Annotated in this window: 102 protein-coding genes, 4 tRNA genes and 1 other RNA gene (2 of these 107 running past the window's edge); 49 read left to right on the top strand and 58 right to left on the bottom strand. The window is 63.7% G+C overall.

What is annotated here, in order from left to right:
- From SOQ14_RS12790 to SOQ14_RS12770, 5 genes are all read right to left on the bottom strand, one after another.
- On the bottom strand, positions 1-1,033 hold the beginning of the coding sequence (locus SOQ14_RS12790) for a 2-oxoglutarate dehydrogenase E1 component (RefSeq protein ID WP_322898501.1). 1,763 nt of this gene lie to the left of the window's left edge; the window shows 1,033 of its 2,796 coding nt (coding positions 1-1,033); it begins with the start codon at positions 1,031-1,033; its stop codon lies off the left edge, out of view.
- 69 nt (positions 1,034-1,102) lie between these two features.
- On the bottom strand, positions 1,103-1,993 hold the full coding sequence (gene sucD, locus SOQ14_RS12785) for a succinate--CoA ligase subunit alpha (RefSeq protein ID WP_322898500.1): 891 nt from the start codon (positions 1,991-1,993) through the stop codon (positions 1,103-1,105).
- Between the two features lie 21 nt (positions 1,994-2,014).
- Entirely contained in the window at positions 2,015-2,581 is a 567-nt protein-coding gene (locus SOQ14_RS12780; RefSeq protein ID WP_322898499.1) for a hypothetical protein, read from the bottom strand.
- Positions 2,578-3,540: a malate dehydrogenase gene (gene mdh, locus SOQ14_RS12775; RefSeq protein WP_322898498.1), complete on the bottom strand. Its 963-nt coding sequence runs from the start codon at positions 3,538-3,540 to the stop codon at positions 2,578-2,580. Before mdh ends, SOQ14_RS12780 begins: the two co-directional genes overlap by 4 nt.
- Positions 3,541-3,821: 281 nt before the next feature.
- Positions 3,822-4,157, bottom strand: a complete 336-nt coding sequence (locus SOQ14_RS12770) for a hypothetical protein (RefSeq protein WP_322898497.1) — start codon at positions 4,155-4,157, stop codon at positions 3,822-3,824.
- 391 nt (positions 4,158-4,548) lie between these two features.
- Between SOQ14_RS12770 and SOQ14_RS12765 the strand changes: the two genes are divergently transcribed.
- From SOQ14_RS12765 to uvrA, 4 genes are all read left to right on the top strand, one after another.
- Positions 4,549-5,304, top strand: a complete 756-nt coding sequence (locus SOQ14_RS12765) for an ABC transporter substrate-binding protein (RefSeq protein ID WP_322898496.1) — start codon at positions 4,549-4,551, stop codon at positions 5,302-5,304.
- Positions 5,301-6,302: a FecCD family ABC transporter permease gene (locus SOQ14_RS12760; RefSeq protein ID WP_322898495.1), complete on the top strand. Its 1,002-nt coding sequence runs from the start codon at positions 5,301-5,303 to the stop codon at positions 6,300-6,302. Before SOQ14_RS12765 ends, SOQ14_RS12760 begins: the two co-directional genes overlap by 4 nt.
- A complete protein-coding gene (locus SOQ14_RS12755; RefSeq protein WP_322898576.1) occupies positions 6,302-7,039 on the top strand; it encodes an ABC transporter ATP-binding protein in 738 nt (245 codons plus the stop codon). Before SOQ14_RS12760 ends, SOQ14_RS12755 begins: the two co-directional genes overlap by 1 nt.
- 361 nt (positions 7,040-7,400) lie before the next feature.
- Entirely contained in the window at positions 7,401-10,298 is a 2,898-nt protein-coding gene (gene uvrA, locus SOQ14_RS12750; RefSeq protein ID WP_322898494.1) for an excinuclease ABC subunit UvrA, read from the top strand.
- Between the two features lie 364 nt (positions 10,299-10,662).
- On the opposite strand, the gene SOQ14_RS12745 is transcribed toward uvrA, so the two are convergent.
- Together SOQ14_RS12745 and SOQ14_RS12740 are read right to left on the bottom strand one after the other, a co-directional pair.
- Entirely contained in the window at positions 10,663-11,409 is a 747-nt protein-coding gene (locus SOQ14_RS12745; protein ID WP_322898493.1) for a hypothetical protein, read from the bottom strand.
- Positions 11,406-11,954: a hypothetical protein gene (locus SOQ14_RS12740; RefSeq protein ID WP_322898492.1), complete on the bottom strand. Its 549-nt coding sequence runs from the start codon at positions 11,952-11,954 to the stop codon at positions 11,406-11,408. The genes SOQ14_RS12745 and SOQ14_RS12740 overlap by 4 nt, the downstream gene beginning before the upstream one ends.
- 369 nt (positions 11,955-12,323) lie before the next feature.
- On the opposite strand from SOQ14_RS12740, the gene SOQ14_RS12735 reads away from it, so the two are divergent.
- Complete coding sequence (locus tag SOQ14_RS12735; protein ID WP_322898491.1) at positions 12,324-12,866, top strand: hypothetical protein; 543 nt, start codon at positions 12,324-12,326, stop codon at positions 12,864-12,866.
- Positions 12,867-12,967: 101 nt separating this feature from the next.
- Here the strand turns inward: SOQ14_RS12735 and SOQ14_RS12730 are convergent, their stop codons facing one another.
- From SOQ14_RS12730 to SOQ14_RS12715, 4 genes are all read right to left on the bottom strand, one after another.
- The gene (locus SOQ14_RS12730; protein WP_322898490.1) at positions 12,968-13,849 is read right to left on the bottom strand and encodes a MipA/OmpV family protein; all 882 of its coding nucleotides are present in this window, start codon (positions 13,847-13,849) and stop codon (positions 12,968-12,970) included.
- Between the two features lie 96 nt (positions 13,850-13,945).
- Positions 13,946-15,334 (bottom strand): sodium:solute symporter family transporter, encoded by a 1,389-nt coding sequence (locus tag SOQ14_RS12725; RefSeq protein WP_322898489.1) that lies wholly within the window; start codon positions 15,332-15,334, stop codon positions 13,946-13,948.
- 111 nt (positions 15,335-15,445) lie between these two features.
- Complete coding sequence (locus SOQ14_RS12720; protein WP_322898488.1) at positions 15,446-16,030, bottom strand: septal ring lytic transglycosylase RlpA family protein; 585 nt, start codon at positions 16,028-16,030, stop codon at positions 15,446-15,448.
- A 908-nt stretch (positions 16,031-16,938) separates the two neighbouring features.
- Positions 16,939-18,159, bottom strand: coding sequence for an argininosuccinate synthase (locus SOQ14_RS12715; RefSeq protein WP_322898487.1), 1,221 nt, complete (start codon positions 18,157-18,159; stop codon positions 16,939-16,941).
- A gap of 185 nt (positions 18,160-18,344) precedes the next feature.
- Between SOQ14_RS12715 and SOQ14_RS12710 the strand changes: the two genes are divergently transcribed.
- Complete coding sequence (locus SOQ14_RS12710) at positions 18,345-18,755, top strand: hypothetical protein (protein WP_322898486.1); 411 nt, start codon at positions 18,345-18,347, stop codon at positions 18,753-18,755.
- 17 nt (positions 18,756-18,772) lie between these two features.
- Here SOQ14_RS12710 and SOQ14_RS12705 read toward each other — a convergent pair whose 3' ends face one another.
- Positions 18,773-20,020 (bottom strand): class I SAM-dependent methyltransferase, encoded by a 1,248-nt coding sequence (locus SOQ14_RS12705; RefSeq protein ID WP_322898485.1) that lies wholly within the window; start codon positions 20,018-20,020, stop codon positions 18,773-18,775.
- Between the two features lie 85 nt (positions 20,021-20,105).
- Between SOQ14_RS12705 and SOQ14_RS12700 the strand changes: the two genes are divergently transcribed.
- Complete coding sequence (locus tag SOQ14_RS12700; RefSeq protein WP_322898484.1) at positions 20,106-20,543, top strand: DUF1801 domain-containing protein; 438 nt, start codon at positions 20,106-20,108, stop codon at positions 20,541-20,543.
- Here SOQ14_RS12700 and SOQ14_RS12695 read toward each other — a convergent pair.
- The 10 genes from SOQ14_RS12695 to SOQ14_RS12650 form a co-directional block, all read right to left on the bottom strand.
- Positions 20,540-21,289, bottom strand: coding sequence for a molybdopterin-dependent oxidoreductase (locus SOQ14_RS12695; RefSeq protein WP_322898483.1), 750 nt, complete (start codon positions 21,287-21,289; stop codon positions 20,540-20,542). The two genes, SOQ14_RS12700 and SOQ14_RS12695, sit on opposite strands and share 4 nt — an antisense overlap.
- Complete coding sequence (locus SOQ14_RS12690; protein ID WP_322898482.1) at positions 21,286-21,963, bottom strand: cytochrome b/b6 domain-containing protein; 678 nt, start codon at positions 21,961-21,963, stop codon at positions 21,286-21,288. The genes SOQ14_RS12695 and SOQ14_RS12690 overlap by 4 nt, the downstream gene beginning before the upstream one ends.
- A complete protein-coding gene (locus SOQ14_RS12685; RefSeq protein WP_322898575.1) occupies positions 21,960-22,742 on the bottom strand; it encodes an SDR family oxidoreductase in 783 nt (260 codons plus the stop codon). Before SOQ14_RS12685 ends, SOQ14_RS12690 begins: the two co-directional genes overlap by 4 nt.
- Positions 22,743-22,880: 138 nt before the next feature.
- The gene (locus SOQ14_RS12680) at positions 22,881-23,330 is read right to left on the bottom strand and encodes a glycine zipper 2TM domain-containing protein (protein WP_322898481.1); all 450 of its coding nucleotides are present in this window, start codon (positions 23,328-23,330) and stop codon (positions 22,881-22,883) included.
- A gap of 248 nt (positions 23,331-23,578) precedes the next feature.
- Positions 23,579-24,031 (bottom strand): glycine zipper 2TM domain-containing protein, encoded by a 453-nt coding sequence (locus tag SOQ14_RS12675; RefSeq protein WP_322898480.1) that lies wholly within the window; start codon positions 24,029-24,031, stop codon positions 23,579-23,581.
- Positions 24,032-24,160: 129 nt separating this feature from the next.
- Complete coding sequence (locus tag SOQ14_RS12670) at positions 24,161-24,814, bottom strand: MOSC domain-containing protein (protein WP_322898479.1); 654 nt, start codon at positions 24,812-24,814, stop codon at positions 24,161-24,163.
- Positions 24,814-26,073, bottom strand: a complete 1,260-nt coding sequence (gene rlmN, locus SOQ14_RS12665) for a dual-specificity RNA methyltransferase RlmN (protein ID WP_322898478.1) — start codon at positions 26,071-26,073, stop codon at positions 24,814-24,816. Before rlmN ends, SOQ14_RS12670 begins: the two co-directional genes overlap by 1 nt.
- Before the next feature lie 41 nt (positions 26,074-26,114).
- On the bottom strand, positions 26,115-26,606 hold the full coding sequence (locus tag SOQ14_RS12660; RefSeq protein WP_322898477.1) for a hypothetical protein: 492 nt from the start codon (positions 26,604-26,606) through the stop codon (positions 26,115-26,117).
- Positions 26,599-27,078: a GreA/GreB family elongation factor gene (locus SOQ14_RS12655; protein ID WP_322898476.1), complete on the bottom strand. Its 480-nt coding sequence runs from the start codon at positions 27,076-27,078 to the stop codon at positions 26,599-26,601. Before SOQ14_RS12655 ends, SOQ14_RS12660 begins: the two co-directional genes overlap by 8 nt.
- A gap of 12 nt (positions 27,079-27,090) precedes the next feature.
- Positions 27,091-29,034, bottom strand: coding sequence for a lytic transglycosylase domain-containing protein (locus tag SOQ14_RS12650; protein ID WP_322898475.1), 1,944 nt, complete (start codon positions 29,032-29,034; stop codon positions 27,091-27,093).
- A gap of 99 nt (positions 29,035-29,133) precedes the next feature.
- Here SOQ14_RS12650 and dapA point away from each other — a divergent pair, with 99 nt between their 5' ends.
- Entirely contained in the window at positions 29,134-30,021 is an 888-nt protein-coding gene (gene dapA / locus SOQ14_RS12645) for a 4-hydroxy-tetrahydrodipicolinate synthase (RefSeq protein ID WP_322898474.1), read from the top strand.
- Between the two features lie 56 nt (positions 30,022-30,077).
- Here the strand turns inward: dapA and SOQ14_RS12640 are convergent, their stop codons facing one another.
- Complete coding sequence (locus SOQ14_RS12640) at positions 30,078-32,039, bottom strand: alpha/beta hydrolase family protein (RefSeq protein ID WP_322898473.1); 1,962 nt, start codon at positions 32,037-32,039, stop codon at positions 30,078-30,080.
- Positions 32,040-32,193: 154 nt separating this feature from the next.
- Between SOQ14_RS12640 and smpB the strand changes: the two genes are divergently transcribed.
- From smpB to alaS, 5 genes are all read left to right on the top strand, one after another.
- Complete coding sequence (gene smpB, locus SOQ14_RS12635) at positions 32,194-32,676, top strand: SsrA-binding protein SmpB (RefSeq protein ID WP_322898472.1); 483 nt, start codon at positions 32,194-32,196, stop codon at positions 32,674-32,676.
- Between the two features lie 290 nt (positions 32,677-32,966).
- On the top strand, positions 32,967-33,500 hold the full coding sequence (locus SOQ14_RS12630; protein WP_322898574.1) for a DUF2062 domain-containing protein: 534 nt from the start codon (positions 32,967-32,969) through the stop codon (positions 33,498-33,500).
- 53 nt (positions 33,501-33,553) lie between these two features.
- Positions 33,554-36,058 carry a response regulator gene (locus SOQ14_RS12625; protein ID WP_322898471.1) on the top strand — a complete coding sequence of 835 codons (2,505 nt, stop codon included), beginning with the start codon at positions 33,554-33,556 and terminating at the stop codon, positions 36,056-36,058.
- A gap of 162 nt (positions 36,059-36,220) precedes the next feature.
- Positions 36,221-37,288 (top strand): recombinase RecA, encoded by a 1,068-nt coding sequence (gene recA / locus SOQ14_RS12620; RefSeq protein WP_322898470.1) that lies wholly within the window; start codon positions 36,221-36,223, stop codon positions 37,286-37,288.
- Between the two features lie 227 nt (positions 37,289-37,515).
- A complete protein-coding gene (gene alaS / locus SOQ14_RS12615; protein ID WP_322898469.1) occupies positions 37,516-40,176 on the top strand; it encodes an alanine--tRNA ligase in 2,661 nt (886 codons plus the stop codon).
- Here the strand turns inward: alaS and SOQ14_RS12610 are convergent.
- The 4 genes from SOQ14_RS12610 to SOQ14_RS12595 all read right to left on the bottom strand — a co-directional run bounded on the left by SOQ14_RS12610 (position 40,173) and on the right by SOQ14_RS12595 (position 44,541).
- Positions 40,173-41,927, bottom strand: coding sequence for a cation:proton antiporter domain-containing protein (locus SOQ14_RS12610; RefSeq protein ID WP_322898468.1), 1,755 nt, complete (start codon positions 41,925-41,927; stop codon positions 40,173-40,175). The two genes, alaS and SOQ14_RS12610, sit on opposite strands and share 4 nt — an antisense overlap.
- 104 nt (positions 41,928-42,031) lie before the next feature.
- Positions 42,032-43,255 carry an NADP-dependent isocitrate dehydrogenase gene (locus SOQ14_RS12605; RefSeq protein WP_322898467.1) on the bottom strand — a complete coding sequence of 408 codons (1,224 nt, stop codon included), beginning with the start codon at positions 43,253-43,255 and terminating at the stop codon, positions 42,032-42,034.
- 139 nt (positions 43,256-43,394) lie between these two features.
- Positions 43,395-43,907, bottom strand: coding sequence for a hypothetical protein (locus tag SOQ14_RS12600; RefSeq protein ID WP_322898466.1), 513 nt, complete (start codon positions 43,905-43,907; stop codon positions 43,395-43,397).
- A gap of 31 nt (positions 43,908-43,938) precedes the next feature.
- Positions 43,939-44,541 carry a YcgJ family protein gene (locus SOQ14_RS12595; protein ID WP_322898465.1) on the bottom strand — a complete coding sequence of 201 codons (603 nt, stop codon included), beginning with the start codon at positions 44,539-44,541 and terminating at the stop codon, positions 43,939-43,941.
- A gap of 40 nt (positions 44,542-44,581) precedes the next feature.
- Between SOQ14_RS12595 and SOQ14_RS12590 the strand changes: the two genes are divergently transcribed.
- Complete coding sequence (locus SOQ14_RS12590; protein WP_322898464.1) at positions 44,582-44,878, top strand: hypothetical protein; 297 nt, start codon at positions 44,582-44,584, stop codon at positions 44,876-44,878.
- The gene (locus tag SOQ14_RS12585; RefSeq protein WP_322898463.1) at positions 44,875-47,415 is read left to right on the top strand and encodes a TonB-dependent receptor; all 2,541 of its coding nucleotides are present in this window, start codon (positions 44,875-44,877) and stop codon (positions 47,413-47,415) included. Before SOQ14_RS12590 ends, SOQ14_RS12585 begins: the two co-directional genes overlap by 4 nt.
- 125 nt (positions 47,416-47,540) lie before the next feature.
- Here SOQ14_RS12585 and SOQ14_RS12580 read toward each other — a convergent pair.
- Positions 47,541-47,617, bottom strand: a tRNA-Pro gene (locus tag SOQ14_RS12580).
- Positions 47,618-47,730: 113 nt separating this feature from the next.
- Here SOQ14_RS12580 and SOQ14_RS12575 point away from each other — a divergent pair.
- The 6 genes from SOQ14_RS12575 to SOQ14_RS12550 all read left to right on the top strand — a co-directional run bounded on the left by SOQ14_RS12575 (position 47,731) and on the right by SOQ14_RS12550 (position 53,291).
- The gene (locus SOQ14_RS12575) at positions 47,731-48,687 is read left to right on the top strand and encodes a thymidylate synthase (protein ID WP_322898462.1); all 957 of its coding nucleotides are present in this window, start codon (positions 47,731-47,733) and stop codon (positions 48,685-48,687) included.
- A gap of 116 nt (positions 48,688-48,803) precedes the next feature.
- A complete protein-coding gene (locus SOQ14_RS12570) occupies positions 48,804-50,120 on the top strand; it encodes a 3-methyl-2-oxobutanoate dehydrogenase (2-methylpropanoyl-transferring) subunit alpha (RefSeq protein ID WP_322898461.1) in 1,317 nt (438 codons plus the stop codon).
- Positions 50,117-51,166: an alpha-ketoacid dehydrogenase subunit beta gene (locus tag SOQ14_RS12565; protein ID WP_322898460.1), complete on the top strand. Its 1,050-nt coding sequence runs from the start codon at positions 50,117-50,119 to the stop codon at positions 51,164-51,166. The genes SOQ14_RS12570 and SOQ14_RS12565 overlap by 4 nt, the downstream gene beginning before the upstream one ends.
- 7 nt (positions 51,167-51,173) lie before the next feature.
- Entirely contained in the window at positions 51,174-52,493 is a 1,320-nt protein-coding gene (locus SOQ14_RS12560; protein WP_322898459.1) for a dihydrolipoamide acetyltransferase family protein, read from the top strand.
- Between the two features lie 139 nt (positions 52,494-52,632).
- A complete protein-coding gene (locus tag SOQ14_RS12555; RefSeq protein WP_322898458.1) occupies positions 52,633-53,094 on the top strand; it encodes a YdeI/OmpD-associated family protein in 462 nt (153 codons plus the stop codon).
- Positions 53,095-53,214: 120 nt separating this feature from the next.
- Positions 53,215-53,291 (top strand) — tRNA-Asp (locus tag SOQ14_RS12550).
- Between the two features lie 47 nt (positions 53,292-53,338).
- Here the strand turns inward: SOQ14_RS12550 and SOQ14_RS12545 are convergent.
- From SOQ14_RS12545 to SOQ14_RS12525, 5 genes are all read right to left on the bottom strand, one after another.
- Positions 53,339-53,590 carry a DUF2842 domain-containing protein gene (locus SOQ14_RS12545; protein WP_322898457.1) on the bottom strand — a complete coding sequence of 84 codons (252 nt, stop codon included), beginning with the start codon at positions 53,588-53,590 and terminating at the stop codon, positions 53,339-53,341.
- Positions 53,590-54,159 carry a 5-formyltetrahydrofolate cyclo-ligase gene (locus SOQ14_RS12540; protein ID WP_322898456.1) on the bottom strand — a complete coding sequence of 190 codons (570 nt, stop codon included), beginning with the start codon at positions 54,157-54,159 and terminating at the stop codon, positions 53,590-53,592. The genes SOQ14_RS12545 and SOQ14_RS12540 overlap by 1 nt, the downstream gene beginning before the upstream one ends.
- A gap of 248 nt (positions 54,160-54,407) precedes the next feature.
- Positions 54,408-54,581: non-coding RNA, 6S RNA (ssrS, locus tag SOQ14_RS12535), on the bottom strand.
- A gap of 11 nt (positions 54,582-54,592) precedes the next feature.
- Positions 54,593-55,060, bottom strand: coding sequence for a cell division protein ZapA (locus SOQ14_RS12530; protein ID WP_322898455.1), 468 nt, complete (start codon positions 55,058-55,060; stop codon positions 54,593-54,595).
- 10 nt (positions 55,061-55,070) lie between these two features.
- Positions 55,071-55,274 (bottom strand): hypothetical protein, encoded by a 204-nt coding sequence (locus tag SOQ14_RS12525; RefSeq protein WP_322898454.1) that lies wholly within the window; start codon positions 55,272-55,274, stop codon positions 55,071-55,073.
- 235 nt (positions 55,275-55,509) lie between these two features.
- Between SOQ14_RS12525 and tkt the strand changes: the two genes are divergently transcribed.
- The 7 genes from tkt (at position 55,510) to thiE (ending at position 62,418) form a co-directional block, all read left to right on the top strand.
- Positions 55,510-57,489: a transketolase gene (gene tkt, locus SOQ14_RS12520; protein ID WP_322898453.1), complete on the top strand. Its 1,980-nt coding sequence runs from the start codon at positions 55,510-55,512 to the stop codon at positions 57,487-57,489.
- Between the two features lie 15 nt (positions 57,490-57,504).
- On the top strand, positions 57,505-58,512 hold the full coding sequence (gene gap, locus SOQ14_RS12515) for a type I glyceraldehyde-3-phosphate dehydrogenase (protein ID WP_322898452.1): 1,008 nt from the start codon (positions 57,505-57,507) through the stop codon (positions 58,510-58,512).
- Between the two features lie 132 nt (positions 58,513-58,644).
- Entirely contained in the window at positions 58,645-59,844 is a 1,200-nt protein-coding gene (locus SOQ14_RS12510; protein ID WP_322898451.1) for a phosphoglycerate kinase, read from the top strand.
- Position 59,845: 1 nt separating this feature from the next.
- On the top strand, positions 59,846-60,271 hold the full coding sequence (locus SOQ14_RS12505) for a nuclear transport factor 2 family protein (RefSeq protein WP_322898450.1): 426 nt from the start codon (positions 59,846-59,848) through the stop codon (positions 60,269-60,271).
- Positions 60,271-60,726 (top strand): PaaI family thioesterase, encoded by a 456-nt coding sequence (locus tag SOQ14_RS12500; protein ID WP_322898449.1) that lies wholly within the window; start codon positions 60,271-60,273, stop codon positions 60,724-60,726. Before SOQ14_RS12505 ends, SOQ14_RS12500 begins: the two co-directional genes overlap by 1 nt.
- Before the next feature lie 135 nt (positions 60,727-60,861).
- The gene (locus SOQ14_RS12495; protein ID WP_416232761.1) at positions 60,862-61,749 is read left to right on the top strand and encodes a fructose bisphosphate aldolase; all 888 of its coding nucleotides are present in this window, start codon (positions 60,862-60,864) and stop codon (positions 61,747-61,749) included.
- 27 nt (positions 61,750-61,776) lie between these two features.
- Complete coding sequence (gene thiE / locus SOQ14_RS12490) at positions 61,777-62,418, top strand: thiamine phosphate synthase (RefSeq protein ID WP_322898573.1); 642 nt, start codon at positions 61,777-61,779, stop codon at positions 62,416-62,418.
- 125 nt (positions 62,419-62,543) lie between these two features.
- On the opposite strand, the gene SOQ14_RS12485 is transcribed toward thiE, so the two are convergent.
- Entirely contained in the window at positions 62,544-62,939 is a 396-nt protein-coding gene (locus SOQ14_RS12485; RefSeq protein WP_322898447.1) for a VOC family protein, read from the bottom strand.
- Between the two features lie 166 nt (positions 62,940-63,105).
- Entirely contained in the window at positions 63,106-63,528 is a 423-nt protein-coding gene (locus SOQ14_RS12480) for an elongation factor P (protein WP_322898446.1), read from the bottom strand.
- Between the two features lie 210 nt (positions 63,529-63,738).
- On the opposite strand from SOQ14_RS12480, the gene efp reads away from it, so the two are divergent.
- The 5 genes from efp to SOQ14_RS12455 all read left to right on the top strand — a co-directional run bounded on the left by efp (position 63,739) and on the right by SOQ14_RS12455 (position 68,722).
- On the top strand, positions 63,739-64,302 hold the full coding sequence (efp, locus tag SOQ14_RS12475) for an elongation factor P (protein ID WP_322898445.1): 564 nt from the start codon (positions 63,739-63,741) through the stop codon (positions 64,300-64,302).
- A gap of 9 nt (positions 64,303-64,311) precedes the next feature.
- Positions 64,312-65,130, top strand: coding sequence for an inositol monophosphatase family protein (locus SOQ14_RS12470; protein ID WP_322898444.1), 819 nt, complete (start codon positions 64,312-64,314; stop codon positions 65,128-65,130).
- Positions 65,131-65,207: 77 nt separating this feature from the next.
- Positions 65,208-65,292: transfer RNA gene (locus SOQ14_RS12465), tRNA-Leu, on the top strand.
- Between the two features lie 94 nt (positions 65,293-65,386).
- Positions 65,387-67,222, top strand: coding sequence for an SLC13 family permease (locus tag SOQ14_RS12460; protein WP_322898443.1), 1,836 nt, complete (start codon positions 65,387-65,389; stop codon positions 67,220-67,222).
- A gap of 171 nt (positions 67,223-67,393) precedes the next feature.
- Positions 67,394-68,722: an amidohydrolase gene (locus SOQ14_RS12455; protein ID WP_322898442.1), complete on the top strand. Its 1,329-nt coding sequence runs from the start codon at positions 67,394-67,396 to the stop codon at positions 68,720-68,722.
- A 159-nt stretch (positions 68,723-68,881) separates the two neighbouring features.
- Here SOQ14_RS12455 and SOQ14_RS12450 read toward each other — a convergent pair whose 3' ends face one another.
- Both SOQ14_RS12450 and SOQ14_RS12445 read right to left on the bottom strand, forming a co-directional pair.
- Complete coding sequence (locus tag SOQ14_RS12450) at positions 68,882-69,067, bottom strand: hypothetical protein (RefSeq protein WP_322898441.1); 186 nt, start codon at positions 69,065-69,067, stop codon at positions 68,882-68,884.
- Positions 69,068-69,204: 137 nt separating this feature from the next.
- Entirely contained in the window at positions 69,205-70,803 is a 1,599-nt protein-coding gene (locus SOQ14_RS12445) for an isocitrate lyase (protein ID WP_322898440.1), read from the bottom strand.
- Positions 70,804-70,969: 166 nt separating this feature from the next.
- On the opposite strand from SOQ14_RS12445, the gene SOQ14_RS12440 reads away from it, so the two are divergent.
- The 4 genes from SOQ14_RS12440 to SOQ14_RS12425 all read left to right on the top strand — a co-directional run bounded on the left by SOQ14_RS12440 (position 70,970) and on the right by SOQ14_RS12425 (position 77,029).
- Positions 70,970-72,322 (top strand): helix-turn-helix domain-containing protein, encoded by a 1,353-nt coding sequence (locus SOQ14_RS12440; RefSeq protein ID WP_322898439.1) that lies wholly within the window; start codon positions 70,970-70,972, stop codon positions 72,320-72,322.
- A 194-nt stretch (positions 72,323-72,516) separates the two neighbouring features.
- Positions 72,517-74,622, top strand: coding sequence for an XrtA/PEP-CTERM system histidine kinase PrsK (gene prsK, locus SOQ14_RS12435; protein ID WP_322898438.1), 2,106 nt, complete (start codon positions 72,517-72,519; stop codon positions 74,620-74,622).
- Entirely contained in the window at positions 74,622-75,986 is a 1,365-nt protein-coding gene (gene prsR / locus SOQ14_RS12430) for a PEP-CTERM-box response regulator transcription factor (protein WP_322898437.1), read from the top strand. Before prsK ends, prsR begins: the two co-directional genes overlap by 1 nt.
- 74 nt (positions 75,987-76,060) lie before the next feature.
- On the top strand, positions 76,061-77,029 hold the full coding sequence (locus SOQ14_RS12425; protein ID WP_322898436.1) for a bile acid:sodium symporter family protein: 969 nt from the start codon (positions 76,061-76,063) through the stop codon (positions 77,027-77,029).
- Here the strand turns inward: SOQ14_RS12425 and SOQ14_RS12420 are convergent.
- Positions 77,001-78,080, bottom strand: a complete 1,080-nt coding sequence (locus SOQ14_RS12420; protein ID WP_322898435.1) for a DUF475 domain-containing protein — start codon at positions 78,078-78,080, stop codon at positions 77,001-77,003. The two genes, SOQ14_RS12425 and SOQ14_RS12420, sit on opposite strands and share 29 nt — an antisense overlap.
- Positions 78,081-78,117: 37 nt before the next feature.
- Positions 78,118-78,990, bottom strand: coding sequence for a 3-methyl-2-oxobutanoate hydroxymethyltransferase (gene panB, locus SOQ14_RS12415; RefSeq protein WP_322898434.1), 873 nt, complete (start codon positions 78,988-78,990; stop codon positions 78,118-78,120).
- Between the two features lie 137 nt (positions 78,991-79,127).
- Between panB and SOQ14_RS12410 the strand changes: the two genes are divergently transcribed.
- From SOQ14_RS12410 to SOQ14_RS12380, 7 genes are all read left to right on the top strand, one after another.
- Positions 79,128-80,696 carry an amino acid permease gene (locus tag SOQ14_RS12410; RefSeq protein ID WP_322898572.1) on the top strand — a complete coding sequence of 523 codons (1,569 nt, stop codon included), beginning with the start codon at positions 79,128-79,130 and terminating at the stop codon, positions 80,694-80,696.
- 106 nt (positions 80,697-80,802) lie between these two features.
- Positions 80,803-81,570 (top strand): recA-like protein, encoded by a 768-nt coding sequence (locus tag SOQ14_RS12405; protein ID WP_322898433.1) that lies wholly within the window; start codon positions 80,803-80,805, stop codon positions 81,568-81,570.
- Positions 81,521-83,092 carry a Y-family DNA polymerase gene (locus SOQ14_RS12400; RefSeq protein ID WP_322898432.1) on the top strand — a complete coding sequence of 524 codons (1,572 nt, stop codon included), beginning with the start codon at positions 81,521-81,523 and terminating at the stop codon, positions 83,090-83,092. The genes SOQ14_RS12405 and SOQ14_RS12400 overlap by 50 nt, the downstream gene beginning before the upstream one ends.
- Positions 83,093-83,337: 245 nt before the next feature.
- Complete coding sequence (locus tag SOQ14_RS12395; RefSeq protein ID WP_322898431.1) at positions 83,338-83,667, top strand: PilZ domain-containing protein; 330 nt, start codon at positions 83,338-83,340, stop codon at positions 83,665-83,667.
- Between the two features lie 90 nt (positions 83,668-83,757).
- Complete coding sequence (locus SOQ14_RS12390; protein WP_322898430.1) at positions 83,758-84,996, top strand: putative DNA modification/repair radical SAM protein; 1,239 nt, start codon at positions 83,758-83,760, stop codon at positions 84,994-84,996.
- Entirely contained in the window at positions 84,996-86,456 is a 1,461-nt protein-coding gene (locus SOQ14_RS12385; protein WP_322898429.1) for a UdgX family uracil-DNA binding protein, read from the top strand. The genes SOQ14_RS12390 and SOQ14_RS12385 overlap by 1 nt, the downstream gene beginning before the upstream one ends.
- A 1-nt stretch (position 86,457) precedes the next feature.
- A complete protein-coding gene (locus SOQ14_RS12380; RefSeq protein ID WP_322898428.1) occupies positions 86,458-89,907 on the top strand; it encodes an error-prone DNA polymerase in 3,450 nt (1,149 codons plus the stop codon).
- A 10-nt stretch (positions 89,908-89,917) separates the two neighbouring features.
- On the opposite strand, the gene phoB is transcribed toward SOQ14_RS12380, so the two are convergent.
- The 8 genes from phoB to recJ all read right to left on the bottom strand — a co-directional run bounded on the left by phoB (position 89,918) and on the right by recJ (position 98,301).
- A complete protein-coding gene (phoB, locus tag SOQ14_RS12375; RefSeq protein WP_322898427.1) occupies positions 89,918-90,607 on the bottom strand; it encodes a phosphate regulon transcriptional regulator PhoB in 690 nt (229 codons plus the stop codon).
- Between the two features lie 156 nt (positions 90,608-90,763).
- A complete protein-coding gene (phoU, locus tag SOQ14_RS12370; RefSeq protein WP_322898426.1) occupies positions 90,764-91,435 on the bottom strand; it encodes a phosphate signaling complex protein PhoU in 672 nt (223 codons plus the stop codon).
- The gene (gene pstB, locus SOQ14_RS12365; RefSeq protein ID WP_322898571.1) at positions 91,435-92,202 is read right to left on the bottom strand and encodes a phosphate ABC transporter ATP-binding protein PstB; all 768 of its coding nucleotides are present in this window, start codon (positions 92,200-92,202) and stop codon (positions 91,435-91,437) included. The genes phoU and pstB overlap by 1 nt, the downstream gene beginning before the upstream one ends.
- Before the next feature lie 17 nt (positions 92,203-92,219).
- A complete protein-coding gene (gene pstA / locus SOQ14_RS12360; protein ID WP_322898425.1) occupies positions 92,220-93,497 on the bottom strand; it encodes a phosphate ABC transporter permease PstA in 1,278 nt (425 codons plus the stop codon).
- Positions 93,490-94,875: a phosphate ABC transporter permease subunit PstC gene (pstC, locus tag SOQ14_RS12355; protein ID WP_322898424.1), complete on the bottom strand. Its 1,386-nt coding sequence runs from the start codon at positions 94,873-94,875 to the stop codon at positions 93,490-93,492. The genes pstA and pstC overlap by 8 nt, the downstream gene beginning before the upstream one ends.
- 122 nt (positions 94,876-94,997) lie before the next feature.
- A complete protein-coding gene (locus SOQ14_RS12350) occupies positions 94,998-96,236 on the bottom strand; it encodes a sensor histidine kinase (RefSeq protein ID WP_322898423.1) in 1,239 nt (412 codons plus the stop codon).
- A 96-nt stretch (positions 96,237-96,332) separates the two neighbouring features.
- Positions 96,333-96,407: transfer RNA gene (locus SOQ14_RS12345), tRNA-Glu, on the bottom strand.
- A gap of 91 nt (positions 96,408-96,498) precedes the next feature.
- Entirely contained in the window at positions 96,499-98,301 is a 1,803-nt protein-coding gene (gene recJ / locus SOQ14_RS12340; protein WP_322898421.1) for a single-stranded-DNA-specific exonuclease RecJ, read from the bottom strand.
- An 85-nt stretch (positions 98,302-98,386) separates the two neighbouring features.
- On the opposite strand from recJ, the gene SOQ14_RS12335 reads away from it, so the two are divergent.
- The 3 genes from SOQ14_RS12335 (at position 98,387) to SOQ14_RS12325 (ending at position 100,322) form a co-directional block, all read left to right on the top strand.
- A complete protein-coding gene (locus tag SOQ14_RS12335) occupies positions 98,387-98,875 on the top strand; it encodes a flavodoxin family protein (protein WP_322898420.1) in 489 nt (162 codons plus the stop codon).
- 103 nt (positions 98,876-98,978) lie between these two features.
- Complete coding sequence (locus SOQ14_RS12330; protein ID WP_322898419.1) at positions 98,979-99,803, top strand: hypothetical protein; 825 nt, start codon at positions 98,979-98,981, stop codon at positions 99,801-99,803.
- Positions 99,804-100,322 (top strand): AHH domain-containing protein, encoded by a 519-nt coding sequence (locus SOQ14_RS12325; protein WP_322898418.1) that lies wholly within the window; start codon positions 99,804-99,806, stop codon positions 100,320-100,322.
- Positions 100,323-100,326: 4 nt separating this feature from the next.
- Here the strand turns inward: SOQ14_RS12325 and SOQ14_RS12320 are convergent, their stop codons facing one another.
- From SOQ14_RS12320 to miaA, 11 genes are all read right to left on the bottom strand, one after another.
- Positions 100,327-101,331 carry an NAD(P)H-dependent flavin oxidoreductase gene (locus SOQ14_RS12320; RefSeq protein WP_322898417.1) on the bottom strand — a complete coding sequence of 335 codons (1,005 nt, stop codon included), beginning with the start codon at positions 101,329-101,331 and terminating at the stop codon, positions 100,327-100,329.
- Positions 101,332-101,513: 182 nt separating this feature from the next.
- Positions 101,514-102,575: an amidohydrolase family protein gene (locus tag SOQ14_RS12315; protein ID WP_322898416.1), complete on the bottom strand. Its 1,062-nt coding sequence runs from the start codon at positions 102,573-102,575 to the stop codon at positions 101,514-101,516.
- Between the two features lie 23 nt (positions 102,576-102,598).
- Positions 102,599-103,378, bottom strand: a complete 780-nt coding sequence (locus SOQ14_RS12310; protein WP_322898415.1) for a DUF2189 domain-containing protein — start codon at positions 103,376-103,378, stop codon at positions 102,599-102,601.
- Positions 103,379-103,440: 62 nt separating this feature from the next.
- Entirely contained in the window at positions 103,441-105,132 is a 1,692-nt protein-coding gene (gene leuA / locus SOQ14_RS12305; RefSeq protein ID WP_322898414.1) for a 2-isopropylmalate synthase, read from the bottom strand.
- Between the two features lie 206 nt (positions 105,133-105,338).
- Positions 105,339-105,794 carry a hypothetical protein gene (locus tag SOQ14_RS12300; protein ID WP_322898413.1) on the bottom strand — a complete coding sequence of 152 codons (456 nt, stop codon included), beginning with the start codon at positions 105,792-105,794 and terminating at the stop codon, positions 105,339-105,341.
- 213 nt (positions 105,795-106,007) lie between these two features.
- Positions 106,008-107,156: an alpha-hydroxy acid oxidase gene (locus SOQ14_RS12295; protein ID WP_322898412.1), complete on the bottom strand. Its 1,149-nt coding sequence runs from the start codon at positions 107,154-107,156 to the stop codon at positions 106,008-106,010.
- Positions 107,157-107,331: 175 nt separating this feature from the next.
- Positions 107,332-107,994, bottom strand: a complete 663-nt coding sequence (locus SOQ14_RS12290; protein ID WP_322898411.1) for a YceI family protein — start codon at positions 107,992-107,994, stop codon at positions 107,332-107,334.
- Positions 107,995-108,110: 116 nt separating this feature from the next.
- Positions 108,111-109,130, bottom strand: coding sequence for a ketol-acid reductoisomerase (gene ilvC, locus SOQ14_RS12285; protein WP_322898570.1), 1,020 nt, complete (start codon positions 109,128-109,130; stop codon positions 108,111-108,113).
- A gap of 128 nt (positions 109,131-109,258) precedes the next feature.
- The gene (gene ilvN / locus SOQ14_RS12280) at positions 109,259-109,774 is read right to left on the bottom strand and encodes an acetolactate synthase small subunit (protein WP_322898410.1); all 516 of its coding nucleotides are present in this window, start codon (positions 109,772-109,774) and stop codon (positions 109,259-109,261) included.
- A gap of 24 nt (positions 109,775-109,798) precedes the next feature.
- A complete protein-coding gene (ilvB, locus tag SOQ14_RS12275; RefSeq protein WP_322898569.1) occupies positions 109,799-111,544 on the bottom strand; it encodes a biosynthetic-type acetolactate synthase large subunit in 1,746 nt (581 codons plus the stop codon).
- A 173-nt stretch (positions 111,545-111,717) separates the two neighbouring features.
- Complete coding sequence (gene miaA, locus SOQ14_RS12270) at positions 111,718-112,689, bottom strand: tRNA (adenosine(37)-N6)-dimethylallyltransferase MiaA (protein ID WP_322898409.1); 972 nt, start codon at positions 112,687-112,689, stop codon at positions 111,718-111,720.
- On the opposite strand from miaA, the gene serB reads away from it, so the two are divergent.
- Both serB and SOQ14_RS12260 read left to right on the top strand, forming a co-directional pair.
- Positions 112,682-113,560 (top strand): phosphoserine phosphatase SerB, encoded by an 879-nt coding sequence (serB, locus tag SOQ14_RS12265; protein ID WP_416232760.1) that lies wholly within the window; start codon positions 112,682-112,684, stop codon positions 113,558-113,560. The two genes, miaA and serB, sit on opposite strands and share 8 nt — an antisense overlap.
- 119 nt (positions 113,561-113,679) lie before the next feature.
- Positions 113,680-114,395, top strand: partial view of a Coq4 family protein gene (locus tag SOQ14_RS12260; RefSeq protein WP_322898407.1) — the 5' portion only. The gene runs 97 nt beyond the window's last position; 716 of the gene's 813 nt are visible here — the first part of the coding sequence; its start codon is at positions 113,680-113,682; its stop codon lies off the right edge, out of view.

The following is a 114,395-nucleotide window of genomic DNA, read 5'->3' as shown; positions in this document are numbered from 1 at the left end:
TCAGCACGGGCAAGACCTGATCTTTCTTCTTGAGATCGTCGCGGATCGCCTGCTGCGCGCGGGTCTTGCCAAGCACCACCGGGTTCACCGTTTCAAGGTGCGAGGGGTTGGGCACGAGGCTCATATGCACCGAAATGCCGTCAAACTCGCGGTCGGTCGAGGTGCCGAGGTGATACTTCACATCGCCCGAACCGCCGACATCGTCGGGGTTGGCCGATCCGCCCGAGAATTCGTGAAAGATCACCCGGTAGGGCTTGGCCATGACGTTCGCGAGCACGTTGAGGCGCCCGCGGTGGGCCATGCCATAGATAATCTCGCGCACGCCCGCGCTGCCGCCATGCTTGATAACCGCTTCGAGCGCCGGGATCATCGATTCCCCGCCGTCGAGACCGAAGCGCTTGGTGCCGACATACTTCTTGGCGAGGAATTCCTCGTAGCCTTCCCCGCGCAGCACCGCGGCGAGGATCGCCTTTTTGCCTTCGGGGGTGAACTGGATAGTCTCGCCCGGGCTTTCGAACTTGTCCTGCAGGAAGCGGCGTTCCTCGGTGTCGGCGATGTGCATGTATTCGAGGCCGACCTTGCCGCAATACACTTCGCGCAGCCGTTGGTGCAGCTTGCCGACCGTGGTCCACTCCATGCCGAGCACGCCGCCGACATAGACCTCCTCGTTTTCCTTGCCCGCAAGGCCATGCCATTCGAGCGTGAGGTCGGCGGGGCCTTCGCGGTTCGCAAGGCCCAGCGGATCAAGGTCCGCCGCCATGTGCCCGCGCACACGATAGAGCCGCACCAGAGTCATGGCCGCGATGGAAAGCGCGGCGGCTTTCTCCACCGCCTTGGGGTCGCTGGGCTTGCCCGCCTCTTTCGCGGCCTTGGCGACGGCAAGCTTCATCGCCGTTGGGTCAAGCGCATCGGTGAGCGCTGCCTCGCTCGCGTTGAGCGCATCAAGCCAGCCGCGCCGTTCCCACGAAGGGCCGGGCTGCGGGCCTTCCTGATCGCTCATGGCCGGGAGGAAATTGTGCTGTTCATTACCCATCATGGTTCCCCTGGGGAGGAGGAAGGAGTGGCCCCGCGCCGCGGCGCGGAGCCGGTAGTCGAAAACGTGTCAGGCGTGTTCCTTGAGCAGCTCGGCCAGCGTTTCGCCGAGCAAGCTGGGCGAGGGGCTGACACGGATGCCTGCCGCTTCCATCGCCGCAATCTTGTCTTCCGCGCCGCCTTGACCGCCGGAGACGATCGCGCCGGCGTGGCCCATGCGGCGGCCCGGAGGCGCGGTGCGCCCGGCGATGAAGCCGACCATCGGCTTGGAGCGGCCCTTGGCGCGCTGCTCCTTGATGAACTCGGCGGCTTCCTCTTCGGCCGAGCCGCCGATCTCGCCGATCATGATGATGCTCTCGGTTTCCGGATCGTCGAGGAACAGGTCGAGCACGTCGATGAAGTTGGTGCCGTTGACCGGATCGCCGCCAATGCCGACCGCGGTGGTCTGGCCAAGGCCGATCATCGTGGTCTGGTGCACGGCTTCATAGGTCAGCGTGCCCGAGCGCGAGACGACGCCGACGCTGCCCTTCTTGAAGATGTTGGCGGGCATGATGCCGATCTTGCATTCATTCGGGGTCAGCACGCCGGGGCAGTTGGGGCCGATGAGGCGCGATTTCGAGCCCGACAGCGCGCGCTTGGCGCGGACCATGTCGAGCACCGGAATGCCTTCGGTGATGCAGATGATCAGCTCGATCTCGGCATCGATGGCTTCGCAGATCGCGTCGGCCGCGAAGGGCGGCGGGACATAGATGCAGCTCGCGGTCGCGCCGGTCGCGGCCTTGGCTTCGCGCACGGTGTCAAACTGCGGCAGGCCGATATGGGTGGTGCCGCCTTTGCCCGGCGTCACGCCCGCGACCATCTGCGTCCCGTAATCAAGCGCGGCCTGGGTGTGAAAGGTGCCGGTGTTGCCGGTCATCCCTTGCGTGATGACCTTGGTGTCTTTGTTTACGAGGATGGACATGTCTTTGATGGCTCCAGTTCGTCAGTATGCGACGTAAATATGCATGCTGTTCTTTGCGCCGCTTGCGAGCGAGCGTGTGAATATCTCGCCGCGCACCGGATGCTTTGTCGGACCGACCTTGCCAGCAAACTCAAAATAGTGGACCAGATCGACACTCTTGCCCTTGATGCCGAACTCTTTGAACGCCGTCTCTAGATCGTCTGAATAGGGCATAGCGTTGGCGACCCCGTCGACAATGAAAGCGCAAAGATTGCGGTAACGCCGCTTTTCCGGAAAAGTCGCCAGCACAACTGTTGCCGGCCGTCCATCGACAGTCCCGGACCATTGCTGAGTCGTTGTTGGTTTGCTGAAATCGTAATTCAGTTCGATTGCCTTCGAGATCGCAAGTTTGGGGACGTCTGCCGTAGTAGCGGCATTCTGAGTCCATCCGGCCGCCGTCAGCGCTGCTGGCCGTGCAGCCGGGTCCACACCACCGGTGAGGCAGACCTGTTTGAAAGTCTGTACCGCCGATGGAACCTCAAGTGCCGGCTGAGCCCATGAAGAAGTGGCGGCTGTCAATCCGACCAAGGCGATGGCAAACCGTGTCATGCAAGAGTCCCATCGAGCGCCTTGCACGCCTCGAGCAGTTCCTTGACCGCATCGACGCTGAAGCCAAGGTTGGCGCGTTCTTCAGCCGACAGTTCGATTTCGATCACGTCTTCGCAGCCATCGGCGCCGATCACCGCCGGCACGCCGACATAGAGGCCGTCGAGCCCGTACTTGCCATTGACCTCGACCGCGCAGGGCAGGATGCGCTTCTGATCGCCCAGATAGGCTTCGGCCATCGCGATGGCGCTGGTGGCAGGCGCATAATAGGCCGAGCCGGTGCCGAGCAGCGCGACGATCTCGCCGCCGCCGCCGCGGGTGCGCTTGACGATCGCATCGAGACGCTCTTCCGAAATGCCCTTGATCTTGGCGATGTCCTTCACCGGAATGCCATTAATCGTCGAATAGGACAAAACCGGGACCATGGTGTCACCATGCCCGCCGAGCACGAAGGCATTCACATCCTTCACGCTCACGCCGAATTCCCATGCAAGGAAGGTGGCGAACCGCGCCGAGTCGAGCACGCCCGCCATGCCGACAACCTTGTTCGCGGGCAGGCCCGAGAACTCGCGCAACGCCCAGACCATCGCGTCGAGCGGATTGGTGATGCAGATCACGAAGGCATCGGGGCAATTGTTCTTGATGCCTTCGCCGACGGCCTTCATCACCTTGAGATTGATGCCGAGCAGATCGTCGCGGCTCATGCCGGGCTTGCGCGGTACCCCGGCGGTGACAATGACGACATCCGCACCGGCGATATCGGCGTAATCATTGGTGCCGGTGATCCGCGCGTCGAAGCCTTCGATCGGGCCGCACTGCGCAAGATCAAGCGCCTTGCCCTGTGGCACGCCTTCGGCGATGTCGAACAGGACGATATCGCCCATTTCCTTCTTCGCAGCGAGGTGGGCGAGCGTGCCGCCGATCATACCGGAGCCGATCAGGGCAATCTTCTTGCGGGCCATGGGTGAGACTTCCTTCCCGTTAAACATGCGGGACGAAGTGATTAAGCCAATGCAATAGACCATGCTGGCCATGCAAGCCGAGGCGCGGGCCTTCCGTCCCTTACGGCCGAACGCCTCCTACAGGGGCGGGTTAGGCCCCTCGGAAGCGGATTGCAACAGCCAAAAGGTCATCAGGATGGAAAATATTTGAAAACAGTTCGCAATAGCAATAAGGGGCTTCGTTTGGGATTTCTCGGCAGAGATCGCCCCCTATTGGCTTGAATTGCCTTCGTGCGCGCAGCTCAATCCTGCGCAGGCCGGGCAGCCAGCGCGGTCTGCCGCGCGAGGCGGGGATCAAACATCGCCGTGATCGCCACCCAGCGATCAAACCCTGCCGCGCCGCCATCCGCCAAGGCCTCAGCCGCTGCGTGCCGGGCGCGGGGCACGGCAGCAAGCCCGTGCCGGGAAAAGTGCTGCAAGGCCTCCACCAGCAAGGGATCAAAGGTCGCGGCGCGCCCGCCGGCGGGTGGATTGTCGTTGTTCGCCCGCAACCGCATCCGGCGCACGCCGCGCGATGCCAGCACGAAAGCGGTCATATCATGCTGTGAGCCAGCGGCGGGGGCAAATCGGATCGACATAGGCTTGGTTCTTTTTCGTTATCTTTCGGGCATGCGCTGCGCTGTAACGCTGGCGTCGGGGCCAGATCGCACGGCGCACACCCGGCGTTGTTGAGACGGACAATAGCCGCGCGCTCCTAAATCGGCGTTCGGAAACAGGGTTTCGGGAAGCTTAACCTTACGCCTGATGCGCCGCAGCTCGGACACGAGGCGCGTCGCCGCGCAAAACATTGCTGTTTCACCGACTTGCCCCGCGCGATCAGTCGCCCTATCGCGCTCCCTTGTGATGAAAGCCGGGTTGCATCGACAAGCACGCAGGGCAGCGTCCGGCTGGTGGCGAACCGCTTGGCTGGCTGCCGCACCCCTCTCGCTGATTGGCTGCGCTGGCGCGCCGCAAGCGCCTGCCGCCCCGATGGAAGCGCCCGGCCATGCGGCTGCGCGCCCGACCATTGTCAGCCTCAATCCCTGTCTCGATGCCATTCTCGTCGCGATTGCCCCACCGGAGCAAGTGCTGGCGCTGTCGCATTACAGCCGCGATCCGGCCTCCTCCTCGCTGGCCCCGGAAGCGCGGGCGCGCTTTGCCTTCACCGGCGGCACCGCCGAGGAGGTGCTGGCGGCGGCGCCCGATCTGGTGCTGGCTTCGACCTTCATTGAGCCGGCAACGCGCGCCGCATTCGAGCAGCTCGGCATCCGGGTCGCGACGTTCGGCGCGCCCGCCACAGTGGCAGACAGCATCACGCAGGTGCGCGCGGTGGCCGCGTTGACCGGCAATGCCGCCCAAGGCGAGCGGTTGGTAGCGGCCATGGCCGCGGCAACCCGCCCTGATCCCGCAGCACGCCCGATCCCGACCTTGCTGTGGCAGCCGGGCCAGATCGTGCCGGGTGAGCAAACCCTGATCGCTGATCTGCTGCGCCGCCACGGCTTTGCCAATTTCGCAGCCGCGCGCGGGCTGGGGCAGGCGGATTATGTCGCGCTTGAAAGCCTTCTGGCGGCACCGCCCGCAGTGTTGCTGGTCGCCGGTGAAAGTGCGGGGCAGAGCCACCCGCTGCTCACCCGGCTCAAGGATACCCGGGTTGAGCCTTTTGCCGGCAATCTTATCAATTGCGGCGGGCCGAGCGTGATGGCTGCCAGCACCCGGCTGCGCGCCATTCGGGCAGGGCTGGAATGAACCGCGCCTTATGGGTCTTTGCCGGGCTGCTGGCGCTGCTCCTGCCGCTGTCATTGCTGGCAGGGCGGGTGTGGATCAATCCTTTCGATGTGGCAGGCAGCGGGCCCAATGCCGCGATCATCCTGATGGAGCTGCGGCTGCCGCGTGCGATCCTCGCGGTGGTGATCGGGGCCGGTCTCGGCGCTACCGGGGCGGCGATGCAGGGCTATTTGCGCAATCCGCTGGCGGATCCGGGCTTGTTCGGGATTGCGCCGATGGCGGCGTTAGGCGCGGTGGCAAGTTTCTGGTTCGGCGCCGCGCTGCCGGTGCCGCCGCAATGGAGCTTGCCGCTCATGGCGCTGGCAGGCGCAATGCTCGGCATGGTTGCACTGGCGCTGATTGCCGGTCGCGGCGTCAGCGATGGTGCGGGCAGTGTTGGCAGTGGGCTCGCGCTGTTCACGCTGGCTGGCCTGATGATTGCCAGCCTTGCCGGTGCGCTGACAGCGCTTGCGATCACGCTGGCCCCCAATGCCTTTGCCCTGTCGCAGATCGTGCTGTGGCTCAACGGCGCTTTGACCGATCGTTCGTGGCACGAAGTCTGGCTCGCCGCGCCGCTGGTGGCGCTGGGGCTGGGGGTGCTGGCCGCGGCGGGGAGGAGCCTTGATGCGCTCACGCTCGGTGAGGAAGCGGCGCGTTCGCTCGGTGTCGATCCGAAGCGGTTGCTCGCCCTGCTGGTGGCGGGGGTTGGGCTGACTGTCGGCGTGAGTGTCGCGGTGGCAGGGATCATCGGCTTTGTCGGGCTGATCGTGCCGCATCTGGTGCGCCCGTTGACCGATCGCATGCCATCAAGCCTGATGCTGCCGAGCGCGCTGGCTGGCGCCTGTCTGGTGCTGGCGGCAGATAGCATCGTGCGCATCCTGCCGCTGGTGACGGAGCTGCGGCTTGGCATTGCGCTGTCGCTGATCGGCGCGCCGTTCTTCCTGTGGCTGTTGCTGCGGCTGCGCCGGGGGCAGGTGTGATGCTGGCAGCCGAGAACCTGGCGCTGGTCCGCGGGCACAGACCCGTGCTGACTGATGTATCCGCTCGGCTTGAACCGGGCATGATCACGGCGATTGTCGGCCCGAACGGTGCAGGCAAATCGAGCCTCCTGCTCGCGCTGGCGGGCTTGTTGCCCGCGAAAGGGGGCGCGGTGACGCTCGACGGGCGTGCCTTGGCAAACCTTGGGCTGAACGAACGGGCCCGGCAGATCGGTTATCTCCCGCAGACCCCTGATATTGCGTGGGATGTCGCGGCGGAAAAGCTGATTGCGCTCGGTCGCTTGCCGCATGGCGATGACGGGCACGACGCGATCGCAGCCGCCATCACCGCGCTGGCGCTCGAACCGCTGCGCGCCCGCCCGGTGAGCCAGCTTTCCGGCGGGGAGCGCGCGCGGGTGCTGCTGGCGCGGGTGCTGGCGGGGGAACCGGCATGGATCCTTGCGGATGAACCGCTCGCCGCGCTCGATCTTGCGCATCAACTGAACCTGATTGCCCATTTCAGAGCCTGTGCGCGCGGCGGGCAGGGCGTGGTGCTGGTGCTGCATGATCTGGCGCTGGCGATGAACCACGCCTCGCGCGTGCTGGTGTTGCACGAAGGCGCGCTGGTGGCGGACGGGCCGCCGGAAATCGCGCTGGCCCCTGCTGTGATCGAGAAGGTGTGGGGTGTTGCAATCCAGTGGCTGGGAGAGCCGGGTCGCAAGGCGCTTTCCCCGGTCTGAGATAACCGATTGTGCGCCCGAAGCGGGCAATGCCGGGATGCACTGGCATGGCCGCCTTTGCGGCTCTTGGGTGCACCCCGGCTCTCCGGTTCGACTGCCTGTACGAACTGCGACCCCGAAGGGAACGAGCAGGCCCGGGAGATGGCGAGGATATGTCGCAATCCGGCCGTAGGCGGGACTTAAGATTTTCTGCAGATGCAAAACCGACCCGCCGGGGATCGCGCCCAATGGCCCCTTGCCGAGGAATTTGCGCTGCTGGGCCGCAAGCCCTGCAACCCGTTGCCAGCCGGTGCGTTGACAAAGCGCAGCATCCCGCAAGGCACCCTTGCGTCACTCGAACAAATCTGGAACACGCGCTGGCATGAGCCTCACCACTATTTCCGTGCGCGGTGCGCGCGAGCATAACCTCAAGGGCATTGATATTGATCTGCCGCGCGATGCGCTGATCGTGGTCACGGGCCTGTCGGGCAGTGGCAAATCCTCGCTCGCCTTCGACACGATCTATGCCGAGGGGCAGCGACGCTATGTGGAGTCGCTCTCCGCCTATGCGCGCCAGTTCCTCGAGATGATGCAGAAGCCCGATGTCGAGCATATCGACGGGCTCTCGCCGGCAATCTCGATCGAGCAGAAGACCACCAGCCGCAACCCGCGCTCGACCGTGGCGACGGTGACCGAGATCTACGACTATATGCGTCTGTTGTGGGCGCGGGTGGGCACGCCCTATTCGCCGACGACCGGCGAGCCGATCAGCGCCCAGACTGTCAGCCAGATGGTCGACCGGGTGATGGCGCTCCCCGAAGGCACGCGCGCCTATCTGCTTGCCCCCGTCGTGCGCGGGCGCAAGGGCGAATACCGCAAGGAGCTCGCCGAATGGCAGCGCAGCGGCTTTACCCGCGTGCGGATCGACGGGGAGATCTATCCCATCGAGGAAGCCCCCGCGCTCGACAAGAAGTTCAAGCACGACATCGAGGTGGTGGTTGATCGCATCGCGGTGAAGGAAGGGATCGAAACCCGCCTTGCCGACTCCTTCGAACAGGCGCTGAAGCTGGCTGAGGGGCTGGCCTATGTCGATCTGGCTGATGGCGTGGTGCCGGGGCGCGAGGACGAGGCGCAGGGGGGCGGGGCAATGAAAGGCGCAGGCCTGCCACCCAACCGCATCGTCTTTTCCGAGAAATTCGCCTGCCCGGTCTCCGGCTTCACCATCGAGGAGATCGAGCCGCGCCTGTTCTCCTTCAACGCCCCGCAAGGCGCCTGCCCGGCGTGCGACGGGATCGGCGAGAAGATGCTGTTCGATCCGCAGCTGGTGGTGCCCAACGAGGCGCTCAGCCTCAAGCAAGGCGCGGTGGTGCCCTGGGCCAAGTCCAACCCGCCATCGCCCTATTACATGCAGGTGCTCGCCAGCCTCGCCAAGGCTTATGGCTTCGATCTCACCACCCCGTGGAAGGATCTGGAGCCCGATCAGAAGCTCATCATCCTCCACGGCACGGGCGGGATGGCGGTGCCGCTGACCTTCAAGGACGGGCGCCGCGAATACACTGTCAACAAGGCCTTCGAAGGCGTCATCGGCAACCTCAACCGCCGGATGATGCAAACCGAAAGCGCGTGGATGCAGGAGGAGCTCGCCAAGTATCAGACCGCGCAGCCCTGCGAGACCTGCGGCGGCAAGCGGCTCAATGAAAAGGCGCTCTCGGTGAAGATCGCGGGCACGGATATCGCCACGCCCGTGCAGATGAGCGTTGCCGATGCCAAGGCGTGGTTCCTCGGCCTCGACGCGCAGCTCACCCCGCAGCAGTCGCAGATCGCCAAGGCGATCCTCAAGGAGATCAACGAGCGGCTCGGCTTCCTCGACAATGTCGGGCTCGACTACCTCAACCTTGATCGCACCAGCGGCACGCTCTCGGGCGGGGAGAGCCAGCGTATCCGCTTGGCCTCGCAGATCGGGAGCGGGCTGTCGGGCGTGCTCTACGTGCTCGACGAGCCCAGCATCGGCCTCCACCAGCGCGACAATGACCGCCTGCTCGAAACGCTGAAGCGCCTGCGCGACCTCGGCAACACGGTGATCGTCGTCGAGCATGATGAGGACGCGATCCGCGCCGCCGACCATATCGTTGATCTCGGCCCCGGCGCGGGGGTGCATGGCGGCGAGGTGGTGGCGCAAGGCAACCTCAAGCAGATCCTCAAGGCCAAGGGCAGCCTCACCGCCGATTACCTCACCGGCAAGCGCAAGATCGACGTGCCGGCCAAGCGCCGCAAGGGCAATGGCAAGCACATCGTGGTCAAGAACGCGCGCGCCAATAACCTCAAGGGCGTGACGGCCAAGATCCCGCTCGGCACCTTCACCTGCATCACCGGGGTCTCCGGCTCGGGCAAATCCTCGCTCACCATCGACACGCTGCAAGCGGGCGCGGCGCGCGTGCTCAACGGCGCGCGGGTGATCGCGGGCGCGCATGATGAAATCACGGGCCTCCAGCACTGCGACAAGGTCATCGAGATCGACCAGTCGCCCATCGGCCGCACCCCGCGTTCGAACCCCGCGACCTATACCGGCGCCTTCACCCAGATCCGCGACTGGTTCGCGGGCCTGCCCGAAAGCCTCGCGCGCGGCTACAAGCCGGGGCGCTTCTCCTTCAACGTCAAGGGCGGCCGCTGCGAGACCTGCCAGGGCGACGGCCTCATCAAGATCGAGATGCACTTCCTCCCCGACGTCTACGTCACCTGCGAGGAATGCCACGGCAAGCGCTACAACCGCGAGACGCTCGAGGTGAAGTTCAAGGGCCACTCGATCGCCGACGTGCTCGACATGACGATCGAGGACGCCGAGGAGTTCTTCAAGGCCGTCCCCCCGATCCGCGAGAAGATGCGGATGCTGAACGAGGTCGGCCTCGGCTACGTCAAGGTCGGCCAGCAGGCGACAACGCTATCGGGCGGCGAGGCGCAGCGGGTGAAGCTCGCCAAGGAACTCGCGCGCCGCTCGACCGGGCAGACGCTCTACATCCTCGACGAGCCGACCACGGGCCTGCACTTCGAGGATGTGCGCAAGCTGCTCGAAGTGCTGCACCGGTTGGTGGAGGGCGGCAACTCGGTCGTGGTGATCGAGCACAACCTCGACGTGATCAAGACCGCCGACTGGATCATCGACCTCGGTCCGGAAGGCGGGGTGAGGGGCGGGGAGATCGTCGCGACCGGCACGCCCGAGCAGGTGGTAAAGGAACCGCGGTCGTTTACGGGGCAGTATCTGGCGCCGTTGTTGGCGAAGTAATCCTCCCCGGAACCCGGGAGGGGGACCATCCCGGACCTGATCCGGGATCATGGAGGGGCAGGCGCAATCCTCCCCTGCGAGGGGAGGGGGACCATCCGCAGGATGGTGGAGGGGCAGGCGAGGCTGATCCGAACGCCCCTCAGAGTGTAACAGACCCCGGCTTTGGCTCACACGAAGCCACAAAGACACGAAGAGGGCGGCGCGGCTTTCCTTTCCCCCCTCCCTTGACCCCGGCCTTCGCCGGGGCAGGTATCGGTGCTGGGGGTGGGTGTACCTCGCCGGATTAAGGGAACGCCCAAGCCCCAAGCGCAGCGTACAAGGGTTTCACGCAGAGGCCGCAGAGGAAAGGGCGGCGCAAAGAGCGCTATCGCTCAATCAGTTCTCGCACGACAGCCGCCGCCTTGGGGGTCGAATGAATGTTATCTAAGTCAGCGGCTTCGACCAGCCGGTTGTCATGAAGTTTTTTAAGAATCTTGAGGATATACGAACGGTTTGCGTTGCCACTCCAATCAGCTAAATTTGAAATAGAGCATCCTCCCGATGAGGCGACCAAAAGAAGAATTTCTTCTTCGAGTTTCAAGCCATCCTTTAAGACACGCCTCACGCTGCCATTTGTCCAGATGGCTGGCGTACGAATTTCAGAGATTTGCCTAACGGCCTCTTCTGCCAATTCGGTTGTCGTATTGTGGAAAACTCTGATTAATTCGCCAAGAATCCAACTTGAAGCCGACAATGCGAACGAAGAGTCCATTTGATTGGAATTCACTTCGGCTCCAACGTGCCCGCTGTCCCGATTGTTCCTGATTTCATACAGAGCTGGCAAAATGCGCGCCGCCAGCAACCTGAGGCCGCGCTCCAGCCGTGTTTCCGTTTCAAGCGCCCGACATTTTTGGTCGAAGGGGTGTGGCTTCGCGCCCTTTAATGGATAACTTCCATCTGCTCGGCCGCGTATGATCGTGTAGGCGACTTCGCAGAATCTGCCGGCCGAAAGCTCTGAAGCTCCCCATCCACCCTCATAATAGTTGGTGACGATCTGCTGGTATTCGCCCAGCAGTTCGTCACGCAACGACTGAGGTATCTCCCCAAAAAGAGAACCCGCGTGAATTTTCACGTAGCGCTTTCCAATGATCGCGCAAGTTCTTCGGCTGCTTTTCTTCCGGGAACGGTCAGCTTAAGAGTAAAATTCGGGCTACCCTTAGTTCCGCTAGCGATCACAAATTTTTTCTGCCCTTTCATTTGAGAGGCAAAATTGGTCGGATCATACACGGCATGATCTTTGCATACTTCTCGAACCTCTTCATTAGGAATAATCTCGTGTCCCAGCTTGAGCTTCGCAAACAGGAACAGAAGGCAAAGGTTCTTGGCCTTGGCGGCTTGGGTGTTGCCGGGAACTGAAGTAATGATCCTGACCTTCCCTTCGGTCACGTCATAGACGCTTCCAAAGTCGTCAAGATTTTGGCCACCGACTGCGGGACTATTCGGCTGATTGCCGAGAGAGGTTGAAGGAGTGTGGGGTGCCGCTTCCCCAACCGCAGGCGCGGGCTTTCTATGCGCCATCAGGGAGTCGTACCTGTCGATTACAGACATAACGAAGTCTTTATCTCCGCTCGCCTTGACAAGGCCGCGGGACGCATCAATCTCAATCGAATATTCCATAAAATATACCTAAATCAGACATTTACAGGAGAGACTCTTATCTTTTTGGCGCCAGGCGTGGTCTAGGCGTTAACTCAGATAGTTTACAAGGATCCGACTTGCTAGGACCATGTGCATGTTTTTCCACGAGAAAAATGCCTATCCTTGTTTGAGTGGATAAGGCTCGCGTGAGTTAACACGTACGTTGGCTTCTGGCAGTGATGGCTTGTTTTGTATTTCCTACACCCCCACCCCCAGCATCCCCTCCCGCGCAGGCGTCGGCCTTGCGTCCCCTCACACACCCCCACTCCCCATTTTCCTACTCACCCCCGCGTTTGCTAGCATCGGCGGCCCTGTGCCCTCTCCGTCCCTTTGAAGGAGCCGCCCGCGATGTCCGATCCCGCCCCGCCCGCCACGACGCCTGCTGAAAACCCCGCCACCGCTCCCGCCGCCGCCGCCGCGCTCGTGCCTGATCCGGCGCTGAGCGCGCGCAAGGCCGATCGCCCGCTCACCCGCGCTTTGCAGGCCGAATTCATCGAAGAACTGGCGCGCTGGGGCAATGTCCGCGCGGCGGCGCAGCGCATCGGGGTCAGCCGCGCCCATCTCTACCGGATGCGCCGCGCTTGCGAGACGTTCCGCTTGCTCTGGGATGCCGCGCTCGTGCTTGCCCGCCCGCAGGTGGAAGACGTGCTCGCCGATCGCGCGCTCAACGGCGTGTCCGAAAGCGTGTTCTATCATGGCGAGGAAGTCGCCACCCGCACGCGCTATGATGCGCGGCTGCTGCTGGCGCATCTCGGGCGGCTCGATCGGCTCGAAAACACCCACCGGGTACAGCGCACGCTCGGCGATTTCGAAGCGGAACTCGCACTGCTGCAGCGGCTGCGTCCGATCCGGCTGGCGCCGCTCCCGCCGGGTGATGATCCGGCGGATTGAGCGGCGGAGCGGACGGCCGGTTTTTGCGCCTATAACAGTGTCTCAACTGTCTCCATCACACCGGCAAGGCGCGGTGACGCGGAACGGATCGGCCTTCGCGGTTACAGCCCGAAGCGATAGCCATAGGCGAGGCCGAGCGTGAATTGGTTACGCTCGCCGCGTTCGCGGATGAGGGTGGAATCTGCCACGACATCGCCAAGCCGGTCATAGCTGGTGAACAATGTCACCGCGCCATCGCGCCCGAACCGGCCGAGCGGCTTGGTGAGCGAGGCATTGACCCCGGCGCTCACCAGCCCGCTGCCGGTGCGGAACGGGGCAAGGCCGGTGGCGGCCGATTGCAGCGCGTTCACGCCGAAATAGGCGTTGGTGTAGTCGCTGCTTGCCCAGGTTGCCCGCACCCCGGCGCTGTAGAGCAGGCTGCGGTCGCGCTTCATGCCGTTCCACGACAGGTTGGTATCGGCCACCACACCTTCGTGCCCGCCGGTGCCCTGACGGACTTCGGCGCGGGCGCGCAGCTGGTTGTTCACGAAGCCCTTCTGGACAAAGCCACCGAACTCGAGCGCGAGATCGACATCGCCCATGCCTTGCAGGGCATCGGAACCGCCGGCGATGAGAAAGGGCGAGCCGCCATTATCCTCGTTGCGGCCGAAGCGCAGCTTGGCGAGCGGGCCGATCTTCCAGTTGTTCCGGTTCACCGCGTTCCAGCCGAGGCCATCGGGGACGGAGAAGAAGAGGTCGTCCTTGTAGTTCAGGCGGATGTCGGGGAAGATCGACAGTGCATAATCCGTGCTGCCTTGCCATGCGGGCGAAAGCACCGGGGCAAAGCCGATGGTGAGCGTGAGATCGGCTTGCTGTGGCGGTGCCTGTCGCTGGCCCTCGATGGTGGTGGGAACGCCGGGCGCCGGGCCTTGCTGGGCAAGGGCTGGGGTCGCGGCAGTCGTCGTCGCGGCGAGGGCAAGCGAGGCAAGCAGGATATGGCGCATCGGGGTGTCTCTGGTTTGGGGGTGGGCACGCCTCGGGGGAAGGCGTGGGCGGCGCATAATGCGAAAGCGCCGTGTCGCCAAGACCTTGTGTAGCGCTTACCCTTCGGCTGCCGAGGGTGCGCTGCGCCGTTCGGCAAGGGCAAACAGCGCGAACACCGTGATGCCGCTGGTGAGCATCAACAGGAAGGCGCCGTCAATGCCAAGCCACCAGTCCCCGATCGCCAGCACCGTCCCTTGGGTGAGGATCGCGGCGATGGCGGCGCGGCCCGATCGGGAAAGACCCGCCAGCCCGGCAATGATCGGCACCGCGAGCACCGCCGCGATGGCACCGGCATCGAGCACGAGATTGCGCAGGCTTTCGCCTTGTGCGGCGAGCAGTGCCGCCACGAACGCCGCCAGCACGGTTGCGGTGCGCGCGGCGCGCAGCAGCGCGACCGGCGAGGCCTGGGGGGCCAGGCGGCGGTATCCGCTTTCCGTCACCACGCCCGAAACCGCGAGCAGGGCGGAGTCTACCGAGGAAAGGATCGCCGAAATCAGCGCCCCGGTGAAGATGATGTAGAGCCAGGGCGGGAACAGCGCCTCGGCAAGACTGGGCAGAAAAGCTTCACCTTCGCCAAACGTGATCCCGAGTATCGGGGCAAGGGCAGGGCCGAACAGCCCGAAGCTGACCGGAATGAGCCCGGCGGTGAGGTAAATCGCGCCGCCCGCCAGCGCACCCTTGCGCGCAATGTCGGGCGAGCGCGCGGCGAGGGTGCGGGCGATCGCTTCCTGGCTGACCATGGTGCCGATGATCGGGATGAGCCACAACTCGATCCCATCGGCCCAGCTTTCGCCCGGAACAGTGAAGGTGAAGCTGGCTGGCGAGGCAGCGGCGAGGGTCGGCCCAATCCCGCCGAAAGCCGCAATCATCAGGCCGAGCAGGATCGCGATGCCGACAATCATGATCGCGCCTTGGACAACATCAGTCCAGACGTCGCCCGCGAGCCCGCCGAACAGGGTGTAGGTCATTACCACCAGCGTGGCCGCGGCCAGTGCCGTCGCGAAATCGAGCGGAGAGGCGCTGACAAGAATGGTGGCGAAAGCGAAGAGCTGCGCGGCGGACCAAGTGGTGGCGCTCAAGGCGATCACCACGGCGGCAAGGCTTTCAGTGCCCGGCCCGAAGCGCTCGCGCAGGAAATCGGCAATCGTGATGTAACCGCCCGCGCGCAACCGGTGGGCGAAGTAGAAGCCGATGGCGAAGATGCCGATGGCATAGGCAAAGGGCTCTGCCCGCGCGCCAGCCAGCCCGTCGCGCGCCACATCACCCGACGTGGCGATCAGGCTTTCTGAGGCGAACCAGGTGGCGAAAACCGACATCGCGACGGCAAAAGGGCCTAGCCGGCGTCCGGCAACGAGATAATCGGCATCCGAGCGCGCACCGCGCCCGGCCCAGATGGCGAGCATGACTTGCGCAGCGACATAGAAAAGGATCAGCCAGAGCGTCAAAGCCGTGTGTGCCCCCGCACAAAACCATGATAGCCCGATGCTGCTTGGCGCTCGGGAAAGAGGGGTTACCTAACGGGGAAATATCGGGGTGCAAGCCCCGCAGCAGAAAGCTTAGTCTTCCAGCACTTCAAGCTCGACCGGGGCATGGCCGCGGGCAATCAGCCCGAGTTCCTGTGCCGCTGTGCGGCTGACATCGATCACGCGACCTGCGGTGAAGGGGCCGCGATCATTGATACGGACAGTCACGCTTTTGCCGTTGGACGGGTTCGTCACGCGCACGAGGCTGCCAAAGGGAAGGGAGCGGTGCGCCGCAGTGAGTTCGGCAGCCCGGTAGGGCTCGCCGCTCGCCGTGCGGCGGCCTTCGAACTTGGCGGCATAGTATGACGCGCTGCCACCGGCGATCGCGCGGGCGGCAGGAAGAGCTGGCGCGGCGATGTCGACGACCTGCTCGCTGGCAGGCGGCACGAAGCTCTCAACCGCGCTGTCATCAGCCCCGGCCGAGGCGCTCAGGCCCGAAAGCGGGACACAGGCCGCACAGGCTAACAACACCATATGGCGGAGCGGGCGCACGACGCGGGTGGATGATGAAGGCTGGGCGTGCATAGTGGGATCGCCATGATCCGGCCCGGCGGCGAAGGCAAATCGGCGGCGCGGATCATCGTGCGTGCCATGCAACTCACCTGTGAGGCGTGGCACAAATGCGGTGAAATGAGTTTGGCCTGTGGATGAAACGGGCGGCGGCAAGCCCAGCAAAAGCCTCGCGATGGCGCCGCGACTCGTGGTAAGCCAGTCCTGTTATGGTCTGCGCGGGAATGGTAAAGGCAGGTGAGACGCTGAAATGGCGAGGAAAAACGGTCCGTTAATGCAAATGGGGCCGGCATTGCTGCCGACCCCACTCTCACCGGCGTGTGGATGACCCTCGCTCGTGTGGCGTCCGGCGAACCTTCCGCATCATCCGCGTGGGGCCATGCTTGGCGCCCGATGTCTAGCCTCTCGCTGCCCGGCCTTGCGGCTGGCCTTGCCAGAGATTTGTCACCGGCGCTCGCGCCGGCATCCGGCTTTCGCTCCCGCTTCCCAGCGTATGGTCAGAGCCGAGGCCCGTTCCCGTCGCTATCAAAGCCGTCGCTTGGCCGAGACTGCCTGCCTGTGTGGCTGGAAACCCTTGCCGAATGTCAGCCGAAGCCTTCACTCACATGATTATCCAACCAGGCCTGCAACCTGTCCGGTGACCCTGCTTCACACCCGTCCCGAGAATGGTCGACTTGCATTGGGCCGAAGCATCCTGCATGCCGTCTCAAGACGTGCGCGGGGACAGCAGTCACCGCCATCTTCGATACATAAAATCCTTCCGTATCAGGGCCTTGCGGCTTTTCGTTCCAGCGATCTTTTGTCCCGAAGACAGCTTGAAAGTGCGCCTCAACCGGCGATCTGGCAAGCTGTACAACCCCAAGTTATCCACTTTTCCCCAGTTTGCCTGTGGACAGAAGTGGATAAGTCAACGCCTTGTCGCATTTGTTGTAAAGACTGGCGGAACCAGGAACGCAACCGGGCTCAAAGCGTCTATTTAGAGGGCAAATCCAATCCCGAACGCGGCGCGACTCGCGTCACGCGTCGCGGTTGCGGCGCGAAAGCAGGCGCAGGCGCAGGCCGTTGAGCTTGATGAAGCCTTCGGCGTCCTTCTGGTCATAGGCCCCGGCGTCATCCTCGAAGGTGACGTGGGCTTCGGAATAGAGCGAGTAGGGCGACTTGCGGCCCACCACGCTCGCCAGCCCCTTGTAGAGCTTGAGCCGCACCGTGCCGGTCACCTTGTCCTGCGAGTGGTCGATCGCGGCCTGGAGCATCTCACGCTCGGGCGAGAACCAGAAGCCGTTGTAGATCAACTCCGCATAGCCCGGCATCAGCTCATCCTTGAGATGCGCGGCGCCGCGATCCAGCGTGATCTGCTCGATCCCGCGATGGGCGCGAGCATAGATCTCGCCGCCCGGCGTTTCATACATCCCGCGGCTCTTCATGCCGACAAAGCGGTTCTCGACGAGATCGAGCCGCCCGATGCCGTGCTTGCGGCCGAGTTCGTTGAGCGCGGCCAGCAGCGTGGCGGGGCTCATCGCCTCGCCGTTCAGGGCAACGCCGTCACCCTTCTCGAAATCGACCGTGATGTATTCCGGCTGATCCGGCGCGTCTTCCGGATTGACCGTGCGGCTGTAAACGTAGTCGGGGGTTTCCTCCCACGGATCCTCGAGCACCTTGCCCTCGGACGAGGTGTGGAGGAGGTTCGCGTCGGTGGAGAACGGGCTGTCGCCGCGCTTATCCTTGGGCACCTGAATCTGGTGCGCCTCGGCCCAGGCGATCAGCGCGGTGCGGGAGGTCAAGTCCCATTCGCGCCACGGGGCGATCACCTTGATGTCGGGATCGAGCGCATAGGCGCTGAGTTCGAAGCGCACCTGATCATTGCCCTTGCCGGTCGCGCCGTGAGCGATGAAGTCGGCGCCGGTCTGATGCGCGATCTCGACGAGGCGCTTGGAAATCAGCGGGCGGGCGATGCTGGTGCCGAGCAGATAATCGCCCTCATAACGGGCATTGGCGCGCATCATCGGGAAGACGAAATCGCGCACGAATTCCTCGCGCAGATCTTCGATGAAGATGTGATTGTCAGGGATTCCCATCGCCTTGGCCTTGGCGCGGGCGGGTTCGATTTCCTCGCCTTGCCCCAGATCGGCGGTGAAGGTCACCACCTCAAGCCCACGCTCCACGCTCAGCCATTTAGCGATGACGCTGGTATCGAGACCGCCCGAATAGGCGAGGACAACTTTCTGGGGCTGGGCCATGGGGGTTCCTTGGGACTGAACTGCGCGGGGCGCCCCTATCAGCGCAGGGCCACGCGCGCAATGGAGCAGCATCGTCCAACCTTTTGCGAGCAGTAATGTATTAAAGTATCATCATAATTTATGCGACGAAGCGCGAAAGATATGCTATGGCGCACGCGGGATCGATTGTTTGGAGGGCTTTGGCCATGACACGATTCCTTGTTCCCCTTAGCGCATTACCCCTGCTGGCCGCACCGCTTGCCGCGCATGAGGTGATCCATGCCGCGCATGATAGCCACGCGCATGGCGCAAGCTGTGGCCATGCCGCGCTCGATCATGGCGGGCATGTTGATTACCTGCATGATGGCCATCTGCACCACGGCCACGATGGCCATGTGGACGAACACGCGATCGAAGTGAGCGCTGCCAATCCTGCGGCCGAAGAACTGGTTGCGCGCGTCACCAGCGATGCGCACGCCCACGGCCATGATGGCGAAGAACACGCCATGGTGCAGCACGGCGCGCACATGGATTTCATCCATGATGGACGCCTGCACCATCGCCATGGGGATCACACCGATGATCACGGGCCGGTTAAACTGCTGGCGATGCGCTGATCCGGGGTGCGCGCCGGCTAGGTTTTGAGCAGGCGCGCTTCCTCGGCGGCAAGATAATCGCGGGTGATCGGCAAGGCGCGGCGGCTGCGCACATACTGGATCTGGTAATTGCACATGCTGCCATGTTCGAAGACCGTGGCTGCGCCTGCGAGGTAAAAGGTCCACATGCGGTAGAAACGTTCGTCATACATGGCGATGATTGTGTCGCGGTTGGCTTCGCAATTGGCATACCATTGGCGCAAGGTGCGCCCGTAATGGAGCCGCAGATTTTCGATATCGCTGGCAATCAGGCGATATTTTTCCGAGGCCTTGAGCGTTTCAGACAGTGCCGGGATGTAGCCGCCGGGGAAGATGTATTTCCGGGTGAAGGCATCGGTCGTCCCCGGCTCGCCCAGTCTGCCAATCGTATGCAGCAGCATGACGCCATCATCGGCGAGAATATTGGCGCAGGCCTTGAAGAAGGTTTCGAATTGGGCCTGTCCGACATGTTCGAACATGCCGACCGAAACGATCCGGTCAAACCGGCGGCCAGCGGCGGCAAAATCGCGGTAATCGACCAGCTCGATGCTCACCCGGTCAGCAAGGCCTGCCGCGGCGACTTTTTCGCGGGCAAGAGCGGCCTGTTCCTCGGACAGGGTGATGCCGGTCACGCGCACATCATAGGCCTTCGCGAGGTAGATCGCCATGCCGCCCCAGCCGCAGCCGATATCGAGTACGGTGTTGCCCGGCTTGATCGCCAGTTTGGCCGCGATATGCGCGAGCTTGGCCGTCTGCGCTTCGCCCAAGGTCATGTCTGCGCGCGGCCAATAGGCACAGGAATATTGCCAGTGCTCCTCATCAAGCATCAGCGCATAGAGCGCGTTGCCGATGTCGTAATGATGGGCCACATTGCGCTTGGAAGCGATCGCCGAGTTGATCTGTTCCGCCGCGAAACTCGCGCGGTTGAGAAGGCCGCGCCACAATTTCGGCGAGTCAATCTCGCCGCCCTGATCCCAGGCCGAATTGGCGCGCAGCAGACCGATAAGCCCCATCACATCGCCTTCGGTGATGATCAGGCGACCATCCATGAAGGCCTCGGCTGCCCCCAAACGTGGGTCCATCACGATGTCGCGCGGCACCCGATCATCGGCAAAGCGGATCACGATATCCGGAAATCCCGCCGCGGCCGTGCCATAGGTTACGGCGCTGCCATCGGCGAAGACCACGCCGAGCCGCCCTTGCCGGACACCGCGCGAGAGAAATCGGTCGAGAAGCTGCTTGCTCATGGGGATCCTTTCGGGGATGTTCGCAAGAGGGTGATAGCCGAGCGTGCGTTAATCGCAATCATCATGGCTTGGCAGAGGAGGGGCCATGGCAGAGCCAAAGACGAGGGCAACCGATGCCTCGGTCACGGCGTTTCTCGACAGCGTCGAACCGGCCGGCAAGCGCGAGGAGGCCGCGCTCCTCGATGCGCTGTTTCGCCGGGTAACCGGCGCCGAGCCGCGCCTGTGGGGGCCAAGCATCATTGGCTACGGAGAATATCACACCACCTATGCCAGCGGGCGCAAGGTGCACTGGATGCGCACCGGGTTCAGCCCGCGCAAGGCCAAGCATTCGCTCTATCTGATGGGCGGCTATTGCGATGATCTTGCCGACGGTGATCGGGCTGAGGCCTTGGCGCGGCTGGGCAAACACAGCGCGGGCAAGAGCTGTCTTTATGTCAACAAGCTGGCGGATATTGATCTGGCGGTGCTGGAGGAAATCCTTGCCGCCGATTGGCACACGATGCTGCGGCTCTATCCCGATTAGATACCCGCATACCATTGATAACCGGCAAGGTCTTCCCAGAACCCGCCTTTGCCTGCGCCAATATCATCAAGGCTCGCCACCGCCTCGATCGCGGTGAGATATTTGGCGTGTTTGTAACCGAGATGCCGCTCGATCCGCATCCGCAGCGGCGCGCCGTTTTTTTCGGGCAGCGGCGCGCCGTTCAATTCATGCGCGATGATCGTTTGCGGGTGATAGGCATCGACAAGATCGATACTCTCGTAATAGGCGCGGCCATAAAGTTCATCGGCGCAGCGGAACACGATGAAGTTGGCTTCTGGGGCAAGGCCTGCCGCATCAAGCACGCTGCCAAGCTGCGGCCCGCGCCACTCGGCAATCGCGCTCCATCCCTCGACGCAATCGTGCCGCGTGATCTGGGTGCGTTGCGGAAGCGCGCGAATGTCCTCCAGCGACAGGCTGAGCGGTGTCCTGACAAGCCCGCTCACCGCGAGCCGCCATGCCGGAAAGCCGCTGGCCGATTGCTCGCGATAGAACGGACTGTCGACTGTCAGCGAGCCATTGCCCCTGATATCGGGCGAGCGTTCATGCGGGGCATATTCGGGGGCCAGCCGCTCGCGCCCGGCAAGCATCCGGTGCCCGGCGCGGTGCCATTCTTCGGCGGTGCGGAAGGCGTCTTGTGCGGTCTCGTTCTTGTGGAGATCGCTGCATGCGCCCGCGCCGAGCGCGCCAAGCCCGGCGAGCAGCCCGCGACGGTTGATGGATGTCATGTCCGTGCCCCTTCGCGGGTGCCGCCGTGCAGCATCGTGCCGATCAGGCGCAGCGGGCCAGAAATCAGGGTCAGCAGCACATGGCCGATGGCAAAGCCAACCAGCGCCCAGGTGGTGATGAAATGGAGCGAGCGCGCGCTTTGTCGTCCGCCGAGCGCATCGATCAGCCACGGGGCTGCAGGCTCGAAGCCGGGGCTCATCGCGAGGCCTGTTGCCACCATCAGCGGCAGCATCAGGCCGAAAACTGCACAATAGGCGATCTTTTGCAGCGCGTTATAGGGCGCCCGCGCGTGATCATGGCCCTTGCTGCGATGGCTTGCCAGCGCCTCGCGCCAAGCACCAAGCCGCCAGTCGCGCTGGCCGGTGGCAAGGTCGCGGCGGAAATGGCCATTGGCCAGCATGGCGACCCAGATGATCAACAGGCCGAGAGCAAACACCCACGCGGCGGTGTTGTGCCAATCGCGCGCGGCGGCAAGGTTGTAGCGAGCGGGCAGGGTCAACCAGCCGGGAAAGCGCATCACGTTGAGCCAGGCATCACCCGGATCAAAGCCGTAATCCCCCCAGTAAAGCGAGCGGTGCGCATTCGAGATCGTCAGCCCCGACATGAACAGGATGATGAGCGCGCCCGCATTGATCCAGTGCCATAGCCTGGTGGAGAGCGCGTGGCGCTTCACGCGGCCGCCCCGGCGGCTGCCGCCTGTTCCCGCGCCAGCCAGATCACATCACGCGGTTGGTCCAGCAGGTGCTGGCCGCTGTCGATGAACAGGCTTTGCCCGCTTTTCATCACCCCGCTTGCCAAAAACAGCGCGGCGGCGACGATTTCGTCCGGCCCGGTCTTGCGCCCGAGCAGGTTGAGCCGGTGCGAGACTTCGGTTTCGTCTTCGCTCTGATCATGGCTGGCGAGGATCGCGCCCGGCGCGATGCCATAGATGCGCGCGCCGGGGTCGGCGGCGTGGCCCTTCGCCAGCATCGCGATGGTCGAGGCAAGCGCGTGCTTGGACATGGTGTAGCTAAAGAAATCGGGATTGGGATTGTCGAGCTTCATATCGGTGATCTGGATCACCGCCCGCTGCGCGGCGCTGCGCGCGTGGGCAAGATAGGCCTGCGCCATGCGGGCAGGGGCCAGCGCGTTGACCTGCATGGCCTCGCGAAAGATTGCCGGATCGAGCCCTTGCACACTGTCATAATCGAACACCGAAGCCGAATTGATCAGGCACCGCCAATCGGGCAGCCGTCCGGCCAGTTCGCGGATCATCGCCACGGCTGCTTCATCATCGGCAAGATTGCAGGCGATGGTTTCGGCAGAGGGCAGGGTTGCGGCGAGAGCATCGGCCTCTGTCGCCGAGCTGCGATAATGAATGATGGTATGCCAGCCCGCTGCCGCAAAGCCGCGCACCAGCGCAGCGCCAATCCGGGTTGCCCCGCCGGTTACCAGAACTGCGGGGCGGGTCATGCCATGATCGGGGGGATAGCGCGGGGTGTCACCCGGCGAGACTACCAAAGCGGCAAGCGCCCGGCAATCGGCGATGCATCCTCAAAAAGGGACGAGGCGTTGCGGAATGGGGAACACCCGCAGCGCCTCGCCTCGCGCTTAACGGCAGCGGATATCGCTGCGGTCAATCTCGCGGCCGATAAGGCCACCGCCGACCGCACCCAGCACCGTGCCCAAAGCGCGGTCGCCCTCGGTGTCGATTGCGCGGCCAAGCAGCGCGCCGGCACCCGCACCGATAATCAGACCGGTGGTACCATTGTCGCGGCGGCAGCGCCAGCGGCCATCATCGCCGCGCCACACGCGATCATTGCGACCCAAGCGACGTGGTTCCCGATAGCGACCACGATCATCATAGATCCGGCCACGCTTGCCCTTGCGATGTTCGGCAATTTCAAGCCCCGCAAGCGCGCTCGCTTCGGGCGAGGCAAAGCTGTCCGCGCTCAACGATGCCAGCGGCGCACGTAGCAATTCAGCGGCCTGTGCGGGGAGGGCGGGCAAGGCGAGAGCCATGGCCGGAGCGGCGATGGCGAGAAACGAAAAGGTCTTCATTATTCTATCCCTGATTTCATTCATTGGGGGCGAGTGGGGACAAGGTATTCAGCCGACACGAATGCTGGATGAACGGTTTGTTGGGATTGCCCGGACTGCGGTGGGTTGTTGGGTGCGCGCGCTGAATGGTCAGGACAGTGCAGTGCTTTGCGGCCGGCATCGATTTCCGTACGGGGTGGATCGGCATGGCGTGCGTGCCCATGCGCCACACGCCATGCCTGATCCTTGCGCCGAAGGGTTACGCCCTATCAGCGGCAGCGCACGTCGCCGCGATCGACTTCCCGGCCGAGCAAGCCGCCGCCGACCGCGCCGAGTACGGTGCCGAGAGTGCGGTCGCCGCGGGTGTCAATCGTGCGGCCGAGAAGGGCGCCAACCCCGGCCCCGACCAGCAGGCCAACCGTGCCGTCATTGCGGCGGCACCGCCAGCGTCCGCGATCATCGCGCCAATAGTCATCGCGGCCCCGATCCCAGCGGCGATCATCGCGCCAGCGACGATCATCACGCCCGCGCCAGCGGCGGCGATCATCATCCCAATCGTCGTCGTGATAGGCGACATGGGGCGACAGTGCAGGAGCACCGGGGTTGAAGCCGGCAAACAGCGACGCACTTGCTGCCGGAGCAACCGGCAGTTCGGCGGCCTGCGCCGGTGCGGCAACGACTGCCATCGAGCCGGCAGCGACGATTAGAGCAAGGTGTTTCATGATGCGTTTCCTTGTGGCGGCTCCTTCGGGGAGCCCCACTCTTTTCGTTCAGGTTCCTCGAACGCAGGATGAACGATCTGTCGGGAAACTGTCAGGTACGACAGCCCGTGGGCTACGCGCGCCGAGCCGCTAGGTTGCGCTCTTGGCTGCCGCCCGGGCGCGCATTTCGGCGCTAAGCGCGGGGACTTGAGCCAGCTCGGCCAAGTCGCTCGGCTGCGCGCCGCTGCCATGGAGAACGTGGAACGCGCGCGCCACATGCCACCGCGTGTCTCCAAGGCTGACACGTTCCAGCTGGTCGCCCGCGGCCACGTCGCCCGCTTCGATCACGCGGAAATACCAGCCGCAGCGCGCCGTTTCGACGATCCGGGCGACCATGCCCTTGTGGCCAAACCGATGCTCGATCTTCCAGCAGGGTTTGCGCGGTTGGCTGATCTCGACCAGCGCAGTCCCAAGCCGGAACCGATCCCCGATATGCACCGCCTCTTCGGTCACGCCGCTGACCGCCAGATTCGAGCCGAATGCACCGGGCTGGTCGAGCAGATCATGAGCGCCAATCTGTGCGCGCCAGTAGCTGTGATGATCAAGCGGGTAGAGATGCACCGCCATATCCGGCCCACCGTGATGGCGCCTGTCCGCCTGTTCATCGGGGGCGAGCCCGCTTGTAAGGACTTGAACCCGCTCATCGCGCGGATATTTCGCGATCGCGCTCAATTCTGCGCCATTAAACGGGCGTGCGGTGCCGGTGCAGACGGCTTCAATGGTGCGGACGAGCGGCGCGGCCATCAGCCGGCAGCAGCAGGCGCCGCAGCAGCTTCGGCCGCTTCGCGATCACGCTGGGCACGGCTCTTCTTTTCCGCCGCGGTCTTCAATTGCCCGCAAGCGGCATCAATATCGCGCCCGCGCGGGGTCCGCACGGGTGCGGAGATCCCGCCTTCGAACACAATATCGGAAAAGCGCCGGATCCGCTCGGGCGTCGAACATTCATAACCCGCACCCGGCCAGGGATTGAACGGGATCAGATTGACCTTGGCCGGCAGGTTATAGGCCTTGAGCAGCCGGACCAGCTCGCGCGCGTCCTCGTCGCTGTCGTTCTTGTCCTTGATCATCACATATTCAAATGTGATGCGCCGCGCGTTGGAGGCACCGGGGTAATCCGCGCAGGCCTGCAAAAGCTGCTCGATGCCGTATTTCTTGTTGAGCGGCACCAACTCGTCGCGGACGTCCTTGCGCACGCCATGCAGCGAGACGGCAAGGTTCACGCCGATTTCTGCGCCGCAGCGTTCCATCATCGGAATGACGCCGCTGGTCGACAGCGTGATGCGCCGCTTCGACAGGGCGAGGCCATCGCCATCCATCACCAGCGTCAGCGCATCGCGCACGTGATCAAAATTATAGAGCGGCTCGCCCATGCCCATCATCACGATGTTGGTGAGCAACCGGCCATCGGCGGTGTAGTGGCCCGCCTCGTCGTCTTCATCCTCGCCGCCCGCCATCGAGCCCTTGGGCCATTCGCCCAAGGCATCGCGCGCCAGCATCACCTGCCCGACAATCTCACCGGGCGTGAGGTTGCGTACCAGCTTCATCGTGCCGGTGTGGCAGAAGGAGCAATTCAGCGTGCACCCGACCTGACTGGACACGCAGAGCGTGCCGCGCGCTTCATCGGGGATGAACACCATTTCGAAATCATGGCCATCATCGGTGCGCAGGAGCCACTTGCGGGTGCCATCGGTCGAATGCTGTGCTTCGACCACCTGCGGACGACCGATCACAAAGCGTTCCGCCAGCCACGGGCGCATCGTCTTGGCGATATCGGTCATCGCGTCAAAATCCGTGACGCCGCGGTGGTAGAGCCAGTGGAACACCTGCTTGGCGCGCAGCTTGGCTTGCTTGGCATCCAGCCCGGCTTCTTCGAACAGCTCGCGGATACGCGGGCGGGGCAGGCCGATCAGATCGACACGGCCATCGGCGCGCGGCGTGATGTCACGCGCGGCGGGAACCGGGTCCACAAGTCCCGGGATCGACATGAGAGCAGTATCGGCCATGATTGGCCGCGCCTATACGCGCGCTTGCGCGGTTTGGCCAGTCAGGATGCGCGCGTGGCACAGCCGACGCTCGCCGCGTCGATGGCCGTGGCTGCGCCTGCCAGCGCATAGCGATCGGTAAAGGCGCCCTGCGGGCCGCGCGCGGTCACGCGCATCGTGCTTGCCGAGCGCAAGGCGGCGACAATGCTGGCATCCATCTGGGCATCCGCCCCCCAGGCGTTGCGCCCCTTGGCGATCAGCGCGAAATCGCGCGCGCCGACGCGCAGGCGCACGGCGGCACCCGCTGCCACGTCACGGCTGAGCACGATGTGCACCGCGCCGCGCACCTTGCGATCCGGCCAGATGGCAATGCTGGCTGCCGCATCGGGCGCAGCCGCGGCGTTCTGCGGCTTGGCAATCGCATAGCAGCGCCGCGGCGATGCGTCGCGGAACGCTGCCCAGCCATCGAACACGCCAAGGCTGTCGCGCGCTTCGAGCGGTGATACGCCGAGCACCAGCGCGGCAAGCGCAAGAGCGGGGAGGCGTCTAGTCATAAGCAATCTGCATCACTTCCCATTCGCGGGTGCCCACCGGCAAGTGCACGGTGCGGCAATCGCCCACACCCGCGCCGCGCAGTGCCTTGGCCAGCGGTGAATTCCAGCCGATCCGGCCCTGACCGGCATCGGCCTCGTCATCGCCAACAAGTTGCACGATCTGGCGGGTGTCATCCTCATCCGCGATTTCGACCCGCGCGCCGAAGAACACCCGCGAGCGATCAATCTGCGCGGCCGGATCAACCACACGCAGCACTTTCATCCGCCGCGCGAGATGCGCCAGTTCGCGATCAATCTCGCGCATTTTCTTGCGGCCGTAGAGATAATCCCCGTTCTCCGAACGATCACCATTGCCCGCCGCCCAACTGACGATCTCGACAATCGCCGGGCGCTCGGTGCCCAGCAGATGATCGTAACGCGCTTTGAGCGCGGCCATCCCTTGCGGGGTGATTGGCGGGCCAGCAGGCTTCATCGCGGGTATCGATCAGCGCAGGAAGCTGTCGATCGGGCGGGGGAAGCCGGCCTGATCGGGATACATGTGCGAATAGGTCACCGCATTGCCCAGCACCCGCATGATGTAATAGCGAGTCTCGAAATTGGCGGGGATCTTCTCGATCCAGGTGACGTAATCAATCGCGCCGGTGCGCGGATCGCCATTGAGGCGCAGCCATTCATTCACCCGCCCCGGCCCGGCATTATAGGCCCCGATCGCCAGCGGGTAGGAGCCGCCGTAATAGTTCAGCATCCGCTGGAAATAGCCATCGCCGAGCTGGATGTTGTAGGTGGGGGAATCGACGAGATCGGCGGCGAGATAGGTCACACCCAGCTTGCCCGCTTGCTCGCGCGCCGTGCCGGGCATCAGCTGCATGATCCCACGGGCGCCGGCATGGCTGACACGGGTGCGATCAAATTCGCTTTCCTGCCGCCCGATCGCGTGCACCATCGTCCAGTCGGCCACCGGCGGGGTGGCAAGGGTCGGGAAGCCAAGCCGCTCCACGCCCACCATACCCATTTCGCCAGCCTTCATGCCAAGCACGACGGCAAGCTCCTTCAAGCCGGTTTCCGCCGCGAGCATATTGAGCAGCGCGATATCCTTGGGCGAGGTGGCGGTTTCGCCCAGCGCTTCGAAAAAGCGCCGTTCGGTGCGCCAGTCACGCCGCGCCCCGGCGAGCGAGCGGATCGCGCGCACCAGCGGGCGGTTCTCGAACTCGGCGCGGGTGGCGGCATCGATCGCCACCACGGGCAGCGGATCAAAAGCCGGCATCGGGCGGCCGAGCGCAGCCAAGGACAGCTGGCCGTAATAGTACTGCGGCCAGATGCTTGCCCGTTCGAAATAGGAATTGGCCTCACCCGCCAGACCGGCGCGCCGCGCCGCGCGGCCTGCCCAGTAATAGCCTTTGGCCTTGGTCAGCGGCGTGCGCGCCGCATCGCCATAGCGCGCGAACAAGGGCGCGGCGGTGGTGCCATCGCCGAGCGACCACAGGGCTGACGTGCCCCCCAGCCACATCAGATCGGTGTAGCGGTCACGCAGGGTGTAGGAGCCTTGGGACACATCCACACCCGGGGCGAAGATATCATCAACCCGGCTCGCGATCCGCGCGGCATCGCTGGCGCTGGCGCTTTTCGCCGTCGCCAGCATCAGCCCGACGAAATCTTCGGGATCAAAGGCCGGGCGGCTGAAGGGCTGGCGATTGGCGAGCACTTGCACCGCGTCATAGTTGCGGCCTGCACCGCGCAGATAGCGCACGTAATTGGTGACATAGCCCGGATCATTCAGAGCGCCGGAGGGCACGGCCAGCCCGGCTTGTTCCGGCATCGTGCCCCGCAGCAGGGCGAGCCGGGCGAGCGCCATCGGTCGATCCGCTTCGGCAAGGTTCATGATCTGGCGGCTCGTGGCGTCGGCCTTGCCTTGCACCAGCAGGGCATCAGCGCGCGCAGCGTGGTCTTCGGGTGTGAACCGCGCCTGATACAGCCCCATCAGGTACAGCTCGACAGGATCGGCCAAGGCACCGCCGCGCCACGCGGCGCGCGCCATGTCGAGCGCTTCGGGCCGCTGCACACTGGCCAGCGCCAGCGCATAGCGGGCGCGGCCATTATTCGTCACCGGCGGGAAGGCATCGAAAAAGCGCAGCAGTTCGGACTGCGGCGGGGCTTCACGATCCAGCGCGTTCTCGGCGCGGATGCGCAGGATTTCGAGGCGGGGGAAGTCGGGATAGGCTAGCACAAATCCGGCATATTCACCGAAGGATAAGTCGCGATTGGCCTGCAATTGCTCCCAGCGTGCAACCGCCGGGCCCAAGGTTCCGCCTTGCCGCGCGACGAGATCATCACCGCCCGTCTGCGCCAGAGTCGGCGCGCTGCTTGAGCCCGCAGCAAGCACGGCAAGAGCGACAGCGGTCAGAAGGCAGGCGCGAACCATGCTGGACATTATGCCGATAGGCTCCTTATCAGGCGCTGAACGCCGGGCTTGGGCGGAATTCTTCGCGTTCAGTGCTCTCAAGTAAACTGCAATGATGGGAAAAATGCAATGTTCGCCGGATCAATCCCCGCTCTTGTCACTCCTTTTCGCGGCGGGTCGTTCGACGAGGCGGCCTTCCGCCGTCTGATCGACTGGCAGATCGACAATGGCAGCGCGGCGCTGGTGCCGTGCGGGACAACAGGCGAGGCCTCGACGCTTTCCAACGCCGAGCATCACCGCGTGATCGAGGTCTGCATCGAACAGGCGGCCGGACGCGTGCCGGTGATTGCGGGCTGCGGATCGAACGACACCCGCAATGCCGCGTTGCACATGAATTTCGCCAAGAAAGCCGGCGCGGCTGCCGGGCTGTGCGTGGCGCCCTATTACAACCGCCCGAGCCAGCGCGGGCTGATCGCTCATTTCAGCTACCTTGCTGAAAATTGCGAGCTGCCGATCGTGCTCTACAACGTGCCCGCGCGCACGGTGACCGATATCCTCGATGACACGGTTGTCGAACTGGTGCGCAAATATCCCGACAAGATCATCGCCATCAAGGATGCCAGCGGCGACCTTTCGCGGGTCGCCGATCACCGCATGGGGATCGGGCGCGAATTCTGCCAGCTTTCGGGCAATGATGAACTCTGGCTGCCGCATTCGGCGGCCGGGGGGCGGGGCTGCATTTCGGTCACCGCCAATGTCGCACCCAAGCTTTGCGCCGAATTTCACGCTGCGATTGCCGCCAATGAGCTGAAGAAAGCACGCGAGCTTAATGATCGCCTGTTCCCGCTGCACTATGCGATGTTCTCCGACGCGAGCCCCGCGCCGGTGAAATATGCTTTGTCGCGGGTGCACGACTGGATCGAGCCCGGCGTGCGCCTGCCGCTTGTTGAATGTTCCGACGAAGCCAAGCGCGCGGTGGATGATGCGCTGGTGTCCGCAGGGGTGATCGCAGGGTAGGGCGGCCGCTTTTCGCGGCCCGCCCTCCTCTTGCGCTAATCCTCTTCGCGGCGCCATCACGACGCGGGGTTCTGCTCCTCGACAAAACGCACGGCCGCTTCGAGCATGGTGCGGCGCGTTTCCGAACGTGACAACCAGTGGTCTTCGCCTTTCAGCGTGACCAATTCGTGGGGCTTGCCGGCATCTTTGAGCGCCTTTGCCATGCGGGTCGAGTGCGCATAGGGCACAACGGTGTCATCGACACCATGGATCAGCATGATGGGGGCGCTTGCCTTGTCTGCGGCCCGGAGCGGCGAGACGGCATTCCAGCGCTCTTTCGCGCCGAGCTGGCTCAACAGGGAAGCGCGCGTGGTGTTCAATTGTCCGGATGCGCGGACATCTTCGCGGAACATGTCTGCAATGTCGCTCACTGGCGCGACAGCAACAGCGCAACGGTACAGGCCTTGCTGCAAGGTCACCCCGGCCAGTGCGGCATAGCCGCCATAGCTTGCCCCGACGATGCAAACGCGCTGCGGATCGACGATCCCCTTGTTGACCAGCGCTTGCAGCCCATCGGATTTGTCGGTCTGCATCTTGCCGCCCCATTCGCCGAACCCGGCCCGCGTAAAGGCCTCATCGCGATTGGTGGAACCGCGGAAATTGGGTTGGAACACGGCATAGCCGCGCGAGGCATAGGCCTGTGCCCACCAGTCGAACCCATTGATGTCATGGGCATGCGGGCCGCCGTGAGGAAGCACGACAGCAGGCAGGTTCTTTGCTTCGCGGCCCGGTGGTAAAGTTAGGATCCCATCCATTTCGACGCCATCGGATGCGGTGTAGGCAAAGACTTGCATCGGGCCGACCTGATCAGGATTGATGTTGATGCGCTCGTAGGCGATTGGCTCGGCGCGCAGATTGGCCATGTCCACCGCGTACCACGTGCCACTGTCCTGTGGTCCGGACGTCCGCACGATGATACGGCCAAGGTCGTTGGTCCAGTCCTGCATATCCATGTCGTCTTGGGGAAAGGCCTTGCGCACCTTTGCAACCACATTGGCAAGCGCGGGATCGCGGAACACCGGACGCGGGTTAGGCCCGTTCTCGAGATAGCCGATCAAGTGTCCGCTTGAATCATCGAAGTAGAGTTCAAGCACGCCGACATCCCTGAGGAATGGCTTCATGTCGCCGCCGGACAGCGGCACTTCGTACCATTCGACGCCTTCGTCGGTCCTTTCGCTCAGGAGCACGCTGGCGCCATTATAGCCTAGCCCGATCAGCCCAATGCGGCCGAGCTTGTTCACGCCGCTGGCCAGCGCGCCTGCTTGCGGCGAGCGAAGTCGCCAGGCGCCGGTTTCCAGGTTCATCTCGAAAATCGCCGCCACGTTGCCCTGTGCATCGATCAGCCATTCATGATCAAAGCCGGGAGGCGCCGCGCCCGCGACGGGGCGCACTGCCAGCGTTTCAAGATCGACCCTGAATAGGTGCGGGCGGGCATGATCGAGCGTGTAGCCTGTGCGTGTGGAACTGCGCATCAACTGTATGCCGCCGAAAAAGCCATACCAGCGACCGTCAATCTGACGGATGCCATAGTTCCCGATAATCGAGTCGACGAGATCGCTCTGAGCGCCGAAGATCAATCCGCCCTTGGCCGACTGGCTGAGGGGGATCACGCGGGCGACCGAAAATTCTGCCTTGTCGGTGGTAAAGCCATAGCCGAGTTTTTCGGTCTGACTGGAGATCAGCAGCAGGCGATCATCGCCGATCCATTCGAGGCTGCGCACCTTCATATCGGCGACATTGACCTTCATCAGCAGACCTTTGCCCGGCTCGATAACCGCAAGGCTGCGCTCTCCCGCAATGGTTGAAACCAGTGCGATACGGTTGCCCGATTGCGACAGCGATGCGCTTTCGACCCCGGGCAATTCGCCATATTCGCTGAGCGGCACGCTGGCAGGTGAGGCAGTCTCGGCGTAGGCTGGCATTGTCCCGACAAGGCCGAACATTCCGGCAGAACAAGCCAGCGCGGCTGGTGCAAACAATCTCGACAACATCGGTAACTTCGCCCCCTCTTTCGGCAGGCGCTTCCTCCGTTGAGCGCCCTGGTACGGCATATCATCCCAGCCAGCGCAGCAATTTCAACCCCTTCGATCAGGGATTTGCGATTTTCGTACAAAGCACTATCTGGCCCCCATCATGGCACGCCCCAAGCCCGTTACGTTCGACAAGGTCAAAACCGTCGCGGAAAATCGCCGCGCGCGGTTCGATTTCTATATCGAGGACAAGTTCGAGGCGGGGATCGCCCTCTCGGGCACCGAGGTGAAGGCGCTGCGCGCGGGCGAAGCTTCGATTGCGGAAAGCTATGCCGAGGTGCGCGATGGTCAAGTGTGGCTGATCAACGCCAATGTCCCCGAATACAGCCACGGCAACCGGCTCAATCATGAACCGCGCCGCCCGCGCAAGCTGTTGCTGCATGAGCGGGAAATCGAGAAATTGTTCGGCGCGGTCGAGCGCAAGGGCATGACGCTGGTGCCGCTGTCGATCTATTTCAACCGCACCGGGCGCGCCAAGGTTGAACTCGCGCTGGCCAAGGGCAAGCAGGCGCAGGACAAGCGCGCCACCATCAAGGAGCGCGACTGGAAGCGCGACAAGGCCCGCTTGATGCGCGAAAAGGGTTAACGCCCCCATTGCCCCGCGCGCGGCAGGTGTGACCAAAAGATTCTTGGCTCTGACCTGATTCACCCCTTGGTCATCGGTGCTGTGCTACCCACTTTGCCAATCATGGACCTTCGCGCATCGATCATCGAGTTTGGCTTGCTTTGCGCCCCCTTCGCGCGCAAGGGCGGCGCTTGACGATGCCGCCCGATCCCGCCTCCCGCCCGCCTGAAGCTCATGTCGCGCAATCGCCTGCTGGTGCGCGGCCGCGGACACGCTCCAAGACCTGGGCGATGGACACGATCCGCAAGCATATGCCGACCCGCGAGGAGATGGCGCAGAACAGGTATCTGGCTCCGATCGCCCACCGTTTCCTGTCGCCGGAATTGTGGCGCTTTACGCGCCGCTCCGTCCCGCGTGGTGTCGCACTGGGGCTGTTTGCGGCTTTTGTCGTCCCGGTCGGGCAGATCTTCCTCGCGGCGTTTCTGGCGCTGCCGTCGCGCGCCAATGTGCCGCTCGCGGCGCTGGCGACCTTCATCACCAATCCCTTCACCTTGCCCTTCTGGCTGTTTGCAGCCAACCGGGTCGGCGCGATCACCCTGCAAATTGACAGCGATACAACCGGCATTGCTGCGGTCTCGATGGATACCGAGGCGTGGGATTGGTTTGTCACCTTTTTCGAACAGGCCGGCGCCACGGTTTTCGGGTTCGGGGTGCTCGCGGTGGCCTCGTCGGTCGTCGGCTATTTTGTCTCGGGTTGGGTGTGGCGGCTGATCGTCGCACGCAAGCGGGCAAAACGCCTGAAGGTCATGGAAGCCCGGCTCGACCAGCGGCTCGGATCGCACTAGGATAAGGTAAATGCCCTTGCGGCAATCCGCCTGATGCTTCGATCCAAGGTTTGATGAACTTGCCCGATCCCCTTGATGATGCTGAACAAGCCCCCCGCGCGCCGCGCGCGGGCTGGCATGCGCTGGCGGCGCTGAACGGGCAAAACGGCGGCTTGCTGGCAGCCGTGCTGGGCGGGCTGGTTATCAGCGCGCTGATCCTGTTTGCCATCAGCGGCGAGGCTTTGCTGGCGGTCGCCTATCTCGGCGGGGTGTTGGTGCTTCTGGGCGGTGTGCTGTTCTTCGACAAGTCCGGTGATCGCCATGCCGGCAGCCAGCCCGGCCAACCCGATTGGACGGTGACGCTCGCCGCGATCGAGCGGGCTGACGAAGCCATTGCCATTACCGACCGCGCCAATCGGCTGGTGTGCGCCAATGCGCTCTATCGCGAAGCCTTTTCGCAAGGCGCGGCGCCTGCGGCCTTGCCGCTCGACAAGCCCGCCGCCGAAACCTTTTCGCGCCTTACCCGCGAAGCGTGGCGCGATGGCCGTTGCGAACTCGCCAGCCTTACCATGGCAGGCGGCGAGGCCGCCTGGCACATCCTGTGCGAGCGGGCAGGGCGGGGCGAGGATCATTTGATTTGGCGCTTGCGGCCGCTCGCGCGGGCGGTTCGCAGTGCGGCTGCCGAGATTGATCTGGCCGGCCCGCTTGGCCAGATGCTCAGCCGTGCCGGGATCGAAGCGGCGCTGACGACGGAGTCGGGGATTGTCTGTTCGGTCAGCCGCGGCTTTGCCGAACGGGCCGCCGGTGATCCCTCGGCGAGCCTTGCCGGGCGCGATTTTGTCGGCTTCCTGCGCTCGGATGATCGCGATCGCATCTATTTCGCCCATGAAGGGCGCGCGGGGACACCCCAGACCTTGATCGATGTCCCGTTGCGTGAGGCCGCAGCGGGCGACGCTGTGATCAATGAAGACGAGCCTGCCTCGCTGATGCTCCTGATCGATAGCGGTGTCGGCATTGGCAGCGGTTGGGAAGGCGCGGCGCAGGCTGGCCTGAGCCAGCTGGATGCGCTGCTGGGCCAGCTTCCGCTTGGTCTTGCGATGGTCGATCGCGACGGACGTTTCCTGTTTGCCAACGAAGCCTTCCTGCGCGCCGTCGGCCGTGAAGAGCGTGGCCTTCCGGTCTTCCCCACCGATCTGGTGGTGCGCGAGGACAAGGCCGCGCTCTCGGATGCCGTGCGCCGCCACGGGCGCGGCCCGGCAATCAGCGGCGACATGGCGGTGCGCCTCGTCGCCAGTCCCGAAGAGCCCGCAGTGCTGGGTCTTGCCAGCGTGCGCGGGCTGGGCGAGGCAGCGGTGCTGCTCAGCCTCGGTGACACCGCCCAGGAAAACCAGCTCAAGCGACAGGTCGCGCAGGCCACCAAGATGCAGGCGGTGGGGCAGCTCGCGGGCGGTGTCGCGCATGATTTCAACAATGTGCTGACCGCGATTATCGGCACCTGCGATCTCATGCTGCTGCGCCATATTCCGGGCGACAGCGATTATGACGACATCCAGCAGATCCGCGCCAATTCGAACCGCGCCGCATCGCTGACGCGCCAGTTGCTGGCGTTCTCGCGCCAGCAGACCTTGCGCCCGGAAATCCTGCAATTGCCTGATGTGGTGAGCGAGGTCAGCCCGCTGATCAAACGGCTGGTGGGCGAGAAGATCGATTTCTATGTCCAGCATGATCGCAATCTGGGCGCGGTGCGGGCCGATCCGCAGCAGCTGGAACAGGTCATCATGAACCTGGCGGTCAATGCGCGTGACGCGATCCAGTCGCATGGCAGCGGCAAGGGGCGGATTTCGCTGTTCACTCGCAGCCTCGAAGCCAAAGAAGTGGTCCAGCTCGGTTCGGAAGTGCTGCCTGCAGCCGATTACACCGTGCTGATCGTGCAGGATACCGGCGGCGGGATCGCGCCCCACGTGCTCCCCAAGCTGTTCGAGCCCTTCTTTACCACCAAGGAGCAGGGCAAGGGCACCGGCCTCGGCCTTTCGACGGCTTACGGGATCGTCAAGCAATCGGGCGGCTTCATCTTTGCGGACAATGTGCTCGACAAGAGCGGGCACCCGCTGGGCGCGCGCTTTACCATCTATTTCCCGGTGCACCGCGGTGAAGCCCCGCGGCGGCGTGCGGTGGCGCCGGTGGTCTCGTCCGACTGGTCAGCCGGCGGGAAGGTGCTGCTGGTCGAGGATGAAGACATGGTCCGCACCGTGGCCGAACGCGCGCTGACCCGCGCGGGCTATGAAGTGACAGCCTGCGCCAGCGGCGAGGAAGGCCTCACCGCCATCTCCGAAGGCGGGACTTTCGATCTGGTCGTAAGCGACGTGGTGATGCCGGGGATGGACGGGCCTGCGATGGTGCGCGCCATCCGCGCCTTGCGGCCCGATATGCCGGTGCTGTTCATGTCGGGCTATGCCGAAGAGCAATTGCGCAAGGATATCGACATTCCCGACATGCATTTCCTCGCCAAGCCGTTCAGCGTCGCCGCGATTGGTGACAAGGTCGGGGCGGTGCTGCGCGAGGCGCGCGCCGCGGCCTGATCACCGGCGCGCTTGCCCTGATTAGCAAGCTTCTGTAAATTCGAATGAAAATAATTTTCGTTCCTTACTTGTTCCAAAAGAACAAATAGGATACATCCTTGTTTGCCGCAGGGCCGTCGAAAACTGGCGGAGGCCCTCTAGGCAAGCGAAGGAGCGCATGCGATGGCAACGCAATTGAAGTTGGTCGTAGAGAAGGACAAGGACGTGGATCGGCAAAAAGCGCTCGAAGCGGCTCTCGCGCAGATTGATCGCGCTTTCGGCAAGGGTTCGGCGATGAAGCTGGGCTCCAAGGAAACCATGCAGGTCGAAGCGATTTCGACCGGCTCGCTCGGGCTCGACATTGCGCTTGGCATTGGCGGTCTGCCCAAAGGGCGCGTGATCGAAGTCTATGGCCCGGAAAGCTCGGGCAAGACCACGCTGGCCCTGCATGTCATTGCCGAAGCGCAGAAAGCAGGCGGCACGGCAGCCTTCGTGGATGCCGAACACGCGCTCGATCCGGTTTATGCCAAGAAGCTGGGGGTCGATATTGACGAGCTGATCGTCTCGCAGCCCGATACTGGCGAACAGGCGCTCGAAATCACCGATACGCTGGTGCGTTCCAACGCGATTGATGTGCTGGTGGTCGATTCGGTGGCAGCACTGGTGCCGCGCGCCGAAATCGAAGGCGAGATGGGCGATTCGCATGTCGGCTTGCAGGCCCGTTTGATGAGCCAGTCGCTGCGCAAGCTGACCGGCTCGATCAACCGCTCGAAGTGCATGGTGATCTTCATCAACCAGCTGCGCATGAAGATCGGGGTGATGTACGGCAACCCGGAAACCACCACCGGCGGGAACGCGCTGAAGTTCTATGCCTCGGTGCGGCTCGATATCCGCCGCACGGGTCAGATCAAGGATCGCGACGAGATCATTGGCAACACCACCCGGGTCAAGGTGGTGAAGAACAAGGTCGCGCCGCCGTTCAAGCAGGTCGAATTCGACATCATGTATGGCGAAGGCATTTCCAAGATTGGCGAGATTCTCGATCTCGGGGTCAAGGCGGGAATTGTCGAGAAATCAGGGAGCTGGTTCTCCTATGACAGCATCCGCATTGGTCAGGGCCGCGAAAACGCCAAGACCTATCTGCGCGAGAACCCGGAAGTTTGCGACCGTCTCGAAGCTGCCATCCGCAGCCGCACCGACGAGGTCGCCGGGGGGATGATGACAGGGCCGGACGCGGACTCTGAAGACTGAACCCCAAGCGGGCCAGACGGGATAGTCTCCCGGCCCGGAAGACCGTGAAACCGGCGCACGTCCGCTTTTAGCGGATGTGTGCCGGTTTTTCGTTGTGGGAAGCGTCTGCCAAATCCTCGGCGGATTGTTGCGGCTTTGCCGCAGAGCAGGGCTGCCGCGCGTGCTTGCGCGCGGCGTCCTTACGGGCTCCATTGCACAAAGCCGCGCCATTGCCTAACTGACCGCGCATGACTTCGACTAACGAAATCCGCCGGTCCTTCCTCGACTATTTCGCCAAGGCCGGACACGCCGCCACACCTTCGGCACCGTTGGTGCCATATAATGATCCGACGTTGATGTTCGTCAACGCGGGCATGGTGCCGTTCAAGAACATCTTCACCGGGCTGGAAACCCCGGCGATCCCGCGCGCGGCCTCGTCGCAGAAATGCGTCCGCGCGGGCGGCAAGCATAATGATCTCGACAATGTCGGCTACACCGCGCGCCACCACACCTTCTTCGAAATGCTCGGGAATTTCTCGTTCGGCGACTATTTCAAGGAAACAGCGATCGAGCATGCCTGGACGCTGCTGACGCGCGAATGGGGCTTGCCCAAGGATCGCCTCACTGTCACCGTCTTTCATGATGATGATGAAGCGCACGGGTTGTGGCGCAAGATCGCCGGCCTGCCCGATGATCGCATCATCCGCATCGCGACCTCGGACAATTTCTGGTCGATGGGCGATACCGGCCCCTGCGGCCCGTGCTCGGAAATCTTCTATGATCATGGCGATCATATTTTCGGCGGCCCTCCGGGCAGCCCCGATGAGGACGGCGATCGCTTTGTCGAGATCTGGAACCTCGTCTTCATGCAGTTCGATCAGCAGGCCGATGGCACCCGCCGCCCGCTGCCCAAGCCCTCGATCGATACGGGCATGGGGATCGAACGTATTGCCGCTGTCATGCAGGGAGTGCACGACAATTACGATACCGACACCTTCAAGGCGCTGATTGCCGCCTCGGAACAGCTCACCGGGGTTGCGGCGCAAGGCGATCATGCCGCCAGCCACCGCGTCATTGCCGATCACCTGCGCTCGACCAGTTTCCTGATGGCCGATGGGGTGCTGCCTTCGAACGAAGGGCGCGGTTATGTCCTGCGCCGCATCATGCGCCGCGCCATGCGTCATGCCCACCTGCTTGGCGCTTCCGAGCCGCTGATGCACCGGCTTGTGCCCGCGCTCGTGACCGAAATGGGCCAGGCCTATCCCGAATTGACCCGCGGCCAGGCGCTGATCCAGGAAGTGCTCGAGCGCGAGGAAACCCAGTTCCGCCGCACGCTCGACAAGGGCCTCAAGCTGCTGGACGAGGCGACGGGTGACATCGCCACCGATGGCGAGCTGGACGGTGAAGTTGCTTTCCGGCTCTACGACACCTTCGGCTTCCCCTATGATCTCACTGAAGATGCCCTGCGCGCCCGCGGCATCGGTGTCGACAAGGCGGGCTTTGATGCCGCGATGGCGCGCCAGAAGGCCGCCGCGCGGGCCGCATGGAAGGGCAGCGGCGATGCCGCCTCGGATGAGGTCTGGTTCGACATTGCCGAGCGTGAAGGCGCGACCGAATTCACCGGCTATGCCTCCACCAGTGGCGAGGGCAAGGTGGTCGCCATCGTCAAGGATGGCGCCGAAGTTGCGAGCGCCAAGGAGGGTGATGTCGCGATCATCCTGACCAATCAGACGCCTTTCTATGGCGAAAGCGGCGGGCAGACCGGCGATGCTGGGCGCATCGCAAGCCTCAAGGGCTTTGCCGGTGAGGTGACCGATACCGCCAAGCCGCTTGGCCGCCTTCATGCCCATCAGGTGACGATCACCGCCGGAGACGTCGCCGTTGGCGACAATGTCCAGCTTGAGGTCGATAATGCGCGGCGCGATCGCATCCGTGCCAACCACTCGGCCACGCACCTCGTTCACGCCGCCCTGCGCAACCGGCTTGGCGGGCATGTCACCCAGAAGGGTTCGATGGTCGCCGAAGAGCGGCTGCGCTTCGATTTCTCGCATCCTGTCGCGCTCACGGCCGAGGATATCGCGGCGATCGAGGCCGAAGTGAATGCCGAGATCCGCGCCAACGAGCCGGTCTCCACCCGCTTGATGAGCCCCGATGATGCCGTCGCTGCCGGTGCGCTCGCTTTGTTCGGCGAAAAGTATGGCGATGAAGTGCGCGTGCTGGCGATGGGCCGCCCCGGCAAGGAAGGCCGCAACTATTCGGTCGAGCTGTGCGGGGGAACCCATGTGCGGGCGACCGGCGATATCGGCGTCTTCCGCATCGTCTCGGAAAGCGCGGTCTCATCGGGCGTGCGCCGCATCGAAGCGCTGACCGGCGAAGCCGCGCGCAGCTGGCTGGTGGGGCGTGAGGAAGCGCTCAAATCGGCCGCGTGTGTGATCCGCGCGACGCCCGAGGAAGTGCCGGCAAGGCTGGCGGCGCTGATGGAAGAACGCAAGCGGCTCGAAAAGGAATTGGCCGAGGCGAAGAAAGCGCTCGCGCTTGGCGGGGGCGGTGCGGCAGGCGGCAGCGCGGCCAGCGCCGATGAAGAGATTGCCGGGGTAAAGTTCTCGGGCCAGGTGCTCGAAGGGCTCGATCCCAAGGAGCTGCGCCCCCTGCTCGACGAGGCCAAAAAGCGGCTTGGTTCGGGTATTGCGGCGGTGATCGCGGTCAATGACGGCAAGGCGAGCATCGCCGCCGCGGTGACCGATGATCTCACCGCGCGCTTCAGCGCGGTCGATCTGGTGCGCGCCGGGGTCGAAGCGCTAGGCGGCAAGGGCGGCGGTGGCCGGCCTGATATGGCGCAAGGCGGCGGGCCCGATGGCGACAAGGCCAGCGATGCGTTGGCGGCGGTGAAGGCGGCGCTGGCGGGTTAGACCGAACGCAGTTTCGGCTTGCCACTGAGCCCGCCATCACGCTCAAGCTGCTCGCGGAATTCATCGCGCTTGGCATGGATCGAGGCGATCACCGGGCCCATCGCCACGCCGATATCCACCAGCACGGCTTCGGATAGCTGGAGCGAGCTTTCGAGCGTTTCGGGCACGGCATGGCTGGCCCCCGCGCGGTAAAGCGCGGCCGCATGATCGGTGTCGCGCGCGCGGGCAACGATCAGAAGATCGGGATAAGTCTGACGCAGCTTGACGACCAGACGCTGCGCCAGCACCGGCTCATCCATCGTCAACACCACGGCGGGTGCGGTTTCCACGCCGAGCCGCGACAGCGCATCGCCGCGCGCGGCATCGCCAAAGGTGGCGCGGTAGCCATCCTGTTTGGCGCTGGCGATAAGATCGGGGTTGGAATCAAGCATAACATAGGGTTTGGCGTGGGCTTGCATCATGTCGGCCACCAGCCTGCCGACGCGCCCTCCGCCGACGATGATGGTGCGCGCCTCATCGCTTTCATCCACGCTTGCAAGTTGGGGCGCGCCGTCCACCCGGCGTGCCAGCAGGGCGCCGAGCTTGGCGAGCAAGGGCGTGATGGTGAGGCCGATCGCGGTCACTGTTTGCCAGAACCGTGCGGTGTCCTGATCCAGCACGAGTGCGCTCGTCGCGGCGGCGAGCACGATCAGCGTGGTTTCTGACGGCGACGCCATCAGCAACCCGGTTTCCGCCGCTGTGCTGCGCCGCGCGCCCATCATCCGCAGCAGCACACCTGTGACGAGCGCCTTGAATGTCACCACCCCAACCACAGCGAGAGCGATGGCGCCAATCTGGGCACTGATTTCGACAAGATTGATGCTCATGCCGACGGTGATCAGGAACACCCCAAGCGCGAGGCCCTTGAATGGCTCCATGATCAGTTCGACTTCGGTGTGATACTCGGTCTCGGCGATCAGCAGGCCGGCAATCAGCGCGCCGACAATCGGCGAAAGGCCGACGAGCGCGGTGGCAAGGCTCGCGCCGATCACCACCAGCAGCGAGGCGGACAGGAACAGTTCAGGGCTTTTGGTGCGGGCGGCCTGTGCAAACAGGCGGGGCAGGGCAAAGCGCCCGGCAATCAGCAGCACGGCAATGACAACACCGCCCTGCCACAGCGTGGTGATTAGGCCTTCCCAGCCTTCGCCCTGTGCATTGGGTGCCAGCGCGCCGAGGATGAAAATGATCGGGACGATCATGATATCCTCGAACAGCAGCATCGAGAGCGCGGCGCGGCCCACGGGTGTGGTGGTGCCCGAAATCGGCAGCACGATCGCGGTTGAAGAGAAGGCCAGCGCAAAGCCCAGCGCGAGCGCTGCTGTCCAGTCCAGCATGCCGGTAAGGCCGAACAGTGCGGCAAACGAGCTGCCGATAATCAGCAATTCGAGCGCGCCGAGGCCGAACACCAGCCGGCGCATCTGCCACAGGCGGTTGAAGGAAAGCTCCAGCCCGATCGCAAACAGCAACAGCACGATGCCGAAATCAGCAAAGGGCGCGAGCGATTCCGGGTCGCTGATCGTGATGTAGTAAAGCCAGGGTATTCGCTCGACCAGCGAGCCAAGGCCAAAGGGGCCGACCAGCACTCCGATCAGGATGAACCCGATGATCGGGGTGATGCGGAAACGCGCAAAGACCGGGATCACGATCCCCGCCGCGCCTAGGATCACCAGAGCATCCGACAGGAAGGGGGAAAGGGTCAATTCGCCAGCCACGGCTCCGGCTTAACGCGGTGCGGCGGTGCTGTCACCCATGGGCAGGCAAGAAAAAAGCCGGGCGGAGATCAGTCCACCCGGCTTTGTTGATCATGATGCGAGGATCAGGCCCAGCTGGCCATTTCCTTCTCGAGGTTCTGGACAATGGTCTCGAAGAACTGCTCGGTGGTTTGCCAAGCCTGGCCCGGGCCAATCAGCAGCGCGAGGTCCTTGGTCATGTAGCCCTTCTCGACAGTCTGGATGCAGACCTTTTCGAGGGTTTCGGCAAACTTCACCACGTCCGGCGTGTTGTCGAACTTGCCGCGATACATCAGGCCACGGGTCCACGCGAAGATCGAGGCAATCGGGTTGGTCGAGGTCGCCTTGCCCTGCTGGTGCTGGCGGTAGTGGCGGGTGACGGTGCCGTGCGCGGCTTCGGCCTCGACGGTCTTGCCGTCCGGGGTCATCAGCACCGAAGTCATCAGGCCAAGCGAGCCGAAGCCCTGCGCCACGGTGTCCGACTGCACGTCGCCGTCATAGTTCTTGCATGCCCAAACGAACTTGCCCGACCACTTGAGCGCGCTAGCGACCATGTCGTCGATCAGGCGGTGTTCGTAGACGATGCCCTTTTCCTTGAACTTCTCGGCGAAGCCTTCGGTGTCGAACACTTCCTGGAAGAGGTCCTTGAACCGTCCGTCATAGGCCTTGAGGATGGTGTTCTTGGTCGACAGGTACACCGGCCAGCCGAGGTTGAGGCCGTAGTTGAAGCTCGCGCGGGCGAAGTCGCGGATCGAATCGTCGAGGTTGTACATCGCCATCGCGACACCGGCGCTGGGGAAGTCGAACACGTCGAGATCGATTGTCTCGCCATTATCGCCATCCCACACCAAGCGCAGCTTGCCGGGGCCGGGGATGCGGGTGTCGGTCGCCTTGTACTGGTCACCGAAGGCGTGGCGGCCGACGACAATCGGATCGGTCCAGCCGGGGACGAGGCGCGGCACGTTGTCGATCACGATCGGTTCACGGAAAACAACACCCCCAAGGATGTTGCGGATCGTGCCGTTGGGCGACTTCCACATCTTCTTGAGGCTGAATTCCTCGACGCGCTGTTCGTCGGGGGTGATGGTCGCGCACTTCACGCCCACACCATACTGCTTGATCGCGTTGGCGGAATCGATCGTCACCTGATCATCGGTCGCGTCGCGATTCTCGATCGAGAGATCATAGTACTTCAGGTCGATGTCGAGATAGGGCAGGATCAGCCTTTCGCGGATCCACTGCCAGATGATGCGGGTCATCTCATCGCCATCAAGCTCGACGACGGGGTTGGCGACTTTGATTTTTTGCATGGCTAATGCCCTATCCTTTCAGGCCCGGCGTCCGGGCTTCTTGTGGTCGATAGGATGTTCGTAACAGATCCCGCCGCGCGCTTTAGCAGAGGCGCGCGCGCATGCAAGGTGAGGCGGGTGGACGATGGCGGATCGCGCGTCAGGCCGGTTTGAGTACAAGCACGGACTGGGGCTCAGGATCCGTGCCCAGTTCGGCCACCACAGTCTTGGCATTGGCACAAAATGCGGATGGATCATAAGCGAATTGGGCAAGCTCACTCCCCAGCAGGGTGTGATATTGCCGCAGCGCCCGCCCGAGGTTGGCGGTGGCAACATCCTTGGCCGCATTGTCGGAGATCGGCTGCATGGTCCGCATCATCACAGCCGTCAGACGCTTCTGATCCACGGTATAATCGGCGCAGCTTGCACCAATGGCTTCCTGCTTGGCGAGAAGCACCATCCGCATGAAAATGCCGCTCCGTGCTGCATCGTCGGGAATGAATTGCTTGAGATCTTCCAACACGATGCCGTTCACATGCATGGCCATCCGACCATTAGGGCTGATGTCGCTGCGTGCAGCAGGCTTATCATTGGCGGTTTGCGCAGCGGCGGAAGTCATCAGCCCGCACATCACCAGCACAGATGCGAGAGCAGAAGCAAGAATACGGCGCATGAGTGTCTCCTCGGAACGCGGGGCTGGGCGCTTACATGCGCTTGAAATCGGTTTTGCCGCTGCGGAAGCTGTAGGCGCAGCGCCAGCGCTCGTAAGCGGGCAACCGCGGATTGGGACGGGCGCGCATGTACACATAAGCCCATTCGTCCGTCATTTGCTTGGCCTCGTCGATTGAGACATTGCGCAGCCGCTGAGTGCCCGACCGTTCAAGGCAAACAGTCCGCGCGCGTTCGAGATCGACTCCGAAACTGCCGAAATCGCCGTAACCGCCATCCCATCCCCCTTCGGATGCCGCAAATTCTGCCGAAGTTCCGAACGCCTGCTTTGTCCAGCTGTAGGAAACATAGCCGCGATCATAACATTGGCGCTGTCCCGGCACGCACACCACATTGGCGGCAGGGGTGAAAGGCTTGCCATAGAGCTCATCGTCCCACTGGCTGTCATGGCGGTGATCACCGCCATGCTTGGTGGTGCTGACGGCAATACCGATGCCGATTGCGGCGAGCCCGCCGCTCATGGCCGCGGTGCCATCCTTGGTTTCGGCTTTTTCATCGTCGCGTGCCTGCGCTGGCAAGGCATATGCCATCGCACCTGCCAGCGCGGCGCTGGCGATCCACAGGGTGGCTGTCTTCATGGCGTGACCCTCTCCGGTTGTCGCACCTGCAGGCTAGCACATGATCCGGGCCGTGCAAGGCGATGCGACGCCGGTTCGCCTCTTGGCCACGGCGCGGCAAACCGATGGTTCACAGGGTGCGCCCGGACAGCAGGATGACGTCACGATTTCTTGGGGTTTTTGCGCCATTGTGACGAAAGTATCGTATTTTGGCGGGTCGCATGAGCTTTTGCTGGACGAGCCAGCGAGGCTCCCTCCATCCATTTTACAGGGTGCTGAAAAGTTGCAGGCAATGCATCTCGGCGATGGGGAAACGGCCCGGCACCTGCCATCGGGCAAATGGAAGGCGGTGAGATGATCAACGGTGATGCACGCCATGCGTCCCCTTCCCGCCGCAGTGGCTTGCGCCGCGCCTTGCTGAGTGGCGGGGCGCTTGGCGTTCTGGTTGCTTTGCCCCACGTCGCGCTGGCACAGGATGTGACAGACGAAGGTGCGGAAACCCGTGAGGCAGATCAGCAGGTGATCATCGTGCAGGCGCGCCGCCAGAACGAAACCCTGCAGGACGTGCCGGTCACGATCACTTCAGTCGGTGCGGAAACGCTCGACAATTACGTGATGAACAATGTCTCGGCGATTTCGGCGCGTGTGCCGACCTTGCAGGTGCAGGTCGGCGGTTCGGGATCGGGCGGCCAGCTGTCCTTGCGCGGGGTGGGATCGTCCAACATTTCCGCAGCCTTCGACAGCGCGGTGGCCTTTGATTTCGACGGCGTGCAGCTTTCCACGATGCGCCTTGTGCAGGCGGGCTTCTTCGACATGAAGCAGATCGATGTGTTGAAAGGCCCGCAATCGCTCTATTTCGGCAAATCGGCCACCGCCGGAGTCTTCGCGTTGCAGACGGCCGATCCCACGCCCGATTGGGAAGTCGGGATGACAGGCAATTATGAATTCGAGGAACGCGGCTATCTGATCAATGGCTACGTGTCCGGCCCGCTGACCGATACGCTGGGCATCCGTGTCGCGGCGCAATGGAACGATATCGAGCGGTTCATCGAGCTTCAGCCCAATGTCAATTCCGGCAATGGTCCGTTTCGCGGCCAGTCGAGCCTGCTGGCCCGCGTGACACTGGATTGGGAGCCGACCAGCATGTTCGATGCCAACCTCAAGGTGCAGTATATGCGCAATGAGGGCGATGGCGCCGTGCAGCATTCCGATATCTTCTGCGGTGCCAATGGCATTGCCGATCCGGTGTGGCTGCTCAATGGTCTGGTGGCGATCCCGGCAGGGTATGATTGCAACTTCCGGGACAAGCAGTTCTTCATCCCTGATTCCGCCCCTGCCTTGGCCGGCGGGGTGCCCACGCCGTCGCGCGCAGCGGGCCGCAACGGGGTTCCCTTCAACGAATCCGATATCTGGTTCGGTCGCTTGCTGATGAATTTGCAGATTTCCGACGCGATCAAGCTGACCTCGACCTCGGGCTTTCTCAACATGGATGCGGTCGATTTCGATTGTTACGCCTATGGCGGGTTGGGGCCGGCATTCTCGCCGATTGGCAATGCTCTCGGGATCCCCGGCTTCCTCGCGGCCAATGCGCCTGCACTCGGCGCCACCAATGGCCCGGGCGTTGCGCAGGGCACCGGCTGTTCCGATCCGGTCAACCAGCTGACCCAATTTACGCAGGAATTGCGTCTGCATTCCGATTTTGACGGGCCGATCAATTTCATGCTGGGCGCGTTCTATGAGGACCGCGAATTCGTGTTCGAAACGGCGCAGCAGGCCGTGAATATCTCGCTGATCGCCCCTGATCCGGTGACAGGCTTTACCTATGACTGGGACAAGCGCCATGTTACCAAGACCGAGGCGGTCTCGCTGTTCGGCTCGCTGATCTTCGATATCACCGAAGATCTTGAACTGGTCGCGGGTGCGCGCTGGACCACTGAAGACAAGGTCCAGACAATCGCGGTGCCCTATCTCCACACCTTCCTGCAAGGGCCGGGTTTCGTCCGACCGGGCTTCTTCTCGGGCGCCATTCCCTTTAGCGACAGCAATGTCTCGCCCGAAGTGACCCTGAAATATCAGGCCAATCCTGATTTCAACCTGTTTGCGGCATTCCGCACCGGGTTCAAATCAGGCGGGATCGACAATTCGGCGCTGCCGTCGAACAGCCTGAGCCAGGCAGCGCTGAGCGGCAATTTCAACTCGCTGATCTTCCAGTCCGAAACCACGATCGGCGGCGAAGTGGGTTTCCGCTCCCAGTTCAACAACCGCCGTGTGACAGTGAACGGAACCGCATTCTACTATGTTGTCGATGATTTGCAGGTGCAGAACTTCGATGCGGTGAATGTGCAGTTCATCACGCTGAACGCCGGGCAATTGACCACCAAGGGGGTCGATCTCGAATTCAACTGGCGCACACCGGTGCAGGGCCTCACCATCTCGGCCAACGGGACTTATCTCGATGCCAAGTTCACTGCACCCTTCGTCTCGGCGGCGCGGATAGACCTTGATGGCCGCCGCGCGCCGCGAGCGCCCGAATTCTCGGGTAACCTCGCCTTCGATTGGACCATTCCGCTCGGCGGCAACCTTGATTTCGTGATGGGCGGCAATGCGCTTTATTCGGGCGAATATTTTGCCGACCAGCAGAGCTTCAATGATTTCGTGCAGGATGATTTTGTCACGCTCGACGGCAATATTGCGATCGGCCGCTCGGATGGCCGCTGGAAATTGTCGCTGATCGGGGTCAACCTCACGGAAGAGCTCTTCGTGGTGACCTCTGGCCCGCGTCCGTTCCTGCCGCCGGGAGGAGCAGGGGGCTTTGGCATCCCGCGCGGTGATGATGCGGTGGTTTTGATGAATCGTGGACGCCGGGTCTTCGTTCAGGCCAGCTTCCGCTTCTGATCGCGGTATCCGTGCCGGGCATAACAGGGCGGGCCTCCAGCGAGGCTCTCCCATGTTGCATGGCCTGTGCGCGCAGCTGGAAGCGGCGCTGCGCGCTTCTTATCACATTGTTTGCATGAGACGATTGGTCGGGGAGAGAGGATTCGAACCTCCGGCCCCTGCCTCCCGAAGACAGTGCTCTACCAGGCTGAGCTACTCCCCGACCGTGTCGTGCCCGAGGGGATTCGCATCCCGCATGGGCCGAGGCAAGGCGCGCCCTATAGGAGCGGATGCAAAGGGTGGCAAGCGGGCAAATGCAGCTTATACAACATCGCCATGGCCAGCCTTGCGAATCCTCCTGTTGCCGATCCTGCGGCGCATCCCGAACAGCAATATCTCGATCTGATGCGCATGATCTGGGAGACCGGGTCCGAGCGGATTGATCGCACCGGGATCGGCACGCGCTCTGTATGCGGGGCGATGCTGCGCTACGATCTGGCCGATGGCGCCATGCCGCTTATCACCACCAAGCGCGTTTACTGGAAAACCGCCACCCGCGAATTGCTGTGGTTCCTGACCGGGGAAACCAATATCCGCCCACTGGTGCTGCAAGGCGTGAAAATCTGGAACGAATGGCCGCATGCGCGCTATGTCCGCGAGAGCGGCGATGCGATCAGTCTTGAGGATTTCGTCGCCCGCATTGCCGCCGATGAAGTTTTCGCTGCGCAGTGGGGCGATCTCGGCCCGGTCTATGGCAAGCAATGGGTCAACTGGCCGACCTATCGCTACCGGCCCGATGGTCTTTACGAGCAGGGCGAGGGGATCAACCAGGTCGCACAAGTCGTCGAAAGCCTGCGCAGCAATCCCGGCAGCCGTCGCCATATCATCGAAGGCTGGAACGTGGCCGAGCTCGATCGCATGGCGCTGCCCCCGTGCCACAAGACCTATCAGTTCCATGTGGCCGACAACCGGCTCAATTGCCTGCTCTACCAACGCAGCTGCGATGTGGCGCTCGGGCTGCCGTTCAACCTGTGGTCCGCCGCCTTGCTCACCCGGATGCTGGCGCAGCAGACGGGCCTCATGCCGGGCGAGCTGGTGTGGATGGGCGGGGACGTGCATCTCTATCTCAATCACGCGGAACTGATCACCGAGCAGCTCACCCGTCAGCCGCAGGGGAACCCGCGGCTTGAAATCACCCGCCACCCCGAAACAATATTCGACTACCGGATCGAGGATTTTGTGGTGCATGATTACGCGCCGCTCCCCCCTTTGAGCGCGCCTGTTGCGGTGTGAGGCAAAAGCATGCGCGCCGCTTGACCGCACCCTGCGCTTGAAATAAAAATTCACAGCCAAGCAATGTTTGTGAGCCGCCCGCAGCGCGCTCGCCGTGCCACAGGGAGAGCGCAGCCATGGCCGATCCGGCCGATACTCCACCGCCCGCATCATCGCAGGGCGCGGGCAATCGCCCGGCGCTGAGCCTGCATGTGCCCGAGCCCAAGTTCCGCCCCGGCGACAAGGCCGATTTCTCCGATATCCAGATCCCGCCCGCTGGCGCGCAGCCGCGCCCGGATGAAAGCGCCAAACCGGCCGATATGGCGCCGCTCGCCTACGGGCTGGTGCGCGTGCTGGGCGAGGATAATCAGGCGCACGGTCCGTGGGATCCCAAGCTGAGCCCCGATACGCTGCGCACCATGCTCGGCCACATGGCGCTGGTGCGCGCTTTCGATGAACGGATGTTCCGCGGGCAACGGCAGGGCAAGACCAGCTTCTACATGAAGTGCACCGGCGAAGAGGCGACAAGCGTGGCCGCTGCGATGGCGCTGGCGAGCGACGACATGGTGTTCCCCTCCTATCGCCAGCAGGGTATCCTGATCGCGCGCGGCTATCCGCTGATCGAGATGATCAACCAGATCTATTCGAACAAGGCCGACAAGCTAAAGGGCCGCCAGCTGCCGATCATGTATTCGAGCCGCGCGCACAGCTTTTTCTCGATTTCGGGCAACCTCGCCACGCAAACCCCGCAGGCGGTGGGTTGGGCGATGGCGAGCGCGGTGCGGGGCGATAGCCGGATCGCGGCGACCTGGGTGGGCGAGGGCAGCACGGCGGAGGGCGATTTCCATTCGGCCTGCACCTTTGCGGCGGTCTATAATGCGCCGGTCATCCTCAACGTGATCAACAACCAGTGGGCGATTTCGAGCTTTTCGGGCTTTGCCGGGGCGGAACGCACCACCTTTGCCGCGCGCGGGTTGGGTTATGGCATTGCCGCCTTGCGGGTCGATGGCAATGATGCGCTCGCCTGCTTCGCCGCGCAGCAATGGGCCGCCAACCGCGCCCGCGCCAACCAAGGCCCGACGCTGATCGAATATTTCACTTACCGCGCGGAAGGTCATTCGACCTCGGATGATCCGAGCGGTTACCGCAGCGCGCAGGAGCGCGAGGAATGGCCGCTTGGTGATCCGATCACGCGGCTCAAGGATCACCTCATCGCGCTCGGCGAATGGGACGAGGATCGGCAGGCCGCGATGGACGCCGAATGCGCCGAGCGGGTCAAGGCCACCACCAAGGAAGCCGAGAAGAACGGCATCCTCGGCCATGGCCTCCATCACCCGTTCCACACCATGTTCGAGGATGTCTACGAGGAGCTGCCCTGGCACCTTGAAGAGCAGGCCGATCAGGCGATCCGCGAACGCATTGCCAAGTTCGGCACCGAAAGGCCGTTCGGATGAGCGACGATATTGCAACCGTGACCGAGGTGGCGGAACGCCGTCTCAACATGATCGAGGCGATCAACGAAGCGCTCGATATCATGCTCACCCGCGATCCCGATGTGATCATCATGGGTGAGGATGTCGGCTATTTCGGCGGGGTGTTCCGCGCCACGGCGGGTCTTCAGGCCAAGCATGGCAAGACCCGCGTGTTCGACACGCCGATCTCCGAATGCGGGATCATTGGCGTGGCGGTGGGGATGGGCGCCTATGGCCTGCGTCCCGTGCCCGAAATCCAGTTCGCCGATTACATCTACCCCGGGCTTGATCAGCTGATCTCGGAAGCCGCGCGCCTGCGGTACCGCTCGGCCGGGGATTACATCGCGCCCATGACGGTGCGCTCGCCCTTTGGTGGCGGGATTTTCGGCGGCCAGACCCACAGCCAGAGCCCCGAGGCTCTCTTTACCCATGTGGCCGGCCTCAAGACCGTGATACCGAGCACGCCGCATGACGCCAAAGGTCTGCTGATCGCCGCCATTGAAGACAATGACCCGGTGATATTCTTCGAGCCCAAGCGCATCTATAACGGGCCATTCTCGGGCTATTACGACAAGCCGGTGGAGCCGTGGAAGAAGCACCCCGACAGCGTCGTGCCCGAGGGCTATTACAAGGTGCCACTCGGCCAAGCGCGGATCGTGCAGGAAGGCGAGGCGCTGACGGTGCTTGCCTATGGCACGATGGTTCATGTCGCCGAAGCGGTCTGCAAGGCCAAGGGTGTGGATGCCGAGATCCTCGACCTGCGCACGCTGGTGCCGCTTGATATCAAGGCGATCGAAGCTTCGGTCGAGAAGACCGGGCGCTGTCTGATCGTTCACGAGGCAACGCGCACCTCGGGCTTCGGCGCGGAGCTTTCGGCGCTGGTTACCGAACGCTGTTTCTACCACCTCGAAGCCCCCGTCGAACGGGTCACCGGCTTCGACACGCCCTATCCGCACAGCCTCGAATGGGCCTATTTCCCCGGCCCCGTCCGCATCGGCGAGGCGATCGACAAGCTTCTCAAGGACTGATCGCACCATGGCGACATTCACATTCAACATGCCCGATGTGGGCGAAGGCGTGGCCGAGGCGGAAGTCGTCGAGTGGCACGTAAAGGTCGGTGACCGGGTCGAGGAAGACCAGCACCTTGTCGATGTCATGACCGACAAGGCGACGATCGACATCGAAAGCCCCGTGGCCGGTGTGGTGACCCAGCTTGCGGGCGCGGTGGGCGATACCATCGCCATCGGGGCCATGCTGCTGGTGATCGAGACCGAGGGTGAGGCGACACCGGCAGAGGCTGAAGCCGCTGCCGGACAGATTGAAGACGACATGTCGGATGCCGATGGGGCCGATGGACAGGCAGACCAGCCCCTTCCCGTTGGTGAAGAGGTTGGGGATGGGGGTTCGGCGCCCGAACCATCGCTTGTCCCCGCAGTCTCTGAACCCACCCCGCTGCCCCCCGCCCCCAAGGGCGCGGGAGAGGTGAAAGTCCTCGCCTCCCCCGCCGTGCGCCAACGCGCGCGCGATCTCGGGATTGATCTGGCGCAGGTGAGGCCTGCCGAAGATGGCCGGGTGCGCCACGGCGATCTCGACGCCTTCCTTGCTTATAATGCCGGCAGCGGATTTGGCGCGGCGGGCAAGGCGCGCGGGGACGAGACCATCAAGGTCATCGGTCTCAGAAAGCGCATCGCCCAGAACATGGCCGCGGCCAAGCGCCACATTCCGCACTTCACCTATGTTGAGGAATGCGACGTCACCGATCTGGAAGTCCTGCGCGCGCAGCTTAACGAAGGGCGGGGTGAGCGCCCCAAGCTCACCATGCTGCCGCTGCTGATCACCGCGATCTGCAAGGTGATCCCGCAATTCCCGATGATCAACGCACGCTACGATGATGAGGCGAACGTTGTCACCCGTTACGGCGCGGTGCATCTCGGTATGGCGGCGCAGACCGACAGCGGGTTGATGGTGCCGGTAATTCGCGATGCGCAGGCCAAGAACCTGTGGCAGCTCGCCCGCGAAATCGGCCGTCTGGCCGAGGCGGCACGCAGCGGCAAAGCGACCTCGGAGGAGCTTTCGGGTTCGACACTGACAGTCACGTCCTTGGGCCCGCTCGGCGGGGTGGCGACCACTCCGGTGATCAACCGGCCGGAAGTCGCGATCATTGGCCCGAACCGCATTGTCGAACGCCCGATGTTCGTCTCCGATGGCATGGGCGGCGAGCGCATCGCCAAGCGCAAGCTGATGAACATCTCGATTTCCTGCGATCACCGCGTGGTCGACGGGCATGATGCCGCGAGCTTCATTCAGGGCGTGAAGCGCCTGATCGAAAGCCCGGCGCTGTTGCTGGTCGACTGATTGGGGTAATGTCGGGGCCGTGAGGCCTTCGACATGACCTGTGATCCGCGCATCGACGATTACATCGCCAAGGCCGCGCCTTTCGCGCAGCCGATCCTTACCCATGTCCGGGGGCTGGTGCACCAGGCGCTGCCGGGGGGTGGAGGAGACGATCAAGTGGGGCATGCCGCACTTCATGGTCGGCGGGAAGAACGTGGTCGGCTTGGCCGCGTTCAAGGCCCATGCGGTGGTGGTGATCCATCATGAAGAGCGCACGGGTGAGGGCATGGGCGCGCTTGGCAAGCTGACGAGCCTTGCCGATCTCCCGCCCGACGAGGAACTGATCGCGCGCCTGCAGGCCCGTCCGGAGGCGCTTGCGCAGCCCAAGCCCAGGCGCTTGCCGAAGCCCGATCTGCCCGGTCCGCCTGCCTTCGCCGCTGCGCTCGACGCGGTGCCCGCGGCGCGCGCCGCGTTCAATGCCTTCGCACCCTCGCACCGGCGCGCATATGTCGAATGGATCGCCGACGCGAAGCGCGCCGAGACACAGGCCAAGCGCATCGCGCAGGCGGTGGAGTGGCTGGCCGAGGGGCGCAAACGCAACTGGAAGTATGAGAATTGCTGAGGGGCCACGCGACCTCTCAAAAATTGCCGATATGGCCGTTGACAGGTCTTCCGCACGGTCCTAATGGCGCTGCTCCACGAGCGGGACGGCATCGCCGGAATGCTTGCAAGGACAAGATGCGCGGGTGTAGCTCAGTCGGTTAGAGCGCCGGCCTGTCACGCCGGAGGTCGCGGGTTCGAGCCCCGTCACTCGCGCCACTTGTTCGGTGGAAGAGGCCTTTGAAGGCCAGGTGAAAGGCGGGCGTTCAGTCCGCCTTTTCTTTTGCCTCAGCCGCTTTGGGCGCGCTCCAGCGGCCCGTCTCCATCCAGATCAGGAACCGCTTGAGCGGCAGCAGCCACACCAGGCCGAGGATCACATAGACCACGGTCTGCGCGCCGCCCGACCAGGTGCCGATCACGCCCGGCGCATAGCGCGCGATCACCACGCCATAGACCATCAGACCGATAAACAGGCTGACGATGCCAAAGGGGATTCGCCAGGTCGGGGTTTCGCGCATTAGTCCAGTCCGTAGATGCGTGTCGGGGTGATGATGGCGGCAAGCCGCTGGTCGTGAGCTTCGATGGGAAGCGCTGCGCACAGCTGCACATCCCACCCGAGCCCAACCGCCAGCGCCGGGGGATGTTCCGCGAGCCAGCGATCATAGTGCCCGCCGCCTTGTCCGAGCCGGTCGCGCGTGGCTGTGAAGCCAACCAGCGGCACGAACAGCACATCGGGTACCAGTGCGTCTGCCGTGTGGCTGGGCTGGAGCATGCCGAAGGGGCCGAACTCGAGATCATCCTGCGCGTAAGGATCGGTGTGATGGCGGAAGCGCATCGGTGCCGTGCGCGCAGTGAAGTGGGGAAGGGCGATGGTGTGGCCGGCATCGCGGAAGAAGCGGGCATAGGCCGCTGCCGGTGCCTCGAAGGGCGCGGCGTGGTAAAGCCCGATCACCGCGTCCTGCGGCACGTGTGCGAGCAGCGGGGCGGGCGGGCGATGGAACATCAGCGCGCGCAGGTTTTCGGGCAAGGCATCGACATGCGCCTTGCGCGCGGCGCGCAGGCTTTTGCGGAGTTCGTTCTTATTCATATCCGTTGGCCTTGAGCCTCTTGGTGGACAGTCGGGCCCTTCAATCTTTGGAAAGCAGAAGTGCGAGGCTTCGACAAGCTCAGCCCGAACAGGGCTTGAGCTAAAAACGGCCCAAAAGGCCGCAAGGGCGACCGCCCGTCCGGAGGGGTTGCCCGAAGGGTCGGGCCCCCGGAGGAAACCGCGTCGCGCAGGCGGTGCGGAAAACAAACTAGCCCTCAAGCAGCGAAGCGGTAGGGCATCAAAAACGTGGCGGAACCACCATGGGTCGTTTGCGCTAGAAATCCTCTGACGCGTGGTACGTCAGGTGGGCGCCGTATACCCAAGTCTTCCGGACGAACCAGCAGGCAAGGATAGGGACAGCTCCCATTTGGATTACTTATAGCCTCAGGGATATTCAATCGGCTCGTGCCGGGCAGTCCCGCCACTGACCTATCTAGGCGCTCTCGCCATGGGCTTCAAGCGCGGCGGCAAGGGCTTCGGCACGCGCGGCCAGCGCCTCGAGGCTGTCGGCGACTGTATCGTCGGCGGCATGGGCTGGAGGCGCAACGAACAGATCGACTTGCGCGCTTTTCGGCACGGCCTTGCTGGCCTGTGCTTTCAACCGGGCAATTTCTTCCTGCGCCGCTTTTTCGACAAGCCGCAGCTGCGCCACCTGCGCTTCGAGGGCCGCGAGCCGATCCGGCGCGGCGGCCGCAACCTTGCGGCGGGCCTCGGCCAGTTCATCAGCCATGAAGAGCGCCGCAAACAGCATGTTCTGCGCTTCAAGCGGCGCCCGCGAGGCGCCGAGCTGCGCATATTTCTCGACAATGATCGCGCCCAGCGCTTCGATATGCGCTTCCTCGCCATCAGCGCAGGCGATGGGGTAGCTCTTGGGCCCGATCGTGAGAGTGACAGTGCTCATGCCGCGATGCTCACCCTTCAAGCTGCGCGATCAGCGTATCGAGATCGCGCAAGGTTTCCGCGACGTCTTCGCGCAGCTTTTCGTGGCTGTTGACGAGCTCGATCACCCGCGCGGATGCGCCCGCACCATTCCCGGCCGACGCCTGTGCAGCGGCGATCCGTGCAAGGGCGGCTTCGATCCGGGCCATCGCCTGCTCGATGCGGGTATCACTCATGCTCCTCATGTTACCAACAAGCGTATTGCTCCGCAAAGGGTTGGGGAGGGCTGTTGATAAATGCTCGCAATTCAAAGGCGCGGTGAGGGGACGAAGACAGATTGGTGGATCACTGCACGAGGTTGACCTGCTCTGGCCGCTCGGCAATGGCACGCGCACACGATCAGGGATCGAATCGCTGCGCCCGAAACCCCGTTGGCACAGGAGACGAGCCCATCAGGAGAGTTTTGCGCTCATGATTACCGACGCTGCCCGCCTGCAGGATATGGCCAACGCCATCCGCGCGCTTTCGATGGATGCGGTCGAGGCAGCCAATTCGGGCCATCCCGGCATGCCGATGGGCATGGCCGATGTGGCGAGCGTGCTTTGGGCAAACCATCTCAAGTTCGACGCGAGCGCCCCTCACTGGGCTGATCGTGATCGCTTCGTCCTGTCGGCCGGGCATGGCTCGATGCTGATCTATGCCTTGCTTCACCTGTCGGGCTATGCGCGTCCGACCATCGACGACATCCGCGATTTCCGCCAGATCACCAGCCCGTGTGCCGGCCACCCCGAGAATTTCCTGCTCGATGGCGTCGAATGCACCACCGGGCCGCTCGGTCAGGGGTTGGCGATGGCGGTTGGCATGGCCATGGCCGAGCGTCACCTTAACGCTGTCTATGGCGATGGGCTGGTTGATCATCACACCTGGGTGATTGCCGGCGATGGCTGCCTGATGGAAGGGATCAACCACGAGGCCATCGGCCTCGCCGGACACCTTGGCCTTGGCCGCCTCAATGTGCTGTGGGACGACAACCGTATCACCATCGACGGCGCGACCGACCTTTCGACCAGCGAGGATGTGGCCGCGCGCTATGCCGCGACCGGCTGGCATGTCACTGCCTGCGACGGGCATGATTTTGCTGATATCGAGCGCGCGATTGCCGAAGCCAAGGCCGATCCGCGCCCCTCGCTGATCGCCTGCCGCACCCTGATCGGCAAGGGCGCGCCCAACAAGCAGGGCACCAGCGCGACCCACGGCTCGCCGCTGGGCGCGGCGGAAGTCGCTGCTGCACGGGCCGAGCTGGGCTGGGCACATGAGCCTTTCGTGGTGCCCGAGGCGATCCTTGCCGATTGGCGTGCTGCCGGTGCACGCGGTGCGGACGCGCACAAGGCATGGGCCGCGCGGCTCGATGCTTCGCCGCACAAGGCTGAGTTCCTGCGCCGGATGGCCGGTGATCTGCCCGCCGACTTCTCGCTCGGCGCGCATATTGCCGGGCTGATCGCCGCGCCGCAAAAGATCGCCACCCGCAAGGCGAGCGAGATTGCGCTGGCTGCGCTCAACCCCGTGCTCCCCGATACCATTGGCGGCAGCGCCGATCTGACCGGATCGAACAACACGCTGGCAGGCGGGATCGGCACCTTCAACCGTGACAATTACGCCGGGCGCTATGTCTATTTCGGCATCCGCGAATTCGGCATGGCCGCCGCGATGAACGGCATGGCGCTGCATGGCGGGGTGATCCCCTATGGCGGCACCTTCCTCGTCTTCACGGATTACGCCCGCGGTGCGATCCGCCTGTCGGCGCTCCAGCAAGTGCGCGCGATCTATGTGATGACGCATGATTCGATCGGCCTTGGCGAAGATGGCCCGACGCACCAGCCGGTTGAGCATCTCGCATCGCTGCGTGCCATGCCCAATGTGCTGGTGATGCGCCCGGCTGATGCGGTCGAAACCGCTGAATGCTGGGAGATTGCCCTGCGCGAACGCACCCGGCCCAGCGTGCTGGCGCTGACCCGCCAGAACCTGCCGCAACTGCGCTTGACCGACGCGGGGGAGAATCTCTCGGCGCGGGGCGGCTACCGGCTCAAGGCGGCAGAAGCCGCGCGCAAGGTTGTGATCCTTGCGACGGGTTCGGAAGTTGCGCTGGCAACCGAATGCGCCGCCGCGCTCGAGGCGCAGGGGATCGGAGCCGATGTGGTCTCGATGGTTTGCACCGAATTGTTCGATGAACAGTCCGATAGCTACCGCGCGGATATCCTGCCGGAAGGGGCGCTGATCGTTTCGATCGAAGCCGCCAGCACCTTCGGCTGGCAGCGCTACACCGGCACGCACGGCCTTGCCATCGGGCTTGACCGCTTCGGCGCGTCGGCCCCGGCGGGCGATCTGTTTGCCCGTTTCGGCTTTACCGCGGAGGCAATTGTCCCGCAAATCCTGAACAAACTGAACAACTAAGCAGGAGTAGATATCATGGCCACGAAGGTTGCCATCAATGGGTTCGGCCGCATCGGACGGCTGGTTGCGCGCGCCATTCTTGAGCGCAGCGATCATGATTTCGAACTCGTCGCGATCAATGATCTGGCGGATGCCAAGTCGAATGCGCTGCTGTTCGCCTATGATTCCGTACATGGCCGTTTTGGCGGTGAGGTGAAGGCCGATGGCGATGCGATTATCGTCGATGGCAAGCGCATCGCTGTCACCAAGGAGCGCGATCCGGGCAAGCTGCCGCATGGCGAGATGGGCGTGGATATCGTGCTCGAATGCACCGGCTTCTTCCAGTCGGACGAAGCGAGCCGCCCGCATCTCGCCGCAGGCGCCAAGCGCGTGCTGATCTCGGCCCCGGCCACCGGCGTTTCCAAGACCATCGTCTATGGCGTGAACCACGACACGCTGACCGGCGATGATGTGATCATCTCGAACGCAAGCTGCACCACCAACTGCCTCGCGCCGGTTGCGAAGGTGCTGCACGAAACTGTCGGGATCGAGCGCGGCTTCATGACCACGATCCATTCCTACACCAATGACCAGCGCATGCTCGATCAGATCCATTCCGATCTGCGCCGTGCCCGTGCTGGTGCGCAGAACATGATCCCGACCACCACGGGCGCGGCCCGCGCGGTCGGCCTCGTGCTTCCTGAGCTCAAGGGCAAGCTCGATGGTTCGTCGGTGCGCGTGCCGACCCCGAACGTCTCGATGGTCGATCTGGTGTTCACGCCGTCGCGCGCGACCACGGCCGATGAAATCAACGCGGCTCTCAAGGCAGCGGCGGAAGGCTCGATGAAGGGCGTGCTCGACTACACCGACGAGCCGCTGGTTTCCTCGGATTTCAACCACTATCCGGCGAGCTCCACGGTGGACAGCCTCGAAACCGCCGTGCTCGAAGGGCAGCTGGTGCGTGTCGTCAGCTGGTATGACAATGAATGGGGCTTCTCCAACCGGATGATCGACACCGCCGGGGTGATGGCAAAGTTCCTCTGATCTCCTAGAGTAAGCCCGTTCGTGTCGAGCGATGTCGAAACACATCGCCACGAACGGGTCTCGACTGACGACGAAGTCGGCAGTTCACCCTGAGCCTGCCGAAGGGCTCGAACCGAACGGACAAGTTGGACCATGAGCTTCAAAACCCTCGATGATCTGCCGGTCAATCTCACCGGCAAGGTGGCGCTGGTGCGGGTCGATCTGAACCTGCCGATGAAGGATGGCTCGGCCACTGATCTCACCCGGGTCGAGGCGGTGAAGCCGACCATTCTGGAACTGGCGGACAAGGGTGCCAAGGTTCTGATGCTGGCGCATTTCGGGCGGCCCGGTGGCCAGCGCTCCTCCGTGCTTTCAACCAGCATGGTGGTGGGCGATGTCGAGGCGGTGCTCGGCCGTGAGGTGATGTTCATTCCCGAAATCGCGGGCCCGGTGGTCGAGAAGAGCCTCACGATCTTTGGCCCTGGCGATATTGGCCTGCTTGATAACACCCGCTTCTGGCCGGGCGAGGAAGCCAATGATCCTGCACTCGCCAAGGCCATCGCCGCGCATGGCGATTTCTACGTCAATGATGCCTTTTCCTGCGCGCACCGCGCCCACGCTTCGACAGAGGGGCTGACACACTACCTGCCGTCCTACGCCGGCCGTTCGATGGAAGCCGAGTTGAAGGCGCTTGATGCCGCGCTCGGCGCGCCGGAAATGCCGGTGGCCGCGGTGGTCGGCGGGGCCAAGGTTTCGACCAAGCTCGCCGTGCTCGAAAACCTGCTTGGCCGGGTGCAGCATCTCATCATCGGCGGCGGCATGGCCAACACCTTCCTCGCCGCGCGCGGGGTCAATGTCGGCAAGAGCCTGTGCGAACATGATCTGGCCGAAACCGCGGCGCGCATCATGGACGAGGCCGATGCCAAGGGCTGCACGATCCATCTGCCCTATGACGTGGTGGTGGCCAAGGAGTTTGCCGCCAATCCGCCGAGCTTGCGGGTCTGCAATGTCCACGAAGTGGCCGCGGACGAGATGATCCTTGATGTCGGCCCGCAAGCAACCGAGGCCCTCGCCGATGTGCTCAAGACCTGTCGCACGCTGGTGTGGAACGGGCCGCTTGGCGCCTTCGAAACCGAACCTTTCGACGCGGCGACCGTCGCGCTCGCGCGGACCGCGGCGGCTCTGACGCAGGAAGGCTCGCTTATCAGCGTCGCGGGCGGCGGGGATACCGTGGCCGCGCTGGCGCAGGCTGGTGTGAGCGCAGATTTCTCATATATTTCAACGGCGGGCGGCGCTTTTCTCGAATGGATGGAAGGCCGCATCCTGCCCGGCGTTGCTGCGCTCGAAGCCTGACATGGCTGATATCGCCGCCGATATCGAGGCGCTGGCGCTCACCGTGATGCGCAACTGGATCGCGGGCGATGCCAAGGCGATCAAGAAGCTGCTGCACCGCGATTTCGTGATGATGGTCGGCACGCTGCCGCCGCAATTGCTCGACCGGCCAAGCTTTGTGGCAAGTATCGAGCGCGGCTTTGTCTGCACCCGCTTTGCCTTTCATGAACTCTTTGTCCGCCAGCACGGCAAGGCGGCGTGGTTTGTCGCCGGGGCAGAGCTGGAATTCCGGCTCGGCGGCAAGGTGTGGGATGGGCGTTTCCTTGTCACTGATCTGTGGCGCTGCGGGACGCTCGGCGGGTGGAAACTGGCGGAGCGCAGCCTTGCCCGCCTCGATGAAGGCGAGCGTCTGCCCGGCGCGGTCAAAGCCTTGCAGTTGTGGACATGATGATGAGCGAAGCAGTCGAAACCAGTTACGGTGCCCTCAAGGTGATCGACACCGGCGAATTTGCCGGCTGGCGCTATTGGGAGGGCGATCCGTTCGAGACCCGCTCCGGCCCGTTCTTCTACCGCCGCGAGGCGGATGGCTCTTATGTCAGCGCCTTCCGCGCCGAGCCCCGCCACATGAATGGCGGCGGGTTCATGCATGGCGGCTGCTTGCTGACCTTTGCGGATTTCGCGCTCTTCGCGATCGCGACGGATGCCTTGAACGGCGATCACGCGGTCACGCTCAATCTTTCGGGCGATTTTCTCGGCTCGGTGCAATCAGGGGCGCTGGTCGAGGCGCGCGGCGAGGTGACGCGCGGCGGGGGCAAGACGATCTTCGTGCGTGGGTTGGTCACCGGCGATGGCGCGCCCGCGCTCAGTTTTACCGGCATCATCCGGCGGCTCGCCAAGCGCTGATCCGTTGCACCGCCACTGTGCAGTTGCAGCATGCTTAGGGCTTGGCTAAGGCGCCCCGGTGAAAGCGCTGCATAGGTATGCAGAACTTGGCCAACCGCGACATTCCGCGACCAATCGCAAAACGGGGACTTGGGTATGAACAGGCAGCAGATGATCGAATGCATCACGACCGGGCAGGGCTTCATTGCCGCGCTGGATCAGTCGGGCGGTTCGACTCCCAAGGCGCTGCGCGGCTATGGCGTGGACGATCACGAATGGTCGGGTGATGAGGAGATGTTCGCCCAGATTCACGCGATGCGTGCCCGTGTGATCACTGCGCCCAGCTTTGCCAGTGGCAAGGTGATCGGCGCGATCCTGTTCGAAAAGACGATGGACGGTGAAGTGGATGGCAAGCCGACCGCCGAGGCGCTCAAGGCGCGCGGCGTGGTGCCTTTCATCAAGGTGGACGAAGGCCTCGCCGACGACGCTGATGGCGTCCAGCTGATGAAGCCGATGGTGAAGCTCGCTGCTTTGCTCGAAAAGTCCGTCGCGACGGGCATGTTCGGCACCAAGATGCGCTCGGTCATCAAGGCGGCCAATCCCGCGGGGATCGCTGCGATTGTGGCCCAGCAATTCGAAGTCGCGTCGCAGATCCTTGATGCGGGCCTCGTCCCGATGATCGAGCCCGAATATGACATCACCGCCGAAGACCGTGCGGCGGGTGAGGATATCCTGCTCGCCGAAATCATGAAGCACCTTGATGCCCTGCCCGAGGGCCGTGAAGTGATGCTCAAGCTGTCGATCCCGATGAAGCCCGGCCTCTACAACCCGGCGATTGTCCATCCGCGCGTGCTGCGCGTCGTGGCGCTGTCGGGCGGGTTCTCGACCGACGAGGCGTGTGCGCGTCTGGCCCAGAACCCCGGCATGATCGCAAGCTTCAGCCGCGGCCTGTTGCAGGACCTGCGCAAAGGCCAGACCGATGCGGAATTCGATGCGGTGCTTGGCAAGGCGATTGATCAGATCGCAGCCGCCAGCATGGCCTGATTTGCAGGATTAATGATCTTGAGCCCTATGCCCCCGACCCAGCTTTACCTGATTTCACCGCTTGATGTGGGCGGCGATTTTCCGGCGCGTCTCGAACGCGCGCTCGCGGCGGGGGGCAAGGGGCAGGACGCGTTGATTGCCGCCTTCCAGTTCCGGGTCAAAGGTGTTGACCAGCACGCGGCAGCCGCACTTGCCGCGCCGCTTCAGGCGATCTGCGCCGCTCATGATGTGGCTTTTATCGTCAATGATTCGGTGGCGCTGGCCAAGCGGCTCAAAGCCGATGGCGTGCATCTCGGTCAGGAAGATGGCTCACCCAAAGAGGCGCGCGAAGTCTTGGGCCGCGAGGCGCAGATCGGTGTGACGTGCCATGCCAGCCGTCACATGGCGATGGAAGCGGGTGAGGCCGGGGCGGATTATGTCGCTTTTGGTGCCTTCTTCCCTTCGACCACGAAGGACAAGGGGCCTGATGCCGAGGTTCCCGAGCCCGAAATCCTGCAATGGTGGGCGAGCCTGTTTGAAATACCCTGCGTCGCCATTGGCGGGATCACGCCAGAGAACTGCGCGCCGCTGGTTGCGGCTGGGGCGGATTTTCTCGCGGTATCCGGCGCGGTGTGGGGCGGGGATGAAGTCGCCGCGATTGAAGCCTTCAGGAAGGTGATGCGCCCCTGAAGGCTTTGCCTTGCGGGCGCCGTGTTATCCTGATCGAAAATCGGGAAAGGCTTGGGAAGCGGCAAGTCCGCTCCCCAAGGCCCAATCATTCCGGTTGTGCGGGCCGATCGCAGCCCGCGCGGCGCTTATCCGGGAATGTGGATCGCGCAGAGCTTGTTGCCATCCGGATCGCGCACATAGGCGAGGTGGATTTCACCCATCGCCGATTCCCGCGGACCGGGCCGGTCTTCGATCGAGGTACCACCATGGTCCACCGCGATATCATGGAACTGCTGGACTTGCTCGGGCGAGTTGCATGAAAATGCCACGGTGCTGCCGTTCGATACGGTTGCCGGTTCATCATTAATCGGTTGGGTGACAATGAAGTTGGTGCCGCCTTCATTGCGGTAGAACAGGCGGGTGTGCCCGCTGCCGGCGATATTGATCAGGGGTTCGTCCACGCCCAGAACGCCAAGGACTGCATTGTAGAACTGTCTTGAACGCTCAATGTCATTTGAGCCGACCATGGTGTGAAACAGCAATTTCTCTCTCCGTGTGGTTGCCGGAACACTTGTGAGGGCGGCCGGGGGGGGTAAAGCAAGAGGCGATTGGGTTGAGCCGGAAATGGCCCCTGTAAGAGTGCCGGCTATGTTTGACGCCTTGTTGTTTCGCGGCTCGCGGCCAAAGCGGATGCCGCGGGCCGTCCGCTCAGTCCACGCCGCCCAGCCGGGTGCAGATCAATCGGCCAAGCGTGTTGTCCTTTTCCAGCGCTTGCAGTGTGTTGGCGCCAAGGCGGCGGAAGCGCTGATCCTTCTTCGGCCCGCGGGTGAACACCAAGGTCGTGCCATGCATCAGGTAAACCCCGCTACCCGCCTCGGTCTCGTAGCTTGATCCGGCGCCGATGCGGAAGCTTTCGGCGGGCTGTTCGACAAAGGCATCACCGGCGGCATCACCGGGCAAGGCGCATTGATAGAACCCGTGCTGCATGGTGCCGAGCATGTCGCCCACCACCGCATCACGGCCCGGCTGCGGGCGCGCGGCGGTGCGATCCTGCCCCGCCGCAACCGAAGGCACGGTCATGGCAAGGCTGGCAGCACACAGGGCAAGCAGGGCGGGGTGGTGAGGCTTCATGTTCGGCCCTCCCTAGCACTGCACGGCCGGTAACGCCAAGCCGCTGCGCAACGTCCCCGGATGAGGTTCGGGCGGTTTCCGTCACGATCATGGCCATGCTTGCCGAGCGGGGCGCTATCGGCTATCGGCGCCCATCATTTGCAGGCGCACGCCCTTGCGGCAGCGCGCCAATCTCGCTCTTTTCACCCGGTAAAGAAGGCCCACAGCCCCATGAAGATCAGCGGCGTCGATATTCGCCCCGGCAATATCCTTGAGTATGAAGGCGGCATCTGGAAAGTTGCCAAGATCCAGCACACCCAGCCGGGCAAGGGCGGGGCCTACATGCAGGTCGAGATGAAGAACCTCATCGATGGCCGCAAGACCAACGTGCGCTTCCGCAGCGCTGATACCGTCGAGCGCGTGCGCCTCGATACCAAGGACTTCCAGTTCCTTTATGCCGAAGGCGATGATCTCGTCTTCATGGACAACGACACCTACGAGCAGATCACGCTGCCGGGCGATCTGCTCGGCGATGCCCGCCCATTCCTTCAGGATGGGATGCAGGTCGCGCTCGAATTGTGGGACGAAAAGCCGATCAGCGTTGAACTGCCCGCGCAGGTCGAAGCCACCATCGTCGAAGCCGATGCCGTGGTGAAGGGCCAGACCGCCTCGTCGAGCTACAAGCCTGCGATCCTCGATAACGGCGTGCGCATCATGGTGCCGCCGCATATCGGCAGCGGCACGCGCATCATCGTTGATGTCTACGAGCAGGCCTATATCGGCAAGGCCGGCTGAGGACATATCATGGCAGCTATTTCCGGCCTCATCCGCGTGATGGAGCGCGCCGCGCGCAAAGCGGGCGCGCGCCTGCGGCGTGACTTTGGCGAAGTCGAACACTTGCAGGTGAGCCGCAAGGGGCCAGCCGATTTCGTCAGCAAGGCCGATATGCGTTCCGAACGCACGCTCTATGACGAATTGCTCGCTGCGCGCCCGGGCTGGGGCTTTGTCATGGAAGAAGCCGGAGTGATCGAAGGTGATCCCGGCATGCCGCGCTGGATCGTCGACCCGCTCGATGGCACCAGCAACTTCCTCCACGGCATTCCGCATTTCGCGATCTCGATTGCTGCGCAGGAACCCAAGCCTGATGGCTCGGGCTGGGGCGATGTGGTGGCAGGGGTCGTCTATCAGCCGATCACCGATCAGACCTTCTGGGCGGAAAAATCGCGCGGTGCCTGGCTGCATGATGCGCGCCTGCGCGTCTCGGCGCGCTCGCGTCTCACGGATGCGCTGGTGGCGACCGGCGTGCCGTTCTTCGGGCATGGTGATTTTGCCGAGTGGACGCGCATCTTCGGCGCAATCGGCCCGGAAGTGGCCGGGATCCGCCGCTTCGGCGCGGCCTCGCTCGATCTGGCCTATGTGGCGCAAGGGCGCTTCGATGGCTTCTGGGAAAGCGGCCTCAGCGACTGGGATACCGCAGCGGGCTGCCTGCTGGTGCGCGAGGCCGGCGGCTTCGTGTCCGATTTTCGCGGCCGCAGCGCGCCGATTCATTCCGCGCAAGTGCTGGCGGCCAATGATGCGCTCCATTCCAAGCTGCACAAGCTGCTGGCCGGGGCTTTGCGCTGAGATGATCATGCGGGCTGCGGTGGTGCTTGCCAGCACCGTCGCTGCTCGCTAACAGGCGGCCCGCTGGTCTTGCCTGTGCCCCTGTGGTGGAATTGGTAGACGCGCTCGACTCAAAATCGAGTTCCTAACGGAGTGCCCGTTCGAGTCGGGCCAGGGGCACCACCAGCATCGCGGGCAAGCCACGCTTCACCCCAGGCTTTTGCAAAAGTTCCTTGTAATTCCCGCCCGGCTTTGGGAAGCCTCGGGAACAGGGATTATGTTAGAGAACCCATCTTATCATGCCATCGCCGCCATGGCGGTGACGGTTGCCATGTTCATCGCCTTTGCGCGGGGGCGGGCTTCGGTCGAGATCATCTCGCTTATCACCATCGCGGTGATTGCCGTCGGGCTGTATTTTTTTCCGTTGGAGGGCGCCAAGCCCACTGATGGCCTCACGCTGGCTTTCAGTGGCTTTGGCCATCAGGCGCTGATCACGATCTGTGCGCTGATGATCATGGGACGCGGTCTGGTGGTGACAGGGGCGCTTGAGCCCTTTGCGCGCGTGCTCGAACGGGTGTTTCGCGCCAGTGCGCGGTTGGGCCTGCTCTTTGCCATCCTGATCGCATTTTCCCTCTCGATGTTTGTCAACGACACGCCGGTCATGGTGCTGCTCATTCCCATTCTGGTGGCGCTGGCGAGCAAGGGCGTGATTGCCTCGTCGAAAACGCTGATGCCGGTCAACGCGGCGGTGCTGATCGGAGGCATGGCGACAACCATTGGCACGTCGACCAATATTCTTGTGGTCAGCATTGCCGCGGATCTGGGCCTGCGTGAAATCCGCGTTTTCCAATTTACTCCGATCGTGCTGATCGCCGGGATTATCGCGCTGCCCTATCTGTGGCTGGTGATGCCGCGTCTGGTGCGCGACAATTCGGTGGTGGGCGATGAGGTGCGTCGCCTGTTCCACACCTATCTCCGGGTCGGAGCCAATTCGGTGTTGGCGGGTGCGGAGCTGGCCGCAGTGCAAGGCAAGCTGCCCAAGGGCATCACCTTTCATGACATCCCGCAAGGTGCGCTCCAGCCGCAGCAACGCTTGCATATTTCGGGCAGTCATGAAGCACTGGAGGAAGCGACCCGCGTGCTCAAGGGCGAGCTGGCGCCAAGCTGGGTGATGGATCGTATCCGCCGCCTTTCGGCCACGCAGGGCGAGGATATCGTCGCCGTCGAAATGACCGTGACCGCTGATTCAAGGCTGGTGTCACGCACGCTCGCCAGTTCCGGGATTGCCGATCTCTACAGCGTCGCGGTGCTCGGTATCCATCGCCCCGATCGCTTGCTGGGTGAACGCGATGCTTACAGCGAAGCGGGCGATCTGCGGATCCACGAAGGCGATGTGCTGCTGGTGACCGGGCTCGAAGAGGACCTTGCCAATTTCGCGCGCAACGATGGCTTGCTGCGTCTTGAAGGGGCGCGCGAATTGCCGCGCCGGTCGAAGGCGGCTTTGGCAGGGGCGATCATGGTCGGGGCGATTGCCACGGCCTCGATCGGGCTGCCGTGGTTCGGGCCTGATGGCTTCTCTCCGCTCAAACTGCCCATCGCGATCTCGGCGCTGGCGGGCGCGATTGCGATGTTCATGACGGGCTGCGTCAAGTTTGATCGGGTCGGGCGGGCCCTTTCGGCCAAGGTGATTGTCCTGATTGCTGCCAGCATTGCCATCGGGCGGGTAATTGATGCGAGCGGCGCGGCGCAATGGCTGGGGCAGGTGCTCTCGCTCGGGCTGGTCTATCTGCCACCTGCGCTGATCCTGTCGGCGATCATGCTGTTCGTCGCCTTTGTCACCAATTTTGCCTCCAACGCCTCGGCGGCGACCATCGGGACGCCCATCGGGTTCAGCATTGCCAGCCAGCTCGGCCTGCCGCCCGAACCCCTGGTGCTGGCGGTGCTGTTTGGCTGCAACCTGTGCTATGCCACGCCGATTGCCTACCAGACCAACATGCTGATCATGTCGGAAGGCGGCTATGAATTCGGCGATTATGTGCGCGCCGGCCTGCCGTTGGTCGGGCTGATGGCGCTTTCGCTCTCGGTGCTGCTGGCGATCTGGTACGGGCTTTGAGGAGGCCATGTGTTTCCTAATCACGCAGCGCTCGGCTATGCTGGCAGCAACAGACACCTGTTACCGGATTTGTGCGGCAGCGCGGCAGATGTGTTCGGGAAGTCAGGTTTTTGGCGTTAGGACAGTGTCTCAAGTGTCTCAATTTTAAGCTTTCGAGAGGGGAATCTGAACATGACGAGGCAAGCAATCCGGGCGGGCGCAAGTGCGCTGGCGCTGCTGGCGGCAGTTCCGGCAAGCGCGGATGATCTGCGCGCCGAGGTAACGGCGGCGATGCCCGCGTTGGTTGAGCTTTATCAGGATCTCCACGCCAACCCTGAATTGAGTTTCGAGGAATTCGAAACCGCGAAAAAGCTCGCCGCGCGCGCCCGCGCGCTGGGTTTTGAAGTCACTGAAGGTGTCGGCAAGACCGGGGTTGTCGCGGTGATGCAGAACGGCCCCGGCCCGGTTGTCATGTTGCGGGCGGATATGGATGGCCTCCCGGTGATCGAGCAGACCGGGCTGCCCTATGCATCCAAGCGCCGCGCCACGCCGGCAAGCGGGGTTGAAACCGGGGTGATGCACGCCTGCGGGCACGATACCCACATGACAGCATGGGTCGGCGCGGCTGAATTGCTGGCGGCGAAGAAAGATCAATGGTCGGGCACGCTGGTGATGATCCTCCAGCCCGCTGAGGAAATCGGCGAGGGCGCGCTCGCGATGATCAAGGACGGGCTCTACACCCGCTTTCCCAAGCCCGACTATGTGCTCGCCTTCCACGATGCCGCGCAGTTTCCGGCAGGACAGATCGGCTATTCCAAGGGCTTCGCGCTCGCCAATGTCGATTCGGTCGACATCGTGGTGCCGGGGGTGGGCGGGCATGGCGCCTATCCGCACACCACCAAGGACCCGATCGTCATTGCCTCGAGCATCGTGACGCGCCTGCAAACGCTGGTGTCGCGCGAGCTGAACCCGCTTGATTCTGCGGTGGTGACGGTTGGCAGCTTCCAGGCCGGGGCCAAGCACAACATCATCCCCGATGAGGCGCGCTTGCAGATCACGGTGCGATCCTATGCTGATGAGACGCGTGACCATCTGCTCAAAGGGATTGCCCGGATCGCCAAGGCCGAAGCGATGGCTGCCGGCATGCCCGAAGACAAGCTGCCGCGGGTGACAGTGCAGGAGCCCTATACCCCGGCCACCTTCAACACGGTGGATTTCACCGAGCAGGTGATGGCGCGGCTCAAGACCCGGTTCGAAGGCCGGGTGATGGAAACCCCGGCGGTGATGGGCGGCGAGGATTTCAGCCAGTTCCGCCGCGCCGATCCCGATAATGTCAAAACGCTGATCTTCTGGGTTGGCGGCGTGCCGCAGGACAAGTGGGAGCGTGCGCAAAAGGGCGAATTGGCCTTGCCTTCGCTCCACTCGCCATTCTGGGCACCCGATGCGCCGACGGTGATCGCCACCGCAACCGAAGCGCTGGTCGCCTCGACGCTGGATCTGATGCCGAAACAGGGCGGGTGATTTGCACCGCCTCGAAGGAGCGGTTGCGAGGCACAGCCGCAGGCTGAACCGGTAGGGTAACCCGAACGATTACGGCCGCCGGAGCGCCTCTTGCAGAAGCTCCCCGACGGCCGTTTCTCCTCCCCAGGAGAACTGTGAAACAGGTGTTGGCGCTTGGCCTTACTCGCTCGACGGGACGTAAGTCCCGAGCCGGTGGTGCAGTGCATTGATCTTGGCGAGTTCCTCGCGGTCCTCGGTGTTGCGGGCGTGGCTTTCCAGCGCACGGCGCAGCAGTTTCATATCAGCGGTCGAAAGCAGCGCGCGGGCGCGGGCCGGTTCGCGGCTGGCGGTGTCGGTATCGCTCATCATCACTCTCCTTGGGTGCTCGTGCCCAAGTCCTTAGTCGGTTCGATGACTTCCCGAAAGGCTGCGCAGGCTGCCTTCCGGGAATGTCACCAACTGTGTCGTTCAGGCTGCCTCAAACGGGTTCCCCGAGGCGGCCGTCAGGCTGCCTCAAACTGGTTCATCGTGTTGTGCACACCGCCCGCCTTGAGCGCGGCTTCCCCGGCGAAGTATTCCTTGTGATCATCGCCGATGTCCGAACCAGACATGTTCTGGTGCTTCACACAAGCGATGCCCTGACGGATTTCCTGCCGCTGCACGTTCTTGACGTAACCCAGCATCGCCTGCTCGCCGAAATACTCGCGTGCGAGGTTGTCGGTGCTGAGCGCCGCGGTGTGATAGGTCGGCAGCGTGATGAGGTGGTGGAAAATCCCGGCCCGCGCAGCGGCGTCGCGCTGGAAGGTGCGGATCTTTTCGTCAGCCTCGTCAGACAGCGGCGTGCCGTCATAGTCGACGCTCATCAGGCGGCTGCGATCATAGGCCGACACATCCTTGCCCGCCGCTTCCCATGCATCAAACACCTGCTGGCGGAAGTTCAGCGTCCAGTTGAAGCTGGGCGAGTTGTTGTAGACGAGCTTGGCGTTCGGCACGACTTCGCGGATGCGATCAACCATGCCCGCGATCTGTTCGACATGGGGCTTTTCGGTTTCGATCCAGAGTAGATCGGCACCATTCTGGAGCGAGGTGATGCAATCGAGGACGACACGATCTTCACCCGTTCCGGCGCGGAACTGGTAGAGGTTCGAAGGCAGGCGCTTGGGCGCCAGCAGCTTGCCGTCGCGGCTGATGAAGACCTGACCATTGGTGATGTTGGCCGGATCGACTTCGTCGCAATCGAGGAAGCTGTTGTACTGATCGCCGAGATCGCCGGGCTCCTTCGAGAAGGCGATCTGCTTGGTGAGGCCAGCGCCGAGCGAGTCGGTGCGGGCGACGATGATGCCGTCTTCCACGCCCATTTCGAGGAAGGCATGGCGGCAGGCGCGGATCTTCTGGAGGAAGTCCTCGTGCGGCACGGTGACCTTGCCGTCCTGATGGCCGCACTGCTTTTCGTCCGAGACCTGGTTTTCGATCTGGAGCGCACAGGCACCGGCTTCGATCATCTTCTTGGCGAGGAGGTAGGTCGCTTCGGCATTGCCGAAACCGGCGTCGATATCAGCGATGATCGGAACCACATGGGTTTCGTAATTGTCGATCGCGTTCTCGAGGCGCTTGGCTTCGACCGCGTCACCCGCCTTGCGCGCATCGTCGAGCGCGCGGAACATCATGCCGAGTTCGCGGGCATCGGCCTGCTTGAGGAAGGTGTAGAGCTCTTCGATCAGCGCCGGGACCGAAGTCTTCTCGTGCATCGACTGATCGGGCAGGGGGCCGAATTCGCTGCGCAGTGCGGCAACCATCCAGCCCGAGAGGTAGAGGTAACGCTGCTTGGTGGTGCCGAAATGCTTCTTGATCGCGATCAGCTTTTGCTGCGCGATGAAGCCATGCCAGCAGCCGAGCGACTGGGTGTACTTGGCGGGGTCAGCATCATAGGCGGCCATGTCGGCGCGCATGATCCCGGCGGTGTACTTGGCGATGTCGAGCCCGGTCTTGAAACGGTTCTGGATGGCCATGCGCGCCGCGCTTTCAGGATCGATGGCAGCCCAGCTCGGCCCATTGCCTGCGATGACTTGGCGCATCTGCGCGATCGTGTTCTGGTAGGTCATGGTCAGTTCCCTTTTCCGTCCTGGGGAGTCGGCCGCAGCCGGTGCTGGCTGTTCCTTGCCGTGTTGCAGTGCAGCGTGACAGGAAAAATTACAGAAAATCGTGTGGCTATGCAGACAATTTCGCCCAGACTTGTGTGAAGAAGTAAATTTATTTACAAGCTGTGGGATGGTCGAAGCATCTCTTCTCGCAGGCCCCGCCCTGCGCCGCCTGCGCAAGCGCGAGGGTCTGACCCAAGCCAATATGGCCGCGATCCTCGGCATCTCGCCATCCTATCTCAACCTGATCGAACGCAACCAGCGCCCGCTGTCCGCCCGCGTTCTGGTGCAGGTGATCGAGCGTTTCGATTTCGACCCGCGCAGCTTGCGCGAAGACGATGCGATCGGCGGGCTCGATGGGCTCGTGCGGCGCATGGCCGACAAGCGCTTCGCCGATCTCGGGATCGATCGCGAGGAAGTGCAGGAACTGCTCGCCGCCGCCCCGCAAGCGGCTGCGGCCTTTGCCCGGCTCTATGACCAACTGGGCGCAGGGCACACGCACCATGCGCAGATCGCCGCCGATGATCCCGAGGCCGCGGCCCGCCGCGCCATCGAGCGGTGGCAGAACCACTTTGCCGATCTCGATCATGCGGCGGAGGATCTGGCGGATGAATTGCGCCTGTCGCGCGGGGAAATCAGCGCCGCACTGGGGGAACGGCTGCGTGAAAAGCACCAGCTTTCGGTGCGCATCCTGCCCGCCGAAGTCATGCCGGGGCAAGTCCACCGGCTTGATCTTCACGCACGCCAATTGCAGCTTTCGGAAATGCTGCCCGGTGCAGCCCGCCGGTTCCAGATCGCGCGGCAGGTCGGTGCACTCGAACAGCGCGAAGCGATTGAAACCCTTGTGGCCGGAGCCAACCTCGCCTCCAGCGAGGCTCGCAATGTGATGCGTGAGCATATCACGGATTACGTCGCGGGCGCGCTGCTGATGCCTTATCGCCGGTTTCTGCGGGCCTGCGAGCAGACGGGCTATGATCTCGCCGTGCTGCAACGCCGCTTTGCCGTGAGCCTCGATCAGGTGGCGCAGCGGCTCACCACCTTGGGCCGGGTGGGCGAGAGGGGACTTCCGTTCTTCACCGCGACGATTGATCGCGCCGGGCGGATGATCGGTTTCACCGCAGGCGGCAGCGGTGCGGCCTATCCGCTGGATGGCGCGCGCTGGCCGGCGTGGGTGCCCTTTGCGACCTTTGAACGGCCGGGCACGGTGCTGACGCAGGCGGTGACCTTCAGCGAAGGCGAGGGCGCGCCGCGCCACTGGTTCACGATTGCCCGCAGTGTCGATGGCGATGGGGTGATGTGTTCGGCGCGGCGGGCGGTGGTGCTGGGGATCGAGGCGCGCTTTGCCCGTGATCTCGCCCATGCGCGCGGCATATCGCTCGATCCGCTGGATGCGGTGCCCTTGGGCGCCCCCTGTCCGCGGTGCGGGCGCGCCGAATGTCTGACGCCCGCGACCCCGCGTTTGGCGAGCGGGCTGGGGGCCTGATCGCTTGGCCGGGCGCATTGTAAAATTTACCGACACTTAAGCTCTGATGGGTAGGAACGGGGAGCGCCTGTCCACCCATGTGAGTTCGCCGTGTTCATGCCTTGCCTTCGCCCGCATCCTGCACCCGACGCCGTAGCGCGCAGCCGGCGCTGCGTATGCTTGGGACGGGCCCGGCGCAGCGCGGAGCGCGCGCGATGAGTTTCGGCCCCGGTCTGGAGCCCGCGATCCTGTATTTCGGGCATGTCGCGGGCGCCGTGCTAGCGGCGGCGGCCGGGCTTTGGTCAGCGCAATTTGGTGATCGCCAGCGGCCCGATCGCCTGCCGCTGCTGTTCGTCTTCGCCATCACCACGGCGTGGTGTATCGTGGTGGCGGCCTATGGCGCGGCTGCGCCGGGGGCCGAACTGGTCAGCAGTCTGCGCAATCTCGCCTTGCTGTGGCTGATTGAGCGCCTTTTCGCCGCCGATGGCCGAACTCGCAGCCTACGCCCGGTGCGTCCGTTGGTGATCGTGCTGCTCGGGGTTGAGCTGGTGCATATGGCTGCGGTGCTGCTGGTCGCGCTCAACGCTCGCAGCCTGACGGCTGCGGAGGCCTTCAGCCCCGCGCTGACCGGCATGGTGCACATGGTTACGGCGATTGGTGCGCTGTTGCTGCTGCACAATCTCTACGCCGGGGCATCGCCCGCCTCGCACCGCCTGCTGCGCTGGAGCGTGGGCGCGCTGGCGGCGCTCTATGCCTATGATCTCAACCTTTATGCGATTGCCTATCTGGGCAGCGCCGAGCCGGGCCTGCTGCTCGCTTTGCGCGGGTTGATGTCGGGTTTGGCGGCGATTGCGCTGGCGATCGGTGCCAATGCAGCAACCGCCCAGCTTGAGTTGCGCCCGTCGCGCACGGTGACGTTCCACACGCTCTCCCTGCTGGTGATCGGGGCCTATCTCGCCGCAATGATCCTCGTGACCAAGCTGCTGGCGCTGATTGGCGGCGATATGGTCCGCGTCAGCCAGATCAGCTTTCTGGTGCTCGCCAGCCTCGTTGCGATTGTCTGGCTGCCCTCGCGGCGGTTTCGTGCCTGGGCCAAGGTCAAGCTGGCCAAGCATCTCTTCCAGCACCGCTATGATTATCGCGAGGAATGGCTGCGATTGAACCGGACGATTGGCTGTGCCCCCAATGCCGGCGGCGAAAGCCTCGCAGCGCGGGCAGTCCGCGCGCTCGCCGATCTCACCGAAAGCCCCGCCGGGCTGCTGCTGGTGCCCAATGAACAGGCCGAGCTCGAACTGACAGCGCGCTGGAACTGGGCCACACTTGACGTCCCGGCGGTGGCGGCAGACCACCTGCTGTCCGGTGTGATCGAGCAGCACGGGCACATCATCGCGCTCGATGAAGTGCGCCATGGGATCGATTATCATGGCGAGCTGACGCACGTGCCGGATTGGCTGCGCGCCGCCGATGATGCCTGGGCAATGGTGCCGCTGATCCACTTCGAACGGCTGGTCGGTGTGATCGTGCTCGCCCGCCCGCATATTGAACGCCAGCTTGATTGGGAGGACGTCGATCTGCTCAAGGTCGTCGGCCAGCAGCTTGCCAGCTATCTCGCCGAACAGGCGGGGCAGGAAGCGCTGATGGAAGCGAACCGCTTTGACGAGTTCAACCGGCGCATGGCCTTTGTCATGCACGACATCAAGAACCTCGCCAGCCAGCTTTCGCTGCTCGCCTCCAACGCCGAGCGCCACGCCGAGAACCCGGCTTTCCGGGCCGATATGCTGGTGACCTTGCGCAATTCCTCGGACAAGCTGGCGAGCCTGCTCGCGCGTCTTGGCCGCTATGCCCAAGGGCCGGTGCAGCAACCGGTGGCGCTCGATCTGACCGCGCTGGCGCGGCGGCTCGCCGAGCGGTTCCGCGCGGTGCATCCCGTGACCGTCGCACGCGAAGCGCCCTTGTGGGTGATGGCCGATGCCGAGGCGCTCGAACAGGCGTTGGTGCATCTGGTGCAGAACGCGATTGATGCCAGCGAGGCAAAGGCGCCGGTGTTTCTTGATGTGACGGGCGATGGTCTGTCCGGCCAGATCGAGGTGATTGATTCCGGCTGCGGCATGTCGCCCGAATTCGTCCGCAATGCGCTGTTCAAGCCCTTTGTCTCGTCCAAATCCGGCGGGTTCGGGATTGGCGCTTACGAAGCGCGCGACATGATCCGGGCCATGGGCGGCCGGGTGATGGTCGAATCGCGCGAAGGCGTGGGCACCCGTTTTGCGGTGATCCTCCCCGTACCCGTTGCCCGCACATCCGATAACGCCGAGGTGGCATGATGGCTGACAAGAAACCCAAGCTGCTGATCGTCGAGGATGATCCCGGCCTGCAGGCCCAGCTCAAATGGGCCTATGATGATTTTGAGGTGGTGATCGCGGGGGACCGTGACAGCGCGCTCACCGCGTTGCGGGCCGAGGCCCCGCAGGTGGTAACGCTTGATCTCGGCCTGCCGCCTGATCCCGATGGCACCACCGAAGGCTTTGCGGTGCTTGATGCGATCATGGCGCTCAAGCCCGATACCAAGGTGATTGTCGCTAGCGGTCACGGCGCGCGCCAGAGCGCGTTGCAGGCGATCGAGCGCGGCGCCTATGATTTCTACCAGAAGCCGCTCGATATTGATGCGCTGGGCCTGATCGTGCGCCGCGCGCTGGCCCTGCACGAGATTGAGAAAGAAAACCGCCGTCTCGTGGCGAGCGCGAGTGCTGACAAGACGGTGCTTGGCCGGATGATCACCGCCGCGCCCGAGATGATCAAGGTAGCTCGCACCATCGAACGCGTGGCCAAGACCAGCGTCTCGGTCATGCTGCTGGGGGCAAGCGGGACGGGCAAGGAATTGCTCGCGCGCGGGCTGCACGATGTCAGCGACCGCGCCCATGGGCCATTCGTGGCGATCAATTGCGCGGCAATCCCTGAAAATCTGCTCGAAAGCGAGCTGTTCGGCCATGAAAAGGGCGCCTTTACCGGCGCGGTGAAAACCACCGAGGGCAAGATAGAAAGCGCGCATGGCGGCACGCTGTTTCTGGATGAGGTCGGCGATATTCCGCTGCCCCTTCAGGTCAAGCTGCTGCGCTTCCTTCAGGAACGCACCATCGAGAGGATCGGTGGGCGGCGCGCGATTGCGGTCAACACCCGGATCGTGTGCGCCACCCATCAGGATCTGGAACGGATGATCGCGGCTGGCACCTTCCGCGAAGATCTGTTCTACCGGCTGGCCGAGATCGTGGTGCGGATTCCCGGCCTTGCTGATCGGCCCGGTGATGCCGTGCTGCTTGCGAAAGCGTTTCTCAAACGCTTTGCCCGCGAAATGAACCCGTCGGTCACCGGCTTTGCCGCCGATGCGCTGGCGGCGATTGATGGCCATGATTGGCCGGGCAATGTGCGCGAGCTCGAAAACCGCGTGAAGCGCGCGGTCATCATGGCGGATGGCAAGCTGATCAGTGCCGAGGATCTCGATTTCGGCAGCGGTGACGAAGCCAGCGCCGATGTGCTCAATCTCAAGGCGGCGCGCGAGGCCGCCGATCGCCGGGTGATCCGCCACGCATTGGCGCGCAGCGAAGGCAATATCTCGAGCACGGCCAAGCTGCTCGGGATCAGCCGCCCGACGCTTTATGATCTGCTCCGCCAGTATGATCTGCAAGCCTAGGGGTTAGGCCTGCCGGCGGGCTTCGCTTGGCAAGGCTCGACAAAGCGTCGGGGCGCGGGCAAGGGCGCTCGGCCATGATGCTGCGCCGCCTTTCGATCTTTGCCGATCCGATGATCCTGACCCTGTTGGTGGCGCTGTCTGTCGCGGCGGTGCAGCCGGTAGCCGGGCATTCGGCGCAGATGGCGCGCGAGGTGTCGAATATCGGTATTTTCGTGCTGTTCCTGCTCAATGGCATGCGCATTCCGCGCCGCGAGATTGCGCGCGGCCTTGCCAATTGGCGCTATGTCCTGCCGCTGACCGTGTGGGTGTTTGGTGCGATGGCGCTCTTGGGGCTCGCGTTCCAATGGCTCGCTGCGGGCTGGCTTCCGCCGCTGGTGGCGCTCGGGTTTCTTTATCTCGGCGTCCTGCCATCCACCGTGCAATCGGCAACCTCCTACACCACGCTGGCAGGCGGCAATATCGCGCTGGCGGTGATCGGTGCAGCCTTGCTCAACATCATCGGTGTGATGGTGAGCGCGCCGCTATTCGCCCTGCTGGGCGGCGGTGCGGCAGCCGAGATCGGCCATGATGTGATCCTGCGCATCGGGCTGATCCTCGTCCTGCCTTTTGCCATCGGGCAGGCGGTGCAGGGCTGGACCGCGGAATGGATCAACGCGCGCAAGGCGCGGATCGTGTGGCTCGATCGCTTTGTGATCGGATTGTCCGTCTATGTCGCGGCATCGGGCGCGATGGCACAAGGGCTGATCGGCATGTTTGCACCAACCGACTGGGCCGTGCTGCTTGCACTGGTGCTGGCGCTGCTGGCGGCCGCCAGCTGGGGCGCGTGGGCGATTGGCGCGCCGCTCGGCCTGCCACGGGCAGACCGGATCGCCTTCCTGTTTGGCGGTTCGCAGAAAAGCATCGCGATTGGCGCGCCGCTTGCCGCCATCTTGTTTGCGTCCGATGTCGCCGGCTTCGTGATCGCCCCGCTGCTGGTGTATCACCTCGCGCAGCTGGTGCTGGCCGCGCCGCTCGCTACGCGCTTGGCGGAAGGCCCGCGTTAAGCGCTGCGCGCTTTTCCGCCCGGTTGTGGCGGATCGACCAGAACAGCGACAGCCCGATCAGTGTCGCGCCGATCAGTCCGGTGAAGGTTTCGGGGATGTGATAGCGCGCCGAGATCAGCATGATCGCGCCCAGCACGATGATCGCCCAGAATGCGCCATGTTCGAGATAGCGATATTCCGCGAGCGTCCCGGCCTTGACGAGGTGGACCGTCATCGAACGCACGAACATCGCGCCGACCGACAGGCCGATGGCAATCACGATCATGTTGTTCGACAAAGCAAAGGCGCCGATCACGCCATCAAAGCTGAAGCTTGCATCGAGCACTTCGAGATAGAGGAACCCGCCAAGGCCCGAACGCACGATCGCGCCGCTCGCCTTCTTGGCCGCCTCGCGCTGTTCGATGATCGCGCCGAGCGCATTGACGCCGATATAGGTCACAAGCCCGAGGACACCGGCTGTGAGGAAGGTAAGGGCATCATCCGGGCTCAGCATGGTGGAGACGCCATAGATCAGGGCCAGCACCATCCCGATCTCCACCGCGGGCACGGTGGAGAAGCGGTTGATCGTCTCCTCGACCACCGCAATCCAGTGCACCTCCTTGTCGGAATCGAAGAAGAAGCTGAGGCCAACCATCGCGAGGAAGGCGCCGCCGAACCCGGCGATCCCGATATGGGCGCTGGAGACGATGCGTTCATATTCATCCGGCTGCCCGAGCGAGAGTTGGATCGCTTCCCAAGGCCCGATCTGCGCTGCGATCGAAACAATCGCGATGGGAAAGACAATCCGCATCCCGAACACCGCGATCAGAATCCCGATGGTGAGGAAGCGCTGCTGCCACACCGGGTCCATTTCGCGCAGCACCGTCGCGTTGACGACCGCATTATCGAAGCTCAGCGAAATCTCGAGGATCGAGAGCACGAACACGATCCACAGGATCGAGGCGGTTGCCCCGATATTGCCGGTGCTCATCCAGCCGTAATAGCCCGCCAGAGCAAGCGAGGCCGCGGTAAAGGCGAGCGAGAAAGTGTAGAAGCGCAGCAAGGTCTGCATGGAAGGGCCGCTTTCGGGCTGGAGAGTGGATGAGATATCAGTCTTTGGGCTGATAGGTCTGTTCGGAGCCGGGAAAGGCGCGGCTGCGCACTTCTTCGGCATAGCGCGCGACTGTGCGATCGATCACGCCGGCAATATCTTCATAGCGTTTGACGAAGCGCGGCACCCGTTCGAACATGCCGAGCATGTCTTCGGTCACGAGCACCTGCCCATCGCAGCGCGCCGAGGCGCCAATGCCGATGGTCGGACAGGCAACCGCCTCGGTGGCGGCAATCGCAATCGGCTCCATTACGCCTTCAATGACGATGGCGAAGGCCCCGGCGGCGTCGAGCGCCTTGGCATCGCCGATGATCTTTTCCGCCTCGGCATCCGAGCGGCCGCGCGCGCCATAGCCGCCCAGCATGTTCACTGCCTGCGGGGTCAGCCCGACATGGCCCATCACCGGAATGCCACGCTCGCTCAGAAAGGCGACTGTGGGCGCCATCGCCGCCCCGCCTTCGAGCTTGACTGCGGCAGCGCCGGTTTGCTTGAGCAGGAAGGCAGCGCTTTCAAAGGCCTGTTCGGGTGAGCTTTCATAGCTGCCGAACGGCATGTCGATCACAACGACAGCGTGATAGGAACCGCGCACCACGGCGGCGCCGTGATTGGCCATCATCTCAAGCGTGACGGGAACGGTGGAAGGCAGGCCATAGATCACCTGCCCGAGCGAATCCCCCACCAGCAGCAGATCGCAATGCGCATCCAGCAACTGCGCCTGCCGCGCGGTGTAGGCCGTGAGCATCACCAGCGGTTCGGCGGTCGTGCCAGCCACTTTGCGCGCGCGAATTTTCGGCACGGTCAGCCGCCGCATCGGCTGCGGGGTGGGGTTGGCACGGCTGGTGCTGGTGTCGAGCTGGAAGGTGGTGGACATGGCGCGCCGCTTTAGCCGCTGCGCGCAGCGGGGGAAAGCCCTGTGATTTCGGCTTGTGTTGAACTTTTGTTGCGCTAGCGTCTTTCGCACAATGACAGTGCGCCGGGTGGGTGCGCGCTGGTGGGAGTTCATGATTGATGTTTCTCGATCGGATCAAGCCGCTGGATGCCATTCTGGCAACGGCGGAGAAGAAATCGCTCAAACGTTCGCTGGGTGCTCTGCAACTCATGCTGTTCGGGATCGGCTGCATTATCGGCACCGGCATTTTCGTGCTGACCGCGGCAGGTGCGCAGAAGGCAGGGCCGGGGCTGATGCTGGCCTTCGCGATTGCAGGCGCGATCTGCGTTGTTGCTGCGCTCTGCTACGCGGAAATCGCCTCCACCATCCCGGTTTCGGGGTCGGCCTATACCTACACCTACGCGACCATGGGCGAATTTCTCGCCTGGACAGTCGGCTGGGCGCTGGTGCTGGAATATGCGATCGCGGCCAGCGCCGTGTCGGTCGGCTGGTCAGGCTATTTTACCGGAACCATCCTTAACGAGACCTTCGGCATTTTCCTGCCTGCCTGGCTATCAGCGGGGCCGCTCGCGCTTGGGGGAGCGGAAGGCGGTTTCATCAATCTGCCCGCGCTGGTGATCGCGCTGCTTGTGACCTGGCTGCTCATGATCGGCACCAGCGAGAGCGCAACGGTCAATGCCGTGCTCGTGGCGATCAAGGTGACAGCGCTGATGGTGTTCATCGCGCTCACCCTGCCGCAGGTTGATCCCGACAAGTTCAATCCGTTTCTCCCGGCCGGCGTTTTCGGGGGCTGGGGTAGCGGCGTGGGCGCGGTGGGCGCAGCGGCGACGATCTTCTTTGCCTATGTCGGGTTCGACGCGGTTTCGACCGCAGCCGAGGAAACCAAGAACCCGCAGCGGAACGTGCCGATCGGGCTGGTCGGCTCGCTGCTGTTCTGCACCTTGTTTTACATTCTCGTGGCGGCCGGTGCGATCGGCACGATCGGAGGTCAGCCGATCATGGGGCCGAACGGGATTCCTTTCCCGGCAGGCTCGGAGGAATTGGCACGGCAATGCGCGATGCCGGAATATGCCGGCGCGCTGGTCTGTTCGGGTGAGGCGCTGGCGCATGTGCTGCGCCAGATCGGCTATTCCGGGATCGGTAACGCGCTGGGCTACGCCGCCTTCCTCGCGCTGCCTTCGGTGATCCTGGTGCTGCTGTTCGCGCAGACCCGCATCTTCTTTGTGATGAGCCGCGATGGTCTCTTGCCCGAAGTGCTCAGCAAGGTGCATCCCAAGTGGCAGACCCCGCATGTGGTGACTTTGGGAACGGGCATGGTGGTGGCGGTGGCCGCGGCCTTCCTGCCCGTGGGCAAGCTGGCTGATATTGCCAATGCTGGCACGCTTTACGCCTTTGCGCTGGTGGCGGTTGCGGTGATGGTGCTGCGGCGTCAGCGGCCCGATGTGAAGCGCCCGTTCCGGGTGCAGGGGCTGTGGTTTGTCGGCCCGGCGACGATTGCAGGCTGTATCTTCCTGTTTCTCAATCTGCCATCCGAAGCAATGATTGTGCTGCCGGCATGGACGGCCATCGGCGTGGTGATCTACTTCCTGTATGGGCGTGGTCGTAGCCATCTCGGGCGCGGGATTGTCGAAGTGGTCGATGATATCGGCGGCAGGGAAAGCATGGTGCCGATCGACGAGGATAAGTGAGAACTGATCTTTATCGTAAGGTATGCGAAGGGGCCGTCCACAAGGGCGGCCCTTTTTGCATGGCAGGGAGATTGCCAGAACGACGAATAGAACATAATAAGAACATATGAGTCGTTTTTCGCCCTCGCTGCCTGTACCATCCGTGGCCTCTTCCTATCCCGGCGGTGCGCGGCGTGCGGCTGCGCGCTGGCGACCGGGGCTGGCGAGTCAGCCCTTGCACAGTGAGATTTTCGCGCCTGGCCATCAGGCTTGCGGGGTCGGGCTGGCGCTGGCGCTGGCGCGCGATGCCCTGAAGGCAGCAGCGGACAGCGCAGACGCAGCGCGGCGGCACGTCCTGTGGGTGCAGGATCGCGCCGCGATCCGGCTGGGTGGTCGTCCCTATCTGCACGGCTTGCCGGCAGACCTGCGTTACCGGGTGATCCATGTCGCGGCGACATCGCCCGAAGATGCGCTGTTCGCGATGGAAGAAGGGCTGAAATGCCGCGATCTGGCCTGCGTGATCGGCGAGGTCGCGGGCAACCCGCGCACGCTTGATTTCACGGCCTCGCGGCGGCTCAGCCTTGCGGCCGAGCGGGCCGGGATTGCCCTGTGGCTGGTGCGGCTGGATGCCGCGCCCGATCTGTCCTCGGCGCGGATGCGCTGGCGGGCGGCAGCAGCGCCTTCGCTGCCGCCGCGCTGGAATCCCACAGCACCGGGCGCTGGCCGTTGGCACGCCGAATTGTTCCGGGCCCGTGCCCATCTGCCCGGAGAATGGATGCTGAGCGATGATGCAGGAGCCTTACGCGCCGAGCGCGTCTCCCCCCTTGCAGCCAGCCCGCCGGATCATGGCGATCTGGCTGATGGATCTGGCGCTCGATCGCTGGCGGCAGGTTAACCGCCTGGCGCGCGGCGAAGGGGCGGATGCTGCCCCGCTCGCGCTGATCAGCGATACGGCCCACGGCCCGCGCATTGATGCGGTCAACCCGGCAGCGCGGGCGGCGGGCGCAGCCGCGGGGATGCGCCTCGCCGATGCGCGCGCGCTGTGCCCCGCACTGGCCGCCGTTCCTTCTGATCCGGCGGGCGATCTGGCGTGCCTCGAAAAGCTGGCGCTGTGGGCGCAGCGCTGGGGACCGTGGAGCGCGCTCGACCCGCCCGATGGCCTGCTGGTTGATACCACCGGCGCAAGCCACCTGTTCGGCGGCGAAGCGCGCTTGCTCGCCGATCTCGCCGCGGCCTTCGGTCAGCGCGGCTTTGCGGCGCGCGCGGCGCTGGCCCCGACCGCCGGGGCCGCGTGGGCGCTCGCGCATTTCGCCGCCCATTCGCGGGCGCAACCCGCCATTCTCGCTCCCGGCGATGATCCCATGCGCCTGCTTGGCGATCTGCCGGTTGCGGCGCTGCGGCTTGATGGAGATGTCATCACCGTTCTGCGGCGGCTCGGGCTCAAGCGGATCGGCGATCTGGTCGGGCTGGGCGAGGGGGGCGATCCCGCCGCGGCGCGCGATGCGCTGCAACGGCGTTTCCGCAATCGCAAGTCTCCGGCGACCAATCCGCTGATCCGGCTTGATCAGTTGCTTGGCCTTGTTCCCGAACCGCTGCTTCCGGTCGTGGCGCAGCCCATGCCGCTGGTGCAGCGCCAGGTGACCGAGCCGATCCGCCACCGCGCCTTGCTCGATCGGGTGCTGGCGGATCTGGCCGCTGATCTCCAGCGCGAGCTCGCCGCGCGCGGCAGCGGTGCGCGCCGTGTCGAGCTTTTGCTGTGGCGGGTCGATGGCGAGGTTATCATGCGCCGGCTCGAACTGGCGGCGGCCACGCGTGATCCGGCGCATCTCATCGGGCTGCTGGCAGCCAAGCTTGACGGGATTGACGCCGGTTTCGGGATCGAGACCTTACGGCTCTGCGCGAGTTGGTGCGAACCGCTCCACGCTGCGCAGGCCGATATCGAGGCTGCCGCCGAAGCGCATGGCACCACGCTTGCGGGATGTCTCGATCGCCTGGCTGTCAGGCTCGGGGCAGGGGCGGTGACCCGGCCGGTGCCGCACCCCAGTCACTGGCCCGAACGCGCCCAGCGCTGGCAGGCGCCGCTCGAATCAGAGCCGGCTTCACAAGGCATGCTCAACTTCCATCAAAGACCACTGAAATTGCTGGATAAGCCCGAAAGTATCGCGGTGCTCTATGCCGCGCCTGATGGCTCGCCCCAGCGTTTCCGTTGGCGCGGCCAGGTGCGCGATGTTGTCCGGGTCGAGGGGCCGGAACGGATCGCGCCCGAATGGTGGCGCGAACGCTCGACCGCGCGGCTGCGCGATTATTACCGCATCGAAGATTCCTGCGGTGCCCGCTACTGGATTTACCGCCACGGCCTTGTTGGCGACGGGCGGGGCGGGGCGCCGCTGTGGTTCCTGCACGGGCTTTACGCCTGAACAACGGAATTCGCGAGGCAACTGCCCATTATCCGCTTGCCGGAAAATGCCTTAGGAAGTGACTGCTGTGCACCGCTGTTTGCCAAAATAAACAAGGCATTTCATGTGCCTATGGAAGATGTGCTCGCATGGACAGCTCTTGTGGTTCACGCGCTACGGGCTTTAACCACAAAATTCGCCTTTTTATCATGCTCATTTGTTGCGGCGCTTATCATTCCTTTACCGATTTGTGCGATCACCCGCGCATGAACCTCTACTCGATCCCACGTAACTCCGAACGCCGTCAGCTCAGCCTGCTGGTCAAGAGCCGGGTGCGTTCGCGCGAAGTCTATGTTGATCTCCTCGACATTTCCGAAAGCGGCTGCAAGATTCGCGGCAAGCCCGGTTTTGCCCAGTTGGGCGACCGGGTAATGATGCGCATGAACGGCATCAATGCGCCGCTCGGCACCATCGTGTGGATTGAAGGGGCCTTTGCCGGGGTTGCCTTCGAAGGCGAAATGCATCCCGCCGTTGTCGATTATCTGTGCGAGCAGGCAGGCAAGCGATTATCCTTCTTGCGTTCGCTGCGCCGCTGATACTCCCACCCGGTTCTTGCAAGCTTTGCATTTGGCCGAATCAAAGTAGGAACATATATAGAACACCTGTGTCCTTTCACAGGTGTTCCCATGGTTCAGCAGACGCTCCGGCAGAGACTCGAAATCCTCGCGGATGCCGCGAAATATGATGCCTCCTGCGCTTCATCCGGCACGGCGAAGAAAAACTCGCTGGGCGGGAAGGGCATCGGGTCGACCGAGGGCATGGGCATTTGCCACGCCTATGCGCCCGATGGCCGCTGCATTTCGCTGCTGAAACTGCTGCTGACCAATCACTGCATTTTCGATTGCCACTACTGCATCAACCGCAAGAGCTCGAACGTGGCGCGGGCGCGCTTCACCCCGCAGGAAGTCGCGGATCTGACGATCAGCTTCTACCGCCGCAATTATATCGAAGGCCTGTTCCTGTCCTCGGGCATCATCAAAAGCGCCGATCACACGATGGAGCAGTTGATCGAAACCGCACGCATCCTGCGCGAGGAGCATGATTTTCGCGGTTATATCCATTTGAAGACCATTCCCGAGGCGGATGCAGGGCTGATCCGACAGGCCGGTCTCTATGCCGATCGGGTGTCGATCAATGTCGAATTACCCACCAGCAAAGGATTGCAGCGGCTCGCACCCGACAAGAATGAACGCCAGATCGAAGGTGCGCTCGCGCAGACCAGCGCGCGCATCATAGAGGCTAAGGATGAAAGGAAGCGTTTCCGCCACGCGCCGCGCTTTGCCCCCGCCGGGCAATCGACCCAGATGATCGTCGGGGCTGACAGCGCGAGCGATGTCGACATCGTCGGCAAGGCGAGCCGGCTTTATGGCGCTTTTGGCCTCAGGCGCGTCTACTACAGCGCGTTCTCGCCGATCCCCGATGCAAGCGCCGTGTTGCCGCTCAAACGTCCGCCCTTGCTGCGCGAACACCGGCTCTATCAGTCCGATTGGCTGCTGCGCTTCTATGGCTACGGCGTCGAGGATGTCGCCAACGCGGCCGAGGCCGATGGCAATCTGCCGCTGGATATTGATCCCAAGCTGGCATGGGCGCTCAAATTCCGCGGCAGTTTTCCGGTTGATGTGAATCGCGCTGCGAAAGAGCAATTGCTGCGGGTGCCGGGTTTGGGAACGGTGGCGGTGAAGCGGATACTCGCGGCACGGCGGCACCGCCGCTTGCGGCTTGATGATGTGGCGCGGCTGACCGCTTCGATTGCCAAGGTGCGCCCCTTCATCTGCACGGTGGACTGGCGCCCGACACTGCTGACCGACCGGGCTGATCTGCGCGCAAGGCTGGCGCCTGCCGCGCAGCAGCTGGAGCTGTTCTGATGGCAGCGCGTTCCGGTGCCATGCCCTATGCCGCGATTGGCGCGCATTACGCCGTGCACCTGCCTGCGCCCGATGATGTCGCTTTCTGGCGGGAACGGGCGCGGGCGCTGATCCAGTGCGATGTGCCGCCTGATCGGGTTTCGTGGACCTTGCCGGGGATGGCAGGTGATCTGTTCGCCGGCGAAGCGCTTGCGCCCACGGATCGCCGCTTGCCCGTGCCGCCGGAAGATGCGCCCCCGGTGCGCGCCAACCGCCGCTTTCTCGGTCTGGCGAGCAAGGCGGCGCTCCATTCCGATCCCGAGCGGTTTGCGCTGCTTTACCGGGTGCTGTGGCGCTTGCAGCGGTTCCCGCGCTTGATGGAAGACCGCGCCGATCCCGATGTCCGCCGCCTGGAGGAGCTCGATAAAGCGGTGCGGCGTGATGCGCACAAGATGCATGCCTTTGTCCGCTTCCGCGAAGTCGAGGATGCGGATGGCGCGCTCCATTATGTCGCGTGGTTCGAACCCGATCACCACATCGTTCGCAGCGAAGCGGCGTTCTTCATGCGCCGCTTTGCCAATATGCGCTGGTCGATCCTGACCCCGCGCGGCAGCATCCACTGGGATGGCGAAGTCATGCGCGAAGGCCCGCCCGCGCGGCGCGAGGATGCGCCCAGTGGCGATCCGGTGGAGGATCTGTGGCGGTCTTACTACGCTTCGATCTTCAATCCGGCGCGGCTCAAGATCTCCGCGATGTTATCGGAAATGCCGCGCAAATACTGGAAAAACCTGCCCGAGGCCGAGCTTATCCCCGCGTTGATCGCCGGAGCACAGGCACGCGAGGCGGCGATGGTGGCGGCCGGGGCGCGTGAGGCTCGCGCCATGCCGCAGACATGGGACATGCTCGCCGCGCAAGTTCCGGCCTGCCGCGATTGCCCGATTGCGACCTGCGGCACCCGCGCGGTGCCGGGTGAGGGGCCGCGCGCTGCGACCCTGATGATTGTTGGCGAGCAGCCCGGTGATCAGGAAGATCTGGCGGGACGCCCCTTTGTTGGCCCGGCAGGGCAGGTGCTTGATGAACATCTTGCCGCCGCCGGGATTGATCGCGGCGCGGCCTATGTCACCAACGCGGTCAAGCATTTCAAGTTTACCTGGAAGGGCAAGCATCGCCTCCACCAGAGCCCCACGGCCAAGGAGATCGATACCTGCCGCTGGTGGCTGGAGGCAGAGCGCGCCTTGCTGCGCCCGCGCATCGTGCTGGCGCTCGGCGCCTCGGCGGCGCGCGGGCTGCTGGGCCGCACTGTCAGCGTCAACCGCGAGCGTGGCCGTGCGATTGATCTCGGCGACGGGACAGAGTTGTGGATCACTGCGCATCCTTCCTATCTGCTGCGGCTTGATGGTGCGGCCCGCGCGGAACAGACCGCGCGCTTTGCCGCCGATCTGGCACTGGTGCGCGCGCGGCTGAGGGCAATCGGGGGCTAGGATGCCCGATGCCCCGCTCACCCCTGATAAGCGCACGCTTGATATTGATCCTGCCGCGGTTGCAGCGCCGCCGCGCGCGCCCTTTGTGGAGCTCGGGTTGGCGAGTTGCTTCAGCTTCCTGCGCGGGGCTTCGGACGCGGTCGATCTGGTGCTCACCGCGCATGCGCAGGGCTATGATGCGATCGGGATCGCCGACGCCAATTCTTTTGCCGGGGTGGTGCGGCTGCATACCGAGGCCAAGGCGCTGAAACTCCGCCCGGTGATCGGCACGCGGATCGAGACGGTCGAGGGGCTGTGCTTCCTCGCCTATCCGAAGGATCGCGCTGCCTATGGCCGCCTCTGCCGCCTGATCAGCGCCGGACGGATGGCGACGCCTGAGGGCGCATGGCAGGACAAGGGGGTGTGCCAGATCACGCTGGCGATGCTGGCAGCGCACCAACAGGGCGTGCAGCTGATCCTGCTTCCGCCCGATGATCTCGCCGCGCGGTTCACCATTGCGGGGCCGAGCAACGTGGTGCCGCTGCGTGAGGCCTATGCGCCAATAAGCGCATGCACCGCCCCTTTCCCTGATCTCCTGCCGCATCTCACCGCTTTGCTGCCGAGCCTTGGCCACATTGCCGCAAGCTATCTCTATCGCGGGGATGATATCGCCCGGATTGACCGGCTTGATGCGCTCGCGCGCCAGCACGGTCTCACCCTGCTCGCCACCAATGATGTGCATTACCACGCGCCCCAGCGCCGCGCGCTGCACGATGTGATGACCGCGATCCGCCACAAGACCACGGTGGCCGCGGCGGGGCATCTGCTCTGGCCCAACGCCGAACGGCACCTCAAATCTCCGTCCGCCATGCAGCGCCTGTTCGCCCGCTGGCCCCACGCGATTGCGGCCGCGCGCGAGGTGGCGGATGCTTGCGCCTTCAGCCTCGATGAACTCAGCTACGAATATCCGCAGGAGATCTACCCGGACGGGCAGAGTCCGCAGGCCTTCCTCGAAAGCGAGACATGGGCCGGTGCGGCGCGGCGTTATCCCGAAGGCCTGCCCGATACGGTGCGCGCCACCCTGGAGCGCGAGCTCGCGCTGATCGCCAGGCTTGATCTCGCGCGCTACTTCCTCACCATCAAGGATATCGTTGATTTCGCGCGCAGTCAGGAGCCGCCGATCCTGTGTCAGGGGCGAGGGAGCGCCGCCAATTCGGCGGTCTGCTATGTGCTTGGCATCACCTCGGTCGATCCGGCCAAGCACCAACTGCTGTTCGATCGCTTCATCTCGGAAGAGCGCAAGGAGCCGCCCGATATTGATGTCGATTTCGAGCATGAACGGCGCGAGGAGGTGATCCAGTACATCTACCGCAAATATGGCCGCCACCGCGCGGGGCTGTGCGCGACGGTGATCCACTACCGCCCGCGCATGGCGATCCGCGAAGTCGGCAAGGTGATGGGCCTCAGCGAGGATGTGACCTCTGCCCTCGCACGCACCGTATGGGGCGGATGGGGGCGCGAGATTTCGGAAAAGCACGCCGCGGAAACCGGGCTCGACATCACCGATCCGCATTTGAAGCGCGTGCTCGCGCTGACACAGCAATTGATCGGGATGCCGCGCCATCTCGGCCAGCATGTCGGCGGCTTCATCCTCACCGAAGGCGCGTTGTCCGAGACCGTGCCGATAGGCAATGGCGCGATGCCTGAGCGCAGCTTCATCGAATGGGACAAGGACGATATCGAGGCGCTCGGCATCCTCAAGGTTGATGTGCTGGCGCTGGGGATGCTGACCTGCATCAGGAAATGCCTTGATCTGCTGCGCGCGCATCATGGCCGCGATCTGACGCTGGCCAGCGTGCCACGCGAAGACCCGGAAACCTACGCGATGCTGCGCAAGGGGGATTCGCTCGGGGTGTTTCAGGTCGAAAGCCGGGCGCAGATGAACATGCTGCCGCGCCTGCGCCCGCGCGAATTCTACGATCTCGTCATCCAGGTGGCGATTGTCCGCCCCGGCCCGATCCAGGGCGATATGGTGCACCCCTATCTCAAGCGCCGCCGCGGGGCGGAAGCGGTGCAGATCCCTGCGCCCGCGCCCGAACATGGCCCCCCGGATGAACTTACCAGCATCCTCGGGCGAACACTTGGCGTGCCGATCTTTCAGGAACAGGCGATGAAGATCGCGCTGGATGCGGCGAAGTTCACCAGTCTCGAAGCCAACCGGCTGCGCAAGGCGATGGCAACCTTCCGCAGCCGCGGGATGGTGGACGAGCTTCAGGACATGATGGTCGAACGGATGGTGGCGCGTGGCTATGATCGTGACTTCGCCCAGCGCTGCTTCAACCAGATCCGGGGTTTCGGCGAATATGGCTTTCCCGAAAGCCACGCGGCGAGCTTTGCCCAACTGGTCTATGTCTCAAGCTGGCTGAAATGCCATTTCCCGGCGGCCTTTGCCTGTGGCTTGCTCAATTCGCAGCCGATGGGCTTCTATGCCCCCGCGCAGATCGTGCGCGATGCGCGCGAACATGGGGTGGCGGTGCTGCCGGTCGACGTGAATGCGAGCGCGTGGGATTGCACGCTGGAGGGTGAGGGCGAGCCTTTCGCCCTGCGTCTTGGCCTGCGCCAGATCGACGGGCTGCCCGAACATGTCGCTGCCGCGCTGATTGCCGCGCGCGAGGCAGGTGGGCCGTTCCGCGATATCGCCGATGTGCGGGAGCGGGCCGGGCTTTCGCCTGCGCATATCGAACGGTTGGCAAGCGCGGATGCCTTCACCTCGCTGGGCCTGACCCGCAGGCAGGCCTTATGGGATGCCCGCAGTCTGATTGCTGCCCCCGATCTGCCGCTGTTCCGTGCAGCAGCGGTGCGTGAGGAAGGCAGCGAGCGCATGCCGGTGCGCCTGCCGGCCATGCCGCTGTCCGAGGAAGTGGTGGCGGATTATCAGACCACGCGCCTCAGCCTCAAGGCGCACCCGCTGGCCTTTCTGCGTGCCGATCTGGCCGAGCGCGGTTTTGTGCGCGCCGCCGAGCTGCGGGAGCGCAAGTTCCGCAGCATGGTGAAGGTCGCGGGCGTGGTGCTGATCCGCCAGCGGCCCGGCAGCGCCAAGGGCGTGACTTTCATCACGCTCGAGGATGAGACCGGGGTGATCAATCTGGTGGTGTGGCCCGATCTCAAGGAGAAGCTGCGCAAGGTGGTGATGGGTGCGCGGCTGATGGAAGTGCGCGGGCGGGTCGAATATGATGATGAGGTGATCCATGTGATCGCCGCGCACATGGAAGATGCGACCCCCGCCTTGCACGCGCTGTCAGACGATCTACTGGCTGCGCCCCTCGCGCGCGCTGATCATGTCAACACACCCTTGCAGGGACGAAGGCCGCCTGCACCGCGCGACATCATTGACGACCTTGCGCCCCAGCCCAATGTCACCGGCCATCCGCGCGATCATCGTATCTTGCCGAAATCGCGGGATTTTCATTAGCCGATGCGCGTTACACCGGCTCCAGCGCGTAGCCGGCCGAGCGGACGGTGCGGATCGGATCCTTGCCGCCATCGACAGTGATCGCCTTGCGCAAGCGGCGGATGTGAACATCGACCGTGCGCAGTTCGATATCCGAGCTGGTGCCCCACACGCCATCGAGCAACTGCCCGCGGCTGAACACGCGGCCGGGGCTTTCCATGAAGAATTTGAGCAGGCGGTATTCGGTCGGCCCCAATTGCAGCGCCTTGCCGCGACGCTGCACCTTGTGCGCGACCGGATCGAGCCGGATATCGCCAACCTCGATGGTCTCGCCTGCCAAAGCCGGGCGGATGCGACGCATCACCGCAGCGACACGGGCGAGCAATTCACGCGGGGAAAAGGGCTTGGTCAGATAATCATCCGCGCCGGTTTCAAGGCCGCGCACACGATCATCCTCGGCCTCGCGCGCGGTCAACATGATGATCGGCACATGCGCCGTTTCCTTGTCGCGGCGCAGGCGGCGGCAGACCTCGATGCCGCTGGTGCCTTCGATCATCCAGTCAAGGATGATGAGATCGGGCACATCCTCGCTGGCCATCACCAACGCATCATCGCCATCGCCGGTAACCCGGACCTGATAGCCTTCGTTCTGGAAGCGATATTCGAGCAGTTCGGAGAGCGCAGGATCGTCTTCGACCAGCAGCAATTTGGCAGCGGACATAATGGCCCCTCAAAATCCGCCAAGCGGGCGGCGTCTTGGCCTATGTTTCACTTGCGCTACAATTTGATGAAACCGCACCGGCTTTTGCACAGATCCCTGTGCACCAAAACGCCGCAAATCCGCGCCGAACTGCACAAAAATGCGCGAAAACAGTGCTTAGCGGTGATCATCCGGCGGATAGGTGCCGGTGGCGGCAAAATGCACCATTTCCGCCACGTTGGTCGCGTGATCGCCGATACGCTCGATATTGCGGGCCACGAACAGCAATTGCGCCGCGCTGGAAATGGTGGCCGGATTTTCCACCATGTAGCTCACCAGATTGCGGAAGATCGAATTGTAGAAGGCATCGACCTTGGCATCGGTGGCGATCACCTCGCGCGCCAGATCGGGATCACGCGCGGCATAAGCGGTGAGCACATCATGCACCATCTCGCCGGCCAGTTCGCCCATGGCAGGGAGCAGGGTGAGCGGCTCGAATTCGCCGCGCCGCTCGATCATGCCGACCCGCTTGGCGATGTTCTTGGCATAGTCGCCAATGCGTTCGAGCACGCCGCCGATCTTGAGCGCTGCGATCACTTCGCGCAGGTCATCCGCCATCGGCGCGCGCAGCGCGATGATCCGCACTGACAGCTTGTCGACCTCGGTTTCAAGCACGTCGAGCTTCTTGTCGCGCGCCACCACCTTGTCGGCCAGCTCGACATCGCCGCGCACCAGCGCATCAAGCGCTTCCTGAATGGCGACTTCGGCAAGGCCGCCCATCTCCGCGATCAGGCCGCGCAGCCGGGTGATGTCCTCGTCGAATGCCTTGACCGTGTGTTCTGCCGCCATCAGCCGTACCGTCCTGTGATATAGTCCTTCGTCCGCTCCTCGATCGGATTGGTGAAGATTTCCGAGGTAGGCCCGTATTCCACCATTTTGCCAAGATGGAAAAAGGCCGTGCGTTGGCTGACCCGGGCAGCCTGTTGCATCGAGTGGGTGACGATCACGATCGCATAGCGACCGGAAAGCTCGTCAATCAGTTCCTCGATCTTTGCCGTGGCGATGGGATCGAGCGCCGAGGCGGGTTCGTCCATCAGAATCACTTCGGGATCAACCGCAATCGCGCGCGCGATGCACAGGCGCTGCTGCTGGCCGCCGGAAAGCGCCGTGCCCGAGTCCTCGAGCCGGTCCTTCACCTCGTCCCACAGGCCCGCGCGCATCAGCGAGCGTTCGACAATGATGTCGAGATCGGGCTTCTTGTCGGCAAGGCCATGGATCTTCGGCCCATAGGCGATGTTTTCATAGATCGACTTGGGGAAGGGGTTGGGCTTCTGGAACACCATGCCCACCCGGGCGCGCAGTTGCACCACGTCCATCGCATCCGACAGGATGTTCTCGCCTTCGAGCTCGATCCGCCCCGTCACCCGCGCGGTGCCGATGGTATCATTCATGCGGTTGAAGCAGCGCAGGAAAGTCGACTTGCCGCAGCCCGACGGGCCGATGAAGGCGGTGACATAATCGGGCGAGATATCGATCGAGACGTGATCGATCGCCTGCTTGTCGCCGTAAAAGACGCAAACATCACGCGCCCGGATCTTGGCGCTCGCATCGTCCATATTGGGGTGGATTACAGTCACCAGTTTTTCTCGAATTTGTTGCGGAGGTAGATAGCCAGGCCGTTCATGAGCAAGAGGAACGCGAGCAGCACGATGATAGCCGCGCTGGTGCGTTCGACAAAGCCGCGATTGATTTCGTCAGACCACAGAAAGATCTGCACCGGCAGCACGGTGGCGGGCGAGGTAAAGCCTTCGGGCGGGGTGGCGACAAAGGCGCGCATCCCGATCATCAGCAGCGGCGCGGTTTCACCGAGCGCGCGCGCCATCCCGATGATCGTGCCCGTCAGCATGCCGGGCAGCGCCAGCGGCAGGACATGGTGGAACACCACCTGCACCGGCGATGCGCCCACCGCCAGCGCGCCATCGCGAATCGAAGGCGGCACCGCCTTGATCGCGTTGCGCCCGGAAATCACGATCACCGGCATCGTCATCAGCGCGAGCGTCATCCCGCCGATCAGCGGGGCCGATCGCATATTGGGGAAGACCGTCAGGAACACCGCAAGCCCGAGCAGGCCGAAGATGATCGAGGGCACCGCGGCCAGATTGTTGATCGAAACCTCGATCACATCGGTCCAGCGGTTCTTGGGGGCATATTCCTCGAGATAGAGCGCCGAGAGCACGCCGACAGGGAAGGCCAGCACCAGCGTGATGATCATGGTGAGGATCGAGCCCTTGAGCGCCCCCCAGATGCCGACCGCCTGCGGACTGGTGGCATCGGAACGGCTCATGAAGCCCCAGTCCCAGTTCTTGGCGAGCTTGCCTTCGCTGGCCAACTGCTTGGCGAGCGCCTGCATTTCGGGCGGGCCTTCGCCGCCCAGCCCCGACGCTAGATCCGAAGATGCGGCGAGTTGGAACGTGCGGGTGCCGGTGATCAGCGCCGGATCGGCCATCAGGGCAGCGGCGACATCGCGCCACGCATCGGGCGAGAGTTGGGCTGCGGCGGTCTCGCCCAGTTGATCCTCGGCATAGAACGCCACCACATCGGGCAGGCCGCCCATTTCGAGCGTCTGCAAGGCGCTGGGCGCGGTGAGCGAGATCGCATCGCCTTCGACTCCGGCCTCGGCAAAATTGATCGTCACGGGCATTTCCGCGCGCTGGAAACCGGCAAGGCCATTGATGAACATATTGCCGAGCAGGAACACCAGCACCGCCACCGACAACACGACGGCGGAAAGGCCCATCAGGCGGAAATTGCGTTCGGCGCGGTAACGCCGCGCAAGGCGCTGCTCGAAAGCAGGCGTGCGCGTGGGTCGAACGCCAGCGGATTCGGCGGCGAGGGCAGCGGGACTATTCATAGGCTTCCCGGAAACGTTTGACGACGCGCAGCGCAATGAAATTGAGCGCGAGCGTGACCATGAACAGGACAAAGCCAAGCGCGAATGCGCTCAGGGTAGCGGGGTGATCGAAATCGCCTTCGCCGGTCAGCATCTTGACGATCTGCACGGTCACCGTGGTCATGCGGTCGAGCGGGTTGAGCGTGAGATTGGCGGCGGTTGAAGCGGCCATCACCACGATCATCGTCTCGCCAATCGCGCGGCTGACCGCGAGCATGATCCCGGCGACGATGCCAGGGAGCGCAGCCGGGAACAGCACCCGGCGGATCGTTTCGGATTTGGTGGCTCCCATCGCCAGGCTGCCATCGCGCATTGCCGATGGCACCGCCGCCATCGAATCATCCGCCATCGAGGAGACGAAGGGAATGATCATAACGCCCATCACGATCCCCGCGGCGAGCGCGCTTTCGGTCGAGGCGTTGGACATGCCGAGTGCGACGGCGGCATCGCGGATTGCAGGCGCGACAGTCAGGGCGGCGAAATAGCCATAGACCACGGTTGGTACCCCGGCGAGAATCTCGAGCATCGGTTTGACCCAGGCGCGCACCTTCGGATCGGCATATTGGGTAAGGTAGATCGCACTCATCAGGCCAAGCGGGATCGCCACGACCATGGCAATGATCGCACCGATGAAGATCGTGCCCCAGAACAGCGGGATCGCGCCATAGCGAGTCGGATCGACCGCATCGACCGGGGTCATCGGATCCGGCCCCCAGTAGGTGCCAAACAGGAAGCCGACCGGCGAAACCATGCCAAAAAAGCGAATGGTTTCAAACACGAGGCTGGCAAAGATGCCAAAGGTCGTGAGGATCGCGACCAGCGAGGCCAGCAGCAGGATCGCCATCACGATGCGTTCCACCCGGGTGCGGGCACGGAAATCGGGTCGCAGCTTGAGGAAGGCATAGGCCCCGCCGCCAAAGCCGATCAGCACGGTTACGATCAGGCCGATCAGATTATACTGACGGATTGCCGCGCGGAACGGTTCGACCAGCGGTTCGGCGCCATCGTTGAAGACACCCGGCGCAGCGCCAAGGGCGACAGCGCGCGCTTCGGCCAGCCATGCATCGCGTTCGAATCCGAACGTCGGCAAGGTCTGCGCCGCGGGCGAAGCCAGCACGCTCTGTACCACCAATTGCGGCGCGATCAGCAGCCACAGCATGATGAAGCCGAGCACCGGAAGGCCGACCCACAGCGCAACATACCACGCATGATAGATCGGGCGCGCGGCGGGGCGCGCCTTGGGATCGCTGCTCTGGAAGCTCCACGCCTTGGCCCGGCCTGCCAGCCATCCGGCAAGGGCGAGCCCGATGGCAATGAGGAGCAAGGTAATCGGCGACATGAACGTGAAAACCTGTGTGACGAAGCGAAACGGGGCTGAGCCGCGCGGGCGCTTAGCCGCACACCCCCTGCCGTTTCAACACCCCTTATCCGCGCCCGCGATGGTCGAGAAATAAGACATGGCTATGACAATGGCTCGCTTTGCCGCGAAGAGGCACCCCGCGGGCTGCGATCAGGGTCGGCAATCGGGAGGCGCATGATCACCCGCGTGCCTTCACCAAGCGTGCTGGTGATATCAAGCCGACCGCGATGGCGCTCGATGATATGCTTGACGATAGCGAGGCCAAGCCCCGTCCCGCCCGACGCGCGGCTCCGCCCCGGATCGGTGCGATAAAATCGCCGGGTGAGGTGGGGGAGCTGATCGGGGGCAATGCCTTCGCCCTGATCGGCCACTGTCACACGCGCTTCGTTTTCCCGAGCGAGATCAAGCGTTACCTCGACCAGCGTGCCGGGATGGCCATACTTGAAGGCATTGTCGACGAGATTGCGCACCACCTGTTCAAGCTGGGCGACATCGCCGCGCACTTGCGGTTCGGTGGCGATGACAAGGCGCAGCCGATCAGCATTGACCGAACCCGCCGCATCATGCGCTGCCCGATCCACCAGCGGGGCGAGCGCGATCAGATCGCGCGGCAGATCGTGCTTTTCTGCCTCAACCCGCGACAGGCTCATCAAATCGCTGATCAGGCTTTGCAACCGCTTGGCCTCGCGTTCAATAATGCCGAGGAATTTTTGCGCAGTGGGCGAATCGAGATCTTCGCCGCCTTCTTGCAGCGTTTCGACATAGCCGAGAATCGCCGCCAGCGGGGTGCGCAGCTCGTGGCTGGCATTGGCGACAAAATCAGTGTGGGCACGGCTGATATCCGCCTCGGCGGTCTGGTTGATCAGTTCAAGCACCGCGATGCGATCATCAATCGCCTGCCGGTTGATCTGCCAGATGTCCTGCCGCCGGGCCAGCCCGCGCACGATCGCTGAGCCACTGCGTTCCTGCGCCAGCAGCGAGATCGCTTCGGGCTGGCGGAACGCCATGCGGGCGTCCTGCCCGATCATATGCGGACCCATCATCTGGCGCGCGGCGCGGTTGGCGATGGTGATCGTGTTGCGATCGGTGACCATCACCGGAGTTGAGGAATTCTCGATCAACTGGCTGATCGATTCGAGGCTGAGCTTTTGTTTGACCTTGGTCTTGGGCGGTTCGGGCGGGCGCCCGGCGGCAACCATCAATGTGCCGACCCACAGCACCAGCACCGCCAGCGCGATCGCCCAATCAAGCTGGAGCACCAGCAGGGCCAAGCAAGTGATGATGGCGAGGATAACCCCTGTCGCCGGAAAGTTCTGGCCCGTGCCCATGCCACGGCTCATACAGCCAAGCGCCCCGGCGGGGAAGCGCAAGCTGATGGGCAATGATGAGGGATTGTGGCGCAAACCGGGGGGGGCAAATTGCCACCACTGGAGAAGTGGTGACCCCTACGGGAATCGAACCCGTGTTTCAGCCGTGAAAGGGCCGCGTCCTAACCGCTAGACGAAGGGGCCACGCTCGGTTGCGAGAGCGCGCCAATAGGGGGGTGCGCCGAGCCGGTCAACCCCCGACTTGCGGCAAAATTCACAAAATTGCGCGGCGCGCTCAATCGGCGAAGGCAGCGTCTTCAAGGTGCAGCTCGGCGGCGGGGCGGCTGCCCCAGTCATCGAGCTTCACCCGCCCGGCGAGGTGAAAGCGGCGGCCCTGATGGCGATGCAGCAAAGTCTGGCCGAGTTCGCTCGAGGCGGCGCGAAAGGCGACGGCCTTGAACGAACGGCCATCATGGTCGCTGGCGATCAGACGCAGGTGATCCTTGCCGACAATATCCGCTTTCACGATCCGCACCGGGCCGATGGCGACGCGCGGGGCGGGCCAGCCAACCCCGTAAGGCCCGGCAGCTTCGAGCGTGGTCACCAGCTCGGGGGTCAGTCCGCCGGGCGCGAGCGAGAGATCAAGCTGCACTGCCTGCGCCATGCGCGCGCGTTCGACATCGCGGGCAAGCCGATCATGCAGGAATTCGGTGAAGGCGGAGAGCTGGCCAGCATCAATCGTCAGGCCCGCGGCCATGGCATGCCCGCCGCCCGCCACCAGCAGCCCGGCTTCGCGCGCGGCTATGATCGCCGCGCCCAGATCAACCCCGCTGATCGAACGGCCCGAACCCTTGCCAATGCCTTCCGCCTCATCGAGCGCAATGACGATGGCGGGCAGTCCGGCCTTTTCCTTGATCCGCCCGGCGACAATCCCGATCACCCCGGGGTGCCAGCCATGCCCGGCCAGCACCGGCACTGCGCAATTGCCGAGCCGTTCGAGCTGGGCTTCGGCCTCGGCCTGGACTTCGGCCTCGATGGCGCGGCGTTCCTCGTTGAGCTGCGAAAGCTGCGCGGCGATTTCGCGCGCCTCTTCGGGATCGCGGGTGGTGAGCAGGCGCACCCCCAACGTCGATTCGCCGATCCGTCCGCCGGCATTGATGCGCGGACCGAGCGCAAAGCCGAGGTCACTGGCCTGCGGCGCGCGGGCGAGGCGGCTTGCATCCATCAGCGCCGCCATGCCGATCCGCTCGCGCTTGGCCAGCACCTTGAGCCCCTGCGCCACGAAAGCGCGGTTGAGCCCGTGGAGCGCGGCGACATCGGCCACCGTGCCCAGCGCCACCAGATCAAGCAAGCCGATCAGATCGGGTTCGGGCCTGGTTTCGTGGAAAAAACCTTTGCCTCGCAGGTTCCTGACCAGCGCAATCGCCAGCAGGAACGCCACCCCGACCGCCGCAAGATGCCCGTGGCTCGCCGCCAGATCGCTTTCATCAAGCCGGTTGGGATTGACCAGCGCGGCTGTCGGAGGCAGCTCGGCGGAGCATTTGTGATGATCGACCACGATCACATCGACACGCGCGGCGCGTGCCATCGTCAGCGCTTCGAACGCCATTGCCCCGCAATCAACCGTGACAATCAGTTGCGAGCCTTGCTCGGCGAGCCGCACCAGCGCCTCGCCGCTCGGGCCATAGCCTTCGAGCAGACGATCAGGGATGTAATAGCCCGCCTCATGGCCGAGCATCCGCAAGGTCTCGACGAGCAGGGCTGCGCTGGTCGCGCCATCGACATCATAATCGCCGTAGATGGTGATCTGCTCGCCCTTGGCGATCGCCTGCGCAATGCGCTCGGCGGCGAGGTCCATGTCACGAAAAGCGGAAGGATCGGGCAGGAATGCGCGCAAGGTCGGGCGGGCATGGCGCGCCAGATCATCAGCGGCGACGCCGCGGGTCAGCAACAGCTGATCGAGAATCGCGTGTTCGAGCGCATGCGGATCAGCCTCGTCCAGCGCCATATTGCCGCCGCGCCAGCGCCACGCCTTGCCGGTGATCGACTGCGAGACGCCCAAAACGTGGGCGAGAGGAGGGTGCGCGTGGGTGGCCATGGCGGCGACCCTAGCGCATGCAGGCCCGAGCGCACAGGGCGCAGCGATTGACAATCGACAGGCCGCGCGCGCAGGCTTGGCCATCATGGCAAGCCCGCCGCATCTCCTGATTGTCTGGCACAGCCGCACCGGCGCGAGCGCGGCGATGGCGCGGGCCGCCTGTGCCGGCGCAGGAGAAGGCACACGGCTGTTGCGGGCGGACGAGGCGGGCGCTGATGATCTGCTGGCGGCGAGCGCCTATCTTTTTGTCTGTCCCGAAAACCTCGCCACGATGAGCGGGCTGATGAAAGAGTTCTTTGATCGCACCTATTATGATGTCCTCGGGCGGATCGAAGGGCGCGCCTATGCCAGCATCATCGCCGCGGGGTCTGATGGCGAGGGCGCACAGCGCCAGCTTGACAGGATTGTCACAGGCTGGCGGCTGCGCCGCGTGGCCGAGCCGATGATTGTCAACTTCGCCGCGCAGACCCCGGCCGCGATTGCCGCGCCCAAGCAGGTGTCTGAAGCGGTGCGCCAGAGCTGCCATGATCTCGGCGAATCGCTGGGCGAAGGGGTGCGGATGGGCCTGTTCTGAAAACGCCTCCGTTGCGGAGCAGCTTGACCCTTCAGGGACTCGACGATCGCGCGCTTTCGCGCCAGAACCAGCCATGTATCCGTGCAGGGCCTGCGGGGGGGCAATGGAATCACAAGCCGGGGGGCAAGCCAATGCCCCTGCCGTTTATCTGCTGTTTGAAGCGGGCCAGCGTCCTTCCGCCGCCGCGATCCATGCCTTTGTCGAGGCTTGGGACACGGTCTTGATCAGCCACGATCCGGCGGAGCCTTCTTCACCTGATAACAACCTCACTGATCCAGCTTTTCTCGATAAACAGAGAGAGGCCGCGGGCGCAGGATTGGCCGAGCGGTGGATCGAACTCTGGTATGAAGGGCTCACCTTCGATCTGTCAGGGCTGACACCCGGCCCTGCCTGCGCCCTGCCACCGATTGCGCACGCCTTTGATTGGCGCGATGGCCTGCCTCTGGATCGCTTCGAAGCGATCCGGCTCGGCGCTTCGCCGCATCTGCGCGGTGGGGAGCGCGCGCAGCCAGTGCTGCGAGCGATGATCCGCCTCGCACGCGATATGACCCTGTCTTTCGGCAGCCTCGCCGCGCTGGTCTGGCCCCCTTCGGCAAGCCTGATCGGGCGGCGGTTCTTCGAATCGACGGCGAGCGCGTGGCTCGATGGCGGCCCCTTTCCGGCGCTCGGGCTGACTGCGTTTGATGAGACGGCGGATGGCGGGTTGCAGACCGCCGGGCTTGCCTTGTGGACAGGGCAGGAACTGCACATCGCACCGGACCTCGCGCACGACAAGGTGGCCGCCACGCGGCTTGGTGTGCGTCTGGTCAATCATCTGGTGATGCTTGGCGGGATTGCCCGGGATGAACGGGTGACCGCCCTGGATGGCACGCGGCTTGTCATGGTGCCGTCTGCGGGCGGAAGATTGGTGCGGGTGCAGCGCGAATAGATGCTCCATCAGGGTCGCGCCGCTTTCCGACAGATTGTTCCTTTCCGCTCCATCAACCGCCGGGGCGCCCCCGGTTTCGATCCCGGCTTGCAGCGCCACCATCTCCTGCCGCGGCAAGTGATGCAGTGCGATTGCTTTGCCGCGATGTTCGCCATGATCGGCCCGCAGCGGTTGCGGTTCGATGATTTCCGCAGCAACGGCCTGTTGCTGCCCGCGACGGATCAGGCCTCGGTCCGCACCGGGATGCCGCTGCATCGCGGTCCGCACCCGCGTTACAACGAAGTGGTGATCGCGCGGGTCGGGCGGATCGAGCAGCAATGGGCGCGCGTTCGCCGCTATGATCCAGACAGCGCGCTGCGCACCGCCTTGTGGCAATTGGGGCTGTTGCAGGATGCGCTGCGCCGCGGCCTGTTGAGCGAGCGGCGCAGGCTCGTGCTCCATGCGCGCGATCCGCTGGGAACCGGGTTCGACTTTGCCGAACTCGATTCCATGGCGGAACAGCTATGGACGGTGGATTAGCAGCCTATTCCGCCGCCTCGGCAAGCGCGCTCCACGCGGAGTAGCCCGAATTGGCGAGCAGGGCCGCCTTGGCGGCGTGATATTCGCGCTCCATCCGCGCGACCAGATCCTCGACCGTGCCGACTTCCTTGATCGCACCAACGCCTTGGCCCGAACCCCAGATGTCCTTCCATGCCTTGGCCTTGGTGTTGCCGCCGCTGCCGAAATTCATCTTTGAGGGATCGCTTTCAGGCAGATTGTCAGGATCGAGCCCCGCCGCCTCGATCGAGGACCGCAGGTAATTGCCGTGCACCCCGGTGAAGAGGTTGGTGTAGACGATCCCTTCGGACGAGCCTTCGACGATGCCTTGCTTGTAGGCTTCGGTGGCATTGGCCTCCTTGGTGGCGATGAAGGCGCTGCCGGCATAGGCGAAATCAGCGCGCAAGGCCTGCGCGGCAAGGATCGAGGCGCCGTGCGCAATCGAGCCCGACAGCGCGACGAGACCGTCAAACCACTCACGGATTTCCTGCATCAGCGCGAAGGGCGAGAGCGCGCCAGCATGGCCGCCGGCCCCGGCGGCAACGGGGATCAGCCCGGTTGCGCCCTTTTCGATCGCCTTCATCGCAAAGCGATTGTTGATCACATCATGCATCGTGATCCCGCCCCAGTTTTTCACCGCCTGATAGACTTCCTCGCGCGCGCCGAGCGAGGTGATGACCATCGGCACCTGCCACTTCTCGCAAGTCGCCATATCGGCATCGATGCGATCATTGGTCTTGTGGACGATCTGGTTGACCGCAAAAGGCGCAGCCGGCCGATCGGGGTTCGCGCGGTTGTGCGCGGCCAGTTCTTCGGTGATCTGGTGAAGCCATTCATCGAGCTGCGATTGCGGCCGCGCGTTCAGGGCCGGGAAGCTGCCGATGATCCCCGCCTTGCACTGCGCAATCACCAGCTCCGGGCCGGAGACGATGAACAGCGGCGATCCGATCAGCGGCAGGCGCAGGCGATCGAACGGGGCGGGCAGGGGCATCGGTTTCTCCTCAAAACGTAACGGGCTTAACGGGCATCTCTAGCGCCCGTTCCCGCCGTGCCAAGCGTGATTTTGCGAGCGGGCATCGCGCGCTTCGCCGTTCGTGGCGATGGTAGCCGAGAGGCCTTGTGCAAGTGTCTCGACTACGCTCGACACGAACGGGGTTTATGGCCGTCCTCGGCTTAACCGAGCAAATCCTCAAGCCCGTAGAAGCGCGCGGCATTGCCCGCATAAAGCGCGGCTTTTTCGTCCGCGCTGGCCGAACGGGTGAGATGTTTGAAGGCGTTCCACAGCACCGCGTAATCCGCGCCCCAGTAATCGACCGGGTAATTGCTTTCGAACATGGCGCGCTGCGGGCCGAAGGCCTCGATGCAGGTTTCGATGTAGGGCCGCCACAGCGCCGCGAGGTGTTCGGAAGTATGCCCGGCCGCCGGGCCTTCTTCGGGCAGCGCGCAGAAGGCCATCGCCAGCCCGCCCAGTTTCACCACCACGTTTTGGCAGGCGGCGAGTTCGTGGATGTTATGGCGCCACGTGTCGAAGCGTTCGTGCAGCTTGCCCTTGTAGGACGCGATCCCCAGCGGGGTGCCGCAGTGATCAAGGCAGATCGGCTGATCGGGAAAGGCACGCGCCAGATCGATCACATCGGGTAGCTGCGGTTCCAGCAACCAGGCATCGAAGGTCATCCCGCGCTTGCCCAGTTCGGCAAAGCCTTCGCGGAACTTCGGATCACGATAGCGTCCCTCGGGCGCGTGGAACGGCGGGCCAAGAACCGTGGCATCGGCATCCCAAGCCGCAGCGTGGCGGATGCCCTTGAACCGGCGGGGTGCGGCGGCCTGCAAGGCATCCAGCACTTCGCCTGCCGCGCTGCCCAGCGTCAGATCGGCATGGCCGATGATCCCGGCGCAATAGCGCGAGGGCCCATACAAGCCGCTGGCCGATTGCGCGGCGACGCCATTGACATATTCGACCTCGCCCACCGGTTTGAGCGCTTCACCATAGGCGCTGTTGTAGAACGCCCCACATTCCATGAAGACCGTGCCGATGATGTTGTGGCCCGATGTCAGGTGTGCGTGGAGCTGATCGAAGGTATAAAGTGTATTGTCAGCAACTGCCGCGATGAACGGATGATGCGGCTCGGGGAACATCCCCAGCATCGGGCGCAGATCCCACAGGTGGTGATGCGGATCGATGATCGGTAGATCGGGTTCGAGGATCGGCTCGTTGTGGCGATTGGCAGGGGTCACGTCTCTCTCCCGATGGGGTTTTGTCAGATCACAGTGCGGCGATAGAGATGCCAGGTGGCATGGCCGAGCACCGGCAGCACGATGGCAAGGCCGAGGAAAGCGGGCAGCATCGCGACAAACAGCAGCGCCGCGATCACCGCAGCCCACACCAGCATCATCGCCAGATTGCCGCGCATCACCTTGAAGCTGGCAATGATTGCGGTGAGGAAATCGACCTTGCGATCCACCAGCATGGGCAGGCTGATCACCGTCATCGCATAGAAGGCGAGGGCCATCAGGCCGCCGACCGCGCTCCCGACGGTCAGCATCGCCAACCCTGCGGGGGTAAGCAGCGCGGCGAGGCTTTCGCCGCCGACGCCGCTTTCGGCCATGAAGATCGCAAAGATCGCGTGGGCGACAATCATCCAGAATGAAAAGGCGACGAACACGATCACCCCCATCGAAAGGATCTGATCATCGCCATGCCCTTTGAGCGCGCCGAGCACGCCGCGCCAACTCAGCGCCTCGCCCGCCTCGCGGCGGCGGCTCGCTTCGTAAAGGCCCACAGCGACGAAAGGCGCGACCAGCGGGAAGCCCGCAATCGCCGGGATCAGCCACGCCCATTCGCCCCCGGCGAGCGCGACATAGCCAATGGCAAGCCCGGTCAGCACATAGACCCCGCCGAAGAACAGCCCGTATTGCGGCATCGCACAGAAATCGCGCCAGCCTGCCCCCAGCACGGCTACAAGATCGCGCAGCGCCAGATCATCACGCACCCGCGCAGGCAGCGGGGGCGCAGTGGGCGGCGCCTCGATTGTGCTCATGCGCGACCTCCTCCCGTCGATAAGCGGGCCAGAGATTGCGCGCGATGCGTGCAATTGGCAAGTCAGCTTGCAGCGGTCCGGGCGACGGCGGCATTGGCCGCAGACAGCACCGCGCGAACGCTGGCGGTGGCGATATCTTCGTCAATGCCGCAGCCCCAGAGCGTGCGGCCATCAGGAGTGCGGCATTCGAGATAGGCTGCTGCGCGCGCATCCGTGCCTGCGCCGAGTGCGTGTTCGGTGTAATCGACCACCTCAAGCTCGACCCCGAAGGCTTCGCGCAAGGTGCCCATCACGCTGGAGATGAGGCCATTACCGCGGCCTGAAACGCTTTGTTCCGCGCCTTCGACCGCAATGGTCCCGGCAAAGATGCGCGTGCCATCGGCCGCGCGGCTTTCCTCGTAGCGGACCAGCTGGAAATGCTTGGGATGAATCTTGACGTGGTAGGCCTTGCGGAAGGCGTCCCAGATATCGGCAGCGTTGAGCTCGCGGCCCAACGCGTCGGCCATCGCCTGCACATGCTTCGAGAAGTCGGCCTGCATCTTCTTGGGCAGCTTGAGGCCTTGATCCTTCTCCAGCACCCAGGCGAAACCGCCCTTGCCGGACTGGGAGTTGACCCGGATCACCGCTTCATAATTGCGTCCGAGATCGGCCGGATCGATGGGCAGATAGGGCACACGCCAGCTTTCGTCATTCTGCGTCTCGCGCGCTTCAAAGCCCTTCTTGATCGCGTCCTGATGGCTGCCGGAGAAGGCGGTGTAAACCAGCTCGCCGCCATAGGGGTGGCGCTGGTGGACGGGGATCGCGTTGCAATATTCTACCGTCTCGATCACCCGATCAATGTCGGAGAAATCCAGTTTTGGATCAACGCCCTGTGTGTAGAGATTAAGAGCCATTGTCACAAGGCAGCAATTGCCGGTGCGCTCACCATTCCCGAACAGGCAGCCTTCAACCCGGTCGGCCCCGGCCATCAGCCCGAGTTCCGCCGCCGCAACGCCGGTGCCGCGATCATTATGGGTGTGGAGCGAAATCACCGCGCTCTCGCGGCCCGGCAGGTGACGGGCGAAATATTCGATCTGATCAGCGTAGATATTGGGGGTCGCCGCCTCGACCGTGGCGGGCAGGTTGAGGATGATCGGGTGTTCGGGCGTGGGGGCAAGCACCTTCATCACTGCCGCGCAGACCTCGATTGAGAAATCGAGTTCGGCGGTGGAGAAGGTTTCGGGCGAATACTGGAAATGCCAGTTGGTGCCGGGATATCTCGCCGCTTCATCGCGCATCACCTTGGCGCCTGCCACGGCGATGGCCTTCACCTCATCCTTCGACATGCGGAACACGATGTCGCGCCATGCCGGGCTGACCGCGTTGTAGAGGTGAATGATCGCCGCGTGCGCGCCTTCGAGGCTGGCGAAGGAGGTGCGGATCAGATCCTCACGGCTCTGGGTGAGCACCTGCACCGTCACATCATCAGGAATCGCGCCTGATTTGACGAGACCGGAGATGAAATCGAACTCGGTCGCGCCCGCGCTGGGAAAGCCGATCTCAATTTCCTTGAGACCGATTTCAACCAGCAGATCAAAAAAGCGGCGCTTCTTCACCGCGTCCATCGGATCGATGATCGACTGGTTGCCATCGCGCAAATCGGTCGAAAGCCAGCGCGGGGCCTTTTCGATCAGTTTCGAGGGCCACTGGCGATCCGGCAGATTGATCTGGCCGAAGGCACGATATTTGCGGGCAGGGTCTTTGAGCATGGTCATGGGGAAAGGCTTTTCGCGGAAATCGGACTGTCAGGTGGCGGCGGGTCCCTTGGGCGATGCGCCGCGCCGGATCATCCGCGCACGCGCTGTCACGCCCAAGGGCGTGTAAGTCGAAGCAGCGTAAGTCCGTTCCGCGTCATGGCGGGTCTCATTGCCGATTATTGCGCGCCTGGCAAGCCGGGAATGGCTTTGGTTGCGCGCACGCCTTACCCGCAGCGCGCATCGCGGATGATGTTCTGGGCATCCAGCATCAGCGACAGGCGCGGATTGGTGGGATCGGGGTTGATGAACCCGCCGCTGCCAAAAGCGACAAAGCGCAGGTTATCGCTGCGCCCCAGCGTCTTGACGATTTCGAGCCGGGTCGGCTCGTCCGCCAGCTTACCAATAAACGGCCCCATGCGGTTTGCACCGCAGTTCGCGGCGGCAGGATCGGTCGCGGTGCCGGGCATGAAGGGACCGGGCGCCGCGCCGGGCAAGGGCTGCGCAATGCGCGGCGCCACGGTCGCCGCCGGGGCCGGGGTGGGCGTCGGCGTGTTGGCATTGATCCGTGCGGCAAAGGCATCGGCTTCATCCGCCGAATCGACGGGCGCAGGCTCGCTGCTGCACGCGGCGAGCACCAGCGTGGCGAAGAGAGTAAGCGGGAGATGCGCGATTCGATGCATGATTGGCCCCTTGAACTGTCGCTGTTTTCCCAACGCGCCAAATCTTGCAGGCTTATGACATTCCTGGTCGCCCTATCGCTTCGCTGCTTGAGGGCGGTGCTTGCTGCCCTATCGCTTCGCTGCTTGAGGGCGGTGCTTGCTGCCCTATCGCTTGGCTGCTTAAGGGCGGGGCTTGCTGCCCTATCGCTTCGCTGCTCAAGCGCGCGGCAAAGTCTACCTGTAGCGCAGCCGATCACGCGTCAACTGATCCACCCGCGTTACACCCATCAGCCGCATTCCGCGTTCGATCTCGTCCTTGAGGATGCCGAGCGCGCGCTCGACCCCATCCTGCCCGGCTGCGGCCAGCGCGTAGAGATAGAGCCGTCCGCCCGAGGCGGCAGTCGCCCCGCTGCACAGGGCTTTGAGCACATGGGTGCCGCGCCGGATGCCGCCATCGCAGATGATCTCGATCTGCCCGCCGACGGCATCGACAATCTCCGGGAGCTGATCAAACGGCGCGCGGCTGCCGTCAAGCTGCCTGCCGCCGTGGTTCGAGATCATGATCGCATCCGCCCCGATTGCGACCGCCCGGCGCGCGTCGGCGACGCTCATCACGCCTTTGAGCACGAAGGTGCCGCCCCAATCCTGCCGGATACGCGCGGCGGTGTCCCAATCCATCGCGGTGTCGAGCATGGTGTTGAAATATTCAGCGATGCTCACCGCCTTGCCGCTGCCCTCGCTGACATGGGTGTCGAGATTGGGGAGGCGGAATTTTTCGCGCAGCACATAATCCAGCGTCCAGCGCGGCCGGGTGGCGTAGCTCCAGATGCTCGCCGGGCTGAAGCGCGGCGGGGTGGTGAAGCCCGAACGCAGGCACCGCTCGCGCTTGCCCGAAACGATCGTATCCACCGTCAGCGCCAAGGCATCGAATTGGGCTGCCTGACAGCGCTGGATCATGCTGGCGTTGAGGCCCTTGTCCTTGTGGACATAGAGCTGGAACAGCTTGGGGCCGGTGGTGAGCGCGGCGATGTCCTCGATCGAACGGGTCGCCAGGCTCGAAATGCCAAACCACAGCCCGAATTTCTCGGCCGCCTTGGCCACGGCCGTTTCCCCCTGCCAATGGAACGCGCGCTGCACGGCAGTGGGCGAGAGCATCAGCGGCAGTGCGGACTTCCGTCCTAGGATCCTGCAGGTGGTGTCGATGGTTTCGACCCCTGCCAGCACATCGGGCACCAGATCCGCGCTCCCGTAGGCTGCGGTGTTGCGCGCCTTGGTCAGCTCGTCATCGGCGGCACCATCAATGTAATCAAAGACGGGGAACGGAAGGCGCGCTTTCGCGAGCGCGCGGAAATCATCAATATTGTGGCAATCGGACAGGCGCATCGCAGCGACACGCCTGCCCGATTGGATATTCTTTGTCGAGTTCGCTTTCGCGAACGCAGACCTCCCGCCCCACCTCCCCGCCCGGCCACCATAGCCTGGTGATATCCTTGTTGGCCGGGCGGGGAGGTGGGGCGGGAGGTCCGTGCCACCGAAGGTGGCCGCCCAAAAGGCGCTATTACTGCTTTTCGAAGGCGACGCTGATGTCGAATTCGACTTCATCGCTGACGAAGGGGATGCCGTAATTCACGCCGAAATCCGACCGCTTGATTTCGGTTTCGGCCTCGAAGCCCACCGTTTCCTTCTTGTTGAAGGGGTTGGCGCCGGCGCCGGTGAATTCAGCGTCGAAGGTCACTTCCTTGGTCACGCCGTTGAGCGTGAGATTGCCGGTGATCGTGGCGGTGGTGTCACCGGTGCGGGCAACCTTGGTCGAAACAAAGCGGGCGGGCGCGGGGGCCGCGCCGAAGAAATCAGGGGCGGCACCGTCCTTGCCCGGGCGCAGCAGGTGTTCGGTGAGGCCCTTGCTCGCGGTGGTCACGCTGTCGACAGGGATTGTCACGTCAACCTTGGCCGCGGCAATGTTCGCCGGATCGAGGACCAGCGTGCCGGCGACATCACCGAAGATGCCGTAATAATCATTGAAACCGAAGTGGTTGACTTCGAACGCGATCAGCGAGTGCGCCGGATCGGCGGCATAGGTGCCTGCCGTTACGCGCGCCGGATCCTGCGCGCCCGGAAGCGCGGGGGCGCCTTGCGCGAACAGTGCCGGGGCAGCGAATAGCGCCCCGCCGGTGGCAAGGATCGTAGCGAAGGCGGCAGCAGCAAAAGTGGTGGGCTTCATCGGGGATTGTCCTTGTGTTGGCTTTTGCCAGTCCAATCCCCGAATTCGCCGGGGGTTCCAAGCCCGCGCGCCACCATTCGGCGCGCGCGCTTGTCGTTCCGTCAGATTCTGGCCGCTCAGTTCTTGGCCTTGTCGACCAGCTTGTTGGCCGCGATCCACGGCATCATGGCGCGCAGACGCTCGCCTGTCTGTTCGATCGGGTGAGCAGCGGCGGCCTTGCGGGCGGCCTTGAGTTCCGGCTGCCCCGCGCGGTTATCGAGCACGAAGTTCTTCACGAAGCGGCCCGACTGGATATCGGCGAGCACGCGCTTCATTTCGGCCTTGGTTTCGGCGGTGATGATGCGCGGGCCGATGGTGATATCGCCGTATTCAGCCGTGTTGCTGATCGAATAGCGCATGTTGGCGATGCCGCCTTCATAGAGCAGATCGACGATCAGCTTGGTTTCGTGGAGGCATTCGAAATAGGCCATTTCGGGAGCGTAACCGGCTTCGACGAGCGTTTCGAATCCGGCCTGGATGAGGTGGGTGATCCCGCCGCACAGCACCGCCTGTTCGCCGAACAGATCGGTTTCGCATTCTTCCTTGAAATTGGTCTCGATGATGCCCGAACGCCCGCCGCCCACCGCGCTGGCATAGGCAAGCGCGACATCATGCGCGCTGCCGGTCGCATCCTGATGCACCGCGATCAGGCAGGGCACGCCGCCGCCGCGCTGGTATTCGCTGCGCACGGTGTGGCCCGGTCCCTTGGGCGCGATCATGATGACGTCGATATCGGCCGGCGGTTCGATCAGGCCGAAATGGATGTTGAGCCCGTGGGCGAAGGCGAGCGCGCTGCCCGGCTTCATGTGGCCTTTGAGATCATTTTCCCAGATCGCGGCCTGGTGTTCATCGGGCGCCAGCACCATGATGAGATCTGCCCATTGCGCGGCCGCCGTGTTCGACATCACGGTAAACCCGGCGGCTTCGGCCTTCCTGGCGGTGGCCGAACCTTCGCGCAGCGCGATGGCGACTTCGGCAACCCCGGAATCGCGCAGGTTCTGGGCATGGGCATGGCCTTGCGAACCATAGCCGAGGATCACGACCTTCTTCGGTGTGATCAGGTTCAAATCGGCATCGGCGTCGTAATAGACTTTCATTTCGTGTTCCTGCCTTGCTGTTGTCACCGCCCCGGCCTTGAGCCGGGGTCCCACTGCCTTGCTGCCGGACAGAAGAAAGCGGGGTCCCGGGTCAAGCCCGGGATGGCGAAGTGAAAATTCCTGAAACTCTAAACCCCTTCGGCCCCGCGCATCATGCCGACAACGCCCGAACGGCCAACCTCGACCAGCCCGAGCCCGCGCATCAGCATCACGAAACTGTCGATCTTCTCCGGCGCGCCGGTGAGTTCGAAGACAAAGCTTGTCGTGGTGGTGTCGACAACATGCGCGCGGAAGATTTCCGCCACGCGCAGCGCTTCCACCCGCTTGTCTCCGGTGCCGGCGACCTTGATCAGCGCCAGTTCGCGTTCGACATGGGGGCCGGCCTCGGTGAGATCGATCACGCGGTGCACCGGCACGAGCCGTTCGAGCTGCGCTTCGATCTGGTCGATCACCTGCGGCGGGCCGTTGGTGACGATAGTGATGCGGCTGACCGCGTGATCCTCGGTGATATCGGCCACCGTCAGGCTGTCGATGTTATAGCCGCGCGCGGTGAACAGGCCGGTGATCTTGGCAAGGATCCCCGGTTCATTATCGACCGTGACAGTGAGAACGTGGCGCTCGGAAGCGGCCTCGGTGATTTTCATGGTGTTTGCTTTCCCGTGCGGCTGTCAGACCAGCGCCTTGGCTTCGTCGTCCATCGTGCCGTCAACCTTGTCGCCGTAAAGCAGCATTTCGGTATGCGCCGCGCCCGAGGGAATCATCGGCAGGCAATTGGCATCCTGCGCGACAAGGCAATCGACCATAACCGGCCCGTCATGTGCGAGCATCGCGGCAATACCGGCATCAAGCTCGCTCTCGTCATGGATGCGGATGCCCTTCCAGCCATAGGCTTCGGCGAGCCGCACGAAATCGGGCAGGCTGTCGGAATAGCTGTTCGAATAGCGGCTTTCATAGGTCAGTTCCTGCCACTGGCGGACCATGCCCATATATTCGTTGTTGAGGATGAACACCTTGACCGGCAGGCGGTATTGCGATGCCGTGCCGAGTTCCTGGATGTTCATCTGGATGCTGGCTTCGCCCGCAATGTCGATCACCAGCGCATCGGGGTGACCAAGCTGCGCGCCGATGGCGGCAGGCAGGCCATAGCCCATCGTGCCAAGCCCGCCCGAGGTCAGCCACTTGTTGGGATCATCAAACCCGAAATACTGCGCCGCCCACATCTGGTGCTGGCCGACTTCGGTGGTTATGATCGGCTTTTGCGCGTGGGTGAGGGCATAGAGCCGCTCGATCGCCTTTTGCGGCATGATCATGTTCGGATGCTTGGCCGAGCGTTCGGGATAGGCGAGGCATTCGCGCGCGCGCCAGCCAGCGATCCGCGCTTTCCATTCGCCCAGATCCTGCGCACGGCGCGTCCCCCATGCGGCGATGAGCTGTTCGAGCACCGTGCCGCAATCGCCGACAATGCCCATGTCGACCGGCACCACCTTGTTGATCGAGGAGCGATCAATATCGATGTGGATCTTCCTGGAATTGGGGGAGAAGGCATCGAGCCGCCCGGTCACCCGGTCATCAAAGCGCGCGCCCACGCAGATCATCACATCGCACTGGTTCATTGCCATATTGGCTTCGTAGGTGCCGTGCATCCCGAGCATCCCCAACCAATCGGGATGGACCGAAGGAAAGGCGCCGAGTCCCATCAAGGTCGAGGTGACCGGCGCGCCGGTGATATCCTGAAACTGGCGCAACAAGGCCGAGGCGTGCGGCCCGGAGTTGATCACCCCGCCGCCGGTGTAGAGGATCGGGCGCCGGGCGCTGGCGATCAGTTCCACTGCCTCAATGATCTGTTCAGCTGGCGCGACCATCTGCGGCGCGTAGCGGTGCGATCCAGCCCGCACCAGCGCGCGGCGTTCCGAGGGCACGGCGATCTGCACATTCTTCGGGATGTCGATCACGACCGGGCCGGGGCGCCCGGTCGTGGCGATGCGGAAGGCTTCCTCGATGGTGGCGGCAAGGTCTGCCGGGTCTTTCACGAGGTAATTATGCTTGGTGCAATGGCGGGTAATGCCGATGGTATCGGCTTCCTGAAAGGCATCGGTGCCGATCAGGCTGGTGGGCACCTGCCCGGTGATGACAACGAGCGGGATCGAATCCATCCATGCATCGGCAATGCCGGTGATGGCATTGGTTGCACCGGGGCCTGAGGTGACCAGCACCACGCCAGGCTTGCCTGTGGCGCGGGCATAGCCTTCCGCCGCGTGGGCCGCGCCCGCTTCGTGGCGGACGAGGATATGGCGGATGCGTTCATCACCGAACAGCTCGTCATAAATCGGGAGCACCGCACCACCCGGATAGCCAAAGACGAATTCCACGCCCTGTTCGATCAGGCACTGCACAAGGATCGCCGCCCCGCTCATGTGGGCTGGGGGTGTCTTGGCGGTTTGCTCCGGCTGGCCGGTCACAGGACTTGCTCCCTTCAGGCAGGACGGACGCGCCCTGCATCAGTGTGCGATAAATGAAGAGGCCCGATGCAGGGGGCATCGGGCCGCTCTCTTGGCGCCCTATGCATCACATTATGCCAAGTCAACCCTTATCTGTGTAATAATGATGCGAATTGATCTTCCATTTGGACATTTTCAGTCTCGTTGAGCGACTCCAGCCGGGGCCAATCTGCCGGGGGTTGCCGCCGGAACCAGGTGAATTGCCGCTTGGCGTAGTTGCGCGTTGCCTGTTGGCCGGTCGCGATCATCTGCGGAAGCGAGATCTCGCCCGCCAGGTAGGAAGCGATTTCAGGCACGCCGATGGCCCGCATGACTGGCAGATCAGGATCAAGCTGGCGGGCGAGCAAGTGTTCGACTTCCTCGATCGCACCGTTTTCAAGCATTGCGGCAAAGCGGGTGTCGCAGCGCTGATAAAGCCATGTGCGATCCGGCAGCAGGATCAGCGGGTGGAGCGTCACCTCTTCGCCAATGCCCCCCGCCTTGGCGAGCTGCCAATCGCCCAGCGTGACGCCGGTGGAGCGCTTCACTTCAAGCGCGCGCGCAATCCGCTGGCGATCACCGGGATTGAGTTCCGCGGCGCGCAGCGGGTCTTCGATCTGGAGCAGGCGGTAGGCCGCATCTTCGGGCAGGGCCCGCACCGCGCTGCGCACCGCCGGATCGATGTCGGGGATGGGGGCAATTCCGTCGAGCAACACGCGCAGGTAAAGCCCCGTGCCGCCGACAAGGATCGGCACGGCGTCTTCGGCGTGGAGCGCGGTGATCTCCTCGCGTGCCCGCGCCGCCCATGCCGCGGCAGAGCACGCCTCTGCCCCATCCCACGCACCGAACAGGCGGTGTTCGATACTGCCCATGTCTTGCGGGGTAGGCCGGGCCGACAGCACCGCCAGATCGGCATAGACCTGAGCGCTATCGGCATTGAGGATCACCGCGCGGCGTCCTTGGCCGGCGAGTGTCTCGGCAAGGCGGATCGCCATTGCGCTCTTGCCGCTGGCCGTCGGCCCTGCGATGAGCGCGACAGGCCTTGCTTGGCGGCCGTCAGTAGGAGTGTTGCGAGTGCTCATAGCGCGGGTGATAGCAGAAGGCGGCCCAAGGGAAACATCCGAGCTTGCGCGCTTGCTCGCCGCGCGCGGCATTGCGCTGGAGGCGGCGATGCCGCTGGCCGCCGCGCCCGAGGTGCTGGAACTGCGCTGTGCGGAGGGAGAGGCGGCTATGCTGCTTGCAGCGCTCGATGATCTCTTCGCCCCGCGCGCCAGCGTGGTGAGCGCGCAGGAGATTGCGGTGCCCCGCGTGTTCGTCTCGGACATGGATTCCACCATGATCGGTCAGGAATGTATCGATGAACTCGCCGATTATGCCGGGATCAAGCCGCAGATCGCCGCCATCACCGAACGCGCGATGCAGGGCGAACTCGATTTCGAAGCCGCGTTGCGGGAGCGGGTGGCCCTGCTCGAAGGGTTGGATGAAGGCACGATTGCGACCTGCCTTGGCGAGCGGATTCGCGCGACGCCGGGGGCGCGGGTGCTGGTACAAACGCTCGCGGCCCGCGGCGCGCGCTGCGTGCTGGTGACGGGCGGGTTTCACCACTTCGCCGATCCGGTTGCCGAGGCGCTCGGCTTCCACCGCGTGGTCGGCAACCGGCTCGATGTTGTCGAAGGCAAGCTGACGGGCGGCTTGCTTGGCGCGATCACCGATGCCGGGGTCAAGGCAGCCGTGCTCGAGGAAGAGGCGGCTGCGGCGGGCGAGGGCACGCACACGCTGGCGACGGGTGACGGTGCCAATGATATCCCGATGATCGAGGCGGCGACTTATGGCTTTGCCTATCGCGCCAAGCCCAAGGCGCGGGCCGCAGCCAATGGCCGGGTCGATGGCGAGGATCTGACCGATGTGCTGCTGCTGCTCGGGATCGGGCGCGATGCGTGGCGCGGCGGATAGCGACGGGGCGGGCGCATCAAGTCTATTTACACCAGTGTCAGTAGTGCTATGAATGCAGCATTGTCCAACCTCTGAGGTTACTGCGCCCGATGCCCGTGCTTGCTCCTGATTACAGCAATATGTTCGCTGCTGATGGCACTGTGCTGCGCCATCCCGATCGGCCTGAGCCGCGTTACCGGCCTCTGCGCGCGGTGCGCAATTTCCAGGCTTTGATGAAGGACAAGGAAGACACCAGCCTCGTCTTCAAGATCTTCGAATCGCTGCCCTCGGGCAGCTTCATGACGCGGGCGCGCGATCTGTGCCTTTCGGAACGCGGCGAAATGCTCCGCAAGACCGAACCGGCCTTGCCCGAAATCCTCGATGATCACGCCGCCTTGCGCCGTACGCCCAAGGGCAGCCTTGCGCATGCCTATTGCGATTTCATGGAAGCCGAAGGGCTGACCGCCGCGGGCTTGGTGGCCGAGGCTGAGCGGCTTGGCCGCGCAAAGTTCCCCGATCTGCTGCAATGGTTCATGGAGCGCTCGCGCGACACGCATGATCTCTTCCATGTGCTGACCGGCTATGGCCGCGATGCACTGGGCGAACAATGCGTGCTGCTGTTCACCCATGGTCAATCGCCGTCTCAAGGGCACTTGCTGATCGGCTATGCGGGCGCAGCCAACATCAAGAAGATGGTCAAGGACAGCAACGCACCGGTGATCGGCGCGGTGCGGGAAGCCCACCGCACCGGCAAGGGTGCGCCCAGCCTGATGGCGCAGCCGATCCGCGAAATCCTTGCCCAGCCGATTGACGACGTGCGCAAGGCCCTGCGCATTCCCCAGCCGCAGCTTTATCT

Origin of the sequence: Erythrobacter epiphyticus (assembly GCF_034653295.1) — a bacterium.
Classification (GTDB): domain Bacteria; phylum Pseudomonadota; class Alphaproteobacteria; order Sphingomonadales; family Sphingomonadaceae; genus Erythrobacter.
This window is presented reverse-complemented; position numbering and strand designations above follow the sequence as displayed.

Bases quoted from the DNA above. Each gene is read 5' to 3' on its own strand.
- sucD (WP_322898500.1), bottom strand. From the start codon at position 1,993: ATGTCCATCCTCGTAAACAAAGACACCAAGGTCATCACGCAAGGGATG.
- SOQ14_RS12780 (WP_322898499.1), bottom strand. From the start codon at position 2,581: ATGACACGGTTTGCCATCGCCTTGGTCGGATTGACAGCCGCCACTTCT.
- mdh (WP_322898498.1), bottom strand. From the start codon at position 3,540: ATGGCCCGCAAGAAGATTGCCCTGATCGGCTCCGGTATGATCGGCGGC.
- SOQ14_RS12770 (WP_322898497.1), bottom strand. From the start codon at position 4,157: ATGTCGATCCGATTTGCCCCCGCCGCTGGCTCACAGCATGATATGACC.
- SOQ14_RS12765 (WP_322898496.1), top strand. From the start codon at position 4,549: ATGGAAGCGCCCGGCCATGCGGCTGCGCGCCCGACCATTGTCAGCCTC.
- SOQ14_RS12760 (WP_322898495.1), top strand. From the start codon at position 5,301: ATGAACCGCGCCTTATGGGTCTTTGCCGGGCTGCTGGCGCTGCTCCTG.
- SOQ14_RS12755 (WP_322898576.1), top strand. From the start codon at position 6,302: ATGCTGGCAGCCGAGAACCTGGCGCTGGTCCGCGGGCACAGACCCGTG.
- uvrA (WP_322898494.1), top strand. From the start codon at position 7,401: ATGAGCCTCACCACTATTTCCGTGCGCGGTGCGCGCGAGCATAACCTC.
- SOQ14_RS12740 (WP_322898492.1), bottom strand. From the start codon at position 11,954: ATGGAATATTCGATTGAGATTGATGCGTCCCGCGGCCTTGTCAAGGCG.
- SOQ14_RS12735 (WP_322898491.1), top strand. From the start codon at position 12,324: ATGTCCGATCCCGCCCCGCCCGCCACGACGCCTGCTGAAAACCCCGCC.
- SOQ14_RS12730 (WP_322898490.1), bottom strand. From the start codon at position 13,849: ATGCGCCATATCCTGCTTGCCTCGCTTGCCCTCGCCGCGACGACGACT.
- SOQ14_RS12715 (WP_322898487.1), bottom strand. From the start codon at position 18,159: ATGGCCCAGCCCCAGAAAGTTGTCCTCGCCTATTCGGGCGGTCTCGAT.
- SOQ14_RS12710 (WP_322898486.1), top strand. From the start codon at position 18,345: ATGACACGATTCCTTGTTCCCCTTAGCGCATTACCCCTGCTGGCCGCA.
- SOQ14_RS12705 (WP_322898485.1), bottom strand. From the start codon at position 20,020: ATGAGCAAGCAGCTTCTCGACCGATTTCTCTCGCGCGGTGTCCGGCAA.
- SOQ14_RS12700 (WP_322898484.1), top strand. From the start codon at position 20,106: ATGGCAGAGCCAAAGACGAGGGCAACCGATGCCTCGGTCACGGCGTTT.
- SOQ14_RS12695 (WP_322898483.1), bottom strand. From the start codon at position 21,289: ATGACATCCATCAACCGTCGCGGGCTGCTCGCCGGGCTTGGCGCGCTC.
- SOQ14_RS12685 (WP_322898575.1), bottom strand. From the start codon at position 22,742: ATGACCCGCCCCGCAGTTCTGGTAACCGGCGGGGCAACCCGGATTGGC.
- SOQ14_RS12680 (WP_322898481.1), bottom strand. From the start codon at position 23,330: ATGAAGACCTTTTCGTTTCTCGCCATCGCCGCTCCGGCCATGGCTCTC.
- SOQ14_RS12675 (WP_322898480.1), bottom strand. From the start codon at position 24,031: ATGAAACACCTTGCTCTAATCGTCGCTGCCGGCTCGATGGCAGTCGTT.
- SOQ14_RS12670 (WP_322898479.1), bottom strand. From the start codon at position 24,814: ATGGCCGCGCCGCTCGTCCGCACCATTGAAGCCGTCTGCACCGGCACC.
- rlmN (WP_322898478.1), bottom strand. From the start codon at position 26,073: ATGGCCGATACTGCTCTCATGTCGATCCCGGGACTTGTGGACCCGGTT.
- SOQ14_RS12660 (WP_322898477.1), bottom strand. From the start codon at position 26,606: ATGACTAGACGCCTCCCCGCTCTTGCGCTTGCCGCGCTGGTGCTCGGC.
- SOQ14_RS12655 (WP_322898476.1), bottom strand. From the start codon at position 27,078: ATGAAGCCTGCTGGCCCGCCAATCACCCCGCAAGGGATGGCCGCGCTC.
- SOQ14_RS12650 (WP_322898475.1), bottom strand. From the start codon at position 29,034: ATGTCCAGCATGGTTCGCGCCTGCCTTCTGACCGCTGTCGCTCTTGCC.
- dapA (WP_322898474.1), top strand. From the start codon at position 29,134: ATGTTCGCCGGATCAATCCCCGCTCTTGTCACTCCTTTTCGCGGCGGG.
- smpB (WP_322898472.1), top strand. From the start codon at position 32,194: ATGGCACGCCCCAAGCCCGTTACGTTCGACAAGGTCAAAACCGTCGCG.
- SOQ14_RS12630 (WP_322898574.1), top strand. From the start codon at position 32,967: ATGCCGACCCGCGAGGAGATGGCGCAGAACAGGTATCTGGCTCCGATC.
- SOQ14_RS12625 (WP_322898471.1), top strand. From the start codon at position 33,554: ATGAACTTGCCCGATCCCCTTGATGATGCTGAACAAGCCCCCCGCGCG.
- recA (WP_322898470.1), top strand. From the start codon at position 36,221: ATGGCAACGCAATTGAAGTTGGTCGTAGAGAAGGACAAGGACGTGGAT.
- alaS (WP_322898469.1), top strand. From the start codon at position 37,516: ATGACTTCGACTAACGAAATCCGCCGGTCCTTCCTCGACTATTTCGCC.
- SOQ14_RS12605 (WP_322898467.1), bottom strand. From the start codon at position 43,255: ATGCAAAAAATCAAAGTCGCCAACCCCGTCGTCGAGCTTGATGGCGAT.
- SOQ14_RS12600 (WP_322898466.1), bottom strand. From the start codon at position 43,907: ATGCGCCGTATTCTTGCTTCTGCTCTCGCATCTGTGCTGGTGATGTGC.
- SOQ14_RS12595 (WP_322898465.1), bottom strand. From the start codon at position 44,541: ATGAAGACAGCCACCCTGTGGATCGCCAGCGCCGCGCTGGCAGGTGCG.
- SOQ14_RS12590 (WP_322898464.1), top strand. From the start codon at position 44,582: ATGATCCGGGCCGTGCAAGGCGATGCGACGCCGGTTCGCCTCTTGGCC.
- SOQ14_RS12585 (WP_322898463.1), top strand. From the start codon at position 44,875: ATGATCAACGGTGATGCACGCCATGCGTCCCCTTCCCGCCGCAGTGGC.
- SOQ14_RS12575 (WP_322898462.1), top strand. From the start codon at position 47,731: ATGGCCAGCCTTGCGAATCCTCCTGTTGCCGATCCTGCGGCGCATCCC.
- SOQ14_RS12570 (WP_322898461.1), top strand. From the start codon at position 48,804: ATGGCCGATCCGGCCGATACTCCACCGCCCGCATCATCGCAGGGCGCG.
- SOQ14_RS12565 (WP_322898460.1), top strand. From the start codon at position 50,117: ATGAGCGACGATATTGCAACCGTGACCGAGGTGGCGGAACGCCGTCTC.
- SOQ14_RS12560 (WP_322898459.1), top strand. From the start codon at position 51,174: ATGGCGACATTCACATTCAACATGCCCGATGTGGGCGAAGGCGTGGCC.
- SOQ14_RS12545 (WP_322898457.1), bottom strand. From the start codon at position 53,590: ATGCGCGAAACCCCGACCTGGCGAATCCCCTTTGGCATCGTCAGCCTG.
- SOQ14_RS12540 (WP_322898456.1), bottom strand. From the start codon at position 54,159: ATGAATAAGAACGAACTCCGCAAAAGCCTGCGCGCCGCGCGCAAGGCG.
- SOQ14_RS12530 (WP_322898455.1), bottom strand. From the start codon at position 55,060: ATGAGCACTGTCACTCTCACGATCGGGCCCAAGAGCTACCCCATCGCC.
- SOQ14_RS12525 (WP_322898454.1), bottom strand. From the start codon at position 55,274: ATGAGTGATACCCGCATCGAGCAGGCGATGGCCCGGATCGAAGCCGCC.
- tkt (WP_322898453.1), top strand. From the start codon at position 55,510: ATGATTACCGACGCTGCCCGCCTGCAGGATATGGCCAACGCCATCCGC.
- gap (WP_322898452.1), top strand. From the start codon at position 57,505: ATGGCCACGAAGGTTGCCATCAATGGGTTCGGCCGCATCGGACGGCTG.
- SOQ14_RS12510 (WP_322898451.1), top strand. From the start codon at position 58,645: ATGAGCTTCAAAACCCTCGATGATCTGCCGGTCAATCTCACCGGCAAG.
- SOQ14_RS12505 (WP_322898450.1), top strand. From the start codon at position 59,846: ATGGCTGATATCGCCGCCGATATCGAGGCGCTGGCGCTCACCGTGATG.
- SOQ14_RS12500 (WP_322898449.1), top strand. From the start codon at position 60,271: ATGATGAGCGAAGCAGTCGAAACCAGTTACGGTGCCCTCAAGGTGATC.
- SOQ14_RS12495 (WP_416232761.1), top strand. From the start codon at position 60,862: ATGAACAGGCAGCAGATGATCGAATGCATCACGACCGGGCAGGGCTTC.
- thiE (WP_322898573.1), top strand. From the start codon at position 61,777: ATGCCCCCGACCCAGCTTTACCTGATTTCACCGCTTGATGTGGGCGGC.
- SOQ14_RS12480 (WP_322898446.1), bottom strand. From the start codon at position 63,528: ATGAAGCCTCACCACCCCGCCCTGCTTGCCCTGTGTGCTGCCAGCCTT.
- efp (WP_322898445.1), top strand. From the start codon at position 63,739: ATGAAGATCAGCGGCGTCGATATTCGCCCCGGCAATATCCTTGAGTAT.
- SOQ14_RS12470 (WP_322898444.1), top strand. From the start codon at position 64,312: ATGGCAGCTATTTCCGGCCTCATCCGCGTGATGGAGCGCGCCGCGCGC.
- SOQ14_RS12460 (WP_322898443.1), top strand. From the start codon at position 65,387: ATGTTAGAGAACCCATCTTATCATGCCATCGCCGCCATGGCGGTGACG.
- SOQ14_RS12455 (WP_322898442.1), top strand. From the start codon at position 67,394: ATGACGAGGCAAGCAATCCGGGCGGGCGCAAGTGCGCTGGCGCTGCTG.
- SOQ14_RS12450 (WP_322898441.1), bottom strand. From the start codon at position 69,067: ATGAGCGATACCGACACCGCCAGCCGCGAACCGGCCCGCGCCCGCGCG.
- SOQ14_RS12445 (WP_322898440.1), bottom strand. From the start codon at position 70,803: ATGACCTACCAGAACACGATCGCGCAGATGCGCCAAGTCATCGCAGGC.
- SOQ14_RS12440 (WP_322898439.1), top strand. From the start codon at position 70,970: ATGGTCGAAGCATCTCTTCTCGCAGGCCCCGCCCTGCGCCGCCTGCGC.
- prsK (WP_322898438.1), top strand. From the start codon at position 72,517: ATGAGTTTCGGCCCCGGTCTGGAGCCCGCGATCCTGTATTTCGGGCAT.
- prsR (WP_322898437.1), top strand. From the start codon at position 74,622: ATGGCTGACAAGAAACCCAAGCTGCTGATCGTCGAGGATGATCCCGGC.
- SOQ14_RS12425 (WP_322898436.1), top strand. From the start codon at position 76,061: ATGATGCTGCGCCGCCTTTCGATCTTTGCCGATCCGATGATCCTGACC.
- SOQ14_RS12420 (WP_322898435.1), bottom strand. From the start codon at position 78,080: ATGCAGACCTTGCTGCGCTTCTACACTTTCTCGCTCGCCTTTACCGCG.
- panB (WP_322898434.1), bottom strand. From the start codon at position 78,990: ATGTCCACCACCTTCCAGCTCGACACCAGCACCAGCCGTGCCAACCCC.
- SOQ14_RS12410 (WP_322898572.1), top strand. From the start codon at position 79,128: ATGTTTCTCGATCGGATCAAGCCGCTGGATGCCATTCTGGCAACGGCG.
- SOQ14_RS12405 (WP_322898433.1), top strand. From the start codon at position 80,803: ATGAGTCGTTTTTCGCCCTCGCTGCCTGTACCATCCGTGGCCTCTTCC.
- SOQ14_RS12400 (WP_322898432.1), top strand. From the start codon at position 81,521: ATGGCGATCTGGCTGATGGATCTGGCGCTCGATCGCTGGCGGCAGGTT.
- SOQ14_RS12395 (WP_322898431.1), top strand. From the start codon at position 83,338: ATGAACCTCTACTCGATCCCACGTAACTCCGAACGCCGTCAGCTCAGC.
- SOQ14_RS12390 (WP_322898430.1), top strand. From the start codon at position 83,758: ATGGTTCAGCAGACGCTCCGGCAGAGACTCGAAATCCTCGCGGATGCC.
- SOQ14_RS12385 (WP_322898429.1), top strand. From the start codon at position 84,996: ATGGCAGCGCGTTCCGGTGCCATGCCCTATGCCGCGATTGGCGCGCAT.
- SOQ14_RS12380 (WP_322898428.1), top strand. From the start codon at position 86,458: ATGCCCGATGCCCCGCTCACCCCTGATAAGCGCACGCTTGATATTGAT.
- phoB (WP_322898427.1), bottom strand. From the start codon at position 90,607: ATGTCCGCTGCCAAATTGCTGCTGGTCGAAGACGATCCTGCGCTCTCC.
- phoU (WP_322898426.1), bottom strand. From the start codon at position 91,435: ATGGCGGCAGAACACACGGTCAAGGCATTCGACGAGGACATCACCCGG.
- pstB (WP_322898571.1), bottom strand. From the start codon at position 92,202: ATGGACGATGCGAGCGCCAAGATCCGGGCGCGTGATGTTTGCGTCTTT.
- pstA (WP_322898425.1), bottom strand. From the start codon at position 93,497: ATGAATAGTCCCGCTGCCCTCGCCGCCGAATCCGCTGGCGTTCGACCC.
- pstC (WP_322898424.1), bottom strand. From the start codon at position 94,875: ATGTCGCCGATTACCTTGCTCCTCATTGCCATCGGGCTCGCCCTTGCC.
- SOQ14_RS12350 (WP_322898423.1), bottom strand. From the start codon at position 96,236: ATGAGCCGTGGCATGGGCACGGGCCAGAACTTTCCGGCGACAGGGGTT.
- recJ (WP_322898421.1), bottom strand. From the start codon at position 98,301: ATGGCCACCCACGCGCACCCTCCTCTCGCCCACGTTTTGGGCGTCTCG.
- SOQ14_RS12335 (WP_322898420.1), top strand. From the start codon at position 98,387: ATGGCAAGCCCGCCGCATCTCCTGATTGTCTGGCACAGCCGCACCGGC.
- SOQ14_RS12330 (WP_322898419.1), top strand. From the start codon at position 98,979: ATGGAATCACAAGCCGGGGGGCAAGCCAATGCCCCTGCCGTTTATCTG.
- SOQ14_RS12325 (WP_322898418.1), top strand. From the start codon at position 99,804: ATGCTCCATCAGGGTCGCGCCGCTTTCCGACAGATTGTTCCTTTCCGC.
- SOQ14_RS12320 (WP_322898417.1), bottom strand. From the start codon at position 101,331: ATGCCCCTGCCCGCCCCGTTCGATCGCCTGCGCCTGCCGCTGATCGGA.
- SOQ14_RS12310 (WP_322898415.1), bottom strand. From the start codon at position 103,378: ATGAGCACAATCGAGGCGCCGCCCACTGCGCCCCCGCTGCCTGCGCGG.
- leuA (WP_322898414.1), bottom strand. From the start codon at position 105,132: ATGACCATGCTCAAAGACCCTGCCCGCAAATATCGTGCCTTCGGCCAG.
- SOQ14_RS12300 (WP_322898413.1), bottom strand. From the start codon at position 105,794: ATGCATCGAATCGCGCATCTCCCGCTTACTCTCTTCGCCACGCTGGTG.
- SOQ14_RS12295 (WP_322898412.1), bottom strand. From the start codon at position 107,156: ATGCGCCTGTCCGATTGCCACAATATTGATGATTTCCGCGCGCTCGCG.
- SOQ14_RS12290 (WP_322898411.1), bottom strand. From the start codon at position 107,994: ATGAAGCCCACCACTTTTGCTGCTGCCGCCTTCGCTACGATCCTTGCC.
- ilvC (WP_322898570.1), bottom strand. From the start codon at position 109,130: ATGAAAGTCTATTACGACGCCGATGCCGATTTGAACCTGATCACACCG.
- ilvN (WP_322898410.1), bottom strand. From the start codon at position 109,774: ATGAAAATCACCGAGGCCGCTTCCGAGCGCCACGTTCTCACTGTCACG.
- ilvB (WP_322898569.1), bottom strand. From the start codon at position 111,544: ATGAGCGGGGCGGCGATCCTTGTGCAGTGCCTGATCGAACAGGGCGTG.
- miaA (WP_322898409.1), bottom strand. From the start codon at position 112,689: ATGAGCACTCGCAACACTCCTACTGACGGCCGCCAAGCAAGGCCTGTC.